The organism is Klebsiella sp. HMSC09D12, from assembly GCF_001808475.1.
Classification (GTDB): Bacteria; Pseudomonadota; Gammaproteobacteria; order Enterobacterales; family Enterobacteriaceae; genus Klebsiella; species Klebsiella oxytoca.
In genome coordinates this window covers 56140-149250 of record NZ_KV793504.1, presented here as the reverse complement: position 1 = coordinate 149250, position 93111 = coordinate 56140, and the positions used below count along the sequence as shown (strand labels likewise).

Genomic DNA, 93111 nt, shown 5'->3' with positions numbered 1-93111 from the left:
CCGCGCCGACGTCGCCCTTCACCATCGCGGTGACCAGGCCGGAGCCGACGTTTTCATAGCCAATCAGCTCAACGTTAGCGGCTTTGCACATCGCATCCGCCGCTTCAATACAGGCCACCAGACCTTTGGTTTCGATAAGCCCTAGCGCTTCTTTCATCAGGTTTTTCTCCGGTTAATCTATGATTTTGTAATGCGAGACGATTTTGTTGATGTCGTTATGCGGGCGGGCGATAACCAGAGAAGTCACCACTTCGCCGATGCGCTGCGCGGATTCGACGCCGGAATCCACCGCCGCTTTCACCGCGCCGACGTCGCCCTTCACCATCGCGGTGACGAGGCCGGAGCCGACGTTTTCATAGCCAATCAGTTCAACGTTGGCGGCTTTACACATGGCATCCGCCGCTTCGATACAGGCCACCAGACCTTTGGTTTCGATCAGACCTAATGCATCACCCATTTGCGTTCTCCTGGCCATCAGGCCTTGTGTTTAATGACGATTTTGTTGATGTCGTTATGCGGACGAGCGATAACCAGCGAGGTCACCACTTCACCGATGCGCTGCGCGGATTCCACGCCGGAATCCACAGCCGCTTTCACTGCGCCGACGTCGCCCTTCACCATGACGGTCACCAGCCCCGAGCCGATGTTTTCATAGCTAATCAGCTCGACGTTGGCGGCTTTACACATCGCATCCGCGGCTTCAATGCAGGCCACCAGACCTTTGGTTTCGATAAGCCCTAATGCATCACCCATGGTTTCTCCTCCAGAACAGGTTTTGTGATTCGGAAAACCGACCGCGTAACGGCGTCAGGACGCGGATGCGGCGTTCGGGGTTCACTATAGGGAATGGCGAATGAAGTGAAATTTAAATCTGCTGACGTGGTATTTTTAGTCTTTTACTCTGTGATTTAGATTGGTTAAGGCGCTTATTTATGCATTTGTGCTGCGATGGCAGGGCGGATTGAGTGACGATTGTGGCGCTTTTTTCACCATTTAGCCTGAGGCGGATTGATGTTAATAAGTTGCTAATTTATTGCAGATCGGGGGTAATTTATTCCCATGCTAAGTGTGGGGAGGATCGTGTTTTCTTCGGCAGGCTAAATGCAAAACGTGCGGTTTTACTAACGGGAAAGCGAGGAAGGAAAAGCGGGTGTGAGCTTAGTCAAGCTTGCTGCCGGACTTCAGCGTGCAGACGTAGAGCGGGGAGTTGATAGAGCTGAGAAGAATGGCTTTCTCATTGAGCTTCTGTGCGTTGAGGAACAGGCCATCGTGGCTGTCGGACATCTCGCGCATAAAGTAGTCGAAGATCACGTCCGGCGACTCATCGATGGACGAGGCGCTGGATTCCCACTTGCTGATGCGATAGTGGCGCTCGGTGGTGGAGATGCGCTTGCTGGTGTAGCTGAATTTGACGTAGCGCTGGAGGTAAAGCCAGCCGGCGGCGGAATCGGTGTAGCCTTCAACGACCATCGACCCTTTGCCGTTGGCGGCAAAGTTGAAATGGATATTGCCGTTAACGTTCTCCTTCTCCATGTTCTCAAAGCGCATAATCGCTTTTGTCGAACAGCTCATTACCCCGCCGTTTTCGACCGGCAGCAGCTTCCAGGCGCAGAACCCGGCGGCGGCAATAAACACCAGGCTGGAGAGGGCGAAAAAGGGGCGCGGGGCGATTCTCATTGCGGCTTCCATGAATAATAAAAATAGTTATCGCAGTAGCTGAACGGGTTATCTTCATGCATCGCGCAGTGGGCGAGGAACACCCGGCCCAGACCGTTGGTTTCCAGCCGGTCGCCATAGAAGAAGACGAAGCGTTCGCCGGGCTTACACTCCAGCTTCAGGCGTTGGCGTACAACATCAAAATTCTTGCCGTAGGCGCTTTCGGCAACGGATCGCAGCATCTCATCGCTGGCCAGCAGTTCGCACTGGCTGTGGCGTATTTGCGTCAGGGTAATGGGGTGCGCTGTGCTGCCGCCGAGAAAACTGCAGACCACCAGCAGCAGGGCGATGGTGAGCAGGCAGCCGCCGGCCAGATACCAGCAGGTGCCGCGCGCGTGGCGACTGGAAACGGTCTTCTGTTCTGCCGGGGCGGTGGCCAGATCTGGCTCAGCTTCTGCCGCAGGCGCCGGTTCCGGCTCCGGGCTGGCGTCGAGCATCTCGATAGCGAGGTCCGGATTGAGCTGCAGCAGTCCGCGCGATACGGTGACGATAATGTTGTCGATATCGTAGTGGCGAAAGGTTTTGCGCAGCATGCTCAGATATTGATTGAGATTGCTGTTGGATGAGGTTAACCCATTGTCATCCCAGACTTTTTTAAGCACTTCGTCGCGGCTGACCACCTCGGTGTGGCGCAGGAAGAACCACAGCAGCGCGTTGGCGGTGATGGACAGCTGGCTGTCCGCCTCATCGCTTCCCGGTAACGTTAGCGTGCCGTCCATTGCATCATAAATAAGACGGCCATGGATGTTATAGCGCATCGTGGCCTCAACATGCTTCACGCAGGAAGCGTCATCTTCGTCAAATCGCTGACCAGCGACTGCCGGTGCCCGGGGCTCATGGTGCGCCCCTCGGTTAATTCCGATAGCCAGATGCCGTCCGCCGCATAGCGCACCAGCGTGCCGGTATGGCTATTGTCCAGTTCATCCCCTTTCGCCAGATGGTCCAGCATCCAGTCGCGCCAGCATTTTCGCAGCACCGGTTCATCCGGCATGGCCAGCGACAGCACCATCAGCTGGCGGCTCTCCTGGGTGTCCGTGAGTTCCGGCGCCGACAGATAGCGCAGATAGGCGCGGGTAAATCGGCCATAAGAGACGTTATCCGCGGCCATAAGCTCTGAAATCGCTTCTTCCATAATCGCCAGCAGACGGGCAAAGAGAGCGAAAATCAGCGCCTGCTTGTTGGGGAAATGGTGCAGTAAGCCGCCTTTGCTGACGCCCGCTTCGCGCGCGACGGCGTTCAGCGACAGCGAGGCGATACCGTCCCGACCGGCGATAGTGGCTGCGGATTCCAGCAGTTGCTTATGCAGGCGGACAGGATCTTTTTTACGATGTTGGGCTTCCATATTCATGGCCCGAATCATACCGACCAGACGGTATGATTATTCTTGATCGCTATCAATATGCGAAGGGGCGTAGCGGGGCGTGATGCCGTTATTGCGTGGAGGCTCACAGTTCACCTTATGAATTGTGGTGATATTCGCCGCGCCGCGAATATCACCCACCGAGATTCACATAGGCTTCACGTGGATAGCGAGGCCATTTTCTCCAGGCGCCAGCTCCGGACGCAGGTTCAGAGAGGGGATCAAATAGTCGCCGTGATTCTGACGGCGGAAAGGAATGGGCGGCGTTTCAGAGAGGGTATCCAGCCGCCGGGCCAGCTCCTCGCGCAGGATGGCGAAGCGCTGTTCATCGAGTTTGTCGGTGCGGTAGAACACCACCGGCGGCAGCACCTCAAATCCGGGATAGAACAGCATCCCGTGCTGAATGGGGAACAGAATGTCGTCGATAGACCCGTTAATTCCACGCGGAGCATAGTGCTCCGCCCATCCGCCGGCGGTAACGACCAGCATCGCCCGTTTACCCGCGAACGTGCCTTCGCCGTAGCGATCGCCCCAGTGCGTATCGCTGTGCTCGCCGACGCCGTAGGCAAACCCGTAAGCGTAAACCCGATCAATCCAGCCTTTCATGATGGCGGGCAGTGAAAACCACCACAGCGGGAACTGGAAAATCACCGTATCGGCCCACAGCAGCTTCTCCTGTTCGCCCACGATATCCGCGCTCTGCGTGCCGTGAGCGAAGGCATATTGCGAATCTCGCGTCGCCCGCCAGCTTGCACCCACCGGCGGGGCGCTGCTGTCGTCGGCATCAAATCCCGCCTTCCAGCGCATGGCGTAGAGATCGGACACCTGCACGTCGTGACCGGCGTTTTGTAGATGTTGCACGGTAAAATCTTTCAGCGCGCCGTTAAGCGAACGCGGTTCAGGATGGGCGTAAACCAGTAATATTTTCATTGAAATCATCTCAGCATAAGGGAGAGCTGCAGAGTAGAGTTGGCGGCGCTATAGTAGAAATGAATTACTTTAATGACAGGTATAGTCATGGTTAATCTCCAGCGTCTGGATCTCAATCTGCTACGCACGCTTCACGTCCTGCTTAGCGAAAATAACGTCACCCGGGCGGCGCAGCGCCTCAACCTGTCGCAGCCGTCGGTTAGCGTCCAACTGGCGAGACTGCGGGAAATTTTCGCCGACCCGCTGCTGCTGCCGGGGCCACGCGGAATGCAGCCCACCGCCCGCGCCGATGAACTGCGCGGGCCGCTGCGCGATGCGCTGCTGGCGCTGGAGCTGGCGGTGGCGCCGGTTCAGCCTTTTGACCCGGCCACGGCGGCGCAGACCTGGCGGGTGGCGGCGACCGACTATATGGCGTCGGCGATTTTGCTGCCGGCGCTCAACGCGCTGCGCATCGCCTCTCCGGCCAGCCGTCTGGCGCTGTTTGAGCTGCAGCCTTCGCGGCTGGTTCAGCAGGCGGATCGCGACGAAGTGGATCTGTTTTTTCACACGCGCGATGGTGCACCGCCCGCGCTGCATCAGCGTTTGTTGTTCCACGAACGCTACGTGCTTGCCGGGCGGGCCGGGCACCCGGCGCTGCAGTCGGCGTTAACTCTGGCGCAGTTCTGCCAGCTGGAACAGGTGATTGTCTCGCCGGACGGCGGAGGATTCAGCGCCGCGACCGATAGCGCGCTGGCGAATCTCGGTCTGGCGCGGCGAGTTGTCCTTTCCGTGCCACATTTCCTGTTTATGCTGGAGACGCTGCGCAATAGCGAGCTGGTGGCGGTGCTGCCGGAGCGGCTGGTGAGCGGAGCTGCGGGTCTGACGGTGGTCGAACCGCCGCTGGCGGTCGCCGGATTTGATATGTTGATGCTGTGGCACGAGCGCTGGCATCGCGACCCGGCGCATCGGTGGCTGCGTCAGCAAATCGTAACGTCATTAGAGGAGAAGCCATGTTAAGCGGATTAAACCATCTGACTCTGGCGGTCAGCCAGCTGGCGCCGAGCGTGGCGTTTTATCAGCAGCTGCCCGGAATGACGCTGCGCGCGCGCTGGGATAACGGCGCGTATTTTTCCTGCGGCGACCTCTGGCTGTGCCTGTCGCTGGACCCTCAGCGGCGCGTTACCCCGCCGGAGGAGAGCGACTACACCCACTATGCTTTCAGCATTGCGGAGGCGGATTTCGCGCTTTTTGCCGGGCGGCTGAATGCGGCTGGCGTTCCGGTTTGGAAAACCAATAAAAGCGAAGGCGCGTCGCACTATTTTCTCGATCCGGACGGCCACAAGCTGGAGCTGCACGTCGGCAACCTCGCCCAGCGCCTGGCGGCGTGCCGGGCGAAGCCCTATAAAGGTATGGTGTTTTTTGGCGAGGACGAACAGGCGGCCGGGAACCCGTAGCCCGCCTAAGCGCAGCGCGAGCCGGGGAAAAGCGGAGGCTGCATTGCGCGTTGTTTCCCCGGAGGCGGCGCTGACGCGCCTTGTCCGGGCTACCGGCTCGCAGACGGCCGGGAACCCGTAGCCCGGCTAAGCGCAGCGCGAGCCGGGGAGATAAATCGCGCTAGCCTTCCAGCTTCAGTTCCACATTGCGCTTGAGCACCAGGCGCATCAGCAGGTAATAGACCACGCCAACCGCCAGCCAGCTCAGCCCAAGCACCTTGGCCTGCACGTCCATCTCATAAATCACAAAGCCGATAATGCACAGGCCAATCACCGGGAACAGCAGGTGCATCACCAGATTGCGTGACTTATTGCGGATCAGATAGTGGTTGATGACCGCAATATGCAACACCAGGAAGCCCATCAGCGCGCCGAAGTTCACCAGACGGCTGAGGTTATCGATATCGCCGTAGAACCAGAGGCCGGAAGCCAGCGAAATCAGCGCCACAAACAGGGTGCTAACGTAAGGCGTTTTCAGCCGCGGGTGCACTTTTGCCAGCAGCTGCGGCAGCTGCTTGTCGCGCGCCATCGCAAACAGAATGCGCGACACGGCGGCCTGCGCCACCAGGGCGTTGGCAATCCCCCAGGAGATCACCGTCGACCACATGGTGACATACTTCAGCCAGCCGCCGCCCGCCAGATTCGCGGTATCGTAGAAGGCGGTATCGAGGCTGCTAAACGTCATGCCCTGCGCCAGATCGGCGGCAATCCACGTTTGCAGGATAAACAGCGAACCGACCAGCATCAGCGCGCCCAGCGACGCCTTACCCACGGTATCCACGCCGCCTTTCGTTTCCTCGGACAGCGTGGAGATCCCGTCGAAGCCGAGGAACGAGAGCACGGCGATGGAGACCGCGCCCATCACCAGCGGCAGGCTGAACTTATCGGCGTTATAGAGCGGGTCGAGGGTCAGATGGCCCGCCCCGGCGCCGGAGTAGAGCGCAATCAGCCCGAGAACGACGAACACCGACAGCACCACGATCTCCGCGATCAGAATCGTGTTATTGGCGCGCGCGGTAAAGGTAATGCCGCGCAGGTTAATCAGGCTGTTAATCGCAATAAAGCCGACAATCCACAGCCAGCCCGGCACGCCAGGCAGCATAGGCGCCAGCGCCGCCGCGCTGACGATATAGAGCAGCGAGGGCACCAGAATATAGTCCAGCAGGATCAGCCAGCCAGCAAAAAAGCCGACAATCGGATGAATACCGCGCTGGGCATACGCGTATACCGATCCGGAGACCGGGAACGCGCGCGACATCGACCAGTAGCTCATGGCGGTAAAGAACATCGCCACCATACCGATGAGATAAGCCAGCGCCACCATGCCCTGCGCGCCGTCCCAGACGTAGCCAAAGACGCCAAACGGCGCGATGGGCACCATAAATATCATGCCGTAGACCAGCAGATCGCGGAACGTCAGCGCCCGATGCAGCTCCTGCTTATAGCCAAATTGTTCAACGCTCATGCATGCTCCCCTTCGACGCTCAGGGAGAGCTGTTCAGCCACTGATTTCGGTAAGGCATAGCGACAGGTTTTCAGCGGATCGACCACCTGACAGATTTGCAGGTCGCCGGCGATGCTCAGAATACTGATCGCTTCAGCCAGCGTCAGGGAGGTATTGTCGGCGATAAAATGCGCCATATTACGGGTGGCCAGGGCGGCGGCATCATCAAGCGTCTGTGCCGAAGCGAGGGTAAACAGGGTCTCGCTGTTTTCGAGCATCGGCAGCGGCAGGCGACGGTTTTTAACCACCGTCAGTTCGACCAGCACTTCGCCGGGGATTTCCAGACCGCAAACCGAAACTTCGCCATCGCCCATCGCGGCGTGTAAATCCCCCAGCCCGAACAGCGCGCCGGGAACGTTGACCGGCAGCCATAGGGTGCTGTCGGCGGTAATCATTTTGCAGTCCATATTGCCGCCGTGGCTATCCGGTGTGCCGCAGGAGATGGCTTCCCCGGCAGGCGCGACGCCGATCACGCCGACCATCGGGTTGAGCGGGACGCGCACGTTGCCGGGCAGCACGGCATGGTCGTTTTCAATCGGGACAATGGTGACCTTCGGGGCATCAAGCTCATCGCCAATCACTCCGAGCTGCGGTGCGGTGACCATCACCGCCTGATTGCTCGTCAGGGTAATGCGCTTGATGGTGACCTTGAGCGCATCACCCGGCTCGGCGCCCTCGACGTAGACCGGCCCGGTCGCCGGGTTGATACGCTGCCAGTCCAGTTCGTTGAACACGGCATCGGCGGAGGTGATTTGGTCGGAGAAGCAGTCGCACGTTTCAAACAGCACTTCGCTTCCGCTGCTGACGGTAGCGACAGGAGCGTTATCGCGCGACATGGCGTAGACCACCTGGTCTTTGGTTATTTTCATGACATTCATCCCGGTTATATTGTTGCGTTTTTATATTTAGAGTTTCCCGCAGGGGGAAGGAGTGAATTTATCGGGATTATTACAGGAAGGCAATCTGGTCAGGTTTTTCAAAAATAAATGATATATATTTGCTGATGAATCATGCGGTTAAATATTTTATTCTAATATTTTTATATGCTGGTTATTAAGTTGTTTGGCTGTTCAATGTTTTATTACTGGTTGTCATTTTTTCATTATTTACTGATATTAATCGTTTATATAGCAGATTACTCTGCGAAAATTTACGTGCTGGTCATTTAGCGCAATATGCCGGGGGAGCATTGATGATAATACCAAGGGATTTGGGCTCTCAAAGAGGGAAAACCGGAGGCGGTGCTGGCGCACCCGAGCGGGCTACAGGCCCGTAGGCGGCGGTGAACCTGTAGCCCGGTCATACGCAGCGCCACCGGGACCAGCCTATAACCTCACTCCGGCGCCCACTCCATCGCCACCTTCACCGCCATGCCCAGCTGCACCATCACCTCTTTATGTTTATCTATCGGCGGCAGAGCGCAGTTGATCCTTAAGCAGTTGCGGTATTTCCCGGATGCGGAAAACAGCGATCCCGGCGCGACCTGGATTTTCAGCCGGCACAGCTGCTTCGCGACGCAGACCATGTCCACCTGCTCCGGCAGCTCGACCCACAGCATAAAGCCGCCTTTCGGGCGGGTAACGCAGATCCCGCAGGGGAAAAACTCCCGCAGCCAGCAGGTGTAGATCTCCATATTGCGCTGGTAGATCTGCCGCATTCTTCGCACGTGGCGGTGATAGTGGCCTTCGCGAATAAAGTTACAGGCCGCCAGTTGGGTGGAGGGGACGTTGGTACCGCTGGCGGCATATTTCATCTGCAGCAGGCGATCGTAATAACGGCCGGGGGCAATCCAGCCGATGCGCAGGCCGGGAGCGATGGTTTTGGTAAACGAACTGCAGAGCATCACCCGGCCGTCGATATCCCAGGAATGGATCGTGCGAGGGCGCGGGTATTCGGTTGCCAGCTCGCCGTAGATATCATCCTCAAAGATAACGATATCGTGGCGCTGGGCGAGGCACAGCGCCGCCCGCTTGCGGGCATCCGGCATGATAAATCCCAGCGGATTATTGCAGTTGGGGACCAGGATCACCCCTTTGATCGGCCACTGCTCCAGCGCCAGCTCTAACGCCTCGATGCTGATCCCGGTTTCCGGATCGGTGGGGATCTCGATGGTTTTTAGCCCTAATCCGCGCAGCATCTGCATGGTGCCGTAGTAGCAAGGGGATTCGACGGCGACGATATCGCCGGGCTGACACACCGACAGCAGCGCCAGCGACAGCGCGCTGTGGCAGCCGCTGGTAAGTACCAGATCGTTGGCGGTGACCACCGATCCGCCGTCGAGCATCAGGCGGGCGATCTGTTCGCGCAGCTCGCGACGCCCGGCCAGCTCGTCGTAGTTCAGAACTTCGCTAAGGTTGTGCTGAATTGCCCGGCTCAGCTCGCGCCAGATAGGCTTCAGGCTTGGCTGGGTGACGTCCGGCGAGCCGCCGCCGAAGGGGATAATCGATTTATCGTGGCGGGCGTCGAGCATGGTCAGCACCTGATCCCACTGAGTGATCTCTACCGGGCGCTGGACCGGCCGCGACATCGGCGGCACCGGCGGCTGTGCTTTACGCGGGGCTACAAAATAGCCGGAACGCGGCTGCGGTACGATCAGCTGCTGCTGTTCCAGCGTCTGGTAGGCTTGCTGAACGGTGCTGATGCTGACGCCGTGCTCCTGGCTCAGGCTGCGCACCGACGGCAGCTTTTCGCCGGGGCGATACAGCCCCTGTTCGATGCGTTCTGCCAGCAGGCTGGCCAGATGTTGATAGCGGGTCATGCTGTATCCTTGATCGTCGCCATACAGATCAATAAACCAGTACAGATTGGCGGTAAAAGTGAGGTCTGCTGTACGTTTTAGCGAATCTGTATGTTAAAGAAAAGTATTTTGTGAATCTGTATTGTTTGGCCGCGGATCCGTGAAGATAAAGCCTCTGGCAAGGTGAGGAGGTAGAGGATGGAATTTCACGAAAATCGGGCAAGACAGCCGTTTATCGGCTTCGTATTTCTGGCGCGGGCGTTCAAAAAGTGGTGGCTTCGTGAGCAAACGCGCAGAACATTGCAGCGTATGAGCGACGAACAGCTAAAAGATGTCGGGCTGCGTCGGGATCAGATCAATTAAAAAGTGCGATTTTTTACCCGGCATTTTCCCGGAGGCGGCGCTTGACGCGCCTGTCCGGGCTACCATACCGCGCAGAGCTGTAGCCCCGGTAAGCGTGAGCGCGACCGGGGATGATACATTCACATAATTTATCAATTCATGCTTATCCACTCTTCGTTTCTTGATACTTATCGTGATAAGTATTATTTTCTTCACAGCTAAGTGAGGAAAGTAAAATGACCGAAGACGACCTGTTTGCCCGCCGCCCGATGGGCATGCGCATGGCGATGGTGGTGCGCCAGTGGCGCGCGATTATTGATTCTGCCATCACCGACACCGGCCTGACCCAGTCAAGCTGGACGGTGCTGATGCAGCTGCACCAACTGGGGGATAACGTCTCGGTCAGCGAGCTGGCGGAGGTGCAGGGCATTGAACTGCCGCCGCTGATGCGCACCCTCACGCAGCTGGAAAAGCAGGGCTATCTGCTGCGTTCAACATCGCCTTATGACAAACGCATACGCCTGCTGACGCTGACGACGGAAGGCCGCGCTATTCTGGAGAAGCTGAACCGCGTGATTGAGGCCTATCAACAGCGCGTCACCGAAACCCTCCCTGAAGCGCAGCTCGCCGCCTTTAGCGCCACGTTAAATCAAATCGCCTGCAATCTGCGGACTATCCGCGAAGAAGATAACAAGATCTAAAACACTATGATGACCCCTGAACAGAAATTTGCCCGCTGGGTAAGGGTGAGTATTGCCGCCTTCCTGGTCATATTCGCCTGGTTTATCGTTGCCGATATCTGGATCCCGCTCACGCCGGATTCCACCGTGATGCGCGTGGTCACGCCGGTCTCGTCGCGCGTCTCCGGCTATGTCTCCCATGTCTATGTGCATAACAACAGCCAGGTGAAGAAGGGCGATCTGCTCTATGAACTGGATCCAACGCCGTTTATCAATAAAGTGGAAGCGGCGCAGATCGCGCTTGAACAGGCGAAACTCAGTAACCAGCAGCTGGACGCGCAGATCGCTTCTGCCCGCGCCAACCTTCGTACCGCCCAGTACACCGCGCGCAACGATAAGGTCACGTTCGATCGCTATCAGCGTCTGAGCACCATGCAGAACGTTTCCCAGTCGGATCTGGATAAAGTGCGCACCACCTGGCAGACCAGCGAACAGTCGGTCAGCGCGCTCAACGCTAGTATCCACAATCTGCTGATCCAGCGCGGCGAGCGCGACGATGGGCGCAACGTCACGCTGCAGAAGTACCGCAACGCGCTGGAAGAGGCGCAGCTTAACCTCGGCTGGACGAAGGTCCGCGCGGAGACTGACGGGATGGTGAGCAACCTGCAGCTTAACCCTGGTCTGTACGCCACCGCCGCCACGCCGCTGCTGGCGCTGGTGAGCAATCAGACCGATATCGTCGCCGATTTCCGCGAGAAGAGCCTGCGCCACACCGGCGTGAATACCGATGCCGCGGTGGTGTTCGATGCGCTGCCGGGCAAAGTCTTCCCGGCGCACGTCACCAGCAGCGATGCCGGTATTCTGGCTGGACAAGAAGAAGTTAACGGCCAGCTATCGCAGCCGGAGCAATCCACCCGCTGGGTGCGCGACGCGCAGCGCATGCGCATTCACGTCGCTCTGGACGAGCCGCTGGATAAGCCGCTGCCCACCGGCGCCCGCGCCACGGTACAGCTCTATAACAGCGATGGCCCGTTCGCCCGTACCTTCGCCGGCGCGCAGATCCATCTGGTGAGCTTCCTGCACTATGTCTATTAATACCCTGGCGCGGGTCTTCACCCCGCACGGCAACATCGTCTACACGGCGAACGATTTTCGCCAGACCTTGCGTATCGCCGTGGCCGGTACTATCGCGCTGAGCATATCAACTTTCTATGACGTGCAGTACGGCGTCTTCTTCGTGGTTTATCCGCTGATGCTGCTGTCGCTGGTGCCGGTGTTTAACCGCCACGTGGCGCGGCAGTTTGTGTTCAGTGCGGCGGTGAACTGCGTCGAAATGGTGTTAATCGTCGGCTATTTATCGCAGTGGCCGGTCATCATGACGCTGGTGGTGTTTGGCCTGTACGTGATGCGCTTTCGCTTTATGAGCCAGGGGCCGCTGTTTCTGCTGGGGTCGATGGGCGTGGTGTGTCAAAGCACGATGCTCAACTTTATGAGCTATCCCACCAGCAACTGGCACACGCTGATGTTCTCCAATATGGAGGCCTGCGTGATGGCGGTGGCGCTCAGCGCGCTGCTGAACTACTTCATCCCGGACGTTGAACCGCGCAAGCCGCCGCCGCGCATTGAAAAAGATGCCGCGCGTATCCGCCACGAATCGCTGCTTTCCGGCAGCGTGGCGACGATGATCTTTGTGATTTTTCAGGTCTGCGATCTGAGCGACTCGCTGTCGGCGCTGATGGCGGGCATCTTAATTCTGTTCCCGATGCACTATCGCGGCGCGGTGATCAGCTCGATCTGGCGCGTGGTGGGGGTGGTGCTGGCCTGCCTTTATATCCTGGTGGTGCAGCTGATTATCTACGACTTCAGCAACCATATGGTGCTGATGATGCCGTTGATTGGGCTGGGGCTGGCGTTTAGCGCCCGGCTGCACGTGATGGAGAAGGTGGGGGCAGGCGTTGGCTTCGCCAGCATCACCACTATTGGCATCATGTTCGGCCAGAACCTGCATCCGGACCAGGACCTGGTGTTCAGCGATCTGTACCGCATTACCTCCGTGACCGTGGCGCTGATCGTTACGCTGACCATGGTCTTTCTTATGCATCGGCTGCTGAACTGCTTTGCGCCAACCCGGTTCGTGGTGACCGAATAAGCTCAGGCCGCCAGCGCCCGCTGCGCATCGCGAAAAGCGTTATGCAACAGCCGCCACATATGATGCGCCGCCGGGGAAAAGCGGCGATCGGAGTTGCGTAGCAGATGGCACTGGGCGCTGCTGGCAATAGGATGGTCGATAGGAACCGCCCGCAGAATACCGTGGGCGATCGCCTCCCGGGCGGCGTATGCGGTCATAAAAGAGACGCCTAATCCCGCCTGGCTCAGGCTCATGGCGGTCGAAAAGAGGTTGCAGCGATAGGCCGGGTGAAACTGCCGTCCTGCAGTTTTAAACATGGCGTTCATATGGCGCTGCAGGCCAAAGCTGTCGGTGAGCGCGATCAGGCGATAGTGTGTGAGCTCATCGATAGTGACGGCGGGCAGGGCAGCGATGGGATGCTCAGGAGAGACCACCGCGCAGATGGGGCCCCACTGAAAGCTGTGGCGTTTAAGCTCAGGGTTGCCGATGGGGCCGAAGGCGACCGCCATATCCGCTTCGCCGCTGGCGATATCGTTGAGCATCTCCTGCATGCTGCCGACAATAATATCCACGAACACGTTAGGCCAGGACTGAGAAAAGGTGCTCATCACTGATTCAATAAAGGTGGTGACCAGCCCGCCGCCAATCCTCACCGAGATAGTCCCGCCGCGCATATGGCGTAAATCCTTCAGGTGACTTTCCAGCTTTTCCCGGCGCTGACGGCTTTCGTAGTAGTCCTCCGCCAGCAGACGCCCTGCTTCGGTGAGCACCACGTTTCGTCCCTGCCGCTCCAGCAGAGGTAGCTCCAGCGCCCGTTCCAGCTGCGCTATCTGGCGGCTGATGACTGACGGATTAATCCCCAGCATATCGGCGGCCCGGCGAATGCCTCCCTGAATCCCGACTTCATACAGATAGCTCATAGGCCTCTCATGCAACATCGTTTCTCACTCCTTTGTTGACCTCAGGTCAACAATAACACCCTTTCACAGGTATTTATCATCCCGACGAGTTATAGATAATCGTAATTCGGACAAAAACTGGCAGGGAGGAAAAATCTCATCGCTTATTCCCGGCTTGCTATTAAGTTTGCAAGGCTCAGGAAGTCGAAGAATAAGAAATCGTGATGGTACTGACTGAGGGAATATGGAAAAGCTTATCAGCCGAAATAATAAATTTGAATAACAATAAATTGACATAATTTCAAATTGCAAACAATCGCACTAACATTTCATTATGTGAGGACAGGGTATGAGTGAAAATAAAACGTTGGAATGTTCCTCCGACGAAACGACAAATGAGTGGAAAGTCGGGCCCGGGGCCTGGATTTCACTGGTCATCGTATTATTAGTTTTCTCCGGGCTGCTGTTTAAAGTGGAGGGGATGGCCTGGCTGGGGGCATTTGACTTTACCACTCTCGGCGGTGCGTTCGGCACCATGAAAACGCCGGAAACCAACACCTTTATCGGCAGCGGCGGCATCAGCGCCAAGGCCGGTTTTCTGTTTGCGCTATCGCTGGTGCCCACGGTGATGCTGGCGCTGGGGCTGCTGGAGATATTTACCCATTACGGCGCGATTCGCGCCGCGCACAAACTGCTGACGCCGCTGCTGCGCCCGCTGCTCGGGATCCCGGGTTATACCGGACTGGCGCTGATTACCGATTTACAGAGTACCGATGCTGGTGCTGCGCTAACCAAAGAGCTGTATGACAGCAAGAAAATAAACCGTAAGGATCTGGTCATTATGGGGGCCTGGCAATATTCCGGCGCCGGTCTGATAAATAACTATTTCTCGATTGGTTCAGCGCTTTTCGCTTCGTTAACCATTCCTATCATTATTCCGCTGCTATTAATGTTTGTGCTGAAATTCGTCGGCGCGGCAATCACCCGTCTGGTACTGAATACTGCTTATAAAGGCGATTTTGAAAATGAATAATTCGGCAAAAGTCTCCAGTAACCCGTTCGATATTTTCGTTATCGGCGCGCGTAAAGGATTTAATATCGCCATCAACAATCTGATGCCGAATGTATTAATGGCTTACGTGATCGCCGAGATGCTGAATTTGCTCGGCGTGATGCAGATAATCGGCCACGTCTGCGCGCCGCTGATGGGCCTGTTCGGCCTGCCGGGCGAAGCGATTACCGTGCTGCTGACCTCCTGGCTTTCCGCCTCGGCGGGAACCGGCGTGGCGGTGAGCCTGTTGAGCAAAGGCACCCTCAACGTGGCGGATATCACGATTCTGATCCCGGCGATTTTCCTTATGGGGTCGCAGCTTCAGTACATGGGGCGCCTGCTCGGCGTGGCGGATGTCCCGAAAAAATATTGGCCGCTGCTGATGGCGGTGAGCATTATCAATGCCGTCATCGCCATGCTGGTCATGCGCGTGATTGCATAATAGAAGGCAAGGAGTCAAACGTGTCGCGAACTTTAGAGCATTTCAATTATCTGCACCAAATTCCTGAACTGGGCTTTGAGGAGTACAAAACGTCGGCATACATCGGCGATGCATTAGAAGCCGCGGGGTTTCAGGTGCAGCGCAACGTCGGCGGTACCACCGGCATTGTTGCGCTGCTGGATAGCGGTAAGCCGGGGCCGGTCGTGGCGCTGCGGGCGGATATGGATGCGCTGGGCCATATGATTGATGGCCGCCTGGAGGCTCGCCATACCTGTGGCCATGACGGGCACTCTTCGGTGGTGTTGACCGCCGCGGAAGAGATCCTCGCCGAGGGGCTGGTAAAACGCGGGAAGCTGAAAATACTCTTTCAGCCTGCCGAAGAGCTGGGTACAGGGGCGATCGCGCTGACGGAAGCGGGCGTGCTGGACGACGTGGAGATGCTGTTCGGCTTCCACCTCAGGCCGCTGGAGGAGTGTCCGAAGGGCAAGGCGGCGCCGGCGATGTACTACTCCGCCTCGGCGACGGTGATGGCCGACTTTCACGGCAAAGCCGCACATGCCGCCCGGCCTCATCTGGGCGTTAACGCGCTGGATGCCGCGTCGCACGCGGTGCAAGCGGTAAACGGCATTCATCTGGCGCCTTCGCTGACCTGGAGCGCAAAAGCGACTCGCTTCCTGTGCGATGCGGGGGTAACCAATTCGGTGCCGGCGAAAGCGCACGTGTGCTGGGATTTGCGCAGCGCGGAAAATGACGGTATGGCGATGCTGAAAGAGCGGGTGGTACGGGCGATAGAGAGTAGCGCGGCCGCTTACGGCGCCACCGTCGATATCCAGATCGTCAAGGAGATGCCTGCCGCGATTATCGATGAACAGGCCACGGCTATCGTCAGCCAGGCGATTCGGGAAACGTTTGGCGAAGCCGGCTTAACGGCAGCGAAGAGTACGCCGGGCAGCGAGGACTTTTTCCACTACCTGCGCCTGCGTCCACAGGTGAAGGGCGGGTTCTGGGGGCTGGGCTGCGACCTGCTGCCGGGGCTGCATCATCCGGAGATGCACTTCGATCGCGCCGCGCTGGCGGATGGCGTGCGGGTGTTTAAATCCTGCATTCGCCAGCTGCTGGGATGAGAGGATAAATCCCGACCTTGCGCTCGTTTCACGCCGGGCGGTACCCGGCATACAAACGGTGATTGCGCTCGCTGTACGCCGCCGGGCGATGATTCACGCCCTGGTTACGCCTGCTGCGGAAACTGAGCCAGCAGCTGATAATCATCCCCGGCCACGCGAAACAGAGCTTCCGTCTGGCCGGGGAGAATCCACCTCTGCTCTTCGCCCGGCTCACAGCTCAGATAGATGCAAAGCCCGCAGCCGCCGCGCAGCTGGCGCGGAATATCCTTCACCCGGAAGGTCATGCCCGCCGCCTGCAGGGCTTTACGCATTCGCACCACCCCCACCGTTGAGTGAAATAAAAACAGATATTCCGTCACCGGCGGCTCCTCTGACGTAAACCGATCAGCGCCGCGCCGATCGCCCCGGCAAACTGTGCGTCGGGATGCGTCTGTACCTCCATACCCACGTGCCCCTCCAGCCTCCGCGCGAAGGCCGCGCAGTGGCTGACGCCGCCGGTAAACAGTAGCGGGCCCTGCGCCGACAGACGGCCGATAAAATTGGCGCTGCGTCGGGCCATGGCGTTGATCACCCCGGCGAGGATCGCCTCCGGCGGCACCCCGGCCGAACGCAGGCTAATGACCTCCGATTCGGCAAATACCGTACACATGCTGGTAATCGCATGGGGCTCAATACCATCGGTGATGCTGTCGAGCTGCTCGACGCTGGCCCCCAGCGTACGCGAAATCACCTCCAGGAAGCGCCCGGTGCCCGCCGCGCATTTATCATTCATCAGGAAATCAGTCAGATTACCCGCCTCGTCCAGCTGGATAACCTTACTGTCCTGGCCGCCGATATCGATGACCGTGCGAGTCTGCGGGGCCAGCAGGCGTGCGCCGAGTCCGTGGCACGAGATCTCGGTGACCTGCTTATCGGCGAAATCCACCAGTTGGCGTCCGTAGCCGGTTAAGGTTAAAAAGGGGGGCTCGCTTAGCCCAGCGCGGAGCGTTTCCCACGCCTCAACGATGGCGTCGGCGGGGCGAAACGGCGTCGGGCAGAGAAAGCGGCGCTGAATCACGCCGTCGTCGAGCAGGATGCCTTTGGTGGCGGTCGATCCGGAATCAATCCCTACGGTAACTGTCACGCGCGCTCCTAAAGCATCTCAATGAAGGCCGCCACGCGGGTGCTGAGCTGACCGATATCCGCCGTCGAATAGTCGGTCTCAATGGCGATGTAGGGGATGTTGTGCTGCTGGCGCACGTGGCGTTTTATCGCCAGCGATTCCACCGCATAGGTATGGCAGGCCTGCAAAATAACATCCACCACGCCGTCTGCCTGATACTCGTCCACCATCTGGCTGAGCAGATCCAGGCGCTGGTCGTTCGGCGAGATGCAGGAGCAGCCGATAGCGAGATACTTATCGGTCAGGGCGTCGTAAACGTCGCCAGTCTCCTCCACGCAGCGCTCGGTGGCTTTCGCGCCGGTGCAGTTTTCAAAACCGACCACCCAGCCGCCGTTGTCTTCAATGGCCTTCACCACTTTTTCCGCCGCCCCGCCGATCGGGCAGCCGGTGATCAGAATACGCGGCCGCGCCTCCAGCCCTTTCCCCTCTTGCCACTGCAGACGCACCCGATCGGCCATGCCGTTGAGTTCATCGATTAGCGCCGCTTTATCGAAGCGAAAGGTCGCACCGTAGACCACTTTTAAAATATCGCTACCGCTGAGCGCGGGCGGATTGAGCTGGCCGACGCGATAAAAGTTCGCCAGCGCCCGCCTTTCGCGGTTCTTGAGGATAATCGCGTCGCGCAGGGAGGCTTCGGTGATCGGCGTACCAAAGCGATCTTCCACCGCCTTTTGCAGGCGCAGGATTTCCGCTTTCCACAGCGCTCGCGAGGCATCATCGCTGGCGCTGTTCGGCAGCTGCATCACATGTACGGCTTTGAATTCAGCCATGTATTCATACATTTTCTTTTTGCCATCGCAGGTGGTTTCGCCCACCACGAGGTCGGAAAAGTAGAAGTAGGGGCATTTGTCGGTCTTGCCAAAACCGTAGCTGCTTTTTATCAGCGGACAGAGGTTGCGCGGCAGATCCTTTTCGGCCTCTTCAATCGTCTCGTCGGAGGTGGAACACAGCGACACCACCACCGCGCCCGCGGCCAACGGGATCTCCTGCGGCATAAAGGTGCAGTAGGTGCCAACCAGAGGAATATTTTGCTCTTTAAGCTCCATGACCGTGAGGAAACCCTGCTGGCGGGCTGAAGAGAAGTGGTCAAAAATGGCGGGTAGATCGGTGATAAGCGACATGGTTTTCCTTCCCCGTACACGGGAGATGATGAAAGAGGTCGCATTATAGCCACATTTTGTATGGGTATTTATTGATCTTCCGCTAATAGACTTTTTTCAGATCCATCTCTTCCTGAATTCGATCGCTCCATGCAAGGTGGGTGGCGATGGCCGCATCAATCCCGGCGTTATAAAACATTGGACCCAGCTCTTTCGCGATAAAGTCGACAAAAAATTCCGCGTCAAATTGCTCCAGTTCCAGTTCAAAATTCTCCTGGCAGTATTTATACAGCTTTTCGCGTAGCAGATCGCGTTGCGGCGGGCTGAGATCTATATCGCTCATAGCGTTCCTTAATCAATATTGTTACGGTTAAACAGGGCTGCTGATTATATCCGATCGCGGGGAGTCAGTTGTGATATGGCGTGATGTTTTTGGCCATAACGAAGGAGGTTGATTAAATCGCTCAGGAGCTAATTGTGACTGAGATCACAGTATTCTCGTTAAAATGAAGACAATAAGAGCGATTCTCATAACTTCATGAATTTAAATGAGATAACATGTTTTTCATGGTGTGAATAACATTTAGTTGCGCTCGCCTTTTTTCAGCATGCGGTATCTGGATGAATAATCTATAGACCTGTTTTCAGGTTATCTGGCTTACGGATTTTTTCTATAAGTATATTCTGACGGCGATTCATTTATCAGGGGTGAAGGATGAAACGCGTAAAACTGGATATGAATGTTTTTGACGCTGCTCTGATGCGCCTGGATTGGGTATTTGATACCTTCGAGCAGGTCTGTTTATCTTTTTCCGGCGGTAAAGATTCAACGGTATTATTTCATCTGGCGGCAGCCGTTGCGCGTAAAAAAGGGAAAAAATTTGCGGTGCTGTTCGTGGACTGGGAGGCGCAGTATTTATTAACCATCCAGCACGTGCAAAATATGAAAGAGCGCTATCAGGATGTGGTGAGCCGCTTCTATTGGGTGGCGCTGCCGATGACGACGGTGAGCGGCGTATCGCAGCATGAGCCGGAATGGGTCGCCTGGCGGGCCGGGGTTGAATGGGTGAGGCAGCCGCCCGAGGATGCCATCACCGATGCCGGTTTTTTTCCTTTTTATCAGCCGGAAATGACCTTTGAAGCGTTTATTCCGGCCTTTTCCCACTGGCTGGCCGCGGGTAGAAGTCTTGCTTCGCTTATCGGCATCCGCACCGACGAGTCGCTGCATCGCTACATGGCGCTTACCTCGCAGACCAAACTGCGCTTTGAGGAAGATAAGCCGTGGACGACCGCCTCGCCGGAGGGATTTAGCTATACCTGCTATCCCCTTTATGACTGGCGGACCCGCGACATCTGGATCTTTAATCATAAGTCACGACTCCCCTACAACCCGCTTTATGACCTGATGTATCGCGCCGGGGTGCCGCTAAAAAATATGCGCGTCTGCGAACCCTTCGGCCCCGAGCAGCGGCGCGGGCTGTGGCTGTATCACATTCTTGAGCCGGAGACCTGGGAGCGGATGTGCCGACGCGTATGCGGCGCGCACAGCGGTGCGATTTATGCCAACGCCAGCGGCGACTACTTTGCGCTGAAGACCAAAATCCGCAAACCGGCGCATTTTAGCTGGCGCGAGTATGCGCTCTTTCTGCTCGACAGCATGCCGGAAAAAACCGCCGAGCATTACCGTAATAAAATCGCTATTTATCTGCACTGGTACCAGACCCGCGGGTTTCCCGACGATATCCCCGATGAGCAGGAAAAAGATCTCGGCTATCGCGATATCCCTTCATGGCGCCGCATCTGTAAGACGCTGCTGAAAAACGATTTCTGGTGCCGGATGCTGTCGTTCAGCCCGACGCAGCCTAAGCACTATGAGCGCTACTGTCGACTGATGAGTAACAAACGTAAAGAGTGGAGGACGCTCTGATGTCACCGGATGTGGCTAAGACAGTGATTGAATATCTCGAGTCGTTTGACGATGTTGACCTGAAAATCAAAGCGATTAACGAGCTGAAGAGCCTGATCCACCAGCACAGCCCGTTCTGCCGCGAGCCGGTGGACTGCGTGCTGTGGGTTGAAGCCAAAACGGTTGAGGCGAATGACTACAATCCTAACGTGATGGCGACGGTGGAAAAAAAGCTTCTGGAACGATCTATCGAACTGGATGGTTTTACCCAACCGGTAGTGGTGGCTCGCCAGCAGCGACGGCACCTGGTGGTGGATGGTTTTCATCGCCACCTGATTGGGAAGAGCCGCCCGGAGCTGAGCCGGCGTCTGCATGGTTATCTCCCGGTGACGCTTATCAATGCTGAGCGCGAGGGGCAGAAAGAGCGTATCGCCGCCACTATTCGCCATAATCGCGCCAGGGGTAAACACCAGATCGCGGCGATGTCCGATATCGTCCGCGATTTACATCGTCAGGGCTGGGACGATCGGCGCATCGGCGAAGAGCTCGGTATGGATGCTGATGAGGTGCTGCGTCTGAAACAGATCAGCGGCCTGACGGAGCTGTTCGCCGACGAGAGCTTTAGCGAAGCCTGGACCGTGGAGTAGCGCCTTTCGCTACTCCTGCTGTGCCAGCATGGCTTCGGGACGCTGGCGTATCCGGCTTAACAGCCCCGCCAGACAGCACGCGGCCGCGATCCCTGCCGTTACCCCCAGCAGATGGAACGGCAGCCTGCCGCCGTTAAACCACAGCCAGCGCGCCGCTTCGATAGAAAGTGCGCTGACGCTGAGGATCACGATATTCAGCGACGCGGAAACGGTGCCCTTTGGCAGATCGTTGGAAAACAGGGTAAAGCGGAACAGCGTCGGGAAGATCAGGCCAATGCCGAAAGCGTAAAAGCAGGTGCCGATCACCGACCACAGCCAGACGTGCGGCCACAGCAGGTTGCCGAGGATCAGGATCGCCAGCCCGGTCATCTGGATGGGCACCGCGCGCCAGATAAAGCGTGGGCGGGTGGGGTCTTTGACCCAGCGCGCTACCGACAGGTTGGCAATAATCACTGCGCTGAAGACCGGTACCTGGGTCCAGGCAAACTCGGCGGTGGTCAGTCCGCCGTCGTCAATCAGGATAACCGGCGAGACCGCAACCCAGCTCATCAGCGGAATATAGCTGAGCGAGAGCGTGGCGGCGCCGAACAGGAAAATGCGGTTGCGGAAGACATCGCGAAAATCGCGCAGTACGCCGCTGGCGCTGAAGGGAACGTCGCCGCGGCGGACGGTTTCCGGCATGTTCAGCAGCAGACCCAGCCAGGCAATAAACCCCATCGCCGCAATGATCCCGAACAGCACCTTCCAGTGCACGAAATGCATCAACGCGGCGCCGGAAAGCGGACCAATGATCGGCGCGATCAGCACGATCGAGGTAATAATCGCCATCAGCTTAATGGCTTTTGTCTGGCCAAATGCCTCCTGCACGGTGACGTAGCCGACCGTGGCGATAAAGCAGATGCTGGTGCCCTGAACAAAACGCGCCGCGAGGAACTGCTCCATTGAGGTGGTGAACAGGGTCGCTACGCAGGCCAGGGTAAAGATCAGCGCGCCGGTGAGCAGCACCGGACGGCGGCCGATACGATCGGAGAGCGGCCCGAGCAGCCACTGTAGCGCCATGCCACCGGCCATATACAGACTGACCGAGGCGGGAGCCAGCGCCACGTCGGCGTCAAAATCGCGCACAACGTGGATAATCCCCGGTTGAATAAGGTCGGTGGTCAGATAGGCGGCAAAGTCATACAGGATCAGCGCCGCCGGAAAGAACAGCGTGGCGGAATGGCGGGCGAAAAAACGGGTCATCCATTGCAACATCGGTGGGCTCCTTGTTGAGTCTCTACGCAACGACGATCGGAAAGGGGCGAATCTATCCTGAGCTTGCGTGTTAAAACAGCGGTACGCGCTTAGCCGGTGCCCGCTGTTTCAGCACTTCACACTGCAATAAATTTAGGGTCAACTTAAAAATCCCTGTTTTTTTAGTGGTTAATATGTATTTATGGAAGAAATACTTTTAAAACAGAAAGTTGAATTAAATATGTAAATGCAGCAGCGACGGAATTTGTGAAAACAGCCACAGCAGCAGACCGATGGTGCCGCCAACCAGCGTGCCGTTAATACGGATAAACTGCAGATCCTTCCCGATATTCAGTTCGATTTGCCGCGACATATCGCGGGAATCCCAGCTTTTGACCGTATCGCTGATATGGCGCGTCAGGAAGGTGGCAAACTCCGGTGCCACCCGGTGCGCCGCCTGCTCGAGATGTTCGTTCAGCGATTCGCGCAGCGCTTCATCGTGGAGCAGCGTTTCGCCAAACCACTGCCCGGCTTCGGCAATGCGCTGTTTAATGCGTGAATCCTCACTATTGACGTCGTTTTTGACCCAACCGCGCAGGTCGGCCCACACTTCGCCCAGATAGCGGTTAAACGTCTCATCATTTTTCAGATACGCTTTGATACTGTCCGCTTTTTCCGCCATCTGCGGATCGGACTTCAGGTTATCGATCAGCTTGAGCGCCGCGCGATCGAAGGCCTGGCGGATCTGATGAGCGCGATCCTGACTGACTTCGTCGAGCAGCGTGTTAACCGCATCGGTAACCATTTCAGCGCTGTGCTCGCCCAGCCATTCGGTAGGCAGTAGCCTGGCTTTAAGCGGATGCTCGATCTCCAGCCAGTGCACGATACCGCGGGCAATAAACGCCCGCGAGCTGTCGCGCTGGAGCAGGGCGATCAGCTGGCTAATCAGCGAATCCAGCAGTTTCTGATGGCGGTTATCGCGCGTCAATCCTTCCAGCATCATGGCGCTGGTTTGGGTTAAATCGACCTTATCAATCGCTTTATGCACCGCACGACGCAGCAGGCGCTGAATGCGCGCGTCGTCGGTAAGCTCGAGAAAGCCGCTCATCACCTGCAGCAGATGCTGACCGACCCGACGCGCGTTTTCCGGCTGGCTGAACCAGTTGCCGAGCATCAGCGCCGGTTCGTAGCGGCGGATCAGCGCGACCAGCGAGGGCGTATCGAGAAATTTTTCCTGCACGAAATAGCCGAGATTGTCGGCAATTCGGTCTTTATTACGCGGGATAATTGCCGTATGTCGCGACACGAACGGCAGCGGAATGCGGCGAAACAGCGCAACCACCGCGAACCAGTCCGCCAGCGCGCCCACCATCGCCGCTTCGGAAATAGCCTTTAGCGCACCGACCCATGGCGTCGGCGGCAGCACGAGGGTAGTGATAAAAATGGCGACTGCAATCAGCAGCAGCGAGAGCGCCAGCAGCTTGGCGCGTTTCAGTTCCGCGAGTTTTTCCATAGGTCTAAGCATATAGCCTGACGGCGAACTCGTGCAAAAACTGATTGAGCGGGAGGGGTGGGACTTTATTTGCCTGAGACTTATTTCCCGTGGCGCTTAGCTAGCTAAGAGTGGGCATCGTGAGCACCATTGATGATATGAAATGACGGTATAGCAATTTAACCGTCTGGATTTCACCAGAAATTAGTGATTCAATAGGAAATTAAATACGTTTTATATTTCAATGTGTATCAAAATCATTCCTGAAATTTCCTGGTGCTATATTTGATGAAAACGGATAAACATTCTGTTGATTTTAATAAAATTCTGTCTTTCGATTTAGAGCTTACGCGTGATGAAAAGTTAAGGCATATGGGGGCCGTGCTGGCGGAACGCACGTTGAGTTTGAAGATAAATCAGGATGAAGCGATTCATCAATTGGATGAAATGGCAGGCGATGCAGATTTAATCCTCGGTCATAACATACTGGATCATGATTTACCCTGGATTGCCAAACAACGCGTACGTGCTCAAATATTATTAGATAAACCAATCATTGATACCCTTTATTTATCACCGCTAGCTTTTCCCGCAAATCCATACCATCGGCTGATTAAAGACTATAAACTGGTAAGAGATAGCATTAACGATCCAGTGAATGACGCTAAATTATCGCTTCAGGTATTCACCGAGCAAATATGTGCGCTGCAAGAAAAGCCGCTGGCTCAGTTGCAGCTATATCAGTATCTTTTTGAGCACGGCGTTGCCAGCCATTTCAGTACACGTGGGATGGCCAGCATTTTTTCCGCACTGACGGGTCAGGCGTCCATATCCGCCGTAGTTTTACCTACGCTAGTTAAATCGGTTGCTCAGAATAAAGCATGCCCTAACCAGCTTAATCGGGTTATTGGCGATGCTCTTAAACAGCCTTTGCGCTTACTACCATTGGCTTTTGCCTGTGCCTGGCTCCCCGTATCGGGAGGGAATTCTGTTTTACCGCCCTGGATATGGCGCCGTTTTCCCGTCACCGCTGATATCATCCGCGAACTGCGTGAGCAAAAATGCCAGTCTGAAACTTGCCGCTACTGCTGTGAAAACCATGATGCTCGTCGGCATTTACAGAAAATTTTCGAGCTGAACGATTTTCGTAAACTTCCTGATGGCTCGCCGTTACAGCGCAATATCGTTGAGTACGGATTAGCTAGTCGTTCACTGCTTGGGATATTACCGACTAGCGGAGGGAAGTCTTTATGTTATCAACTTCCTGCGATTGTCAGGAATCTGCGAAATGGTTCTTTAACCATTGTTATTTCGCCTTTACAAGCGCTGATGAAAGATCAAGTGGATAATTTACGTCATAAGGCAGGTATTAAAGGCGTTGAGGCCATTTCAGGGATGCTAACTTTACCTGAGCGCGGCGCTATTCTTGAGCAGGTCCGTAAGGGGGATATTGCGATTCTTTACCTCTCTCCTGAGCAATTACGTAACCGCGCGGTAAAACAAGCTATCAAGCAACGTCAGATTAGTGGATGGGTTTTTGATGAGGCTCACTGTTTATCAAAGTGGGGCCATGATTTTCGTCCTGACTATCTGTATTGTGGCAAGGTTATTGAATCTTTGGCGCAGGAGCAGTCTGTGCAGATTCCTCCGGTATTTTGCTATACCGCAACGGCGAAGTTGGATGTGATTAATGATATTTGTCGGTATTTTGACAAAAAATTATCGCACCCATTAGCTCGTTTTTCAGGGGGAGTAGAAAGAATTAATCTTCACTATGAAATCATTGCAAGTAATGGCTTGAGCAAAATTAGTCAGATTTTGAATTTGCTCGATAAATTTTTTTCTAATGATGATGAAGGTGCATGCATTATCTATTGCGCGACCCGCCGTTCGGTAGATGAAATCAGCGATGTGTTGACCCAACAGCAACCTTTACCGGTTGCTCGTTTTTATGCCCGGCTTGAAAATAGTGAAAAGAAAGAAATCCTTGAAGGGTTTATTGCTAACCGTTATCGAGTTATTTGTGCTACTAATGCCTTTGGCATGGGAATAGACAAAGAAAATGTACGTTTAGTAATACATGCGGAGATCCCCGGTTCTCTGGAAAATTATCTCCAGGAGGCAGGGCGTGCTGGGCGGGATACGCTGGACGCGCATTGTGTGCTATTATTTGATGAGCAGGACATTGAAAAACAGTTTCGCCTTCAGGCTATTAGTGAAGTAAGCTTTAAAGATATTTATGCAATATTTAAGGGAATCAAAAAGAAAGTTAATGAAAATAATGAAGTCGTTGCCACAAGTATTGAGCTAATTAATCATCCTATGGTTAAAACCAGTTTCTCTATCGATGATAACAATGCGGATACTAAAGTTAAAACGGGGATAGCGTGGCTGGAACGTGTTGGTTATGTGGAGCGACTTGATAATATAACTCAGGTTTTTCAGGGAAAAGTGGCCTTTTCTTCTCTGGAAGAAGCGCAAAGTAAGATGGCAGCGCTGCACTTGAATCCTGCGGCGATGGTTCTCTGGAATGCTGTTTTACAGGCGCTATTAAATGCTAATGACGATGACGGACTTAGTGCCGACAGCATTGCTGATGAGGTTGCCCAATTTCTTCCGCATAAAGAAAATAATACGTCAGGAATTGAAGCAAAAGATGTTATGCGCGTATTGACACAGATGGCTGATGTTGGCCTGGTCACCAGGGGAATGCTGCTGACCGTACGTATGCGCCCCAAAGGGAAAGATAATGCGAGGATCACAACTGAGTTAATTCACAATATTGAAATCGCCATGTTAGGGCTGCTGCGCGAAGCTCATCCTGATATTGAACTGGGGATGCCATGGCCTCTCCAGATTGCGGTTATGAATCAAGAGATTATTCAGCAAGGCTATGATAGAAGTAATACCACGTTACTACAAAATATATTATTTAGCTGGTCTCAGGATGCTCGAGCAAACGGTCATAAAGGGCTTATTGATTTTCGTTATGGTACAAGGAACAGCTACCAGATTATTATGTATCGTGACTGGGCATATATCGAAAGAGCCATTTTACAACGTCATCGTGTGACAAGCTCCGTACTGAATTTTATTTATCAATTGGCATTGGATAGTGATGAAAGCAGTATCAAAAAAGTGATGCTTTCTTTCTCACTGGAACAGGTTATCGATTATTTAAGAAAAGATGTTGATATTATTCCAATGATCCAACAGAGACAGGGGGGGGATGAGCAGCAGTGGCTGATGGCTGGTGCAGAACGTGCTCTACTTTATCTTCATGAACAACATGCCATTGTGCTGCAAAATGGGCTGGCTGTTTTCCGGACAGCGATGAGCTTGAAATTGCAGGCTGAAAAATCGCAACGGTATGTCAAAGCTGATTATGAACCACTGGCTCTCCATTATCAGCAAAAGACGCTTCAGATCCATGTGATGAATGAATACGCCAGGCTTGGTCTTGAAAAACCTAACTATGCCCAACGGCTCGTACAGGATTACTTTGCTATGGATGCCGAGTCATTTGTTCCACTTTATTTTAAAGGGCGGCGAAAAATTCTCGATCTGGCAACCAGCGAAAGCTCATGGAAACGCATTGTTGAAAATTTGCATAATCCCGATCAGGAGCAAATTGTGCAGGCGAGCCTTGAACAAAATACGTTAGTTCTTGCCGGACCAGGCTCAGGGAAAAGTAAAGTTATTATCCATCGATGCGCCTATCTTTTACGCGTGAAGCAGGTCGACCCGCGTAAAATCCTGTTGCTCTGCTATAACCGTAACGCAGCGATTTCCTTAAGACGCAGATTGAAGTCGTTGCTTGGTAAAGATGGCGCCAGCATAATGGTACAAACCTTCCACGGATTAGCATTGAGCCTTACGGGATACCAGATTGAGCGGAAAGATAATGACGAAATCGATTTTGATAACCTGCTCTGGAAAGCAATAGCTTTACTCAAAGGCGATGAAACGCAGCTCGGGTTAGAAGTTGAAGAACAACGTGAATACCTCCTCGGCGGGCTTGAGTATTTACTAGTGGATGAATATCAGGATATTGATGAGCCACAGTATCAGCTGATTGCCGCGCTGGCAGGTAAAAATGAAAGTGAAGATGATGCTCGTCTTAATCTCATGGCGGTGGGTGATGACGATCAATCTATTTATGGTTTCCGTGATGCCAGCGTGCGATTTATTCGTTTGTTTGAAAGCGATTACTCCGCCCGTACTCATTTTTTAACGTGGAATTACCGCTCTACGGCCAATATTATTGCATGTTCAAATTATCTTATCAGTCATAATCAGGGGAGAATGAAATGCGAGCATCCGATCGTAATCGATCGCGCTCGCCAGATGCTTCCGCCAGGCGGAGAGTGGAGCGCACTTGAACCTTCGGAAGGCAAAGTTGTTATCCAGCATTGTACCGGCGCGGCTCAGCAGGCGGCAGAAGTCGTGCGCCAAATTCAGTATATTCAACGGCTGCAGCCGGAATGCCCTCTTGAGAAAATTGCGGTTATTGCACGCAATGGGCTCGACAAAAAGGAGCTTATTTGGGTCCGTTCAGCCCTTGCGGATGCAGGTATTCCTTGCCGCTTTGCGCTGGAGAAAGATTATGGTTTCCCCATTCGCCACTGTCGGGAGATCGCCAATTATCTGCTATGGCTACGAGAAAGAGCGCTCGAGTCGCTGACGCCAGCAGAGCTGTGTCAGCAACTACCGGGGCGAGACCAGGCGAACCGTTGGCACGATATTATTTATGAATTAATTGAGCAATGGGAGCTAAGCCAGGGAGGCGAGCCATTACCTGCCGCTTATTTTGAACATTTCATACTGGAATATTTACATGCCCAGCACAGCCAGGTTCGCTTTGGCCTGGGGGTTTTGCTGAGCACCGTACATGGCGTAAAAGGTGAAGAGTTTGAGCATGTCATTATATTAGATGGAGGTTGGCGTAGTTCGCACTCTCTGCAACCTGAAAATAACGAAGAAGAACGAAGGCTCTTTTATGTTGGCATGACGCGAGCGATATCCCGACTTGTTATTATGCATGATGATCGTGCGCCAAATCCCTATATCGAACAGTTAGATCCAGCGGTCATCAGCCATACTGCTGCACAAGCCGTTGCGCCTGGGATCTTACGTCGTTTCTCGATCATCGGATTGCGCCAGCTCTATATCAGTTTTGCAGGTGGACATCCGGCTGGTCATCCCATTCATTCGTTACTTACCGATACGCAGGTTGGGGATAGCGTCCAACTGGTCTCTGTCGGGAATACCATCAAGGTGAATGCTAATCAATCGGCAATTGCGCAGCTTTCAAGTGCCGGAAAGAGCCAGTGGCAATTTTCTCTTTCCGGGATCCGCAAAATTGAAGTGCTTGCCATGCTACAGCGCAGCAAAACACTAACAGCAGAGGATTATCAAGTTGCGGTGAAAGTGGACAATTGGTATGTACCGATATTATTGGTTGAAACCCGTGAAGAAGCCGCTTATGACAATATTACTTGAAGCAGAATACTTACACGGCCTCGTGCAAAAATTGCCAGACAATCCAGCCGCCAAAAGCCATCAGTATGGCGCCGGCCGTGCGCTCGACTCGCCAGACGACGGCGGAAAGGCGGCGCTGCACCGACGGTAGCGCAATCAGCGTAACCAGCAACAGATCCCATATCAACACCACGCTGGTCATCCATGCCCCGCTGACGGCCTGCTGCACCAGCGTGACGTTCGGTCCCAACAGGGAGGTCATCAGCGCGAGGTAGAACAGGGCGTTTTTCGGATTGAGCAGCGAAGAACCCAGCCCGAGAAAAAGCTGTTTCACCAGCGACGGGCGCGAAACCGGGGCGCCATCCAGCGCCAGCGTGGTAGGACGGCTTCTTATCAGCAGACTGCCAATCCACAGTAAATACGCCGCGCCCAGCAGCTCAATCACCGTAAACAGCAGCGGCGCGTGGCGCAGGATCCCCCAGCCGATTACCGCCAGAATAATATACAGACCGTTTCCGGCGGCAATGCCGATACACAGGCCGACGCTGCCGCGCAGGCGATAGCGGATGGCGTAGCCCACCAGCAGAAAAAAATCCGGCCCGGGGCTTAGCAGGGCGACAAAATGAGAAAGCGCCAGCGCGGGGAAGGCGGAAGGAAAGAGCGTAGCGAGTATGTCCATAGCAACCTCAGTAGTAACCTGAGGTCACCCTACGCCAGCGTAAACGCTAATTATTGTCTGTTATTGATCGGGACTGCGCATACTGGCGCGGCGTGGCGGCGGTATAGCTGACAAAGGTTTTATGAAAGTGACTCTGATCGGCAAACCCGGCCTGGTAGCCCACATCGGCAATATTATCCCCTGCGCGCAGGCGCGTTTTAGCGAATTCAATACGCGCGATATTGATAAAACTGGCGGGCGTCAGGCCGGTCTCCTGCTTGAAGGTGCGGATCAGCGTCTCTTTACGTAGAGCAAACTCGTCGGCGAGGCTATCCAGCGTCGGCGGAGCCTGCAGATCGGTTGCCAGGCGGGTGAAAAGACGGGCGCTGGTCTCGCTTAGCGCCTGAGGCGCATGCGGGCGCAGCGGTAGAGTATGAACCAGACGAGCGACGCTTGCAGGGAGCTGCATGGTCTGCTGCTGCCTCATCTGCTCCACGATCTGCAGATACTGCGCAAAGAGTCCGGCATCGCGAATGACGGGCGATGATGTGATCAACCTTGCCTGATGCACACCGTCTGTCAGCTGTTGCCAGCACCAGCTTAGCTCGAGATAGAGCATATGGTAGCTGCGCGGCTGGCCGTCGCGCGGATTACAGCTGTGGGGTGCCTGCGCGGGGATAATAATCAGGTCGCCAGGGCGCAGCAGATACTCCTGCCCGCTGCAGATACAGCGCGTTTCCCCCTCGATAATCGCCCCAATGGAGAGCTGCGGATGACGATGCCGTTTATAGGCCTGGCGGCTAAGCCATGTGCTGCGCAGCTCCAGCCAGGGAAGCTGTTCGTCACGCCAGAAAGTTTGCTGAATGTCGCGCGTATGGCTCACGGCTGGCTCCTGAGCTGAAGGGAATAGCTGTTTATAACATGCCATCAGCCGGTGGGAAAACTGCGAGTCGCGTTGGACAAAAATGTTTTGCTTGCAGCCGAAGAAAAATAGCTTTCGTCGCGGCTCGTAAAGACCAACAGCAGGGCGTGTGGTGAGAAACAGGGCGCAGTAGAGTGGCGGCAGGATTTCTTACGCAGGCGGATAGCCATGGAAAAGGGTACTACGTCCACGCCGCACGATGCGGTATTCAAACAGTTTCTACGTCATGCTGACACCGCGCGGGACTTCCTTGATATCCATCTGCCGCCAGCGCTACGAAAAATGTGCGACCTGGATACGTTAACGCTTGCGTCCGGTAGCTTTATTGAAGAGAACCTGCGGGCATACTACTCCGATGTTCTGTGGGCGCTGAAAACTGCCGCGGGAGAAGGCTATATCTATGTGGTCATCGAACATCAAAGCTCCCCGGATGCGTTTATGGCCTTCAGACTCATGCGTTATGCTATTGCCGCGATGCAGCGCCATCTGGATAACGGGCATAAAACGCTGCCGCTGGTGATCCCGATACTGTTTTATCATGGCGTCGCCACGCCATACCCCTGGTCGTTATCCTGGCTCGACATGTTCGCCGACCCAGCCCTGGCAAAACAGCTTTATACCGGACCATTTCCGCTGGTGGATATTACCGTCGTACCTGATGACGAAATTGTGCAGCATCGAAGAGTCGCCCTGCTGGAGCTGATGCAAAAACATATTCGTCAGCGCGATCTGCTGGGTATTGTGGAGCATCTGACGGCCATTTTGCTTAATGGATACGCTAATGACAGGCAGCTGAAAACGCTGTTTAATTATCTGATTCACTCGGGCAAAGCGCTTCGGTTAGGTAAGTTCATCCGCGAAGTGGCCCAGCGGGTACCGCAGCACAAGGAGAAGCTAATGACTATCGCCGAAAGGTTACGTGAAGTAGGGCGCAGGCAGGGGAAGCGGGAAGGCCTTGAGAAAGGTCGTCTGGAGGGGGTTGAAGAGGGGCAGCGCGCCGAAGCGCTGCGTATCGCCCAAACGATGCTCGCCGAAGGTATGGCGTTGGAGACGGTGCTAAGAATTACCGGTTTGCCGGAGGCGGCGCTTGCGGTCAGGCATCATTAGGCCCCTGATGCGCCGGGGGGCAGCTGGAGCCGTTTAGCCCTCCAGGCGTTCACCATTTCATTCCTGGAAAATTCCGTATCTACCTGATCCGGAGCGCATCCTCAGCTATCTCGACTACCCTTAATAACCTGTGCGGTATTTATGACTGCGTTAACAGCGATAACAAGGAGACATGCGATATGGCTTATCAGACGGTGAATCCTGCCAATAATCAGCTTATCAAAGCGTATCCGGCACACAGCGATGCTGACGTGGAAGCGGCGCTGCAAAAGGCGGATGCGCTTTATCATTCGCAGTGGGCCAAGGGAAATATTGACCAACGGCTACCGATCCTGCACAAGCTGGCGGACCTGATCGACAGCCGGGTTGAAGAGCTGGCCAAAATCGCCAGCCAGGAGATGGGTAAGCTTATCGAGCAAAGCCGCGGTGAGGTCAAACTGTGCGCGCAAATTGCCCGCTACTACGCCGATAACGCAAAACAGTTTCTGGCGCCGGTAAAATATCCGTCAGAACTGGGTGAAGCCTGGGTCGAACACCATCCCATCGGCGTACTGATGGCGGTAGAGCCGTGGAACTTCCCTTATTATCAGCTGATGCGCGTGCTGGCGCCGAACCTGGCGGCAGGGAACCCGGTGATCGCCAAACATGCCAGCATCGTCCCGCACTGTGCGGAAACCTTCGCTCAGCTGGTTCGTGAGGCCGGCGCGCCAGAGGGCGCATGGACTAACCTGTTCATTTCTCAGGATCAGGTAGCGAAGATTATCGCCGACGATCGCGTACAGGGTGCGGCCCTGACCGGCTCGGAAAAAGCCGGTGGCGTGGTAGCGGCGCAGGCGGCTAAACACATTAAGAAAGCGACGCTTGAACTGGGCGGCAACGATGTATTTGTCGTTCTCGACGATGCCGATCTGGAGAAAGCGGTGAAGACCGGCGTGCAGGCGCGGCTCAATAATGCCGGGCAGGTGTGCACCGCGGCGAAACGTTTTATCCTGCATGAAAAAATTGCCGACGCTTTCCTCAGCCAGTTTACGCAAGCCTTCCGCGAGGTGAAAATTGGCGATCCGCTGGACGAAAGTACCACGCTGGGCCCGCTCTCCTCAAAAGACGCGCTGGAAACGTTAACCAAACAGGTGGACGAGGCGGTGAAAAATGGCGCGAAACTGCATCTGGGCGGCAAACCTGCGCAGCGAGAAGGCAGCTTTTTCGAGCCCACCATACTGACCGGCATTACCCGCGATAATCCGGCTTATTTTGAAGAGTTCTTCGGTCCGGTCGCGCAAATCTACGTGGTGAAAGATGACGATGAGGCGGTGAAGCTGGCCAACGATTCGCATTACGGCCTCGGCGGAGCCGTGTTCAGCCAGGATATCGACAGGGCGAAACGCATGGCTTCGCGGATTGAAACCGGGATGGTCTATATCAACTGGTTAACCGATACCGCGCCGGAGCTGCCGTTTGGCGGCGTTAAGCGCTCCGGGTTCGGCCGCGAGCTTTCCGATCTTGGGATTAAAGAGTTTGTGAATCAGAAGCTGGTGGTGGTTCGCCGCTAAGCAACCGAGCGCGCAGATGCTCTGACTCCCCCACCGGACTAATGGCCCTCCCGGAAGACATCGATTGGCGAGGGTTTCTTCCTCAGAAAGAGGGAGGGGAAGGGTAATTTTGCGCCTCCTTCGCTCATCCTGACCCTCTCCCCCAAGGGGAGAGGGAACCGTCCATGCGGCTATTTGCGCAAGCTGGCAAACGCCGCGCGAATTTCTTTTTCCGGTAGATTGATGCCGATAAAGACGAGGGTACTGTGCGGCCGCTCATCGCCCCATGGTCGGTCCCAGTCGGCGCTGTAGAGGCGCTGAACGCCCTGAAACAGCAGGCGATTCGGTTCGCCGTCGATCCACAGCATCCCTTTATAGCGCATCAGCTGTTCGGCAAAAGTGAGCAGCAGATTTTCCATCACCCTGGAGACTTCGCTGATATCTACCGGATAATCCAGTTCCACTACGATTGACGATACGTCGTTCTGCTTGTCGGCCATAAAGTGGAAGCGCGGTTTGCTGCTAACCACGTTCTCCTCCAGCATAAAACCGCTGGTGTTAAACAGCAGATTCAGGTCGATATCGCCGTGGATGACGCGGTAAATGGGCGCGCGGACGTTGATGCGCGTCAGCCGCTCGCGGAGCTTGTCGCTGTCGCCCGCCACGTCGGTTTTGGTGAGCAGGATACGATCGGCGTACCCCACCTGCGACTGGGCAATGGTGAACTGGTTCATCTGCTGGTCAGCATGTGCCGCATCAACCAGCGCAATCACCCCATCCAGCAGGTAACGTTCGCACAGTACATCATGAGAGAAGAAGGTCTGAATAATCGGGCCGGGATCGGCCATGCCGGTACACTCAATCACCAGTCGGTCAAAATCAATTTCTCCGCGATCGCGGCTGTCGAGAAGATCGAGCAGAGCGTCTTCCAGTTCGTTGGAGCGGGTACAGCAGATACAGCCGTTGGTCAGGGTTTTAATCTGCGTCGCGCGGTCGCCGATAAGCTGGTCATCGACGGCGACTTCGCCAAATTCGTTTTCGATAACGGCAATTTTAAAGCCGTGCCGTTCGTTCAGGATATGGCGCAGTAGAGTGGTTTTACCGGCGCCAAGAAAACCGGTTAATAGGGTAACTGCAATCGGTGCCATATTTGCCTCCATTAGCAGCAGCGCACGCCGCCTTTGCCGTCGCCGCCGTAGCGGGCCTGCTGGCGTTCGCGAAAGAATTCATCATAGGTCATGTACGGCTGGTCCGGATGATTGGTCTGCATATGCTCGACGTAATTATCGTAATCCGGAATGCCAATCAGCATTTTCGCTGCCTGACCGAGATATTTTTTTGCCTGACCTAAGTTACCAAACATTATGCTTTCCAGAGAACGAATAAAGCCGGATGGCGGCTAGCGCCTTATCCGGCCTACAAACATTCGCTTGTGTAGGCCGGGTAAGCGTAGCGCCATCCGGCATTAGGGGTTAGTGATGTGAAGAGGTCTTCACGCCGCCTTCCGGTACCGGTACGTACGGTGTCTCTTTGTCGGTACGCACTTTATTGTTGCGTACGTTGAGCCAGGTTTTGATGCCGTAGAAAATGATGCTGTAGACCACGACAAGGAACAGAATGCTCAGACCGGCGTTGGTGTAGTTATTCACCACGATATGGTTCATGTTGGCAATCTGCTGTGCGGTCAGTTCGCCGCCGGAAGCGATCTTCTCTTTGTACTGCTGAGCCATGAAGAAGAAGCCTTCCATCTGCGGGTTGGTGCTGAACAGTTTCAGGCCCAACGCCCAGGTGGTGCACAGCAGCAGCCATGCAGCCGGGATCACGGTGACCCAGATATATTTGGTGCGCTGCATTTTGACCAGCACCACGGTACCGAGCACCAGCGCCACGGCGGCCAGCATCTGGTTAGAGATGCCGAACAGCGGCCACAGGCTCTTCACGCCGCCCAGCGGGTCGACCACGCCCTGATACAGCAGGTAGCCCCACAGACCAACGCAGCCCGCAGTACCGATAATGCCTGCTACCAGCGAGTCGGTTTTCTTGAGGAACGGTACAAAGTTGCCCAGCAGGTCCTGCAGCATAAAGCGGCCTGCGCGGGTACCGGCATCCAGTGCGGTGAGGATAAACAGCGCTTCAAACAGAATACCGAAGTGGTACCAGAAGCCCATATCCGCCATCGGGATGATTTTGTGGAACACGTGAGCGATACCCACGGCCAGCGTCGGCGCGCCGCCTGCGCGGTTCAGGACCGACGGTTCGCCGATATCTTTCGCGGTTTGCAGGATTTGTTCAGGAGAGATCACGAAGCCCCAGGAGCTGACGGTCGCTGCCGCGTGAGCGGTGACATCCCTCAGTTGGGCGGCAATCAGCGCGGCGTTTTCACCGCCCATTTCGTGCAGGTTCGGCATGGTGATGCCCAGACCCGCCGGCGGGGTGTTCATCGCGAAGTAGAGACCCGGTTCGATAATTGATGCCGCCACCAGCGCCATCACCGCCACGAAGGACTCCATCAGCATCGCGCCGTAGCCGATAAAACGGGCGTCGGTTTCGTTAGCCAGCAGCTTCGGCGTGGTGCCGGAAGCGATCAGGGCGTGGAAGCCGGAGACCGCGCCGCAGGCAATAGTGATAAACAGGAACGGGAACAGCGCGCCTTTCCACAGCGGACCGGTACCGTCAATGTACTGGGTCACCGCCGGCATTTTCAGGTCAGGGTTAAGGATCACGATACCCAGCGCCAGGCCAACGATTACGCCGATTTTCAGGAAGGTCGCCAGGTAGTCGCGCGGCGCCAGAATCAACCATACCGGCAGCAGAGCCGAGATAAACGCGTAGCCAATCAGGGTAAAGGTAATAGTGGTGTCTTTAAAGGTCAGCGCCGGGCCCCAGTAAGGGTCGTGGGCAATCACGCCGCCGAAGTAAATAGACGCCACCAGCAGAACGATGCCGATAACCGACACTTCGCCTACCCGACCCGGGCGCAGGAAGCGCATGTAGATCCCCATAAACAGGGCAATTGGCACGGTCGAGCAGACGGTGAACACGCCCCATGGGCTTTCCGCCAGCGCTTTAACCACGATTAACGCCAGCACTGCGAGGATGATGATCATTATCAGGAAGCAGCCGAACAGCGCGATGGAGCCCGGTACTGGCCCCATCTCCTGCTTGATCATCTCACCCAGCGAGGCGCCGTTACGACGCGAGGAGATAAACAGCACCATAAAGTCCTGTACCGCTCCTGCCAGCACGACGCCCGCCAGCAGCCACAGGGTACCCGGCAGGTAGCCCATCTGCGCGGCGAGCACCGGGCCCACCAGCGGACCGGCGCCGGCAATCGCGGCAAAGTGGTGGCCAAACAGCACGTAGCGGTTGGTCGGAACGTAGTTCAGGCCATCGTTATTAATTACCGCCGGCGTCGAACGCGTAGGATCGAGCTTCATCACCTTTTGCGCAATGTACAGGCTGTAATAACGGTAGGCGACGAGGTAGACGGAAACCGACGCCACCACGATCCACAGCGCACTGACGTGCTCACCGCGGCGCAGAGCGACGACCGAGAGGCAAAATGCCCCGATGATTCCAAGAATCACCCAGGGTATGTGCTTGAATAACTTTTTAGTATCCATAGTAAAACCTGGCGTTAATGAGATGAATAATGGGCCGAAGCCGTTTAGTTTTGAGTCAGGGTTGGTGGAGGTATTGATTAGCTATGCTGGAGACGATCTTGCCAGAACTTCGCGCGCGTAAAGTTGGGTAAATCTGTGAGTGGTTATATTTGGGGTTAAGCGGTCACTTGCCGGGGTAAGCGGTTGGGAGGGAAGTTAACAGGGAATAATTATGTGATTGAGATCACAGGGAGTTGTGGTGTGGCACGAGTCATACCAGCGGCAGATTATATCAATTCAAATTCATTATTCTCATTTCATAATGACTTCACATTTTACCTTTATTGCTGAAATATATTCAGCAGTCCAATAAAAATAGCCCCTCATTGATGAATTCGTCGTTAAGTTATTATTACGATGATTGCCTTATGAATATGAGTTGATATTTATGCATGTTTGAATGTATTTAATCGCCATTAAAGAGTGTTTGTCATCGACATGGATAGCCCTGGCTTAAAAAATAATGAATAAACGGAGTTTAATTCATAAGGCTTTTATTATCTCTGCGCTGCCAGTGTGGGGGTACGCCGCGCCTGCGGATATCGTACGTGAGCAGCAGTTCATCAACCAGCAGCAGCGCCAGCAAGCCCTGGAAAGTCAGCTCGCGCCGCCGTCACCGGATATTCATTTATCCGCGGAAGGAGTAAATATCGATGATGGGCTATTTCCCGTTGAACAACCTTGCTTTGCTATTTCTCGGGTTATTTTGCAGGGCGCCGAAGCCTTACCGCATTGGCTTCCGCTCCAGCGCCAGACAAATAAAGTGAATGGGCGTTGTCTGGGAGGAAAGGGAATAAATCTACTGATGGCCCAATTGCAGAATATATTAATCGACCGCGGTTATATCACCAGCCGGATCCTTGCTCCGCAGCAGGACTTAAAAAGCGGTGTTTTACGCCTGGTGGTGATGCCGGGTTATATCCGTGAAGCCAGGCTTACGGCGCAGAGCGATGATTATCTGTGGCTGGCGAGCGCATTTCCGGCGACTGACGGGAAACTGTTGGATTTGCGCGATATTGAACAGGGGCTGGAAAATCTGCAGCGCCTGCCGACGGTTCAGGCCAGCATGGAAATTGTTCCGGGCGAGACGCCGGGGCAAAGCGATATTGTCATTAACCGCCAACAGGAGCGCTTCTGGCGCATCGACGCCTCGCTCGATGATTCCGGCTCTAATGCCACCGGCCGTTACCAGGGGAACCTGACGCTGTCACTGGATAACCCACTATCCTTAAGCGATCTTTTTTACCTTTCCGGTTCACATAACCTCGATGGCAACGGCGGTAAATCCTCAAAGAACCTGACCGGCCACTATTCGGTCCCGCTGGGCTACTGGCAGTTCGTATTAACCGCCAGCCAGTACGATTACGTGCAAACCGTGGCGGGGGCTAACGGCGATTACCAGTACAGCGGTAAAAGCAAGAACGTTGATTTCCAGCTTAGCCGCGTACTGCACCGTAGCGGTAGTCAGAAGACCACTCTTAGCGCCGATGTGTTAGCCCGCGAGCAGCGTAACTTCATTAACGACACCGAGATTGCCGTCCAGCGGCGGCAAACGGCGGCCTGGAAGCTTGGTCTGCAGCATCGCCATTACCTTGGCAACGCCACTCTCGATAGCGGAGTGAGCTACCAGCGCGGTACCCGCTGGTTCGGCGCTCAACCTGCGCCAGAAGAGCAGTGGGGGGAAGCAACCGCCCTCAGCAAGATCCTGCAATTTAATGCTCAGCTCAATTTGCCTTTTGCCTTGGGCGGGCAACGTTTTCGCTTTACCAGTCGCTATCAGCGGCAGATGAGCAGCACGCCGCTGACTTCGCCGGATATGTTTTCCATCGGCAGCCGCTGGACGGTTCGCGGCTTTGACGGCGAGCGCACCCTGACCGCCAGCCACGGCTGGTACGTCCGTAACGATATCGCCTGGTCGACCCCGTTGCCGGGGCAGGAGTTTTATCTGGGAGCAGATTACGGCGAAGTCGGCGGCGCTGGCAGTGAAACGCTGGTGGGCAAACACCTCGCCGGAGGCGTGGCAGGGTTGCGCGGCCAGTACCTACGCGCCAGCTACGACCTGTTCGCCGGTATCCCTTTAGACAAACCCGATGATTTTAAAACCGAGCCAGCAACTTTTGGTTTCAGCGTCAGCTGGAGCTACTGACTTTTACTCACGCGCCGTCCGGTGGCGCGTGCTGCGCACAGGGATGATTTTCCGCGCCGCGGTGAACAACGGATGACGAGTAACGGCAATGAATAAACGCTTTTATCGAATCGTATTTAATAAGGCTCGCGGGATGCTGATAGTGGTGGCGGAAACGACCCGCTCTCATCGGGCGGGCGTGTCGCCGCAATCTGGCGCCGACGCGCGAACCGGGTCGACGCTGACGTCCATCCTGGCGCCGCTGGCCTTTGGGTTTCTGCTCGCGTTTTCCTGTCTCACCCCGGCTAAGGCAGCGATTGTCGCCGATAACCATGCGCCCGGCGGCCAGCAACCGCAGATCGCCAATAGCGCCAATGGCACTCCGCAGGTCAATATTCAGACACCGAGTGGCGCAGGCGTTTCGCGCAACGTTTACAGCCAGTTTGACGTCGATGGGCGCGGCGTGGTGCTGAATAACAGCCACGCCAGCACTTCAACCCAACTGGCCGGGATGGTCGCCGGTAACCCGAATCTGGCGAAAGGGGAAGCCAGAGTGATCCTCAACGAGGTGAATACCCGTGATCCGAGCCGGCTGAATGGCTATATCGAGGTTGCCGGGCAGAAAGCGCAGGTGGTGATAGCTAACCCTGGCGGAATTAGCTGCGACGGCTGCGGGTTTATCAATGCCAACCGCGCGACGCTGACGACAGGTCAGGTGCAGTACAGCAACGGGCAGATTAGCGGTTACGATGTCAATCGCGGCGAAATTATCGTACAGGGAGGCGGGCTTGATGCGAGCTCGGTAGACAGCACCGACCTGCTCGCCCGCGCGGTGAAAATCAACGCCGGGGTTTGGGCGCAGGAGCTAAAGGTTACTGCAGGGCGTAATCAGATCGATGCGGCGCACAGTCTGACGACGGCGAAATCATCCGACGGCAGTGCGGCGCCAGCGGTGGCGATAGACGTCAGCGCGCTAGGTGGGATGTACGCCCATAAAATTCGTCTTGTCGGTACCGAGCGAGGCGTAGGCGTTCACAATGCCGGCAATATCGGCGCGGCGGCGGGGGACGTAGCAATCAGCGCTGATGGCGCGCTCAGCAACAGCAGCGTGATTCAGTCCGCACAGAATCTGCAACTGTCCGTTAAGGGCGATCTTCACAATCAGGGCCAGTTGTACGCCGGAAAAGATAGCCTGGTGACGGCCAGCGCGACGCTAACCAATGACGGCATTATCGCCGCGCAAGGTGATACGCGGATTGCCGCCAGCACTTTGCGTAGCGCGCAAAATAGCACGCTCGCAGCCGGATTAAATAGCGATGGTTCTTCCGCCAGCAGCGGCGCGCTGACGCTGAATAGCCAGACTTCGCTGGCGTTGAATGGCCGCAATATGGCGGCTGGGACGCTGACGGCGCAGGGCAGGGCAGTGGATCTTGATAACAGTCGAACCTCGGGGGCGCGGATTGTGGTCAGCGCCGCGTCCGGCGATATCACAACCCGAGATGCGGTGGTGGCGGCCAGCGAAAAACTCCAGTTGGCCGCCAGCGGCAAACTCAAAAACCACAGTGGCCTGTTGACGGCCAGCCAGCTTGAGCTGAAAGCAATGGCGCTGGATAACCAGCAGGGCGTAATCCAGCAGACGGGCGAGGACGATCTACGCCTTGATTTTTGCGCGGGATTGGATAACCACGGCGGTGAGATCGCCAGCAACAGCCATGCATTGACGCTCAGCACCAGCCAGTTGCTCAATCAAAACGGAACGCTGTTGCATACCGGCAGCGGCGGCATGTCGATTACCAGCGATGGCGTGCTGGACAACGGCGAAGGCACTATTGCCGCTAACGGCAATATCGTTTTGTACTCCGATAACATTAATAATCGCAGCGGTAAGATCAGCACGACGCAAGGCAATACTCAGCTCACTACGCGTCATGAGCTGGAAAATTCACAAGGGAATATCGTTGCTGGCGGTAGCCTTTCTCTACAAGTAGCAAGCCTTCGGAACCAGCATGGGCAATTGATTGCGGCGCAGGGCGACCTGGCCATGAGCTCTGAAGGAGGGCTGGATAACCGCGAAGGCGTTCTTGCCGCAAATGGCAATATCAAGCTTGACGCCGACAATCTGATCAACCATGGCGGAAAAATCAGCGCGGCGCAGGGCGACGTTCAGCTCACTGCGCGCCATGGGGTGGATAACTCGCAGGGGAATATCATCGCCAGCGGCGACATCCGGCTACGGGCTCAAAATCTTAACAATCGTCACGGGCAGGTTGGCTCGGCGCAGCGGGGCAGCGTCAACCTGACGACGAGCGGTTTGCTGGATAATCAGCAGGGCACAATTACCGCCGTTGATGCCCTGCGTATTCAGAGCGCCGCTGTTGATAACCGTCAGGGAGAACTGCAGTCCGGCGGTAACCTGAACATCACCATCCACAATCGGGGGCTGGATAACCGGCAGGGGCAGATCGTCTCCGCCGCCGCTCTGGATATAGCAGGCGTCAACCTGGTGCTGGCTAATACGGGCGGGACGCTACTTGCCGCGAGCAAACTTATTCTCGATGCCGGTTCCCTCAGCGGCGATGGCGAGGTGCTCTCTCAGGGCGATATGTCACTAACGTTGCGTCAGGCGTTTCATCACGCCGGGAGGATCATCGCCAACGGCAACCTGCAGTGGAATCTCTCCGGTTTGGGACTGATTAATCAGGGTGTTATCAGCGTTGGCCAGGTGCTCAATCTCTATGTGGCGAAGCTGGATAACCGTCAGGAAGGTGAAATCAGCTCTGGCGAGAACCATTTTACGGTCAACGGCGAGTTGGTCAATCGGGGACTGATTGACGGTGGTTTAACCCATATTGTCGCCACGACGTTAACCAATATCGGTAGCGGGCGCCTGTACGGCGACGCCGTCGCGCTGCAGGTGGCAACGCTGACTAACGCCGCGGAGAACGGCGTGGCGGCGACGATTGCTGCACGAGCATTGCTGGCAATGGGCGTCGGCACGCTCAATAACCAGGATCACGCGCTGATCTACAGCGACGGTACGCTTACCATTGGCGGCCAACTTGCCGAAGACGGTTCGCTCAGCGGCCGGGCGGGAGTCTTTAATAACCACAGCGCAACGCTTGAGTCCGCCGGTGATATGGCGATCGATATCCAACAAATCAATAACTACAACGACCATCTGGTGACGAAAGATGTGATGGTCGAGCAGTCATGGCGCCATGAAGCGGCGCTGAAAGGATCGGTACAGCGCTTCGACTGGTCGCTGGTCGATACCAGCTATAAAAACAAATACGGCGTTCACGACGCCATCATGCCGGACGGTAGCCGTGGCGATGAGTTCTATGAATATCAGTACCAGCGTACCGTTGTGGAAACGCAGGTGGTGGAAAGCGATCCCGGCAAAATCCTCTCCGGCGGCCGGCTCATCATCAACAGCGATAAGCTGAATAACTACGACAGCCAGATTATCGCCGGGGGAGCGCTCGGTGGCGTGATTAGCGAACTAAACAACGTCGCCACGACCGGTAAACGGGTGACCACCGACGTCGGTACCCAGACTCGTTGGTATGAGAAAAAGACCAGCCGCCCGTTTGGCGGCACCAAAACCAGCCAGGGGAAAAAAAGTAGCGAATATGAACCGACGCCCACGGTTCAGACTATCGATCTGCAAACCATAAAGCGGCAGGGCAATACCCAAATTGATGGCCATAGCAGTGTGATTACCCCGCGCGATCGCGCCGATGAGCCAGGTGAACTACCTGCCGGACGACTGGTGGAAGTGACGCCGGTTAACGCTGACGGAACGGTTATTCGCCTCGTCACGCCGGATACCCGTCTTCCTGTCAGCAGTCTGTATCAGATCGATCCACAGGCTAAAGCAGGCTATCTGGTGGAAACCGAACCGCGTTTTACCAACGGTAAAGCGTGGCTCGCCAGCGACTACATGCAAAATCAGCTGGGCGTTGATCAGGCGATGAAGCGGCTTGGCGACGGCTATTACGAACAGCGGCTGGTGCGTGAGCAGATCGTTAAACTGAGCGGCGAGCGCTACCTCCAGGGCTACAGTAACGATGAAGAGCAGTACCGGGCGCTGATGGACGCGGGCGTCGCCTTCGCCAAACAGTACAACCTGACGGTCGGGGTGGCGCTGACGCCAGCGCAGATGGCGCTGCTGACCAGCGATATGGTCTGGCTGGTCGCCAGAGAGGTCACGCTAGCGGATGGCTCTGTGCGGCATGTGCTGGTGCCGCAGGTTTATGCGCGGGTTAAAGCGGGCGATCTTGATGGCAGCGGCGCGTTGCTCGGCGGTGAAAACGTGGCGCTCAGTGTGAGCCGTGATGTGACCAACAGCGGGCACATCCACAGCCGCGGCGTGACGCAACTAACCGCGGAAAACATTCATAACAGCGGCTATATCGGCGGCAACCAGCTCACGCTAAACGCGCGTACTGATATCAACAATATTGGCGGAACGCTGCAGGGCGGCGATAGCCTGATCGCGCAAGCCGGGCGTGATCTCAACAGCGCCAGCACCCTCGGCGGCGGCCCAGGTAACATCAGCCTCGATCGGCCTGCGGGGATTTATGTCCAGAATGAAAACGGCCAGCTGGGGCTGCAGGCGTTACATAACATTAATCTGACGGCAAGCATGGTGAGTAACAGCGCGGCGGGCAGCCAGACGAAGATTATCGCCGGCAACGATCTCAACCTGCGGACGCTCGCCACTACCCACAGCGAAAGCGGAAATTGGGGGAAAGGCAACGATCGTTCTTTGACCCAGCGTGGCGATATCGGCACGCAAATTAATGGCGGCGCGGTTGCGCTGTCCGCCGTCCACGATATTCATGCCCGCGCCGCCAGCGTGACGGCAACCAGCAGCCTGACGGTTGCCGCCGGCAATGACATTAACCTCAGCAGTGGCGAGTCCTCATGGCATCTGACGGAAAACAACCATCAAAGCAGCAGCGGCCTGCTGGCTCACCGCTCGCTCACCACTCACGATGAAGTGTGGGCGCAGAACGCCATCGGCAGCAATTTTAGCGGTGACAGTATTGTGATGCAGGCCGGGCGCGACCTGCTGGTGTCCGGCAGCAGTGTTGCCGGCACCCAGGACGTCAACCTTGTGGCGGGGCGTAACCTGACCATCGCCACCGCCGAGGAGAGTCGCCAGGAAAACCATCTACGTAAAGAGAAACATAGCGGCTTTTCCGGCACTGGCGGTGTTGGCTTCAGCGTCGGCAGTTCGTCGCTGAAAGCCACCGACGTGACGACAACGCTGAGTAGCGCCGCCAGTACCGTCGGAAGCTCACAGGGCAACCTTAGCCTGAGCGCCGGTAATGTGTTGACGGTTCAGGGATCTGACATGGTGGCCGGCAACAATATGGCGTTGACCGGTAAAACCGTGAATATTCTGGCAGCGGAAAACCAGAGCACCCAGACCCATACCGTGGAACAGAAAACCAGCGGCCTGACGCTGGCGTTATCCGGGATGGTGGGCAGCGCCATTAATACCGCGGTTTCCAGCGCTAAACAGGCCAGCACCGAGAGCAATGGCCGTCTCGCCGCGCTGAGCGGGCTGCAGTCGGCATTATCGGGCGTACAGGCGTATCAGGCATCGCAGATGCAGACTGCGGATTCCAGTCCGGAGAGCATGATAGGGGTCAACCTTTCCTGGGGTAGCCAGTCATCGAAATCCACTCAGCGACAAACGCAGAACACCAGCCGCGGCAGTAGCCTGATGGCCGGCACCAATCTCAGCATTATCGCCACTGAGGCGGATATCAACGTTGAGGGCAGCCAGCTGCAAGCCGGCGGCAGCGCGTTACTCAATGCCGCGCGCGATGTGAATTTATTCTCTGCGGAGAACGTCAGCACCCTGAGCGGTAAAAACGAGAGCCATGGGAGTTCGTTTGGCGTCGGTATTAACTTCGGTCAGGGCGCGAACGGGTTGACGGTCAGCGCCAGCGCCAATGCCGCGAAGGGCCACGAGAAGGGCAACAGCCTGATGCATAACGAAACGACCCTCAGCGCCGGGGAACGGGTGACTATCGTCAGCGGTCGCGATACGACGCTGACCGGGGCGCAGGTGAGCGGCCATCAGGTGACAATGGACGTCGGGCGTAACCTGACGCTGAGTAGCGAACAGGACAGCGATAACTACGATTCGAAGCAGCGTAGCGGCAGCGTGGGGGCGAGCGGCAGCATGGGCGGCGGTTCGGGCTCTCTCAACCTGAGCCAGAGCAAAATGCACAGCACCTGGGCATCGGTGGAGGCGCAAACGGGGATTTTTGCCGGCGAGGGCGGTTTTGATGTGAAGGTGGGCGGGCATACGCAACTGAATGGCAGCGTGCTGGCGAGCACGGCGGCGGAGCTGAACCGCTTGGATACCGGGACGCTGGGTTTCCGGGATATTAAAAACTCTGCCGAGTACAGCGTGGAGCAGCAGAGCGTGGGGACGAGCACGAGCGGTAGCGTGGCGGGGCAGTTCCTGGGGAATGCGGCCAGCGGTCTGCTGATGGGGGCGAACGGCAGCGGCAGCGACAGTTCGCTGACGCGGGCGGCGGTGAGCGAGGGCAGTATCGTTATCCGCGACGGCACGAGTCAGCAGCAAGACGTGACGAGGTTAAGCCGGGATGCAGCGCATGCGAACCAAACGTTGAGTCCGATATTTGATAAGGAGAAAGAGCAGAACCGGCTGGCGGTGGCGCAGAAGATAGGTGAAACAGGTCGCCAGGTGAGTGATGTGCTCGTGACGCAGGGCAAGCTGAACGCGCAGGCGGCGCAGAGCGACCCGGCTGCGCGGGCAGCGGCACGGGAGATGCTGGTAGCGGGAGGGAATGCCCATCCGAGCGAGGAACAAATCAGCGCGCAGGTGAGCCGGACGGCGACGGCGGACTACGATACGGGCGGAAAGTACCAGAAGGTGGCGCAGGCGGTAACAGCGGCGATGCAGGGTCTGGCGGGCGGCAACCTGGCGCAGGCGGCGAGCGGCGCAGTGAGTCCGTATGTGGCGGAAATCATTCACAGCCAGACGACGGACAGCGCGACGGGCAAGGTGAATGTGGAAGCCAATGCGATGGCGCACGCGGTGTGGGGAGCGATAGCGGCGGCATCGGGAAATAACAGCGCGCTGGCGGGGGCGGCAGGCGCGGTGAGCGGCGAACTGCTGGGGCGCTGGATAGCGGCAGAATATTATCCGGATGTTAAGACAGAAGAGCTGTCGGATGAGCAGAAGTCGACGATAAGCGCGCTGAGTACGCTGGCGGCGGGACTGATAGGGGGGCTTAGCGGAGGCAGCAGCGGGGATGCGGTCGCGGGGGCGCAGGCCGGGAAGAACGCGGTTGAGAATAACTCGCTGAGCGGTGATAAAGCCCGAGAAGCGGCGAAACAGGCTGCTGAATCCCTGAAAAATCAGGTCAGGGAAAAGCTGGGTGAAGGCACCACTTCTGCCATCGCGAACGCCATTATCAATGGCCTTGCTGATACCGGCGATGCGGCATTAGGTTCTGTTGACTATGCTGCTGATGCGGCCATGGTGCTGGCTTCCTGTGCTGTGGGTGACAGTTACTGCAGTAAAGCGATGAGCGACCTGGCCGGGAAGAATCAGGCGCTGGCGGATACTGTTACCACGCTGATGCAGGGTGAAACCTGGTCTGCGGTTGCGGATACGGTTAAACAGGCGGCTGGCGGGAATCAAGCTGCACTGGAAGCAACGGGCGGGCTGCTGGCAGGCATTATGTTGCCAGGGAAGAAAGTACCAAGTCCAGCGACTCGAATTGAAACAATATTAAAATCTGAAAAAAACTGGGAAAATGCTCGAAATAAGGCGCTAAATATTGTGGGTAATTTGGGTGCTGACTCTAAGCCTGTAATTGGGCGACTAGAAGTGAGTGCTGGGAATGGAAAAATAATTGGACGGCAATCTAATGATGGTAAGGTTGGTTGGCGTGTTGATTATGATCCTGAAAAGGGAATGCACATCAACGTATGGGATTACTCTCAAGGGAAAGGGCCGGGCAAAGCAGTCAAGCAGGTTATACCATTTGAAGGTAATGAAAAAGCGTTTGAAACCATATTGAAACAGTTGAATAGGTAGAAAAATGAATTTATTTGATGAGTGTAAAGGGGCCCTTGGTGCTGATTTCGAAGTGCTTGAAGGACAGAGAGAGAAGGATGCGCTTAATATTTTGTATAAGTTCCCATTTATTAATGGGAACTTATTGTGGGATGATTTTAACTATTCAGATTATGAAGATATAAATCATCTCATATCCGATTGTTATAATAAAAAACATGATGTGTTTGTTTTTGTGGATAACATTAACATTCCTGTTTTTAGAACTAACCTAGTATTGGTTGCTGAAAATATTTATGACGTTACAGCTTTATCTCCTAAACTGTTCATTTTTAACAATGAATTGATATTACAACCTCTATTTCCAACAGACATAATTCGTCTGGGTATAAAAAATTAGAGATATATTAAATCCCGGCGTTAAAGCCGAGATTTTTTACCCGTCAGCCCTTGACCGGTTCTGTCACCAGTCGTCCCTGTTCCACGCTGACCGTGACCGGCGTGTCGGTACTGAATCCCGCCTCAGCCAGTTTCCCTTCAGGCGTAGGTTCAGGCGCAATTACAAATGGTATTGGTGCTGGGTTTGGTTATGGTATAGGCAAAGGCATTTCTTGGGGTACAAATGCAGGGGCAAACTAGGTGGAAAGCAGGTTGGGATCCGAAGTTTAATCCTATTATGCTAAAGTATACTGAGATTAAAGGTGACTTTGGTATCTCAAAAGAAGTTACACCGAGTAACATTCCAGGCAGTTTTGGCGACATAGGAGCATCTTTCTCTTCAGAATATGGCGGGAAAAACTCGAACCAATCATTGAGAAGAAATTGAAATGAAATCCTTCAATGAGAAAATATTAAACCTGCTGATTCTATTTATCGCCTGTATTCTTGGGGGTATTGTTAGTTTCCTGTGTATAACTTTGTCTATAGACGTTTTAGTTTGAATGCTAACAGGAACTTTTGATTTGAAAAAAGCCGATATACTCAAAACCATTAAAATTGGTTGTGTGATTGGAATCTTCACTGGTGCGGTTTTTATTATTGCCAGACTATTCAAACTAAAAGGATTTTAGAGCAAAGATAGGATAAAAATTCATCCACAGAGTTGGGATTAGTGTGGAGAATAACCTGATGGGTAGGAACGAATGGAGCCAGGGTGAGAAAGCCAGAGAGCATGGTGCAGTTAACCCCTCTGGTGAAGCCTGGCAGCGAGGAATTGCTGAGAATAAAGCTTATGCAGGTACGTTGGCTTCAGCGGGGGCTAATCTACCTGCCGGGTGGAATGCAGGTTACTGGCGCGATGGGCGGAACAGAAAATGCTGGTATTCAGTATCTTATTAATGGAGAAGTTAATCCAACGGATGTGCTCATTGCGACGTATGTTGGAGCTTTTACCAGAAATACAGGATTAAAGGGAAGAAGGGTGGAAAGAACAGAAGGTGGCGCAGGCGGTGCAGCGCTGACACAGTTTACACAGCAGGAACGCTAACGCGAATCTGTGTTGCCTCTCCCCGTTATCCGGGGAGAGGCTGGCGAGGCCATTACGCCACGACCTCCATCTCCATCATCACCGGATGGAAGCGGCGCTTAAAGTAGATCAGCCCGTGGCCCTGCTGGCTCAGGGTTATATTCCTGATTTCTACCAGATAGACCAGGTGGCTGCCGATGGTCTGTACCTGGCTAATCTCGCCTTCGAGACTCGCCAGCGAGCCTTTCAGCACCGGCTGGCCCAGCGCGCCTTTTTGCCAGCAGCTGAGGCCGAAACGGTCGTCCATCGTCATCCCGGTCATACCGGCGAAGTGGCGCGCCATCTCCTCTTGCTCGTGGTTCAGCACGTTGATGCATAGCTTGCCGTTGCCCTGAAACACCGGATTCATCGCGCTGTTAGCGTTGATGCAAACCATCACCGACGGCGGCGTATCGGTCACCGAACAGACCGCGGTGGCGGTGATACCGCAGCGGCCCGCCTCGCCTTCGGTGGTGATGACGTTAACGGCGGCCGACAGGCTGGCCATGGCATCGCGAAAACGCAGACGTTGTTCATCTAATTGCATTGTGACCTCCCGCTGCCGCTTACTTCAGCAGCTTATCCAGCATGTTGATATCGGTATTGTTGTGCAGATGCGGCACCGTCCAGCCGTTCTGGTCGTACTCGGACAGGCAGCGATCCACCATCGCCATCATTTTGTCCATGTTGCCGGAGCTCTGCGCCTGACGCAGGCACTGCAGGCGAATTTCATCCTGGCTACCTGAGTAGTTGATTTCGTACAGTTCGTGACGACCACCAAACTCGCTGCCGATGGCGTCCCACATCAGTTTGAGGATCTTGATACGCTCGACGTGATCCATGCCGTTCGATCCGCGCACGTATTTCGCCAGATATTCGTTGATCTGCGGATTGTTGAGATCGCGGGCGCTGGACGGCAGATAGATCAGGCCGCTGGTGACGTTGCGTTCAATAATGTTTTTGATTTTGGCGTAGGCCATCGGCGCCATCACGCGATAGGTTTGCAGCGCGGCGTGATCCGGCAGATACGCGCCGTTAACCCACGGCGTGGCTTCGGCGCACATCGAGTCGCTCAGCGCCCAGAACATATTGCGCCAGGCTACCACTTCGCCGAGATCCGCCTGTACGCCGCGGAACTCCAGGGTGCCGGTGCACTCCAGCGAGCGCTTGAGCAGGGCGGTGATAAAGTCGAGCTTCACGGCCAGACGCACGCAGGCCTGCAGCGGATACATGCGGGCGAAACCGCCTTCCATCGTCCAGCGGCGGCAGCGATCGAAGTCGCGGTAGATCAGCACGTTTTCCCATGGGACCAGCACATTATCCATCACCAGGATCGCATCATTTTCGTCGAAGCGGCTGGAGAGCGGATAGTCGTACGGCGATCCGGTTGCTCCGGCGACCAGTTCATAGGAGGCGCGGGAGATAAGCTTAACGCCTTCGGCATCCATCGGCGCGACAAACATCAGCGCGAAGTCCGGGTTTTCGCCCATCACCTGCGCCGAGCCGAAGCCAATCATATTGTAGTGGGTCAGCGCCGAGTTGGTGGCCACCACTTTCGCGCCGCTGACGATGATCCCGGCATCGGTCTCTTTCTCCAGCTTGATATAGACGTCTTTCACTTCGTCGGCTGGCTTATGGCGGTCGATCGGCGGGTTGACGATGGCGTGGTTAAAGTAGAGGCCGGTTTCCTGGATGCGGGTGTACCAGTTACGGGCGTTCTGTTCAAACTGACCATAAAACGCCGGGTTTGCGCCGAGCGCGCAGCCGAATGCGGCTTTGTAGTCCGGGGTACGGCCCATCCAGCCGTAGCTCAGGCGCGACCATTCAGCGATGGCGTCGCGCTGCTGGCGCAGATCGTCGGCGCTTTTCGCGACGCGGAAGAACTTGTGGGTATAGCCGCCGCTGCCGGTATCGGTGCCCCAGCACAGGGTATCCTGCAGCTCGGGTTTATGCAGCGCATCGTACATCTGGGCGACGGAGGCGGCGGCGTTGCGGAATGCCGGGTGGATGGTCACGTCCTTAACGCGTTCGCCGTAGATATAGATTTCGCGGCCGTCCTGCAGGCTCTTCAGGTACTCTTCGCCAGTTAACGGGCGTTTAGCGTCTGCACGGAAATTTTCAGGTTTCATAGGTGACCTCTTCAGTATTAATCGGAATGCGATGTTAAATTTATGTTTTGTTTTTGTTGTTCAATTGAAGCGGTTAACGCGGCTTTCGTGAAGAGACTTTTAGGTCAATGGTCGGTACTTTTCAGGCGGGGTTGGGTTATGTGATCGGGGGTTGGTTTTTCTATTTTCCGGCCTGGCTCTCCGGTGAACCGACGACAAGCCAGGGCGGGTTTTGAATTGGTAGCCCGGACAGATGCGCAGCATCGCCTCCGGGAAATTCAGCGACTCTACGTTCTGCTCCCGGGGGCGGCGCTTGACGCGCCTTGCCCGGGCTACCGCCTCTCAGACGGCTGCGAACTCGCCGCGCCGTCGCCGGAAAGATCTTACGACACCGGTACTTTCTGCGCCCGATAGGCACTCGGCGAGCAGCCGACTAAGCGGTTAAAAAAGCGGGCAAAATAGGCCGGATCTTTAAAGCCCAGCTGCCAGGCTATTTCGCTTACCGCGTTGTCGGAAAATAGCAGCAGCCGTTTGGCCTCGCGCAGCTGCCTGTCGAAAATCAGCCGCTTGGGCGGCCGGTTGGCGAAGCGGCGGCAGATATCGGTTAGCCTTGATTCGGTCAGATGCAGCTCGCTGGCGTAATCCGGCACCGTCCAGTGCTGGTGGTAGTGGCTATCGATCAACTGGTTAAACCGCTGGAACAGCTTGAGCTCGCCGCGTATTCCGCTGGCCGCATGATCGTCAAGTTTCGCGTTGCGCAGCAGCAGGGTGAACACCGCCTGCGCCAGCAGCGTCAGGGTATGTTCCCGCCCCGGCAGCTGCGACGTCGATTCCCGTTCAATCAGCCGCCAGTAATGCGCCAGCGCCGCCAACTCCTCGGGCTTATCGGCCAGCGACAGGCAGATGCCCGGCAGACCGAAAGCCTCCCGCGTGCCGGGATAGAGCACCTCCAGCAGCGGCCAGACCAGATCCTCGCGCACCGTCAGCACATGACCGTCGCTATCGGACTCGGTGATAAAAGCGTGCGGCACCGAGGGTGGCGTCAGGACAAACAGCGGCGCCTGCACCGAATAGCGATGATCGTCGAGCTGCAGCTCAATCTGCCCGGTATCGAGAAAGTGCATCTGAAAATACTGGTCGTGACGGTGCGCCTGCATATCGCGGCCAAAAAACTCCGCCATCCGGGCAAAGGATTGGTAATGTACCTCCTCCGTTCCCAGACTCTCATCGTACTCTTTATTAATATCGATATTGGCAACAGGACTCTGGCACATAGCGGCTCCTTACGGCGTCGCGCGCGGACGCGATCCTTTCATCGGAATCGCCCAGATAATGACTGCGCCAATGATCAGCAGGGCGGCGACGAACCACAAGCCGCTGCTGAAGCTGCCGGTAATATCCTTCAGCCAGCCGATCATAAAGGGGCTGAGCGCCGATCCGATATTGCCGGTCGCGTTGATCACCGCGATACCGATCGCTCTGGCGCGCAGGCTGATCGACTGATCCGGCGTGGTCCAGAAAATGGCCATCGCGCTAAACGATCCGGTCGAAGCCATCACGATCCCGAGCAGCTGGATCAGGTTATGATCGGTCGCCGACGCCAGCAGCCAGCCTGCGGCGGCGAACAGGAACGGCAGGGCGGTGTGGTGCTTACGCTCCTGGTGCTTATCGGAGTGCCGGCTCCAGTAGATCATTCCCAGAATGGTACAAATCTGCGGGATCGCCGCCAGCAGGCCGATGGTGATATTGCTGCTGCTTTCGTTAAAGCTTTTGAGGATCTGCGGCGTCCAGATGCTGATCGCGCTGAGCGTATTGGTCAGGCAGAAGTAGGCCAGGGTGTACATCAGCACGATCGGCGTGAATACTTCCCGCCACAGGCTGCGCTGCTGCATGGCGTGATGGCTGATCGCCCCTTCCGGCTGGACCAGCGTCAGGTGGTCGTTGTCCATCATCTCCTGCAGGCATTTTTTATCTTCTGCGGTCAGCCATTTGGCCTTCGACGGCGAATCATCCAGCCAGAACCAGACCATAATACCGAGCAGCACCGACGGGAAGCCTTCCAGCAGGAACAGCCACTGCCAGCCGTGCAGGTTCAACAGGCCGTCCATCGACAAGATATAGCCTGAAACAATCGACCCCAGCGCGGTGGTCACCGGCATCGCGATCATAAACAGCGCGTTGGCGCGGGCGCGGAAAAAGGCCGGGAACCAGTAGGTCAGATAGAGCAGAATGCCGGGCAGAAAACCGGCCTCGGTGATCCCCACCAGCATGCGCAGGATATAGAGGCTATTCGGCCCGGTCGCGAACATGGTGGCGGTGGAGGCGATGCCCCACAGCACCATGATGGTGGCGATCCAGCGGCGGGCGCCGACGATGCTGAGCATCACGTTGCTCGGAATGCCGAAAATGACGTAGGTCGCGTAAAACAGGGTGGTGGCAAGGCCGAACATGGTGGCGTTAAGGCCCAGATCCTGCCCCATGGTCAGCCCGGCAAAGCCGATATTGATGCGATCTAAAAACGAAAAGATAAACAGCACGAACAAAAACACGATCAGGCGACGAAAGAGCTTGTTGATAACCGACTGCTGCTGCGCCGTCAGCTGCTTGTGCTGATTAGCCGGATCGAACTTTTCCGGGATGGCAGATGATGTATCGCTCATTATCATTTTCCTCTAATGGGAATTTTGTAGGGTACTGCGGGTTGCCGGGTGGCGCTGCGCCACCTGGCGTTAATAGACGCCTGACGAACCCTCGGCGGTTTTTTCTGCGCCAAACCGTGCCGCCAGCGCTTCCGCCCCGCGGGCCAGCAGGGTGGTATCGACCCCGACGGCGACAAACAGCGCGCCGAGCTGCAGGTAACGCTTCGCCAGCTGTTCGTTGGCCATCAGGATCCCCGGCGCTTTGCCCGCTGTGCGAATTTGCCCGATGGCGTGCTCAATGGCGGCCTGTACTTCCGGGTGCTGCGGGTTGCCGCTGAAGCCCATGTCGGCGCTCAGATCCGCCGGGCCGATAAACACGCCGTCCACGCCCTCGACATCGAGGATCTGTGGCAGATTGTTGAGCGCTTCGCGAGTTTCGATTTGCACCAGCACGCACATCGCGTCGTTAGCCTGATGGAGATAATCCGGGACGCGGTTCCAGCGCGAGGCCCGGGCGAGGGCGCTGCCGACGCCGCGAATACCCGCGGGCGGATAGCGGGTGGCTTTCACCGCCAGCCGCGCTTCGTCGGCGTTCTGCACCATGGGTACCAGCAGGGTTTGCGCGCCGATATCCAGCAGCTGTTTAATCTGCACCGGGTCGTTCCACGAGGGGCGCACCACCGGCTGGCTGGGATAAGGGGCGATCGCCTGCAGCTGGGTCAGTATCGTCTGCACGCTGTTTGGCGCGTGCTCGCCGTCGATCAGCAGCCAGTCGAACCCGGCCCCGGCCAGCAGCTCAGCGCTGTAGCTGCTGGTCAGTCCCAGCCACAGGCCAATCTGCGGTCGACCCGCTTTTATGGCGTCTTTAAAGGCGTTATTCATCATATTCCTCCTAGACGAACCGGCAGCTAATCGCGCCCATGGTGCCGTAATCAACGTGGAAGGTGTCGCCTTTGCGCGCCGGTACCGGACGCGTAAAGGAGCCGCCGAGAATAATCTGCCCGGCTTCCAGCTGGACGTCGTAAGGCGCCAGCTTGTTCGCCAGCCAGGCCACGCCGTTGGCCGGGTGATTCAGCACCCCTGCGGCGACGCCGGTCTCTTCAATCACGCCGTTGCGATAGAGCAGGGCGGAGATCCAGCGCAGATCCAGCTCGTCGGGTTTAATCGGACGGCCGCCGAGGATCACCCCGGCGTTGGCGGCGTTATCGGAGATGGTGTCGAAGACTTTGCGCGGGCGCTGGGTTTCCGGGTCGATGTTGTGGCAGCGGGCGTCAATCAGCTCCAGCGCCGGGATCACGTAGTCGGTGGCGTTGTAGACGTCGAACAGGGTGCAGTTGGGGCCGCGCAGCGGTTTGGCCAGCACGAAAGCCAGCTCGACTTCGATACGCGGGACGATAAAGCGGTCGGTAGGAATATCGCCGCCGTCGTGGAAAAACATATCGTCCAGCAGCGCGCCGTAGTCCGGTTCGCTGATTTGCGAACTGGCCTGCATCGCTTTCGAGGTCAGGCCGATTTTATGCCCTTTCAGCACGCGGCCTTCGGCGATCTTCATATTTACCCATTCGCGCTGTACCGCGTAGGCGTCTTCGATGGTGATCGTCGGGTGATCCAGCGAAATAGCGCGGATCTGTTCACGCTGTTTTTCCGCCTGGTTCAGCCGCTGGGCGATCAGGGTATGGGTATGTTTATCGAGCATAGTTGCTTCCTGTTACGTCATTCGGTGCTGCTGCGCCGGGTGGCGACGCGGAGGCGTCTTAGCCGGCCTGGGGTTTGTGGCAGTATTTGTTTACACCCTCTCCCACCGGGAGAGGGGCGGGTCGCACCTATTTAAACAACGCGTGTACGTTGTTCTGCTTGTAGTTCAGCGTCGGGTGCAGTTCATCGAGCTCAAACGACAGCGCCAGATAGCGGCTCTCCATCAGCGCGGCAAAATGGGCTTTGATCAGCCTGAACAGCATATCGCCCACGTCCTGACGGCTCTCCAGGCTGCGTCCGGTACCAATCTTTAGCGTCATATGCACGAAGGCGTAGTCATGCTGGCCATCGGCCATCTGCCAGGTATCCAGCCAGATGGCGCGACTGCGAATGCCGCCGATAGGAAAGATGCCGGTTGCCGCCAGCGCGGCGTTCACTTTGCTGAACAGACCCGGTAAATCAGCCTGCTCACGGATGTTGTTGGTACATTCAGCGATAAAATGCGGCATTCTGCGTACTCCTTACGCCGTTTCCGGCAGCGGGAAGACGGCGTTGACCTGACCGGTGCCGGAGCTGGCAAAGAGTTCGGTAATAAACTCTACTTTGCCGTCGTATTTGTCCCAGCCCAGCAGGCCCAGCAGCATCACCGTGTCGTGCATATTGCCTTCACCGAAGCAGTAGTCGGCGTACTCCGGCAGCATGGTGCAGAACTCTTTGAATTTGCCTTCGCGCCAGAGCTTCACGACCCGTTCGTCCATCTGGTGATCGAACTCGCGGGTATAGCTGTTCATTCCCTCTTCGGCGCGCTGGTCGTCGATAAAACGGTGCGACAGCGAGCCGCTGGCAAAGACCGCCACGGTGCCGTTATATTTCTCAATCGCTTTAAGAATGGCTTCGCCCAGCTTGCGGCTATCGGCAAAATCATGGACGGTACAGAACGCCGAGATAGAGACCACTTTGAAATGCTTATCGCTGTTCATGTAGCGCATCGGCACCAGGGTGCCGTACTCCAGCTTCAGGCTTGGAATGTTGTGCGCTTTGGCACGGACCCCGAGTTTGACCGCTTCGTCGGCAATCAGGTGGCCGAGCTCCGGATTACCGTCATAGTCATAGGTCATGTCGCGAATAAAATGCGGCAGCTCGTTGCTGGTGTAGACGCCCTGGAAATGGTCGGCACAGTTGATGTGGTAGGCGCTGTTGACCAGCCAGTGGGTATCAAAGACGATGATGGTATCCACACCCAGCTCGCGACACCGCTTGCCGATTTCTTTATGCCCATCGATGGCTCCCTGGCGGCAGCCGTGGTTTTTACCCGGCAGTTCAGAGAGATACATCGACGGTACGTGAGTAATTTTTGCTGCTAACGCTAACTTTCCCATATCAGACTCCCCATTTTGGGATCGGATGGTCGCCCATCGAGATGCAGACGTTTTTCATTTCAGCGAACACTTCAAAGCTGTATTCGCCGCCTTCGCGGCCGGTACCGGAGGCCTTCACGCCGCCGAACGGCTGACGCAGGTCGCGGACGTTCTGGGTGTTGACGAACACCATTCCGGCTTCGATGCCGCGCGCCAGGCGCAGCACTTTGCTGACGTCCTGGGTCCAGATATAAGAGGCGAGGCCGTACTCCACATCGTTGGCCAGGCGCAGACCTTCCGCCTCGTCTTTAAACGGCAGCAGACAGGCTACCGGGCCAAAAATCTCTTCCTGCGCCACGCGCATGCGGTTATCGACGTCCGCCAGCACCGTTGGCCGCAGGAAGTTGCCGTTTCTCAGATGGGCAGGCAGATCGGCGGGCTTATCCGCGCCGCCGGCCAGCAGGGTCGCTCCTTCTTCAATGCCGAGGCGGATATAGCCGGAGACTTTCTCCCAGTGCTGCTGGCTAATCAGCGCGCCCACCTGAGTGTTCGGGTCGGTAGGGTCGCCGACGCGCAGGCGATTCGCGCGTTCGGCAAAGCGTTTAACGAACTCGGGGTAGATGCTCTGCTGAATGAAGATGCGCGAGCCGGCGGTGCAGCGTTCGCCGTTGATCGAGAAAATGGTGAACAGCGCGGCGTCGAGAGCGCGCTCAATATCGGCGTCTTCGAAAATCAACACCGGCGATTTGCCGCCCAGCTCCATGGAGTACTTTTTCAGCCCGGCATTTTTCATGATGTTGCGCCCGGTGGCGGTACCGCCGGTAAACGATACCGCGCGTACGTCATGGTGGCGTACCAGCGCATCGCCCGCCGTCGCGCCATAGCCCTGAACCACGTTCAGCACCCCCGCTGGAATGCCCGCTTCCAGCGCCAGTTCGCCAAGACGGTCAGCGGTTAGCGGCGACAGTTCGGACATTTTCAGCACCGCGGTATTCCCCAAGGCCAGGCACGGCGCCACCTTCCAGGTCGCGGTCATAAACGGCACGTTCCACGGCGACACCAGCGCGCAGACGCCGACCGGCTGCACGAGGGTGTAGTTGAGCATCTTGTCATCAACCGGATAGGTCTTACCGTTCATTTGCTGGCACACCTCGGCAAAGAACTCGAAGTTGTGCGAAGCGCGCGGGATCAGCACGTTTTTGGTCTGGTGGATCGGCAGGCCGGTGTCGGCGGTCTCCATGGCGGCGATCTCCGGGACGTTCTGGTCGATCAGATCGCCCAGCCGGCGCATCAGACGCGCGCGCTCTTTCATCGGCAGATTGGCCCATTTCGGAAACGCCTCTTTTGCCGCCGCCACCGCCTGATTCACCTCGTCAGCCCCGCCGGAGGCGACCTCCGCCAGCACTTCGCCGGTGGCCGGGTTAGTGGTATGGAAATACTCCGCGGCGGCGACGTTTTTGCCGTTGATCCAGTGGTTAATTTTTTTCATGACAGCTTCTCCTCATATGCCTGCTGGCTAATGATGTGGTTGACCAGACGGCCGACGCCTTCCACTTCGACGATCACTTCATCGCCCGGCACCACGTCCGACAGCCCCTTCGGCGTGCCGGTGGCGATCATGTCGCCCGGCTGCAGGGTCATAAATTCGCTGAGGTAAGCGATCAGGAACGGAATGCTGAAGATCAGATCGGCGGTAGTGCCCTGCTGGCGCAGCTCGCCGTTGACCCAGGTGCACAGCGCCAGGTTGTGCGGATCGGGGATCGCCTCTTTGCTGACGATCCACGGGCCTATCGGCGTCAGGGTGTCGCGGCTTTTGACCCGCAGGTTGGGGCGATAGTAGTTTTCCAGGTAGTCGCGGATGGCGTAGTCGTTGCAGACGGTGTACCCGGCTACGTACTCCATGGCGTCGGCTTCGGCGACCTTACGCGCGGTTTTGCCGATCACCACCACCAGTTCAGCCTCGTAGTGCATGTACTCGACGTTATCCGGGCGCACCGACTCTTGCCTATGGCCGATAAAGGTGTTGGGCGCTTTGATAAACACCAGCGGTTCGGTTGGCGGCGTAAACGCCAGCTCGCTGGCGTGATCGGCGTAGTTCAGGCCCAGCGCGAACAGGGTGCCGTCGGCGGGCGGCAGCCAACGAAACTCGCCTTCCTTAAGCAGACTGCCGTTGGCGAGCTGGACCTGACCACGTTCATTCACCTGGACATCGTGCCGCTGTCCCTGCCACTCAATACGTGCTTGCCTCATGCCAGCTCTCCTTCATCAATCACCGGGTTTTCCAGCGCCGGGAAGCCCTCGGCGAGAATACGTACGCGATCGCCGGGGCGCAGCGTAACGCGGGAGTGGGGCGTACCGATCAGAATCGCATCGCCGGGATTGAGGGTGGCGAATTCGCTCAGGGCGCTCAGCAGCTCGGCGGCGGAGCGCTGGAGATCGGCGGTAGTCCAGCTGTCCGCCTCGCGACCGTTGATTTCGGTGATGATGGTCAGGTTATCGACATCGCTGAGCGGCGCGAGTGCGCCAAGCGGACAGAAGCCGTCGCGGCATTTGGCTTTGATGGCCGGACGATAGAAGCTCTCTTCCGGCAGGCTGACGTCGTTCGCCAGCGCGTACCCGGCGATATAAGCCGCGGCGTCTTCTGCAGCGACTTTGCGCGCGGTTTTACCGACGATCAGCGCCACGGTGGCGCCACTCTGCACGGTTTCGCCTTGCGGGTAGGGAATGCTCTCGCCATCGCCGATAACGGTGTTGCGCGGTTTGATAAACCAGACCGCGGTCTTCGGCGGCGTTTTATAGGGGGCCTGTTGAAACGCTTCGCGCCAGGCGTCGAGCTGGCTGCGGTGGTTAAGCGCCACGGCGAAGATGGTACCTTTCATTTACCACTCCTCTGCTACGGATTTGGGAAGTCAGTTAATTCATTAATATGTTAATGATCATCTTTTATGCTTTGCGGGAATGTTTGGCAAACAGAAGTGAATGTTTTGTGATCGGATTAACAATAAATTTACAGATTTGTATTTTAATTATTATTAATCAATTAGATAACAAAAGCAGTTGTACCATCTGGTACTTTTCAGAGGCAGAAACCGGTTGCCTTCGGAGGGAATTAGCGCTAATTATTAACTTATTAACAGATTGGGGATTTACTTCAGAGGTATGTGATGCATGATTCGTTAACTATCGCGCTGCTGCAGGCGCGGGAAGCGGCGATGGCCCACTTTCGGCCCATCGTTAAACGCCACAATCTGACCGAGCAGCAGTGGCGTATCGTGCGTATCCTCGCCGAACATCCGTCGATGGATTTTCACGATCTGGCCTTTCGCGCCTGTATTTTACGTCCGAGCCTGACCGGCATCCTGACCCGTATGGAACGCGACGGCCTGGTGCTGCGTTTAAAACCGGTAAATGACCAGCGCAAGCTCTACGTTTCGCTGACGCCGGCGGGTTCGACGCTTTATGAAAGCGCCCAGGCCCAGGTGGAAGAGGCCTATCGTCAGATCGAAGCCCAATTTACCGTCGAAAAAATGCGTCAGCTTACCGCGCTGCTGGAGGAGTTTATCGCCCTGGGGAATGGAGCGCAGGGAGAGGAATAATACATTGTCCGCGCGAAAAACATCCCGGAGGCGGTGCTGGCGCACCTGTCCGGGCTACGGGTTCACAGCACGGTAGCCCGGACAGGCGCAGCGCGCCGCCTCCGGGAGAAAGCGTCCTTCAGAACAAGGTATCGAGCTCTTCCAGCACGTTATACTGCTCGTCCACCAGCAGCAGGGTTTTCCATTTATCAAACGTCAGGCACGGATGCGAGGTACCGAACACCAGAATATCGCCGACCTGCACGTCGCTGCCGGGCGCGAGGCGCAGCATACAGTGCTGGTCCATAATCCCCACGCTCTCGATCCCCTCCGCGGATAGCTGCGCGCCGTTGCGATAGCGGGCCACAGGCTGCGGCAGGCCGGCGTCAAAGGCGCAGTCGCGCTTGCCGAAGTTCACCACCGCGCGATCGGCTTCTGGCACCGACTGGACCATCGCCATCAGCTCCAGCGCTGAGGTTAAATCACCGCCCAGATCGCAGGCGATCGGATCGCGGGCCACCAGTGCTTTCTGCGCGATATCGTAGATCCCGCGGTCGTGGGTGATATAGCACCCGGGGCGGATAACGATTCGGCAGCGCGCCGGTTTCTTCGCCGCCAGCCAGATATTGCACACCACGTCGTACCAGACGGTACCGGCTCCGGTCAGCACAAACTCCCCCTCAACCAGATGTTCCATCCGGCAGGCCAAACCGGCGGCCTGGCGCAGCAGAGCCTCCACCTGCGGCTGCGGATCGTCGCCGTGTAACACCCCTTCATACAGTTCGAGACCGCGCAGCCTGAGGCCCGGAAGTTCCGCCGCAGCCTGCGCCAGCGCCAGCGCATCCTCAACGCTGCGGCAGCCGCAGCGCCCACCGGCCACGCCCAGTTCAATCAGCACGTCCAGCGTTTGCCGCCGTTCGTCGAAGAAAGTCGACAGCGCGCGGGCGTTGGCAAGGCTATCGATGCAGCAGATAAACTCCGCCGTACGGTAATGCGCTTTCAGGCGCGATACCGCCTGCATATTCGCCCTGCCGACCAGCTGATTGACCATCAGGACGCGCTCAACGCCGCTGGCCATCGCCGCGCTGGCCTGCCAGGCGCTGCCCACGCCGATTCCCCATGCGCCCGCCCGCTGCTGCGCCTGAAAAATCCACGGCGTCATCGTTGTTTTACCGTGCGGGGCCAGCGAGACGCCGCGCGCGTCGGCGTAACGCTGCATCCAGGCGATGTTATTTTCCAGCGCCGTTTTTTTCAGCAGCGCGGCCGGAAGGCAAACCTCCTCCGCCAGCAGATTGGCCGGTGCGGACATTATGGCGGCTTTGTGCGGAATAAGCGTATCGGAATGGTATTTCATAACACTATCCTTTTAGGGTTTAAGATCGGATTAAAGCTAAGTATCAAATTTAATTAATTGAAATATATAGAATATATAATTTGTTTATGTCGTTTGTGAATAAAAGTATCACAATTTGATCTGGTTTTTGCGTAGTTTTCCACTGTTTTTCCGCCTTGTAAATGGTTTACTTGTCGGCAGAGTTGAAAGGGAGTAATTGCGATGAAAGTTAACTGGCTTTTCAAAAACGTCACGGTCATTGACGGCAGCGGCGGACCACAGTTTCGCGGCGACGTGGCGGTGAAGGGCGATCGAATTGTGGATATGGCCCCGGCGCTGAACCTGGCGGCGGAGCAGGTGATTGACGGGCAGGGGCGCGTGCTGGCTCCCGGATTTATCGATGTGCATACCCATGATGATATCAACGTCATCCGTATGCCGGAGTATTTACCGAAGCTGAGCCAGGGGGTGACGACGGTGATTGTCGGCAACTGCGGGATCAGCGCGGCGACGGCGACCATGCGCGACGGCGTACCGGACCCGATGAATCTTCTGGGTGAGGCGGAGCACTTTGTTTATCCCACTGTTGACGCTTATGCCCACGCGGTGGCGGCGGCGAAGCCGTCATTAAACGTCGGCACGCTGATTGGCCATACCGCGCTGCGTAATAACCATATGGACGATCTGTTCCGCCCGGCGACGGAGATCGAGATTGCCGGAATGCGGGTGCAGCTGCGCGACGCGCTGCGTCAGGGCGCGCTGGGGCTGAGTAGCGGGCTGGCCTACGCCAGCGCGTTTCAGTCCACCACTGAAGAAGTGATGGCGCTGGCCGAGGAGCTGGCGGCAGAAGGGGGAATTTATACCACCCACCTGCGTTCGGAGTTCGAACCGATTCTGGAGGCGCTCGACGAGGCGTTCCGCATTGGCCGCCACGGTAACGTACCGGTGGTGGTATCGCACCATAAGTGCGCCGGCGCGAAAAACTGGGGTCGCACGAAGGAGACGCTGGCTTTCTTCGATGAGATGCGCCAGCGCCAGGAGATCGCCTGTGACTGCTACCCCTATTCTGCCAGCTCGTCGACGCTGGATATGAAGCAGGTCACCGATGAGTTCGATATCGTCATTACCTGGTCGGAGGCGCAGCCCGAGCAGGCCGGAAAAACCCTGCAGCAGATTGCTGACGGCTGGCAGGTTAGCCTGCACGAGGCGGCGGCGCGGCTGATGCCTGCAGGCGCCATCTACTACAACATGGACGAGCAGGACGTGCGGCGGGTACTGCGTTATCCGGTGACCATGATCGGCTCAGACGGTCTGCCGAACGACCCGATGCCGCACCCGCGGCTATGGGGCGCGTTTCCGCGGGTCCTGGGCCACTACTGCCGAGATGAACGGCTGTTTCCGCTGACCACCGCTATCCACAAAATGACCGGTCTGTCGGCGGCGCGTTTCCAGCTGGCAGAGCGTGGGCTGGTGAAAGTGGGCTATTTTGCCGATCTGGTGCTGTTTGATCCGCAGACGGTGCGCGATGTCGCCAGCTTCTCCGACCCGAAACAACCGGCGGACGGTATCGAGGCGGTGATGGTTAACGGCGTGATGAGCTACGGCAGCGATAAAAAGATTACCGGGCGCGCAGGGCGTTTCCTGCGCCGCCGAATGAACTAAGGAGAGAAAAATGAGCATTAAACGTTATGGCGTTGAGGGCGGTACCGGGACCGGTGGGCAGCATCTGCCGTTCGCGCGCGCGGTGGAGGCGGGGGGCTGGCTGTACGTTTCCGGCCAGACGCCGATGAAGGAGGGTGAAGTGGTGGAAGGGGGCATCGTTGACCAGGCGCGTCTGGCGATTCAGAACTGTGTGGATATCATGACCGAAGCGGGCTACACCCTGGCCGACGTGGTGCACGTCAAGGTGATCCTCACCGATGCGCGCTATTTTCAGTCTTTCAATAAAGTATTCCGCGAGTTCTTTGGCGACAATCCGCCTGCCCGTATCTGCTGCGTAGCGGACCTGGTAGTGGATTGTAAAGTTGAAGTGGATGTGACCTGTTATAACGCGGCTCGCGTATAAAAATTTATTAACCAGAAATATAAACAGGATTTTTGAGCGCTGAATTCATTCAGCGCTTCGTAGCCTTTTACCTTTTACCTACTCAACTGGCAGGATGTGAATTATGAATAGTCATATCTTTTTAGTCGGCTTTATTATTTACGCGCTGGCCATGATTTGGCTTGGCTGGTACGTGTCGCGTAATCAAAAAAGCGGAGAAGATTTTTTACTCGGTGGCCGTTCCTTACCGCTGTTTCTGACCCTGGGCTCTACCGTGGCGACCATGGTGGGCACCGGTTCAAGCATGGGCGCTGTTGGCTTCGGCTACAGCAACGGCTGGGCCGGGATGCTGTACGGCGTGGGCGGGGCCATCGGTATTTTGCTGGTGGCCTGGCTGTTCGCCCCGGTGCGCAAGCTGCGCTTTATGACCATGAGCGAAGAGCTCTCTTATTATACCGGCGGTAGTCATTTAATTAAAAATATCGTCGGCATAATGATATTTGTGGCCTCTATTGGCTGGCTGGGGGCGCATATTCTTGGCGGCAGCATGTATTTATCCTGGGCGACGGGAATAAATCTGACGCTAGCGAAAATTATTATCGCTCTGGCCTTTGCGATTTACGTCATCATCGGCGGTTATTCTGCGGTGGTGTGGACGGATACCATTCAGGCATTAATTCTGTTTTTCGGTTTTATCCTGATGGCGATTCTGGCGGTGGTTCACGTCGGGGGATGGGATGCCATCGTCCAGGCGATGGATCCCAAGGCGATGAGCCTGTTTGCGGTCGATAAACTGGGGGTCATTCCGGCGCTATCGCTGGCGATGGTCATCGGCGTCGGCGTGCTGGCGACCCCTTCCTATCGCCAGCGTATTTACTCGGGGAAAGATGTCTCTTCGGTGCGCCGCTCGTTTGTCTATACCGGCGTGCTGTATCTGTTTTTCTCGGTGCTGCCGGCGATTATCGGCATGGCGGCATGGACCATGAACCCCAATCTCGAGAACAGTAATTACGCCTTCCTGTTCGCCACCAGCTTCTTACCGGCCATCCTCGGGCTGGTGGTGCTGATTGCCGGGCTTTCGGCCACCATGTCCTCGGCCAGTTCTGACGCGATAGCCGCCGTGGCCATCATGATGCGTGATGTTTATACCCTCATCACCGGGAAAATGCCCCCGGCGGATAAAGCGATAACGCTCTCCCGCTGGATGCTGGCGTTCGTTATCGGCCTGGCGATGATCTTCGCCCTGACCTCGAACGATATCATCAGCTATATCACCAAAATGATCTCCATGCTGATGTCCGGTCTGTTCGTCTGTTCGATTCTCGGCCGCTTCTGGCTGCGCTTCAACTGGCAGGGCGCGTTTACCGCGCTGCTGAGCGGCATGCTGGTTTCTCTTGTGGTTCTGATGAAAGCCGACTGGCTGGCTTACTGGGGGAACCCGTGCATTCCGTCGGTCGTCGGCAGCTTTGTTTTCGCGATTTTTGTCACCCTCTTGACGCCAGCCAGCAAAGTTAGCCGTGAGCAGGCGCTGGAAATGATCACGCAGGAGCGTGAAGGGCAGGCGATGCCGGCGAAGACGACGGTGCAGGTCTCAGGAGAAGCACAATGAAGGACTATATTGCCGTCGACTGGGGCTCTACCCAGCTGCGCGGCTGGCTGATTCGTAATGGCCAGTGCGTCGAAACAAAGCAGCTGCCGCTGGGTATCACCCGCCTGAACGGACGAGCGCCTGCCGACGTATTCGCGGAGCATTTGGCCCCCTGGCGCGGCGCGGAGGCGCTGCCGGTGCTGATGGCCGGGATGATCGGCAGCGATGCGGGCTGGCAAGCGGTGCCGTATCTGGACTGTCCGGCAGCGATCGACGCGCCAGGGCAGCAGCTATGCGCCGTTGCTGAAGGCGTGTGGATTATTCCCGGCCTCAAGATTGAACAGGACGGGGATTTCAACGTGATGCGCGGCGAAGAGACGCAGCTGCTGGGGGCCTGGCAGCTGGCGCCGGCGGAGTGTTACGTGCTGCCGGGCACCCACTGCAAATGGGTACAGGTGGCGAACGGCGCGGTGCGTCATTTTGCCACGGCGATGACCGGTGAACTGCATCATCTGCTGATGACGCAATCGCTGATCGGCAAAGGGCTGCCGGTCCAGCAGCCGGACGAGACGGCGTTTGAACGGGGGCTGGAAAAAGGACTGGCGCAGCCGTCGCTGATTAGCGAACTGTTTGTCGCCAGGGCCGCCCGGGTGCTGGGAGGCCTGGCCGCGACCTCGGTCAGCGACTATCTCTCCGGGCTGCTGATTGGCGCGGAAGTGGCGACCCTGGGGCAGCGTTACCGTACCTCTGGCGTCACGCTGGTTGGCGACCCGGCGCTGAATGCCCGCTACAGTCGGGCGATGAAGGCGCGCGGAATGACGGTTAACAGCTGCAGCGGCGATGAGGCGCTGCTGAGCGGCATGGCGAGGATAATGCATGGACAAGATTAAACTGGTGGCGATTTTACGCGGTATTCGCCCCGCTGAGGCAGCGGAGCATATTGAGACGCTGATAGAGGCAGGATTTCGCTATATCGAAATTCCGCTCAATTCGCCGGACTGGCAGCAGAGTATTCCGCAGATGGTCGCGCGCTTTGGCGAGCAGGCGGTGATTGGCGCGGGAACGGTACTTAAGGTGGAACAGGTCGATTTTCTGGCCGATGCCGGAGCGAAGCTTATCGTGACGCCGAATACTGAGCCGACGACGATCCGCCGGGCGGTGGCGCGCGGAATGCGGGTTTGCGCCGGGTGCGCCACCGCGACCGAGGCGTTTAACGCGCTGGATGCCGGGGCGCAGTGGTTGAAAATTTTCCCGTCTTCCACTTTTGGCCCGGACTACATTCGGGCGCTGAAAGCGGTGCTGCCGTCGGAGGTGCCGGTGCTGGCGGTCGGCGGCGTGACGCCGGAGAATCTGGCAAGCTGGGTTGAGGCCGGGTGCGCCGGCGCTGGCCTGGGAAGCGATCTGTATCGCGCCGGGCAGGCCGTGGAACGTACCCGTCAGCAGGCGGAGAGGTTTATCGCCGCCGCCCGCTGCGGTTAATCGCCCAGCGGCTGGCGATCGACGCCGCCGCGGTGGCTGTCGAGCGCCAGCTTAATCCGGCGCAGTCTGCCTTTTGCCTGAGTTTTATTGGCCATCGCCAGTTCGGTGGCCAGCACGTCAACCATCGCCAGCATCGCATAGCGTGAAGTGCTGGGCTTGAAAATGTAGTCGTTTTCGCGCACCAGCAGCGGCAGCACCAGATCCGCCTGCTCCGCCAGCGGCGTTCCGCCGGGGGTGATGGCAATGACCTTTGCGCCGTACTGCCTGGCAATCGCCGCGCTCTCGATGATTTCCTGGGTATAGCCGCCCAACGACAGCACGATAACCACATCCTTTGGCGTCACCGCCGAGCTCATCATGCGCACCAGCAGACCGTCGTTCTGGCTGACAACCGGGAGGCCGAGGCGAAACAGGCGATACTGGATCTCCTGAGCGCAGATGGTAGAGCCGCCGCCCATCCCGAGCGCCAGGATCTGCCGCGCGTCGCTCAGCCAGCTCACCGCACGCTTCAGCGCTTCAATGTCCAGCGCCCGGCGGTTGGTTTCCAGCACGCCGATGATCGACTCGTAGATCCCCTGTACGCCCTCAAGGTCCGGGACATCGAGGATAAATCGCTGTCCGACCGCCAGAGATTGCGCGAGCCTCATCTTCAGCTCGCGGACGTCTTTACAGCCGAGCGCCCGGGCAAAGCGGGTAACGGAGGCCTGGCTGGTGTGGGTCAGACGCGCCATCTCCGCGATGGGCAGCTCCGCCGCCGCCGCGACATCATCGAGAATGAACTGCGCGATGCGCTTTTCGGTCGCCGTGAGTTCCACAAAGCGATCGGTTATGCAGGAAATGATATCGATTGACCAGGACATACGGGTATCAACAGGTAAGTTATCAATGATACTTTGTACCATATTCCGCCGCTGAAATCAGCGCCGGAGGCTACAGCGTTAGGCGCATGGCGCAGCGCGTCTCCGGCGGCAGACCGTGTTCCGTTTCCAGCTCCCTTTTTGCCGCCAGTCCCTCCGGTAGTCTTCGCTCACTTAACATTGAAAACCCCAGTCGCGTGTAAAACGGTGCGTTCCAGGGCACATCGCGGAAGGTGGTGAGCGTGACCGCCGGATAAGCCGCCTGGCGGGCTGTCTCAATGACCTGCTCCAGCATCATGCGGCCAATGCCTCGCCCCTGCCATGCCTGATGAACGGCGATCTCGACGATAAACAGCGCATCATCCAGCGGTTCGCTCAGCAGGAAGCCTATCGGTTGGTCATCGGCCACGGCCAGCAGGCTGTGGTCAGTTTCAAGGAACAGCCGGTGGCGCTCGGGGCTTATCACTTCGCTTTCCGCCAGCCAGGCCAGCGCCGGAATCTGGCGAAAAGCCTGGGCCGCCGAGCGCTCAATGGCGGGCAGAAGAGGGATGTCTCTCTCCTCAGTCAGGCGTAACGTCGCGGCGGCGGTTATAGTGTTAGTTTTCATCACCTCAGCATAGCAGCCTCCGGGAGAAATGTATGGAGCTTACCGCCGTTTCCGCCACTCAGTTTAGCGTCGCGCAGCTGACGACGATCCTTTGCGACTGTTTCGAAGATTACCTGGTTCCCGTCACGCTGTCGGTAGAGGTTTTTGTCCAGCGTTTTAGCGCCGAAGGGCTGAGCCTGCTGGATTCCTGCGTCTGGCTGGATGGTGATGTCCCTGCGGCGATGGCCGTTGTCGCCCGGCGCGGCGATGAAGCCAGGCTGGCGGCATTTGCGATGCGACCCGCGTATCGCGGAAAGGGCGTCGGACGCCGGCTGATGGGGTCGCTGCTGGATGCATTGCGCGAGCAGGGCGTACGGCGGATGTGGCTGGAGGTTATTCGCGATAACCACGCGGCGGTAGCGCTGTATCACTCGCTGGGCTTCGAGGTGCGGCACGGGCTGTGCGGCTATCTGAGCGCGCAGACCGCGAGCGAGGAGTCATCCGTATTGCAGGAGTATGACGTGCTGGCGCTGACGCGCAGGGCCGGCGCCGAGCTTAATGGCCAGCTGCCGTGGCTGATGGACCCGCTCACCTTCAGCACCCTGCCGTGCCGGGCGCTGAGCCTCCATCAGCAGGCTTTCGCCGTGCTGGCGACCTTATCCAGCAGGCCGCAGCTGCAGTTTTTATGGGTCGAGCCCGCCGCACGCGGGCGCGGGCTAGGGCGGGAAATGCTGATGGCGCTTGCCCGACAGTTTCCAGGGCTCGGGACCTCGGTGACCATCCCGGAACGCTTTACGCCCCTGTTCCAGACCGCCGGCTATACGCCTGGGGTATTAAAACAGTATGAAATGAGCGCAACGCTGAGCGCCCTGCCATCAGCAGGGCGTTAAGATTCAGCCGTTACGCGGGTCGCTAATCGGCTGACGGACCAGGAAGATATAGGCCAGCGCGCCGAGGGCGGTGACGCAGCCGCAGATCACCAGCGCCAGCTGGAATGAGTGGGTGGTATCGACAATAAACCCGGTCACTACCGGCGCGAAGGAGGCGCAGATAAAGCTGGCGAAGTTCTGGATGCTGCCGACGGACGCGGTCATTCTTGATGCCACCGCGACGTGAATCAATCCCCAGCAGGAAGTACCGGCAAAGTGGATGCAGAACAGCGCCATGCCGATTAACAGCACCGCAGCGATAGAGGTGGTGGCATGCGGCACGATCAGCGTAAACGCGGCGGAGCAGAACATCCCGGCAATAATACAAATTTTACGGCTTTTGATCGGCGCCATGCCGCCTTTAACCAGCCAGTCGGTAACGTAACCGTTGATGAGCATACCGGCGGCGCCGAACAGAAAAGGAATGGCGGCCATAAACCCGGTACTTTTCAGATCGAGGTTATACGCCGTTTGCAGGTAGCCCGGCAGCCAGGCCAGATACAGCCAGGCGGTATAGTTGATGCCGCTGAAGCCCAGCATCATTCCCCACATGGTTTTGTTTTTAAACAGGCTGCGCCATTCGGCAAAGCTCAGCGGGTCGCGGCGAACGTTGACGCTTCCGGCATTAAGGTAGGCCTGCTCATCGGCGGTGAGGGGGACATCCTCCCGGTTGCGATAGAGCATATACCAGCCGATAGCGACGAAGATCCCCAGCACGCCGATGGTAATGAACATCCAGCGCCAGCCCATCATCAGCATCATCGCGGCAAGGATCGGCGGGCTGATCGCGACGCCAATCGTCGAGGCGGCGTTAAAGAAGCCCATCGGGCGGCCGCGCTCTTTAATATTAAACCAGTCGTTGATCACCTTGACGCCGCACGGGTTCATCGGCGCTTCGCCGATCCCCATGCCGATACGCACCAGCACGAACTGGGTAAAGCTATGCACCATCCCGGAGACCGCCTGGAACAGCGACCAGAAAAACATGCCCAGCCCCAGCATGATGCGCGGGCCTTTACGGTCCAGCAGCGGCCCGCAGGGGAGCTGGGCGATGCCGTAGGCCAACGAGAAAACGGACAGCAATGCGCCGATTTCGGTGGCGCTGAGCCCCAGCTCTTCGCGAATCGTTAAGTTCGCGACGGACAATGAACTTCTGTCGAGGTAGTTAATCACCGCCGCCAGAAATAACAGGATCATTGCCGTTGTCTGAATTTTTTTAATGCGCGCGCTGCGCGTTAACGTATTATTTAACGGAACGCTGGCAGTCTCCGCCTTTCCTTTATCAAAGGTTGTCTGCGGGTCGATAGTTATATTTCGTGATTCCACGCCTGACTCCTGGTTATTCTATTTGAACGACAAGTGACATCGAATGGTTTAAACCCACCCACCTATTTCACAGTAAAGTAAGTCGACTTGTTTTCAGCATAAATAACCTTTTTTCTGGCACTGGATTATGTTTTGAGAACTGTGCTGCTGATAATCATTTTCTGTTTTTAATCGGTACTTAATGAGCCAGGGATTCGCTCTGCCTGAGCGAGTTAATCATCGATTGCTTCGCCGAGTTCAGGTGGTTACGCAGCGCCAGATTGGCGTCCAGATCGCTGCGGCAGATAAGCGCGCTCAGGATGGTCATATGTTCATCAATGGCGATGATATTACGCTGTTTAAGGTCACTCTCATCCCACTGATAGTGAAAGTGGAAAATCACGGAAATAATCTCAAGCGATTGATTGAAAAATATATTCTCAGCCGCGGACAGGAGCAGCGAGTGAAAGTCGCGATCGAGCTGGGAAAACATACGAAAGCTGTCGCCGATGCTGTCACGCAGTGCGCGATGGCGCTCAAGCAGAGTTTTCGCCTGCAGCCAGCGGGCGTCGTTGTCCGGGAGATTGAGAAAATGCTGAAGCGCGTGGGTTTCCAGCATTTCCCGCAGCTCGAACAGCTGCTCAGCCCAGGATTGCTCAAATTTCTTCATGTTCCACTGGCCGCGCTTTTCGCTTTCAATCAGGTTGTAGCGGCTGAATTTCAACAGAAATTCCCTCACTACGACCGGACTGACGCCGGCAGCACGCGCCAGCTGCAGCTCGGAAAACATCTCTCCGGCGCGCAGCTGGCGCTGGTTAATCATGGTGAAAAACGCCTGCTCAAAGAGACGGTTCTGCTCGGCCAGCGAGGCGCTGGAGCCATCGAAGCCGTCCTGCATCTCCGGCTGGCGAAGGATCTGATAATCCCGAGCGTTCTGACGCAATACGCCCCGCTCGCACAGGTGGCTGAGGATATGGCGCACGGTGGTGCGGCTGATGTTGTACATCTCCGCCAGCGCACTTTGTGAGGGCAGCGGCGACGGAAGAAAGCCGCGCGCCATATCGTTAATGACCTGGTTAATGACGTTGTGACGAAGGTTTTGCGAGCGGCTCATTATACATCTCCATTTTTTTAGCTATTAAAGCCGGATTTAAAACAGTTTTGTGCGTGAGATTTCACAATTTTTGCAATGAATTTATTCTCACCTCTGTTTTTCATCGATATCTAAGCCAACAAATACGGAGGCAATTATTATGACGTCGATGAATACATTAGTTTGTCAGGAACCTAAAATATTGCGCTGGGAAAAACGCCAGATTCCCATTCCCGGTGATGATGAAGTGCTCATTAAAATAAAAACGGTGGGGATTTGTGGTACGGATATTCACGCCTGGGGAGGGAATCAACCTTTTTTTAGTTATCCACGCGTGCTCGGACATGAAATATGCGGCGAGATTATCGGTCTCGGTAAAAATATTCTTAACTTGAAAAGCGGACAGCAGGTAGTCGTCATACCTTACGTTGCCTGCCGTCAGTGTCCGGCCTGTTTGAGCGGCAGGACTAATTGCTGCGAGAAAATTTCGGTGATCGGCGTGCATCGGGACGGCGGGTTTAGCGAGTACCTCTGCGTGCCGGTAAAAAATCTGCTGGTGGTGGATGACGTCGAGCCGGAAGCCGCAGCGCTGATTGAGCCTTTCGCCATCAGCGCCCACGCGGTGCGTCGCGCCGCTATCCAGCCGGGAGAGCAGGTGCTGGTGGTCGGTGCGGGACCCATTGGTCTCGGGGCGGCGGCTATCGCTAAAGCCGACGGGGCGCAGGTGGTGGTGGCGGATACCAGCCCGGCGCGGCGCGACCATGTGGCGCAGCACCTTGGTCTGGCCACGCTCGACCCTTCTGACCCGCAATTCACCGAGCAGCTGTGTGACATGTTTGGTGGTTCGCTGGCGCAGAAGGTGATCGATGCCACGGGGAATCAGCAGGCGATGAACAACACGGTGAATTTAATCCGTCACGGCGGCAGCATCATTTTTGTTGGCCTGTTTAAAGGTGAACTGCAGTTCCCGGACCCGGAGTTTCATAAGAAAGAGACAACCATGATGGGCAGCCGTAATGCGACGGAAGAGGATTTCGCCAAAGTCGGACGTCTAATGGCTGAGGGAAAAGTGACCGCCAGAATGATGCTGACCCACCGTTACGATTTCAGGTCGCTGGCCGAGATTTACGAAAGCGAAGTGATTAACAATCGCCAGCTTATTAAAGGCGTCATTCATTTTTAGCAGGAAAGGCTATGAAATCGTTAAACAGACAAGATTTTCCCGGGCCGCACTACCCGACGCGCGTGATTCAGTTCGGCGAGGGCAACTTCCTGCGGGCGTTTATCGACTGGCAGCTGGATCGGCTGAATGAGCAAACCGATCTGGCGGCAGGGGTGACCATTATTCGCCCGATCAACACCGAGTTTCCGCCGTCGCTCAATACCCAGGATGGACTTTACACCACGGTGATCCGCGGGCTGGACGAACGTGGCGAGGCGGTGAGCGAAGCGCGGATTATTCGCTCCGTTAATAACGAGATCAACCCCTGGCAGGATTTTGCTGGCTATCTGGCGCTGGCTCGTAATCCGGCGATTGAGTTCGTATTTTCAAATACCACTGAAGCGGGTATTAGCTATCATGCCGGGGACCGGCCTGACGATAAGCCGCCGGTCAGCTTTCCGGCGAAGCTGACCCAGCTGCTGCTCGAACGTTTCCGCCATTTCAACGGCGCAGCGGATAAGGGGTGGACGATTATCCCCTGTGAGCTGATCGACTACAACGGCGAAGCCCTGAAGGCGCTGGTGCTACGCTACGCCGATGAGTGGCAACTGCCCGCGGCTTTTCGCGTCTGGGTTGAGACCGCCAATACATTTTGTTCAACGCTGGTTGACCGTATCGTCACCGGCTATCCGCGCGAGGAAGCGGCAAAGCTGGAGGCGGAACTGGGCTACCATGATGCTTTCCTGGATACCGCCGAATACTATTGGTTATTCGTCATCCAGGGATCGCAGGTGCTGGCGGAGACGCTGCGGCTAGATCGCTACCCGCTCAATATCCGTATCGTAGAGGATATCCGGCCCTACAAAGAGCGCAAGGTTGCCATTCTTAACGGCGCGCATACCGCGCTGGTGCCGGTGGCGTGGCTGTGCGGTGTCGATACTGTTGGCGAAGCGATGCATGATCAGGCCATACGCCATTATGTGCAGCAAACTATCGACGAGGAGATTATCCCGGCGCTGGATTTACCCGCCGATGAGCTACGGCAGTTTGCCGATGCCGTGACCGGGCGCTTTCTTAATCCCTGGATTCGCCATCAGCTGCTCTCCATCGCCCTGAACGGCATGACTAAGTTTCGTACCCGGATCCTGCCGCAGCTGCTGACGAATATTCGCCGGCACGGCGCGATCCCGCCGCGGCTAACGTTTGCCCTGGCGGCGCTCATCGCCTTCTATCGCGGCCAGCGCGAGGGACAGACCTATCCGCTGCAGGATGATGACGTCTGGCTAACCCGTTTTGCCGAAGGATGGGCGCAGGTGGCGCGCGGCCGCCCGCTGCATGAACTGGTCACGGAAGTCCTGCAGGATGCAGCGCACTGGGGTGAAGATCTGACGACCGTTCCGGGGCTTGCCGATCAGGTTACGCGGTATCTGGAAATGATTTTGAGCGCGGGGATGCGGGAGGCCCTGAGGCGGCTGTAGTCGGTTTGTTGTGCGGCGTCCGCGGATTTGGGCGCCGTTTTTTTTGTGCTCTGAACCGCAAAAAATAAATTAAGCGCCAATGGTTGGCGGATTTCCCGCATCATAAGCCCCTGTAAGGTGAAGAGGGGGATGCGATGCGTAAAACGGAACTATTGGCTTTTCTGCAAAATCAGACCGATTTTTTTGATCCGGATAACCTGAGCGAGGTCTTCACCGCCGGCTACCTGGCCCGGCGTTTTGCCATGCAAAGAAATACCGCCAGCCACTATCTGAATCAGCTGGTGGCCCAGGATGTGCTGGTAAAGATTAATACCCGTCCGGTCTATTTTCTCCATAAAGCCGCCTTCTGCCAGCAGTTTTTCCCCCTTTCCCGCAGCGAGTACGCCAGCATGGTGGAGCTGCTCGCGGAGAGCGATCGACAGCCGGAGCAGGCGGATCATTTTTCATTGCTTACCGGCCATGACGGTAGCCTGCGCAAGCCGATCGAACAGATGAAAACCGCGCTGTTTTATCCCAACGGTGGCCTGCCGCTACTGATCGTCGGCGACAGCGGAACTGGCAAAAGCTATATGGCGGAGCTGATGCATGAGTTTGCCATCGCCCAGGGACTGCTGCCGCCCGATGCGCCCTTTGTCAGCTTCAACTGCGCCCAGTATGCCAGCAACCCGGAGCTGCTGGCCGCCAACCTGTTTGGCTACGTGAAAGGCGCGTTTACCGGCGCGCAGGGCGATAAAGCCGGGGCGTTTGAAGCGGCAAACGGCGGCGTGCTGTTTCTCGATGAAGTCCACCGCCTGGATGCGCAGGGACAGGAGAAGCTCTTCACCTGGCTGGATCGCAAAGAGATCTATCGGCTGGGAGAAACGGCGCAGGGGATGCCGATATCCCTGCGGCTGGTGTTTGCCACTACCGAAGATATTCACAGCACGTTTCTGACCACCTTTATTCGTCGTATCCCGATCCTCGTTAGCCTGCCTGATTTACAGACCCGCAGCCGCCACGAGAAAGAAGCGCTCACGCTGCAGTTTTTCTGGCAGGAGGCGCGCACGCTCGCCGCCCGGCTGCAGCTGACGCCCCGGCTTTTGCAGGTGCTGACGCACTACGTATATCGCGGTAACGTCGGTGAGCTAAAAAACGTGATTAAGTACGCCGTTGCGTCAGCCTGGGCCAGGGCTCCGGGCAGCGAGAAGCTGAACGTCACGCTGCACGATCTGCCGGAAAATATCATGGCCGCGACGCCGGCGCTTAGTGAACCGATGGGCCATGAAGAGCCGCTGCTTATCGAACCGCAGACCAGCCTGGTCTGGCTGCTGCGCGCGCGCGACCCGGTTCAGGGGCTGATTTATGATACTCAGTGCCGCGTTCTCGCGCTGTATGAGGCGGTGCTGAGCAAAAAAAGGCTCTGGGAAGAAGCGCAAAAAAGCATGGGCGAGGAGATTGAAACCCTCTTCGATCGGCTGATATTTGATAATCACGATACCCAGAGTTCGCATATGCTGCTGCTGATAACGCATCAGGTGCGGGAGGAATTTTATCGCCTTGAAAAGCGCTTCAATATCCAGTTTAACGGCAACTGTATTTATGCTCTAAGCCACTACCTGATTCATCGTTCCCGCCAGGCGCAGTCGACGATGAGCAACGAGAAAAGCCGCCAGCTGGAGGATTTCCTGGCGCAAAAATATCCGTTGCTGTATCGCTTTTGTGAAGAGATCCTCGCCGCGCTGGCGCTGAAGCTGGACATTGAACCCCGACGTATTGACCTGTTGTTACTGGTGCTGTGGTTACAGAAAAATGGCGCCATTAGCCAGCAGCAGGTGACCCGGGCAATTATCCTCGCCCACGGTTACGCCACCGCCAGCAGTATCGCTAACGTGGCGAACCGGTTGCTGAAAAGCCAGCTGTTTGAGTCATTCGATATGCCGCTTGATGTCACGCCGGAGGCTATTGCTAACCAGGTGATGGCCTATATTGAGAGTCACGCGCTGGCCTCCGGACTGGTCATCCTGGTCGATATGGGTTCGCTGAACGCCATTCATAGCCATTTTAACCGTCGGCTGACGACGCCGATGGCGATAATTAATAACGTCTCGACCGGGATGGCGATGTACGTCGGCGAGCGAATTTTGCTGGGCGACATGCTGGAAGATATCGTCCGGGAGATCCGCGGTGACCTCGCGATCGAGCATCAGCTCTATTACCCGCAAGCGGACAAACCGCGGGCGATTCTTACGACCTGCGCCACCGGCCTGGGAGCGGCGGCGAATCTGTCGGCGCTGTTAAAAGCCAGCATCCCTGAAGCGCTGGGGATCGATATTGTGGCATGCGATGTGGAGACGCTCGCCGATCCCGCGCGGCGGCAGCCGATGCTGAGCCGCTATGAGGTGCTGGCGATCGTCGGAACCCTGGACCCGCAGCTTGCCGATCTGCCGTGGATTTCGCTGGATTCGTTAATCTCCGGCGAAGGGAGCCGCCCGCTGATGCGCATCTTCGGCGAGCTGGCCACCGCTGAGCAGGTCAGCGAAATCAATAACCTGATCCTGAAGAATTTCTCGCTGCGCCGGGTGATCGAGTCGGTGACGATCCTCGATACCGGTAAAGTGATCAATCAGGTTGAGCAGTTTTTACTGCGCTATGAGCATCTGGCCGGCTGCGATGTGCCTAACGATCGCAAGGTAGCGCTGTATGTGCATATCAGCTGTCTGATAGAGCGCCTGATCCGCAACGCCTCGCCATCCCATTATTCCGGAAGGCAGTGTCCGCAGAGCGAGCTGGCGACGCTCCGCGAGGCTTTTAGTGTCATAGAGAGTGGATATAGTGTCAAAATCCCCGCCGTAGAGCTGTACTACATTCACGATATTCTGACGCGGGAAACTGAATTTATTCAGGAAGATCAAGAGTTTTAATCCCCTTCATTAGTTGATCCTTGCGCTAGCCGGCGCGCCACTGTTTCTGGCACGCCGGTTGCAATCAAGAAAGCAGTGGAATGCGCTTTCGAGGTAAGGATGAAACGACACTATATTTTTGCCAGCCATGGCACCTTTGCTAACGGTTTGCTGAACTCCGTGGAGCTGATCCTCGGTAAACAGCCGGATATTCATACCCTGTGCGCCTACGTCGAGGAGGAGGCCGACCTCACGCAGCAGGTGGAGACGCTGCTGGCGCGTTTTCCCGCCCAGGATGAGCTGATTGTGATTACGGATATTTTCGCCGGTAGCGTCAATAATGAATTTGTGCGCTTTCTATCGCGCCCGCACTTTCATTTATTGTCCGGCTTAAATCTGCCGTTGATTATTGATTTGCTCATTTCAGCTGGCGAAGAGAATACCGAAAAATTAATTTCTGAAGCATTAATAAGCGCCAAAGAGAGCATTCAGTACTGCAATCAGACGATTGCCAGTGCAATGACTATTGATAAAGACTTCTGAAATGAGGGAACACTATGATTACGCTATTAAGGGTTGACCATCGATTACTTCACGGCCAGGTTGCCTTTTCCTGGACGCAGTATGTCGGCGCTGATTGCATTTTAATTGCCAACGATAATGTCCCAGATGATGAGCTACGGAAAACGACGATTAAGCTCGCTAAACCCCCTTCAGTCAAACTGGTGATTAAAAATATTAACGACTCTATTGAATCGATAAAAAGCGGCGTGACCGACAAATATAATCTGTTTATCGTCGTGGAATCGGTAAATGATGCCTGGCGGATTGCCAGCGCCGTCGAGGAAATTAAAAGTATTAATCTCGGCGGAATTAAAGCCAAAGAGGGCAGTAAAAATATCTCTAAGGCGATTAATTTACTCCCGGAGGAAATAGAGCAACTGCAGCAACTGGTTGGGAAAGGCGTCGAAGTTGAGATTCGCCAGGTCCCTAACGACCGCAAACAGCTTTTTGCGGAATGCGTTTAATTCCGCGGAGGACAGATTATGGTAGAGGCTCTCTTACTGGGGCTGGTGGCGTTTATCGCGCAATCGGAATATGCATTAGGAACGTCGCTGATTTCGCGGCCTATCGTGACCGGGCTGCTGACCGGGCTGGTGCTGGGGGATGTACAAACCGGCGTCATCATGGGCGCGACGCTTGAGCTGGCCTTTATTGGCTCTTTCTCGGTCGGCGCATCGATTCCGCCTGATGTAGTAACCGGCGGTATTCTCGGCGTGGCGTTCGCCATTACCTCCGGCGCGGGAACGGAAACGGCGCTGCTGCTTGGACTGCCCATCGCCACCCTGACGCTGATCCTGAAAAACGTCTATCTGGGGATGTTTATTCCGATGCTCAGCCAGAAGGCTGACGGCTATGCGGAGCGGGCGGATACCCGCGGCATTGAACGTATGCATTTGATTGCTGGCTTCGGGCTGTCGCTGATGCTCGCCACGGTGGTCACCGTGTCATTCCTGGTCGGCAGCAATGCGGTGAAATCCCTGCTTGACACGATCCCGGAATTTATCAAACACGGGCTCAGCGTCGCCACCGGCATCATTCCGGCCCTCGGCTTCGCAATGCTCGCCAGGCTACTGATTAATAAGAAAGTTGCGCCGTACTTTTTCCTCGGTTTCGTGCTGATGGCCTACCTGAAAATTCCGGTAACCGGCATCGCCATTCTCGGCGCTATTGTGGCGGTGGTCATGGTTAACGTCACCGCGTTGAGCTCACCTCGTACGACCACAGAACAAGGAGTCAGCGATGACGACGAAGATGATTTCTGAAGAAACTCTGCAGCCGCAGGCGCAGGAAGAGGCCCGTATTACGCCGCGCGATCTACGCCGGGTCTTCTGGCGCTCCTTCCAGATGGAGTTCTCCTGGAACTATGAGCGGCAGATGAATCTTGCCTTTGTTTACGCGTTGATTCCGGTGCTGAAAAAGCTCTATCCGCGCAAAGAGGAGCTGGCCGGGGCGTTAAAGCGACATCTGGTGTTTTTCAATACCACGCCGCATATCGTCACCCTGCTGCTGGGGATCACCGCGGCGATGGAGGAGAAGAATAGCCAGCAGAAGAACATGGACGCCAACGCGATTGATAACGTCAAAGCGTCGCTGATGGGGCCGCTGGCCGGGCTGGGGGACTCCTTCTTCTGGGGCACGCTGCGCCTGATCGCCACCGGCATCGGCACCAGCCTGGCCCTGAAAGGTAATATTCTCGGTCCCATCCTGTTTCTGCTGGTGTTTAACGTGCCGCACATCCTGGTGCGCTGGTTCTTTACCCGCTGGGGCTATGTGCTGGGCACCGGGGTACTGCAGCGCATCCAGAAGAGCGGAATGATGGAGAGCCTGACCTACGGCGCGTCGATTATTGGCCTGATGGTGGTCGGGGCGATGACCGCTTCAATGATTGATATCACCATCCCCATCGCATTCGGCGCCGGAGAGGCGAAAACCCAGGTGCAGGACATTATCAACGACATTCTGCCCTGCATGCTGCCGCTGGTAAGTTTCGGCATCGTTTACTGGCTGCTGGGGCGCAAGGTTAAACCGCTCTCTATTATCGGGGGGATGGCGCTGGTGGGCATTCTGGGTTCGTGGATTGGCTTGTTTTAACAGGAGTCGAAAATGGTAGCAACGATGATGACCTATATCAGCGAGGAGTCGGCCTGTCTGACGCAGATCCTGCGCGACTACCGGCAAAAGCTGGCGGCGATTGAGACTTTTGCCCGCCAGCACCCGGTGCGCCGCATTCTGCTGTTGGCGACCGGGTCGTCGCTGAACGCCGCCCTGTGCGCGCGCTATTTCTTTGAGCAGCGCTTCGGCGTCCTGGTTGAGATTAAAGAGCCGTACAACTTTACGCACTACGAGGCGGTCGATCCGCATACCGATCTGGTGGTGGCGATTTCGCAGAGCGGTAAAAGCGCCTCAACGCTGGAGGCGATGCGTAAGGTACAGGCATTGAGCCTGCCGGTTTTTGCTCTGACCTCCGATCCGCAAAGCCCGATAGCCCGGGCCTGCGACGGGATACTGGATATCAACACCGGGATTGAGAGCGTGGGGTTTGTCACCAGAGGGTTTAGCGCGACGGTGCTGAATTTGCTGCTGATGGCGCTGACCATCGCCCGTAGCCAGGGAAAAGCCAGCGAGGCCGAGGAGCAGCGCTATCTTGCCGAACTGCAGCGGCTGGCGGCGGCGATCCCGGATGTCATTGACCGCACCTCGCGGTTTATCGACAGGCATGGCGAAGCGCTGCGGGGCGGCGAGCGCTTTGTCGCCACCGGCTATGGTGCTCTGGTTGGGGTTGCGAAAGAGTTTGAAACTAAATTTACCGAAACGGTGCGCGTGCCTTCCAGCGGCTTTGAGCTGGAAGCTTATATGCATGGTCCCTATCTGGAGGCGAATTGCCGCCATGTGATGCTGTTTATTGAAGATGCGCCGGATGGGCGGACCCGGGCGCTGCGGGACTATATGGCGCCGTCCATTGCCCGCGCCTTTACGCTGACGCTGAGCGACGAAGAGGATGCGCAGACGCTGGCGCTAAACTGCCCGTGTGAACATCACCTGGCGCCGCTGCTGCTGATTGTTCCCGTCCAGATGCTGGCCTGGCATACCGCCGGACTGAAAGGCATCGATCTGGCTAAACGTATTTTTGACGATTTTGATCGCGTCTTAAAAAGTAAAATCTGATTATTCAGGAGAAAACTATGTTGGGTTTTAATCAGGACGAGTACCTGACCAGTGCTCGCGAAATCATCGCTGCGCGCAAACAGGCGGAAGCCGTCGCCGACGATATTTATCACAGCGGCTGCAGCGCCTTATTTTTCGCCTCGGTAGGCGGTTCTTTAGCTCCGATGATGGCAATTAATGAGTTTGCTAAAGAATTAACCGGCGTGCCGGTTTATCTTGAGCAGGCGGCGGAATTAATCCATCGCGGGCATAAAAAATTAAATAAAGATGCGGTGGTGGTGACGTTATCCAAATCCGGCGATACCAAAGAGTCGGTGGCCATTGCCGAATGGTGCAAAGCACAGGGGATTCGCGTCGTGGCCATTACCCGTAATGCCGATTCGCCATTAGCTGAGGCGGCGAGCTGGCATATTCCGATGTGCCACAAGAACGGCGTGGAATATGAATATATGCTGCTCTACTGGTTATTCTTCCGCGTCATTTATCGTCACGGCGATTTCGCCCATTACGATCGTTTTGCCAGCCAGCTGGAGTTGCTGCCGGAAAATCTTCTGCAGGCCAAACGCCAGTTCGATCCGCAGGCGGATAAAATTGCCGCTCAGTATCACGGCTGCGACTATATGATGTGGATCGGCGGGGCGGAAATGTGGGGCGAGGTCTATCTGTTCTCGATGTGTATTCTCGAAGAGATGCAGTGGAAGCGGACCAAGTCGGTGAGTTCGGCTGAGTTTTTCCACGGCACCCTGGAGTTACTGGAAAAAGAGGTCCCCCTGTTCCTGGTGAAAGGCGAGGGTAAATGTCGGGCGCTGGATGAGCGCGTTGAGCGCTTTGCTGAGAAGATCACCGACCACCTGGTGGTTATCGACCCGCGTGACTATCCGCTGAACGGTATTGATGATGCTTTCCGCTGGATCATGGCGCCGTGTGTCGTTTCTACTCTGCTGGTGGACCGGCTGGCGGCCCACTTTGAACATCATACCGGACACGACCTTAATATCCGTCGTTATTATCGTCAGTTTGATTACTAAGCTATGCTGATGGCGGCCAGCCCGGCTGGCCGCCGCGCTATTCTCCGAGGCGCTTCCCAGAAAATTATCGTCAAACCCAACGGGTCAAAAACTGATGGTAGAGTCCGGCTTTCCTTCTCTTTCTGGCAAGCGGACGGCCATGAAAAAACGGATGACCTCAACGCCGCATGATGCGGTTTTTAAGCGATTTCTTCGCCACCCGGAAACGGCGAATGATTTTCTCACGCTGCACCTGCCGGAAGCGATCCGTCAGCGATGTGATTTTTCTACCCTGCGGCTGGAACCGGCGAGCTTTGTCGATGAAGATCTGCGCGCCTGGTACTCGGACGTACTATGGTCGGTACAAACCCCCTGCGGCCTGGGATATGTGTATGTGGTGATAGAGCATCAGAGCTCGCCGGATAACCATATGGCTTTTCGCCTGATGCGCTATGCGATTGCCGCCATGCAGCGTCACCTCGACGCCGGGCACAAAACGCTACCGCTGGTGGTGCCGATGCTTTTTTATCACGGTGCGACCAGCCCCTATCCCTTTTCCCTGAACTGGCTGGACGAATTTGCCGACCCGCAGATGGCGAGGACGCTGTATGCCTGTCCGTTTCCGCTGGTTGATGTGACGGTGATACCGGACGATGAAATTGTTCAGCACCGGCGGGTCGCGCTGCTGGAACTGATGCAAAAGCATATTCGCCAGCGCGATCTCAGCGGGATTACGGAGTCGTTGGCGACCCTTGTCATGCTGGGATACACTAACCGCAGGCAGTTGAGAGTGCTGTTTCATTATATGCTGCAGTACGGCAACACCGCCGATCCGAGCGTGTTTCTCCGCCGGTTGGCCCGCCGTCTGCCACAATATGAGGAGAGGTTGATGTCTATCGCTCAAAAACTCAAGCAGGAAGGGATACAGGAAGGCCGGCAGGAAGGGCGCCTGGAAGGTCTGCAGGAAGGTAGCCGGCGGGAAGCGTTGCGCATTGCCGGCAGTATGCTGCAAAACGGTTTAGATACCGAGACGGTTCAGCGGATTACGGGGCTCTCAGCGGATGAGTTAAAGCCGCTGCATAGCTAATATCCGCACCCAGTCACCGCGACCCGGCGCAAAAGCCGCCGGGTGGAAGGGGTTACCCTTCGCTTTTCACCACTTTGATTTCAACCATACCGATGCCCAACTGACGCGGGGAGTGGCCGAGAATATTGCCCTCGTTCGTGGACTGCGGGTCCGGCGGCGCAATCGTCAACGTACTGCTGCGCGACGGATTATCGAAATGCAGGGTAGTGGTGGTGACATCATTAGCCAGGACGATCGTTTGTTCGCTGCTGCCTACCCGTACCGGAATCGGCTTATTGGCATTCGGCCCGTAGGCTTTGGCGGTAATCACCAGATCGAATTTCTCCGGCAGCGGCTCCTTATATTCAATTTTCACTTCGCTGCCGAGCTGAGCGTTAGACCATCGCCCCCATGTTTCCGGTCGAGAGATACCGCTAAATTGCTTCACCTCTTCCGGCGCGCCGGCAACGTTGAACAGGAAGCTGTCGGCTTTATAGCGAATGTCGTTATCGACTATCTTCAGCGTATCGACGTTGCCCTTATAACGCTCCATATCGATAAGGGTATCTTTGAACGCGGTTTTACCCTGCCACTGGGCTTTGTCGACGCGCTGGACTTTCTGTTCGCCTCCCAGCTGGCCCTGCGATACGCACCAGTCGGTGGAGAGCGCCACTTCCGGCGACCACAGCTGACCCATCTTGTAGCAGCGGTCGACCCAGACGAAATTATCACGCGGCGCGAAATCGGCCAGCTGGAAGCGCAACGGTGCGGAGTATTCGCTTTCTGGCAGCGGCTCAACGCGTTTGTCGGAGATGCGCAGCAGCAGCGGCAGGCGGAAATGGCTGCCGGAGAAGGAGATCATATTTTTCTGCGCATCAACGGTGAAGTTCTTCATCTCTTTGGGGAAATTCCACAGGCGGATGATATCCGGCTTCCACGCCAGCACTTTCTCTTTCATATTGAGGAACACGGTGGAGAGCGATTCTCCGGAAAGGCTGCTGCGGCCAAGGCCAATAAAGTTATCGCCGCCGAGAATATCGAGCACCGTCGCGCCGTTATCCATGGTATTACGTTTGACGGCCAGCGTATCCTGCTGGGGTTGATCGCCGCGCAGGACGAAAAACAGATTGCTGCGATCCTGCTTATTCAGATAATCCCAGGCGCTGTTTTTCATCGCCAGGTGATCGGATGACACTACGATGACCGTATTTTTGAACCACGGAGAAGCTTTAATCTTCTCGATTAACGCCGCAATGTGCTCCTGACTGCAGGCGACGGCGCTAAAGGAGAGGTTCTTTTTGCCGTCCATGTCGTAGCTTTTGCGCTGGCAGGTTCGGGAGATGAAACCATCCGGATGATGGGTATCGACCGTCAAAGCAAACAGCGAGAAGCGTTTACCGGACTGCGAAAGCGCTTCGAATTTTTTCCAGGTTTCATCAAGCACCGTATCATCGTAGAAGCCCCAGTCGTTACGATAGGCCGGATCGGCAACCGTGGTTTTTAGCTCTTCCGCGCCGTACAGATGATCGAAGCCGTGAGACTTCAGGAAGACATCTTTTCCGGCGAAGCGCAGATTCGCGCCCTGTACGAAGTAGTTCTCATAACCCGAGTTTTTCAGGATATCCCCAAGGCAGATATTCTGCGGGAAAAAGCTGGAAACTGAGGCCGAGGCGTTGCCTTCAAACGGCGCAAACAGCGGGATCCCGCACTGAGAGGCGACCATTCCGGCAATCGTGTAGTCGGTGCCGGGCAACTGGGCGGTATTGCTGAAATCCAGCCCCTCGCTTTTGAGTTTACCGAGCTCCGGCGTCAGGTCCGGGAAGGCGTCGTTATCAAAATAAGTGCGCTCCAGACTTTCGCCGTAGATGTACACCAGGTTCAGTTGCGGATTGGCAATGCTTTTTGATGGCTCTTTGTAGTAAGCCACGAAGTCAGGATCGCCATCGCGGGACTGGGATTTAACCAACTCGCTAATCTGGCGAAAAGCGGGGCTGGCATCCACTGAAGCCAGCGCCAGAACCAGCGCCACGAGGCTGTAGCCAAAATGATGAGGGTGATGCCGGCGGCGGCGGAGCACCCAGCCGAGTGCGCCAAATACCGCGACCAGCGCCACGACCAGCCCAACGCCAGGCAGGATATATTTGCCCACGCCAGCGCCCGTCAGGCTGTTGGTCAACGTATAAAGTACCGCGTCATTGATACCATCGCCGGTGAAGTAATTGCTGGCGTAGAGGGTAATATTCAGAATAACGAACAGGCCCAGCACCGTGAGCGTGGCGGCGAACCACCAGGTATTACGACCGGCTTTTAATGCATAAATCATCACCGAGGCAAGAAACAGGGCGATGGATAACAACTCTGACACAGCTCATCCTCATTCACGCCAGTTGTCTGCTGGCCAGATAGATCTTTTTCCACGCTACACTGTAATTGCAGCGCAATATTGCCGCAATTGTAACGTCATGAATTTGTGCTGTGGTTCAGAATTGGTTTAGAAATCGCCGTTTTTGATCTGCCTCACATCCTGTCAGACAGGAGATTCCGGGCAAAGATGTTAAAAAACAGACGTTGCCGCCGCGTTGGCCAGGGTAACCTGCCAAACGCGGCATTAAGAGGATAAATCAGGAGAGGAAGCTCACGCCCTGTTTTAAGACCAGGTCGCAGGCTTTGGTTTTGACTTTTTCCGCCAGCGGGCTGCTGCCAAGGTTGTTCAGATTCAGCTGCTGGCCATCTTTGCTGGTCAGCAAACCCTGAAGACCCTCAAGATAGCTGGTGTCTTCTTTTTGTTTTTCCGGTGTGCTGAGACCCAGTTTATCCAGCACCTGATTTTTGATGTTTTCAGTATTGGTGACTGAAGCCAGCTTCTGTTTCGCGCAATAAGACATAATCCCTGCGGCATTATTCATGCTGCTGGAGGTCAACGACTGGTTGCCGCCGTTGAGCAAACCGGTCAGCGAAGAGAGGGATATCCCGCCGCTTTGCTGGCTACCGTTCTGGCTGCTGAGCTGGTTTGCGGCGCTGGAGAGAGAATCCTGCCAGGAGGTGGCGTGGGCGCCGAAGGTGAATAAAGCGCCGGCCACTATCGCCGTGCGGAACAACGTTTTTGCAGATTTCATAGACGTACTCTTCGCCGTGGCTGAACATGCAAAGATTATAACGCTGGCGGTGTTCAGAAATATCTTAATACTCTTTTCCGGTTACGCGATCGCGGTAGCTTTCCCAGTTAAAATTGACCCACAGGCTATTGCCAAGCCGCATACGGTCCATTACGCGCTCGCCAAGTAGTTTGTTCATCTCGTCCATGGTGCTGTTCGTCAGCATACCGGTTGGGCGCTTTGACGAAGAGCGGCGATCGACAATCTGATTAATGATGACCTTCTCGTAGCGTGATTCCGTTTGCATACCGATTTCGTCTATTACCAGCAGGTCGACCTTGCTCAAATCGGTGAGTAGCTGCTCTTCGCTGGTTTCCCGGTTGCCGAAGGTATCTTTCATCGCTGACATAATATCGGCGACGGTGATAATCAATACCGATTTCCCCCGCAGCAGCAGCTCGTTGCAGATAGCGGCGGCAAGGTGGTTTTTTCCGGTACCCGGCTTTCCGGAGAAGATAAAGCTGGCGATATTGCCGTCGAACTCCTCAACGTACTGGCGCGCTCTGGACAGCGCAATCATCTGGCCCTCGCACTCAACCCGGTAGTTATCCAGCGAACAGTTCTGGTGCAGCGGGCGAATGCCGGAGCGGTTAAAGGTACGCTGCATTTTCATGGCGCGGTTTTCGCGTTCCAGCGCCTCAGAGCGCAGCTTGCCCTGTTCTTTTTGCCACGCCAGCAGCTCTTCACCTGTCTTGAACGCGGGTTCGACATGGGCTGGCATCATCTTTTGCAGGCGCTTCATTAAATCGCCGACATTTTTCATGCTCATCCTCGGAATCCTCGTGGAATATGGTTATCGGGTTCGCTAATCGCGTTGACATCCCGTCGCGGCTGGCCGCCGTTGCTGGCCCGGCCAATCTGCACGCTGCGCGCCAGCTTCTGCTGCCACTGGACATGATGAAAAACTTTACCTTCCGCCTGCCAGTAAGCGACAAATGCCGCCAGCTCTTCCGGCGTGACGGGCTGGCTGAGGGCGATGCCCCACAGCGCGGCCAGACGCTGGAAATCGGCATCCGGCTGCCAGTCGGCATACATCGGAAATTTACCCATCGGTACCGCAACGGGGGCCGCTGTCGGCTCGTCAAAAAACTGCGCATCCAGCGCAATATCGCTATTAGGGCGCGATAATTTGGCTTCCAGCTCCAGCAGCTGCGCCAGACGCTCCGGCGTCAGCGCATAGAATGCGGGCGCGTTGTTGGCAAATACGGCGACGGCGCCGGCGGTGGATTTTGCCAGCACCGCCGCGTGATCCTGCATGAAGTCATCCAGACCGCTAAAATCGGTAGTTAATATTCGTGAAGACATAAATCAATCTCAACTCTGAACAACTAAAAAGAGAGGGGTAGCTGCACACATAGTAGCATAGAGGTCGCTCAGGAAGGAGCGCCGCGGGCGAACCGGCGGCGCGGTTAGCTAGACGCGCGGACGCTTGCGATACAGCCAAAGTCCCGGAATAGAAAGCCCGATGGATAATGCGCCAACGATAGACGAAGCCTTAAGAAAATTGCTTAACAGCATAATCATCATCTCTTCCGAGTAACCAAAATGGCTGATTTTCACCGCAGAGATCATCGCGGTATAGGCGGAGATGCCCGGGAACATCGGGATTACCGCAGCAACGGTGAAAATCTTCGGGTGAGCCAGATACCAGCGCGACCACTGGATGCCGATGCTGCCAACCACCAGGGCGGCCATAAACGTCGCCCATTCAATATTAAAACCTGCCGTCATCATAACCATGCGCGAGCCGTGGCCGATAGCCCCCAACAGGGCGCACCAGCGCAGCGCTCGCTGCGGAACGTTGAATACCATCGCAAACCCAACGGCAGGGATGGCGGCCAGCACCATATCCAGCGCCAGTTCGTAGAGATAAATGATTATGCCCATCCGCGTAGCCCCCACATTGTCATCGCCATCACCACGCCAATACAGGTCGCGAGGGTTAACAGGCTGGCGATTGCCCAGCGCGCCAGGCCGGTGTTGATATGTCCCTTAAACATGTCGGCAACCGCATTGATCAGCGGAAAGCCGGGTACCAGCAGCAGCACGCTGGCGGCCATCGCGATCGTCGGCGTGCTGGCGAAAGCCGGCAGGCGCAGCATCAGCCCGGAGATGGTGGTTGCGACAAAGGCGGTGAGGCAGAAGTTGATTTGCGGATGCATGGAGCGATGAGTCAGGACCTGGCGAATATACATCGCTACCGTGCTGGCGCAGAAAGTGACCAGCGCGCCGTCCCAGCCGCCGTTGTTAAGCTTGCAAAAGCAGGCGCAGGAGAGGCCGACCATTAAAACCAGCAGCCAGCGTGGATAGCGCAGCGGCTTGATCTGGGCGAAGCGTTTTTCGACGTCTTTATAATCCAGCAGTTTATGTTCCGCCATAATCACAATATGCTGAACTTCCGTGACGACGTGCATGTTGATGCCGCGATCGCTGTTTTTCCGCGTCGACGTCAGACACTCGCCATCTTTGATGGTGGTGAGAACAATCGCATTAGAAGAGATGGCGCTTTCCACGCTATCCATCCCCAGCGCCAGGCCCAGGCGGGTTGAAAGCTCCTCTACCAGCGCGCTTTCCGCTCCGTGTTGTAATAAGAAAAGACCACATTGAATGCACAATCGCGTGATTGCGCGCTGAGTTGCCCGATCTGCTTGCATAGATACCTGCTGTCCGTGATGCCCGATGCCGTAGTGTCTGGCGATACTTTTACCTGAAGTTGCGTTTTATCTGAGCGGTCCGGATCAAACAATGTGTAAAAAACCGCCGCATCCAGAGGGGCGCTGAAATTTGAACTCCGCCACACTTCCGCAAGATTGGTGAAAAGTACAATTTTTGCACCAATTTCTCCCTTCTTTTTCCCGCCAGACTTATCAAAAATGCAAATTCAAACTTTTAATAAACAAAAAACAAACAAATAATTAACCATACTGAGGCGATGCTATGAAAACACAGGTGGCGATTATCGGGGCTGGCCCATCCGGACTCCTGCTGGGGCAGTTGTTACATCACGCCGGGATTCAAACCGTCATCCTTGAGCGACAGACTCCTGAGTACGTGCTGGGGAGGATCCGCGCGGGCATTCTGGAAAGCGGAACGGTAGAGCTGCTGCGCGAAGCCGGCGCCGCCCGGCGAATGGAGGCTGAAGGCCTGGTGCATCATGGCGTCGAATTTTTGTTTGAGGGCAAGCGGGTACCGGTTGCGCTGACGGAACTGACGGCGGGCAAAAGCGTGATGGTTTATGGCCAGACTGAAGTGACGCGGGATTTGATGGCCGCGCGGGCGGAATGCGGGGCGGCGACGATTTATGGCGTCAGCGAAGTCACTATTAATGAGGCAAAGAGCGATCGACCATCGGTCTCTTTTATCAGCAATGGCGAACACTGCCGCTTAGAGTGCGACTTTATCGCCGGCTGCGATGGCTTTCACGGCGTGTCCCGTCAAAGTATTCCTCCTGGGGTGCTGAAAGAGTACGAAAGCGTCTGGCCGTTTGGCTGGCTGGGGCTGCTGGCCGATACGCCGCCGGTGAACCCGGAGCTTATTTACGCGCACCACGAACGCGGGTTTGTTCTTTGTAGTCAGCGCTCACTAACTCGAAGCCGTTATTACCTCCAGGTCCCGCTCAGTGAAAAGGTTGAGGCATGGTCTGATGAGCGTTTCTGGAATGAACTCAAACGCCGCCTCCCTGAAGAGCTGTCCAGCAAGTTAGTGACTGGTCACTCACTCGAGAAGAGCATCGCGCCGCTGCGCAGCTATGTGGTGGAGCCGATGCAGTACGGCAGATTGTTTCTGGTGGGGGATGCGGCGCATATCGTACCGCCTACCGGGGCAAAAGGATTGAATCTCGCGGCGTCCGATGTGAACTATTTATGGCGCATCCTCCGTGAATATTATCACCATGGTCGCGTTGACCTGCTGGCGAGCTACTCTCGTTTTGCGCTGGATAGGGTATGGAAAGGCGAAAGATTCAGCTGGTTTATGACCCGTCTGCTGCATGATTTCCCGCAACAAAGCGAGTTCGATAGAAAAATGCAGGCGGCGGATCGGCGTTATTATCTTGGCTCACGCGCCGGATTAACCACGATCGCTGAAAACTATGTCGGTTTGCCGATGGAGCGCGTGGCATAAAGAGAAACCGTTCAGGAGTCCCGATGCAGGCAGTGAGTACCATTCCCGTTTTCAAACTGTATGGCGAAGAGCAGGGCTGGCCGACGCCCGATCTGCTGCACTGCGAGTCGATACTCCAGCGAAGCCATCTTTATGAATGGCATATCCGCCTGCATCAGCACGCAGAGCTGGTGCAGCTGCTATATCTGCACAAAGGGCAGGCGGAAATTGAAATCGAAGGTACGACGACCGTGATGAGGGAGTCCTGTATTCAGATCGTTCCGGCGCTGTGTATTCATGGTTTTCGTTTTTCCCCGGGTACGGAAGGCTACGTCTTGTCGCTGGCGCTGCCGCTGCTCGGAAGTCTCGAAAGTCAGTTTGCCAGTCAGTTGGATGTACTCGGCCAGCCGCGATGCGTGCCGGTCAAGGCGTCGCGGAGCCATATTCGGGCCCTATTCACCGCTTTGCGCGAAGAGTATCGCGAAGAGTATGACGCGCGTGAAATGATGCTGCATTCCCTGCTGGGAGCGCTGCTGGTGTGGTTGAACCGGCAGCATCGCCCGCAGCCGATAACGGCAGACAAAGCTGAGCGCAAGCGTAGCGTCATGCGTCATTTTTCTCGACTAATAGAAAGTCATTATCGCGAACATATGCCCTTAGCCGCTTATGCAAAGCTGGCGGGCGTTTCTGCAACGCATCTGAATTATTTATGCCATGAATTCTACGGCTGCAGCGCGCTGGGAGTATTACATCAAAGATTGATGCTTGAGGCGCGTCGCAATCTGCAATACACCAGTATGACGATTGCACAACTTTCTGATTATTTAGGATTTACTGATGCAGCCTATTTTTCTCGTTTCTTTCGTCGTTATAACGGCGAATCTCCTAAAGCATTTAGGAACAAAATAAAATGAAAAAAGATTTATTAAATATATCTTAAGTTAGCGTATCTAACGAAGCTTTTAATCATTTCTAATTTATTGCTGACAACTACCTGTGTTAATGTTAATCATTGGCGGGGATAACTGCAATATGTTACTCCATATAATGTAAATTGGCTTTAGAGCGCGGTACCGCGTGTTCGCCAGGGACGATAAAGATTCATTTTGGCAAAATAATATGATGGCTATTAAGTTATTCATCCAATTGTTTTTCTGCCGGTCGTGAATCTTCGACAGGAAGCGGAGGGTTTATGTTACCAGGACAGGGTAAGTTCGGCATTATTATCAGCAGAATACCGGTTATGCAGTCCGGCTTGAAGGCCATTGTTGGGGAGCATCTACCCGATTATGAATTGAGTTTTTGCCGTTCTCAGGATGAGCTCACCCTGCTGCAACTGCGGCGCGCAGTACTGGTTATTGCAGATTTATCCGGTGAAATAGAGAATCCAAGAAATATTTGTGAACACTACTACTCCTTAATGACGCAATACAGGGATATACACTGGGTCTTTATGGTAGGAAGCGCCTGTTTCCCATTAGCGGTTGAATTATTAATGCGGCCTGAAAGCACATTAATTTCAGACAGTGAGCCGGTAAAACGTCTCATCGAAGTGGTTCGCGCGGGTGGGCTTGCCGCCGAGCGAATCAGCCAGACATTGTTCTCTCCTGAAGTGGAACACATCGGTGACGAACAGCAAAAAATGGTCATTCTGACGCTTTCTGAGCGAAAAGTGTTGCGGCTTCTCGCTAAAGGATGGGGAATTAATCAAATTGCTGCTTTATTGAAGAAGAGCAATAAAACCATAAGTGCGCAGAAAAATAGTGCTATGCGCCGCTTGTCTTTGCGTAGCAATGCAGAGATGTATGCCTGGATTAATAGTGCACAGGGAATGAAGGAGCTGAATATTTATTCAGCCTATGGAGATCAAACTGAATGGAAAAAGACCTCACAGCACGATATGTCGCTATCGTAGAGAAATGTGCGATGACGGAAGTGGCCCTTCGCCACATTTTAATTAATGAAAGTGGTAAGAATTATCGCATTCAATTCTTTAAAGATACTCAGGCATTAAAGCGGGAGTTCCAGTCTAAAGATTTTTCGGCGATTATTTTTTCTCTTTCAGGTAACCGCCGATCCCGGCTTGAAAGCTTACTCTTTCTTCATGAGATTGCACGCTACTGCCCTGAAATGCAAAGAATTGTCTTAGCCAATGATGAAGCTGAAATGCGTCTGGTTAGCCATCTGACGCCTTCACGCCTGCACGGCATTTTGAATAAATCAGCCTGTCGGCTACAGCTGCAGGAACATCTGCTGCAGCTTCTCGAACGCAGCGGCCCGGCAAATGAAAGCTCGCTAAACCAAAAGCAGGGCATGTGTAGTCAAATTCTGAGCCCGACGGAACATACCATCCTGCGCTATATGTCTTATGGCTATTCGTTGCCTGAGATTGCGACACAGCTGGAGCGCAATATTAAAACGATTCGGGCGCATAAATTTAATGCCATGACCAAGCTGGGCGTCAGTTCTGATATGGGACTACTGAGCGCGGCTGATATATTAATGCGCTTATCGGCAAACAATGATGATGCCAGGGTAATGCGCCTTGCCCAGTAGTGCTAATCGTCTATTAAAGACAAACGTCAATCCATGTAGCATCCGTCAGCTGCGCCATTCGCTCGGGTGAAATGCGAACGGCGCTATGTATTGAACCTGCTGCTGGAAGCACTTCCGGATACTGTCTTAATGAAATATCGCAATACACTGCCAGCGGAACTTCCAGGCCAAAAGGGCAAACGCCGCCAATGGGGTGTCCGGTTAACGTAATGACCTCATCGCTACTCAGCATGCGCGCTTTAGCGCCGAATGCTTCCTTGAGTTTTTTATTATCCAGGCGTGCATCGCCTTTTGCGACAACAAGTACGACCCTTTCCTTTATTTTTAAAGAGAGGGTTTTTGCTATTTGTCCGGGTTCAACGTTATGCGCCGCCGCGGCTAACGCTACTGTTGCCGTACTCT

Annotated in this window: 85 protein-coding genes (1 of these 85 only partly in view); 39 read left to right on the top strand and 46 right to left on the bottom strand. The window is 56.0% G+C overall.

Annotated elements, in window-relative coordinates; all coding sequences use genetic code 11:
• From HMPREF3178_RS31940 to HMPREF3178_RS24540, 7 genes are all read right to left on the bottom strand, one after another.
• Window positions 1-157: BMC domain-containing protein (locus HMPREF3178_RS31940; protein WP_228705150.1), on the bottom strand; the 157-nt coding region annotated here is incomplete at its 3' end.
• Window positions 158-172: 15 nt separating this feature from the next.
• Window positions 173-457 carry a BMC domain-containing protein gene (locus HMPREF3178_RS24565; protein ID WP_004108664.1) on the bottom strand — a complete coding sequence of 95 codons (285 nt, stop codon included), beginning with the start codon at window positions 455-457 and terminating at the stop codon, window positions 173-175.
• 17 nt (window positions 458-474) lie between these two features.
• Window positions 475-753 (bottom strand): BMC domain-containing protein, encoded by a 279-nt coding sequence (locus tag HMPREF3178_RS24560; protein ID WP_004098239.1) that lies wholly within the window; start codon window positions 751-753, stop codon window positions 475-477.
• Window positions 754-1158: 405 nt separating this feature from the next.
• Window positions 1159-1677, bottom strand: coding sequence for a FidL-like protein (locus HMPREF3178_RS24555; RefSeq protein WP_004108661.1), 519 nt, complete (start codon window positions 1675-1677; stop codon window positions 1159-1161).
• Entirely contained in the window at window positions 1674-2474 is an 801-nt protein-coding gene (locus tag HMPREF3178_RS24550) for a winged helix-turn-helix domain-containing protein (RefSeq protein ID WP_004108658.1), read from the bottom strand. The genes HMPREF3178_RS24555 and HMPREF3178_RS24550 overlap by 4 nt, the downstream gene beginning before the upstream one ends.
• 17 nt (window positions 2475-2491) lie before the next feature.
• Entirely contained in the window at window positions 2492-3076 is a 585-nt protein-coding gene (locus HMPREF3178_RS24545) for a TetR/AcrR family transcriptional regulator (protein WP_004108647.1), read from the bottom strand.
• Window positions 3077-3223: 147 nt separating this feature from the next.
• Window positions 3224-4006, bottom strand: coding sequence for an NAD(P)H-dependent oxidoreductase (locus HMPREF3178_RS24540; protein WP_004108645.1), 783 nt, complete (start codon window positions 4004-4006; stop codon window positions 3224-3226).
• A gap of 87 nt (window positions 4007-4093) precedes the next feature.
• Here HMPREF3178_RS24540 and HMPREF3178_RS24535 point away from each other — a divergent pair, with 87 nt between their 5' ends.
• Entirely contained in the window at window positions 4094-5002 is a 909-nt protein-coding gene (locus tag HMPREF3178_RS24535; RefSeq protein WP_017145062.1) for a LysR family transcriptional regulator, read from the top strand.
• Window positions 4996-5439, top strand: a complete 444-nt coding sequence (locus HMPREF3178_RS24530) for a FosA family fosfomycin resistance glutathione transferase (protein WP_017145061.1) — start codon at window positions 4996-4998, stop codon at window positions 5437-5439. Before HMPREF3178_RS24535 ends, HMPREF3178_RS24530 begins: the two co-directional genes overlap by 7 nt.
• 160 nt (window positions 5440-5599) lie before the next feature.
• Here the strand turns inward: HMPREF3178_RS24530 and HMPREF3178_RS24525 are convergent, their stop codons facing one another.
• From HMPREF3178_RS24525 to HMPREF3178_RS24515, 3 genes are all read right to left on the bottom strand, one after another.
• Window positions 5600-6943: an APC family permease gene (locus tag HMPREF3178_RS24525; RefSeq protein ID WP_017145060.1), complete on the bottom strand. Its 1344-nt coding sequence runs from the start codon at window positions 6941-6943 to the stop codon at window positions 5600-5602.
• Window positions 6940-7851 carry an acetamidase/formamidase family protein gene (locus HMPREF3178_RS24520; RefSeq protein WP_017145059.1) on the bottom strand — a complete coding sequence of 304 codons (912 nt, stop codon included), beginning with the start codon at window positions 7849-7851 and terminating at the stop codon, window positions 6940-6942. The genes HMPREF3178_RS24525 and HMPREF3178_RS24520 overlap by 4 nt, the downstream gene beginning before the upstream one ends.
• Before the next feature lie 464 nt (window positions 7852-8315).
• The gene (locus HMPREF3178_RS24515; RefSeq protein ID WP_004108631.1) at window positions 8316-9740 is read right to left on the bottom strand and encodes an aminotransferase-like domain-containing protein; all 1425 of its coding nucleotides are present in this window, start codon (window positions 9738-9740) and stop codon (window positions 8316-8318) included.
• Between the two features lie 177 nt (window positions 9741-9917).
• On the opposite strand from HMPREF3178_RS24515, the gene HMPREF3178_RS24510 reads away from it, so the two are divergent.
• From HMPREF3178_RS24510 to HMPREF3178_RS24495, 4 genes are all read left to right on the top strand, one after another.
• Complete coding sequence (locus HMPREF3178_RS24510; RefSeq protein ID WP_004108628.1) at window positions 9918-10082, top strand: DUF1127 domain-containing protein; 165 nt, start codon at window positions 9918-9920, stop codon at window positions 10080-10082.
• A gap of 215 nt (window positions 10083-10297) precedes the next feature.
• Window positions 10298-10762, top strand: a complete 465-nt coding sequence (locus tag HMPREF3178_RS24505) for a MarR family winged helix-turn-helix transcriptional regulator (protein ID WP_004108626.1) — start codon at window positions 10298-10300, stop codon at window positions 10760-10762.
• A 6-nt stretch (window positions 10763-10768) separates the two neighbouring features.
• Window positions 10769-11836 carry an HlyD family secretion protein gene (locus tag HMPREF3178_RS24500; protein WP_004108624.1) on the top strand — a complete coding sequence of 356 codons (1068 nt, stop codon included), beginning with the start codon at window positions 10769-10771 and terminating at the stop codon, window positions 11834-11836.
• On the top strand, window positions 11826-12890 hold the full coding sequence (locus HMPREF3178_RS24495) for a DUF2955 domain-containing protein (RefSeq protein WP_004098265.1): 1065 nt from the start codon (window positions 11826-11828) through the stop codon (window positions 12888-12890). The genes HMPREF3178_RS24500 and HMPREF3178_RS24495 overlap by 11 nt, the downstream gene beginning before the upstream one ends.
• Before the next feature lie 2 nt (window positions 12891-12892).
• On the opposite strand, the gene HMPREF3178_RS24490 is transcribed toward HMPREF3178_RS24495, so the two are convergent.
• Complete coding sequence (locus HMPREF3178_RS24490) at window positions 12893-13807, bottom strand: LysR family transcriptional regulator (protein ID WP_004108616.1); 915 nt, start codon at window positions 13805-13807, stop codon at window positions 12893-12895.
• 310 nt (window positions 13808-14117) lie between these two features.
• Between HMPREF3178_RS24490 and HMPREF3178_RS24485 the strand changes: the two genes are divergently transcribed.
• From HMPREF3178_RS24485 to HMPREF3178_RS24475, 3 genes are read left to right on the top strand one after another with little or no spacing between them, the layout of a single operon-like run.
• Window positions 14118-14801, top strand: a complete 684-nt coding sequence (locus HMPREF3178_RS24485) for a nucleoside recognition domain-containing protein (protein ID WP_004108614.1) — start codon at window positions 14118-14120, stop codon at window positions 14799-14801.
• Complete coding sequence (locus HMPREF3178_RS24480) at window positions 14794-15261, top strand: YjiG family protein (RefSeq protein ID WP_004108612.1); 468 nt, start codon at window positions 14794-14796, stop codon at window positions 15259-15261. Before HMPREF3178_RS24485 ends, HMPREF3178_RS24480 begins: the two co-directional genes overlap by 8 nt.
• 20 nt (window positions 15262-15281) lie before the next feature.
• Window positions 15282-16385, top strand: coding sequence for a M20 peptidase aminoacylase family protein (locus HMPREF3178_RS24475; RefSeq protein WP_004108610.1), 1104 nt, complete (start codon window positions 15282-15284; stop codon window positions 16383-16385).
• A 104-nt stretch (window positions 16386-16489) separates the two neighbouring features.
• On the opposite strand, the gene HMPREF3178_RS24470 is transcribed toward HMPREF3178_RS24475, so the two are convergent.
• From HMPREF3178_RS24470 to HMPREF3178_RS24455, 4 genes are all read right to left on the bottom strand, one after another.
• Window positions 16490-16744 carry a putative Se/S carrier protein gene (locus HMPREF3178_RS24470; RefSeq protein WP_004108608.1) on the bottom strand — a complete coding sequence of 85 codons (255 nt, stop codon included), beginning with the start codon at window positions 16742-16744 and terminating at the stop codon, window positions 16490-16492.
• Entirely contained in the window at window positions 16741-17508 is a 768-nt protein-coding gene (gene yjiL, locus HMPREF3178_RS24465) for a putative 2-hydroxyacyl-CoA dehydratase activator YjiL (protein WP_004110300.1), read from the bottom strand. The genes HMPREF3178_RS24470 and yjiL overlap by 4 nt, the downstream gene beginning before the upstream one ends.
• A gap of 8 nt (window positions 17509-17516) precedes the next feature.
• The gene (locus HMPREF3178_RS24460) at window positions 17517-18668 is read right to left on the bottom strand and encodes a double-cubane-cluster-containing anaerobic reductase (protein ID WP_017145057.1); all 1152 of its coding nucleotides are present in this window, start codon (window positions 18666-18668) and stop codon (window positions 17517-17519) included.
• Window positions 18669-18750: 82 nt separating this feature from the next.
• Window positions 18751-18990 carry a DUF2164 domain-containing protein gene (locus HMPREF3178_RS24455; RefSeq protein WP_004108602.1) on the bottom strand — a complete coding sequence of 80 codons (240 nt, stop codon included), beginning with the start codon at window positions 18988-18990 and terminating at the stop codon, window positions 18751-18753.
• A 372-nt stretch (window positions 18991-19362) separates the two neighbouring features.
• Here HMPREF3178_RS24455 and HMPREF3178_RS24450 point away from each other — a divergent pair, with 372 nt between their 5' ends.
• Together HMPREF3178_RS24450 and HMPREF3178_RS24445 are read left to right on the top strand one after the other, a co-directional pair.
• Window positions 19363-20574, top strand: coding sequence for a phosphoadenosine phosphosulfate reductase (locus tag HMPREF3178_RS24450; RefSeq protein ID WP_017145056.1), 1212 nt, complete (start codon window positions 19363-19365; stop codon window positions 20572-20574).
• Window positions 20574-21200: an IbrB-like domain-containing protein gene (locus tag HMPREF3178_RS24445; protein WP_004108598.1), complete on the top strand. Its 627-nt coding sequence runs from the start codon at window positions 20574-20576 to the stop codon at window positions 21198-21200. Before HMPREF3178_RS24450 ends, HMPREF3178_RS24445 begins: the two co-directional genes overlap by 1 nt.
• Before the next feature lie 9 nt (window positions 21201-21209).
• Here HMPREF3178_RS24445 and mdtM read toward each other — a convergent pair whose 3' ends face one another.
• Window positions 21210-22454 (bottom strand): multidrug efflux MFS transporter MdtM, encoded by a 1245-nt coding sequence (gene mdtM, locus HMPREF3178_RS24440; protein WP_004108596.1) that lies wholly within the window; start codon window positions 22452-22454, stop codon window positions 21210-21212.
• A gap of 214 nt (window positions 22455-22668) precedes the next feature.
• On the bottom strand, window positions 22669-23958 hold the full coding sequence (locus HMPREF3178_RS24435; protein ID WP_017145055.1) for a DUF445 domain-containing protein: 1290 nt from the start codon (window positions 23956-23958) through the stop codon (window positions 22669-22671).
• A 255-nt stretch (window positions 23959-24213) separates the two neighbouring features.
• On the opposite strand from HMPREF3178_RS24435, the gene HMPREF3178_RS24430 reads away from it, so the two are divergent.
• Window positions 24214-29427 carry a RecQ family ATP-dependent DNA helicase gene (locus tag HMPREF3178_RS24430; RefSeq protein ID WP_017145054.1) on the top strand — a complete coding sequence of 1738 codons (5214 nt, stop codon included), beginning with the start codon at window positions 24214-24216 and terminating at the stop codon, window positions 29425-29427.
• A 10-nt stretch (window positions 29428-29437) separates the two neighbouring features.
• On the opposite strand, the gene HMPREF3178_RS24425 is transcribed toward HMPREF3178_RS24430, so the two are convergent.
• Window positions 29438-30085 (bottom strand): LysE family translocator, encoded by a 648-nt coding sequence (locus HMPREF3178_RS24425; protein ID WP_024273684.1) that lies wholly within the window; start codon window positions 30083-30085, stop codon window positions 29438-29440.
• A 46-nt stretch (window positions 30086-30131) separates the two neighbouring features.
• Window positions 30132-30947, bottom strand: coding sequence for an AraC family transcriptional regulator (locus HMPREF3178_RS24420; protein WP_004108585.1), 816 nt, complete (start codon window positions 30945-30947; stop codon window positions 30132-30134).
• Window positions 30948-31154: 207 nt separating this feature from the next.
• Here HMPREF3178_RS24420 and HMPREF3178_RS24415 point away from each other — a divergent pair, with 207 nt between their 5' ends.
• Window positions 31155-32093 (top strand): Rpn family recombination-promoting nuclease/putative transposase, encoded by a 939-nt coding sequence (locus tag HMPREF3178_RS24415; RefSeq protein ID WP_004108583.1) that lies wholly within the window; start codon window positions 31155-31157, stop codon window positions 32091-32093.
• A gap of 179 nt (window positions 32094-32272) precedes the next feature.
• Entirely contained in the window at window positions 32273-33643 is a 1371-nt protein-coding gene (locus tag HMPREF3178_RS24410; protein ID WP_004108581.1) for an NAD-dependent succinate-semialdehyde dehydrogenase, read from the top strand.
• Between the two features lie 170 nt (window positions 33644-33813).
• On the opposite strand, the gene yjiA is transcribed toward HMPREF3178_RS24410, so the two are convergent.
• From yjiA to btsT, 3 genes are all read right to left on the bottom strand, one after another.
• Complete coding sequence (yjiA, locus tag HMPREF3178_RS24405; protein ID WP_004108579.1) at window positions 33814-34770, bottom strand: GTPase; 957 nt, start codon at window positions 34768-34770, stop codon at window positions 33814-33816.
• Between the two features lie 11 nt (window positions 34771-34781).
• Window positions 34782-34985, bottom strand: a complete 204-nt coding sequence (locus tag HMPREF3178_RS24400) for a YbdD/YjiX family protein (protein ID WP_004108577.1) — start codon at window positions 34983-34985, stop codon at window positions 34782-34784.
• Between the two features lie 109 nt (window positions 34986-35094).
• Complete coding sequence (gene btsT / locus HMPREF3178_RS24395; RefSeq protein WP_004108575.1) at window positions 35095-37245, bottom strand: pyruvate/proton symporter BtsT; 2151 nt, start codon at window positions 37243-37245, stop codon at window positions 35095-35097.
• A gap of 502 nt (window positions 37246-37747) precedes the next feature.
• On the opposite strand from btsT, the gene HMPREF3178_RS24390 reads away from it, so the two are divergent.
• The 3 genes from HMPREF3178_RS24390 (at window position 37748) to HMPREF3178_RS24380 (ending at window position 47883) form a co-directional block, all read left to right on the top strand.
• The gene (locus HMPREF3178_RS24390) at window positions 37748-39430 is read left to right on the top strand and encodes a ShlB/FhaC/HecB family hemolysin secretion/activation protein (RefSeq protein ID WP_017145053.1); all 1683 of its coding nucleotides are present in this window, start codon (window positions 37748-37750) and stop codon (window positions 39428-39430) included.
• Window positions 39431-39563: 133 nt separating this feature from the next.
• Entirely contained in the window at window positions 39564-47504 is a 7941-nt protein-coding gene (locus HMPREF3178_RS24385) for a two-partner secretion domain-containing protein (RefSeq protein ID WP_032757189.1), read from the top strand.
• 4 nt (window positions 47505-47508) lie between these two features.
• Window positions 47509-47883, top strand: coding sequence for a CDI toxin immunity protein (locus tag HMPREF3178_RS24380; RefSeq protein WP_017145051.1), 375 nt, complete (start codon window positions 47509-47511; stop codon window positions 47881-47883).
• Between the two features lie 43 nt (window positions 47884-47926).
• Here HMPREF3178_RS24380 and HMPREF3178_RS32130 read toward each other — a convergent pair whose 3' ends face one another.
• Complete coding sequence (locus HMPREF3178_RS32130; RefSeq protein ID WP_071530322.1) at window positions 47927-48013, bottom strand: SymE family type I addiction module toxin; 87 nt, start codon at window positions 48011-48013, stop codon at window positions 47927-47929.
• 641 nt (window positions 48014-48654) lie between these two features.
• Here HMPREF3178_RS32130 and HMPREF3178_RS31935 point away from each other — a divergent pair.
• The gene (locus HMPREF3178_RS31935) at window positions 48655-48969 is read left to right on the top strand and encodes a hypothetical protein (protein WP_032728857.1); all 315 of its coding nucleotides are present in this window, start codon (window positions 48655-48657) and stop codon (window positions 48967-48969) included.
• Window positions 48970-49021: 52 nt separating this feature from the next.
• Here HMPREF3178_RS31935 and HMPREF3178_RS24370 read toward each other — a convergent pair whose 3' ends face one another.
• The 11 genes from HMPREF3178_RS24370 to HMPREF3178_RS24320 form a co-directional block, all read right to left on the bottom strand.
• On the bottom strand, window positions 49022-49534 hold the full coding sequence (locus tag HMPREF3178_RS24370) for a 4-hydroxyphenylacetate 3-monooxygenase reductase subunit (RefSeq protein WP_004108563.1): 513 nt from the start codon (window positions 49532-49534) through the stop codon (window positions 49022-49024).
• Between the two features lie 19 nt (window positions 49535-49553).
• Window positions 49554-51116, bottom strand: a complete 1563-nt coding sequence (gene hpaB, locus HMPREF3178_RS24365) for a 4-hydroxyphenylacetate 3-monooxygenase, oxygenase component (RefSeq protein ID WP_070585534.1) — start codon at window positions 51114-51116, stop codon at window positions 49554-49556.
• Between the two features lie 362 nt (window positions 51117-51478).
• Window positions 51479-52369, bottom strand: coding sequence for a 4-hydroxyphenylacetate catabolism regulatory protein HpaA (gene hpaA / locus HMPREF3178_RS24360; protein ID WP_004108556.1), 891 nt, complete (start codon window positions 52367-52369; stop codon window positions 51479-51481).
• A 9-nt stretch (window positions 52370-52378) separates the two neighbouring features.
• Window positions 52379-53755: a 4-hydroxyphenylacetate permease gene (gene hpaX, locus HMPREF3178_RS24355; RefSeq protein ID WP_070585532.1), complete on the bottom strand. Its 1377-nt coding sequence runs from the start codon at window positions 53753-53755 to the stop codon at window positions 52379-52381.
• Window positions 53756-53824: 69 nt separating this feature from the next.
• A complete protein-coding gene (gene hpaI, locus HMPREF3178_RS24350) occupies window positions 53825-54616 on the bottom strand; it encodes a 4-hydroxy-2-oxoheptanedioate aldolase (protein ID WP_004108553.1) in 792 nt (263 codons plus the stop codon).
• 10 nt (window positions 54617-54626) lie between these two features.
• Window positions 54627-55430, bottom strand: a complete 804-nt coding sequence (gene hpaH, locus HMPREF3178_RS24345; protein ID WP_004108551.1) for a 2-oxo-hept-4-ene-1,7-dioate hydratase — start codon at window positions 55428-55430, stop codon at window positions 54627-54629.
• Window positions 55431-55557: 127 nt separating this feature from the next.
• Complete coding sequence (locus HMPREF3178_RS24340; protein ID WP_004108550.1) at window positions 55558-55938, bottom strand: 5-carboxymethyl-2-hydroxymuconate Delta-isomerase; 381 nt, start codon at window positions 55936-55938, stop codon at window positions 55558-55560.
• A gap of 12 nt (window positions 55939-55950) precedes the next feature.
• Complete coding sequence (gene hpaD, locus HMPREF3178_RS24335) at window positions 55951-56808, bottom strand: 3,4-dihydroxyphenylacetate 2,3-dioxygenase (RefSeq protein WP_004108548.1); 858 nt, start codon at window positions 56806-56808, stop codon at window positions 55951-55953.
• 1 nt (window position 56809) lies between these two features.
• The gene (gene hpaE / locus HMPREF3178_RS24330) at window positions 56810-58276 is read right to left on the bottom strand and encodes a 5-carboxymethyl-2-hydroxymuconate semialdehyde dehydrogenase (protein ID WP_004108546.1); all 1467 of its coding nucleotides are present in this window, start codon (window positions 58274-58276) and stop codon (window positions 56810-56812) included.
• Window positions 58273-59037 (bottom strand): fumarylacetoacetate hydrolase family protein, encoded by a 765-nt coding sequence (locus HMPREF3178_RS24325; RefSeq protein ID WP_004108544.1) that lies wholly within the window; start codon window positions 59035-59037, stop codon window positions 58273-58275. The genes hpaE and HMPREF3178_RS24325 overlap by 4 nt, the downstream gene beginning before the upstream one ends.
• The gene (locus HMPREF3178_RS24320) at window positions 59034-59666 is read right to left on the bottom strand and encodes a fumarylacetoacetate hydrolase family protein (RefSeq protein ID WP_004108542.1); all 633 of its coding nucleotides are present in this window, start codon (window positions 59664-59666) and stop codon (window positions 59034-59036) included. Before HMPREF3178_RS24320 ends, HMPREF3178_RS24325 begins: the two co-directional genes overlap by 4 nt.
• Before the next feature lie 285 nt (window positions 59667-59951).
• On the opposite strand from HMPREF3178_RS24320, the gene hpaR reads away from it, so the two are divergent.
• Window positions 59952-60383, top strand: a complete 432-nt coding sequence (gene hpaR / locus HMPREF3178_RS24315) for a homoprotocatechuate degradation operon regulator HpaR (RefSeq protein WP_004108539.1) — start codon at window positions 59952-59954, stop codon at window positions 60381-60383.
• 118 nt (window positions 60384-60501) lie between these two features.
• Here hpaR and HMPREF3178_RS24310 read toward each other — a convergent pair whose 3' ends face one another.
• A complete protein-coding gene (locus HMPREF3178_RS24310) occupies window positions 60502-61716 on the bottom strand; it encodes an amino acid deaminase (RefSeq protein ID WP_004108538.1) in 1215 nt (404 codons plus the stop codon).
• 201 nt (window positions 61717-61917) lie between these two features.
• Here HMPREF3178_RS24310 and HMPREF3178_RS24305 point away from each other — a divergent pair, with 201 nt between their 5' ends.
• The 5 genes from HMPREF3178_RS24305 to HMPREF3178_RS24285 all read left to right on the top strand — a co-directional run bounded on the left by HMPREF3178_RS24305 (window position 61918) and on the right by HMPREF3178_RS24285 (window position 66806).
• A complete protein-coding gene (locus tag HMPREF3178_RS24305) occupies window positions 61918-63357 on the top strand; it encodes an N-acyl-D-amino-acid deacylase family protein (protein WP_004108536.1) in 1440 nt (479 codons plus the stop codon).
• Window positions 63358-63367: 10 nt separating this feature from the next.
• Entirely contained in the window at window positions 63368-63760 is a 393-nt protein-coding gene (locus HMPREF3178_RS24300) for a RidA family protein (RefSeq protein WP_004108533.1), read from the top strand.
• Window positions 63761-63863: 103 nt separating this feature from the next.
• Complete coding sequence (locus tag HMPREF3178_RS24295; RefSeq protein WP_004108532.1) at window positions 63864-65348, top strand: sodium:solute symporter family protein; 1485 nt, start codon at window positions 63864-63866, stop codon at window positions 65346-65348.
• On the top strand, window positions 65345-66217 hold the full coding sequence (locus HMPREF3178_RS24290; RefSeq protein ID WP_004108530.1) for a 2-dehydro-3-deoxygalactonokinase: 873 nt from the start codon (window positions 65345-65347) through the stop codon (window positions 66215-66217). The genes HMPREF3178_RS24295 and HMPREF3178_RS24290 overlap by 4 nt, the downstream gene beginning before the upstream one ends.
• Window positions 66204-66806 carry a 2-dehydro-3-deoxy-6-phosphogalactonate aldolase gene (locus HMPREF3178_RS24285; protein ID WP_004108528.1) on the top strand — a complete coding sequence of 201 codons (603 nt, stop codon included), beginning with the start codon at window positions 66204-66206 and terminating at the stop codon, window positions 66804-66806. Before HMPREF3178_RS24290 ends, HMPREF3178_RS24285 begins: the two co-directional genes overlap by 14 nt.
• Here the strand turns inward: HMPREF3178_RS24285 and HMPREF3178_RS24280 are convergent.
• A complete protein-coding gene (locus tag HMPREF3178_RS24280) occupies window positions 66803-67666 on the bottom strand; it encodes a MurR/RpiR family transcriptional regulator (protein ID WP_024273690.1) in 864 nt (287 codons plus the stop codon). The genes HMPREF3178_RS24285 and HMPREF3178_RS24280 overlap by 4 nt on opposite strands.
• Before the next feature lie 70 nt (window positions 67667-67736).
• The gene (locus HMPREF3178_RS24275; protein ID WP_004108524.1) at window positions 67737-68270 is read right to left on the bottom strand and encodes a GNAT family N-acetyltransferase; all 534 of its coding nucleotides are present in this window, start codon (window positions 68268-68270) and stop codon (window positions 67737-67739) included.
• A gap of 32 nt (window positions 68271-68302) precedes the next feature.
• Between HMPREF3178_RS24275 and HMPREF3178_RS24270 the strand changes: the two genes are divergently transcribed.
• Window positions 68303-69139 carry a GNAT family N-acetyltransferase gene (locus HMPREF3178_RS24270; protein ID WP_004108522.1) on the top strand — a complete coding sequence of 279 codons (837 nt, stop codon included), beginning with the start codon at window positions 68303-68305 and terminating at the stop codon, window positions 69137-69139.
• Window positions 69140-69142: 3 nt separating this feature from the next.
• On the opposite strand, the gene HMPREF3178_RS24265 is transcribed toward HMPREF3178_RS24270, so the two are convergent.
• Together HMPREF3178_RS24265 and HMPREF3178_RS24260 are read right to left on the bottom strand one after the other, a co-directional pair.
• Window positions 69143-70504, bottom strand: a complete 1362-nt coding sequence (locus HMPREF3178_RS24265; protein WP_004108520.1) for an MFS transporter — start codon at window positions 70502-70504, stop codon at window positions 69143-69145.
• A gap of 178 nt (window positions 70505-70682) precedes the next feature.
• Window positions 70683-71597, bottom strand: a complete 915-nt coding sequence (locus HMPREF3178_RS24260; protein WP_004108518.1) for a GntR family transcriptional regulator — start codon at window positions 71595-71597, stop codon at window positions 70683-70685.
• A 139-nt stretch (window positions 71598-71736) separates the two neighbouring features.
• On the opposite strand from HMPREF3178_RS24260, the gene HMPREF3178_RS24255 reads away from it, so the two are divergent.
• From HMPREF3178_RS24255 to HMPREF3178_RS24210, 10 genes are all read left to right on the top strand, one after another.
• On the top strand, window positions 71737-72759 hold the full coding sequence (locus HMPREF3178_RS24255; protein ID WP_004110354.1) for a zinc-binding alcohol dehydrogenase family protein: 1023 nt from the start codon (window positions 71737-71739) through the stop codon (window positions 72757-72759).
• An 11-nt stretch (window positions 72760-72770) separates the two neighbouring features.
• A complete protein-coding gene (locus HMPREF3178_RS24250) occupies window positions 72771-74216 on the top strand; it encodes a tagaturonate reductase (protein WP_017145048.1) in 1446 nt (481 codons plus the stop codon).
• Between the two features lie 134 nt (window positions 74217-74350).
• Window positions 74351-77116: a sigma 54-interacting transcriptional regulator gene (locus HMPREF3178_RS24245; protein WP_017145047.1), complete on the top strand. Its 2766-nt coding sequence runs from the start codon at window positions 74351-74353 to the stop codon at window positions 77114-77116.
• Between the two features lie 99 nt (window positions 77117-77215).
• Window positions 77216-77638, top strand: a complete 423-nt coding sequence (locus HMPREF3178_RS24240; protein WP_004108510.1) for a PTS sugar transporter subunit IIA — start codon at window positions 77216-77218, stop codon at window positions 77636-77638.
• A gap of 14 nt (window positions 77639-77652) precedes the next feature.
• Window positions 77653-78123, top strand: coding sequence for a PTS sugar transporter subunit IIB (locus HMPREF3178_RS24235; RefSeq protein ID WP_004108507.1), 471 nt, complete (start codon window positions 77653-77655; stop codon window positions 78121-78123).
• Window positions 78124-78141: 18 nt separating this feature from the next.
• Complete coding sequence (locus HMPREF3178_RS24230; protein WP_004108505.1) at window positions 78142-78921, top strand: PTS mannose/fructose/sorbose/N-acetylgalactosamine transporter subunit IIC; 780 nt, start codon at window positions 78142-78144, stop codon at window positions 78919-78921.
• Window positions 78899-79750, top strand: a complete 852-nt coding sequence (locus HMPREF3178_RS24225) for a PTS system mannose/fructose/sorbose family transporter subunit IID (protein WP_004108503.1) — start codon at window positions 78899-78901, stop codon at window positions 79748-79750. Before HMPREF3178_RS24230 ends, HMPREF3178_RS24225 begins: the two co-directional genes overlap by 23 nt.
• A gap of 12 nt (window positions 79751-79762) precedes the next feature.
• The gene (locus HMPREF3178_RS24220) at window positions 79763-80824 is read left to right on the top strand and encodes an SIS domain-containing protein (protein ID WP_004108501.1); all 1062 of its coding nucleotides are present in this window, start codon (window positions 79763-79765) and stop codon (window positions 80822-80824) included.
• A 17-nt stretch (window positions 80825-80841) separates the two neighbouring features.
• Entirely contained in the window at window positions 80842-81852 is a 1011-nt protein-coding gene (locus HMPREF3178_RS24215) for an SIS domain-containing protein (RefSeq protein ID WP_004110359.1), read from the top strand.
• Between the two features lie 139 nt (window positions 81853-81991).
• Window positions 81992-82918 (top strand): Rpn family recombination-promoting nuclease/putative transposase, encoded by a 927-nt coding sequence (locus tag HMPREF3178_RS24210; RefSeq protein ID WP_017145046.1) that lies wholly within the window; start codon window positions 81992-81994, stop codon window positions 82916-82918.
• 52 nt (window positions 82919-82970) lie between these two features.
• Here HMPREF3178_RS24210 and opgB read toward each other — a convergent pair whose 3' ends face one another.
• The 6 genes from opgB to HMPREF3178_RS24180 form a co-directional block, all read right to left on the bottom strand.
• Window positions 82971-85262 carry a phosphatidylglycerol--membrane-oligosaccharide glycerophosphotransferase gene (gene opgB, locus HMPREF3178_RS24205; RefSeq protein WP_017145045.1) on the bottom strand — a complete coding sequence of 764 codons (2292 nt, stop codon included), beginning with the start codon at window positions 85260-85262 and terminating at the stop codon, window positions 82971-82973.
• Window positions 85263-85518: 256 nt separating this feature from the next.
• Window positions 85519-86013 carry a YjjA family protein gene (locus tag HMPREF3178_RS24200; protein ID WP_017145044.1) on the bottom strand — a complete coding sequence of 165 codons (495 nt, stop codon included), beginning with the start codon at window positions 86011-86013 and terminating at the stop codon, window positions 85519-85521.
• Window positions 86014-86077: 64 nt separating this feature from the next.
• Complete coding sequence (dnaC, locus tag HMPREF3178_RS24195) at window positions 86078-86815, bottom strand: DNA replication protein DnaC (protein ID WP_024273697.1); 738 nt, start codon at window positions 86813-86815, stop codon at window positions 86078-86080.
• Window positions 86816-86817: 2 nt separating this feature from the next.
• A complete protein-coding gene (dnaT, locus tag HMPREF3178_RS24190; protein ID WP_004108490.1) occupies window positions 86818-87357 on the bottom strand; it encodes a primosomal protein DnaT in 540 nt (179 codons plus the stop codon).
• 108 nt (window positions 87358-87465) lie between these two features.
• Window positions 87466-87939: a threonine/serine exporter gene (locus HMPREF3178_RS24185; protein WP_004108488.1), complete on the bottom strand. Its 474-nt coding sequence runs from the start codon at window positions 87937-87939 to the stop codon at window positions 87466-87468.
• Window positions 87930-88706 carry a threonine/serine exporter family protein gene (locus HMPREF3178_RS24180; protein WP_004108487.1) on the bottom strand — a complete coding sequence of 259 codons (777 nt, stop codon included), beginning with the start codon at window positions 88704-88706 and terminating at the stop codon, window positions 87930-87932. Before HMPREF3178_RS24180 ends, HMPREF3178_RS24185 begins: the two co-directional genes overlap by 10 nt.
• Before the next feature lie 283 nt (window positions 88707-88989).
• On the opposite strand from HMPREF3178_RS24180, the gene pobA reads away from it, so the two are divergent.
• The 4 genes from pobA to bglJ all read left to right on the top strand — a co-directional run bounded on the left by pobA (window position 88990) and on the right by bglJ (window position 92709).
• Window positions 88990-90174, top strand: coding sequence for a 4-hydroxybenzoate 3-monooxygenase (gene pobA / locus HMPREF3178_RS24175; protein WP_016809293.1), 1185 nt, complete (start codon window positions 88990-88992; stop codon window positions 90172-90174).
• A 23-nt stretch (window positions 90175-90197) separates the two neighbouring features.
• Window positions 90198-91067 carry a helix-turn-helix domain-containing protein gene (locus HMPREF3178_RS24170; protein ID WP_004108485.1) on the top strand — a complete coding sequence of 290 codons (870 nt, stop codon included), beginning with the start codon at window positions 90198-90200 and terminating at the stop codon, window positions 91065-91067.
• 278 nt (window positions 91068-91345) lie between these two features.
• Entirely contained in the window at window positions 91346-92068 is a 723-nt protein-coding gene (locus tag HMPREF3178_RS24165) for a helix-turn-helix transcriptional regulator (protein WP_004108484.1), read from the top strand.
• Window positions 92029-92709 carry a DNA-binding transcriptional activator BglJ gene (bglJ, locus tag HMPREF3178_RS24160; protein WP_004108483.1) on the top strand — a complete coding sequence of 227 codons (681 nt, stop codon included), beginning with the start codon at window positions 92029-92031 and terminating at the stop codon, window positions 92707-92709. The genes HMPREF3178_RS24165 and bglJ overlap by 40 nt, the downstream gene beginning before the upstream one ends.
• 13 nt (window positions 92710-92722) lie before the next feature.
• Here bglJ and HMPREF3178_RS24155 read toward each other — a convergent pair whose 3' ends face one another.
• Window positions 92723-93111, bottom strand: partial view of a YbaK/EbsC family protein gene (locus HMPREF3178_RS24155; RefSeq protein ID WP_004108482.1) — the 3' portion only. It continues 70 nt past the right edge of the window; only the last 389 of its 459 coding nucleotides appear in the window; its start codon lies off the right edge, out of view; the stop codon is at window positions 92723-92725.

Excerpts from the sequence above, each read along its gene's own strand:
- HMPREF3178_RS24565 (WP_004108664.1), bottom strand. The coding sequence starts at position 457 with ATGGGTGATGCATTAGGTCTGATCGAAACCAAAGGTCTGGTGGCCTGT.
- HMPREF3178_RS24560 (WP_004098239.1), bottom strand. The coding sequence starts at position 753 with ATGGGTGATGCATTAGGGCTTATCGAAACCAAAGGTCTGGTGGCCTGC.
- HMPREF3178_RS24555 (WP_004108661.1), bottom strand. The coding sequence starts at position 1,677 with ATGAGAATCGCCCCGCGCCCCTTTTTCGCCCTCTCCAGCCTGGTGTTT.
- HMPREF3178_RS24550 (WP_004108658.1), bottom strand. The coding sequence starts at position 2,474 with ATGCGCTATAACATCCATGGCCGTCTTATTTATGATGCAATGGACGGC.
- HMPREF3178_RS24545 (WP_004108647.1), bottom strand. The coding sequence starts at position 3,076 with ATGATTCGGGCCATGAATATGGAAGCCCAACATCGTAAAAAAGATCCT.
- HMPREF3178_RS24540 (WP_004108645.1), bottom strand. The coding sequence starts at position 4,006 with ATGAAAATATTACTGGTTTACGCCCATCCTGAACCGCGTTCGCTTAAC.
- HMPREF3178_RS24535 (WP_017145062.1), top strand. The coding sequence starts at position 4,094 with ATGGTTAATCTCCAGCGTCTGGATCTCAATCTGCTACGCACGCTTCAC.
- HMPREF3178_RS24530 (WP_017145061.1), top strand. The coding sequence starts at position 4,996 with ATGTTAAGCGGATTAAACCATCTGACTCTGGCGGTCAGCCAGCTGGCG.
- HMPREF3178_RS24525 (WP_017145060.1), bottom strand. The coding sequence starts at position 6,943 with ATGAGCGTTGAACAATTTGGCTATAAGCAGGAGCTGCATCGGGCGCTG.
- HMPREF3178_RS24520 (WP_017145059.1), bottom strand. The coding sequence starts at position 7,851 with ATGAAAATAACCAAAGACCAGGTGGTCTACGCCATGTCGCGCGATAAC.
- HMPREF3178_RS24515 (WP_004108631.1), bottom strand. The coding sequence starts at position 9,740 with ATGACCCGCTATCAACATCTGGCCAGCCTGCTGGCAGAACGCATCGAA.
- HMPREF3178_RS24510 (WP_004108628.1), top strand. The coding sequence starts at position 9,918 with ATGGAATTTCACGAAAATCGGGCAAGACAGCCGTTTATCGGCTTCGTA.
- HMPREF3178_RS24505 (WP_004108626.1), top strand. The coding sequence starts at position 10,298 with ATGACCGAAGACGACCTGTTTGCCCGCCGCCCGATGGGCATGCGCATG.
- HMPREF3178_RS24500 (WP_004108624.1), top strand. The coding sequence starts at position 10,769 with ATGATGACCCCTGAACAGAAATTTGCCCGCTGGGTAAGGGTGAGTATT.
- HMPREF3178_RS24495 (WP_004098265.1), top strand. The coding sequence starts at position 11,826 with ATGTCTATTAATACCCTGGCGCGGGTCTTCACCCCGCACGGCAACATC.
- HMPREF3178_RS24490 (WP_004108616.1), bottom strand. The coding sequence starts at position 13,807 with ATGTTGCATGAGAGGCCTATGAGCTATCTGTATGAAGTCGGGATTCAG.
- HMPREF3178_RS24485 (WP_004108614.1), top strand. The coding sequence starts at position 14,118 with ATGAGTGAAAATAAAACGTTGGAATGTTCCTCCGACGAAACGACAAAT.
- HMPREF3178_RS24480 (WP_004108612.1), top strand. The coding sequence starts at position 14,794 with ATGAATAATTCGGCAAAAGTCTCCAGTAACCCGTTCGATATTTTCGTT.
- HMPREF3178_RS24460 (WP_017145057.1), bottom strand. The coding sequence starts at position 18,668 with ATGTCGCTTATCACCGATCTACCCGCCATTTTTGACCACTTCTCTTCA.
- HMPREF3178_RS24455 (WP_004108602.1), bottom strand. The coding sequence starts at position 18,990 with ATGAGCGATATAGATCTCAGCCCGCCGCAACGCGATCTGCTACGCGAA.
- HMPREF3178_RS24450 (WP_017145056.1), top strand. The coding sequence starts at position 19,363 with ATGAAACGCGTAAAACTGGATATGAATGTTTTTGACGCTGCTCTGATG.
- HMPREF3178_RS24445 (WP_004108598.1), top strand. The coding sequence starts at position 20,574 with ATGTCACCGGATGTGGCTAAGACAGTGATTGAATATCTCGAGTCGTTT.
- mdtM (WP_004108596.1), bottom strand. The coding sequence starts at position 22,454 with ATGTTGCAATGGATGACCCGTTTTTTCGCCCGCCATTCCGCCACGCTG.
- HMPREF3178_RS24435 (WP_017145055.1), bottom strand. The coding sequence starts at position 23,958 with ATGCTTAGACCTATGGAAAAACTCGCGGAACTGAAACGCGCCAAGCTG.
- HMPREF3178_RS24430 (WP_017145054.1), top strand. The coding sequence starts at position 24,214 with ATGAAAACGGATAAACATTCTGTTGATTTTAATAAAATTCTGTCTTTC.
- HMPREF3178_RS24425 (WP_024273684.1), bottom strand. The coding sequence starts at position 30,085 with ATGGACATACTCGCTACGCTCTTTCCTTCCGCCTTCCCCGCGCTGGCG.
- HMPREF3178_RS24415 (WP_004108583.1), top strand. The coding sequence starts at position 31,155 with ATGGAAAAGGGTACTACGTCCACGCCGCACGATGCGGTATTCAAACAG.
- HMPREF3178_RS24410 (WP_004108581.1), top strand. The coding sequence starts at position 32,273 with ATGGCTTATCAGACGGTGAATCCTGCCAATAATCAGCTTATCAAAGCG.
- yjiA (WP_004108579.1), bottom strand. The coding sequence starts at position 34,770 with ATGGCACCGATTGCAGTTACCCTATTAACCGGTTTTCTTGGCGCCGGT.
- HMPREF3178_RS24400 (WP_004108577.1), bottom strand. The coding sequence starts at position 34,985 with ATGTTTGGTAACTTAGGTCAGGCAAAAAAATATCTCGGTCAGGCAGCG.
- btsT (WP_004108575.1), bottom strand. The coding sequence starts at position 37,245 with ATGGATACTAAAAAGTTATTCAAGCACATACCCTGGGTGATTCTTGGA.
- HMPREF3178_RS24390 (WP_017145053.1), top strand. The coding sequence starts at position 37,748 with ATGAATAAACGGAGTTTAATTCATAAGGCTTTTATTATCTCTGCGCTG.
- HMPREF3178_RS24385 (WP_032757189.1), top strand. The coding sequence starts at position 39,564 with ATGCTGATAGTGGTGGCGGAAACGACCCGCTCTCATCGGGCGGGCGTG.
- HMPREF3178_RS24380 (WP_017145051.1), top strand. The coding sequence starts at position 47,509 with ATGAATTTATTTGATGAGTGTAAAGGGGCCCTTGGTGCTGATTTCGAA.
- HMPREF3178_RS31935 (WP_032728857.1), top strand. The coding sequence starts at position 48,655 with ATGGTGCAGTTAACCCCTCTGGTGAAGCCTGGCAGCGAGGAATTGCTG.
- HMPREF3178_RS24370 (WP_004108563.1), bottom strand. The coding sequence starts at position 49,534 with ATGCAATTAGATGAACAACGTCTGCGTTTTCGCGATGCCATGGCCAGC.
- hpaB (WP_070585534.1), bottom strand. The coding sequence starts at position 51,116 with ATGAAACCTGAAAATTTCCGTGCAGACGCTAAACGCCCGTTAACTGGC.
- hpaA (WP_004108556.1), bottom strand. The coding sequence starts at position 52,369 with ATGTGCCAGAGTCCTGTTGCCAATATCGATATTAATAAAGAGTACGAT.
- hpaX (WP_070585532.1), bottom strand. The coding sequence starts at position 53,755 with ATGAGCGATACATCATCTGCCATCCCGGAAAAGTTCGATCCGGCTAAT.
- hpaI (WP_004108553.1), bottom strand. The coding sequence starts at position 54,616 with ATGAATAACGCCTTTAAAGACGCCATAAAAGCGGGTCGACCGCAGATT.
- hpaH (WP_004108551.1), bottom strand. The coding sequence starts at position 55,430 with ATGCTCGATAAACATACCCATACCCTGATCGCCCAGCGGCTGAACCAG.
- HMPREF3178_RS24340 (WP_004108550.1), bottom strand. The coding sequence starts at position 55,938 with ATGCCGCATTTTATCGCTGAATGTACCAACAACATCCGTGAGCAGGCT.
- hpaD (WP_004108548.1), bottom strand. The coding sequence starts at position 56,808 with ATGGGAAAGTTAGCGTTAGCAGCAAAAATTACTCACGTACCGTCGATG.
- hpaE (WP_004108546.1), bottom strand. The coding sequence starts at position 58,276 with ATGAAAAAAATTAACCACTGGATCAACGGCAAAAACGTCGCCGCCGCG.
- HMPREF3178_RS24325 (WP_004108544.1), bottom strand. The coding sequence starts at position 59,037 with ATGAGGCAAGCACGTATTGAGTGGCAGGGACAGCGGCACGATGTCCAG.
- HMPREF3178_RS24320 (WP_004108542.1), bottom strand. The coding sequence starts at position 59,666 with ATGAAAGGTACCATCTTCGCCGTGGCGCTTAACCACCGCAGCCAGCTC.
- hpaR (WP_004108539.1), top strand. The coding sequence starts at position 59,952 with ATGCATGATTCGTTAACTATCGCGCTGCTGCAGGCGCGGGAAGCGGCG.
- HMPREF3178_RS24310 (WP_004108538.1), bottom strand. The coding sequence starts at position 61,716 with ATGAAATACCATTCCGATACGCTTATTCCGCACAAAGCCGCCATAATG.
- HMPREF3178_RS24305 (WP_004108536.1), top strand. The coding sequence starts at position 61,918 with ATGAAAGTTAACTGGCTTTTCAAAAACGTCACGGTCATTGACGGCAGC.
- HMPREF3178_RS24300 (WP_004108533.1), top strand. The coding sequence starts at position 63,368 with ATGAGCATTAAACGTTATGGCGTTGAGGGCGGTACCGGGACCGGTGGG.
- HMPREF3178_RS24295 (WP_004108532.1), top strand. The coding sequence starts at position 63,864 with ATGAATAGTCATATCTTTTTAGTCGGCTTTATTATTTACGCGCTGGCC.
- HMPREF3178_RS24290 (WP_004108530.1), top strand. The coding sequence starts at position 65,345 with ATGAAGGACTATATTGCCGTCGACTGGGGCTCTACCCAGCTGCGCGGC.
- HMPREF3178_RS24285 (WP_004108528.1), top strand. The coding sequence starts at position 66,204 with ATGGACAAGATTAAACTGGTGGCGATTTTACGCGGTATTCGCCCCGCT.
- HMPREF3178_RS24280 (WP_024273690.1), bottom strand. The coding sequence starts at position 67,666 with ATGTCCTGGTCAATCGATATCATTTCCTGCATAACCGATCGCTTTGTG.
- HMPREF3178_RS24275 (WP_004108524.1), bottom strand. The coding sequence starts at position 68,270 with ATGAAAACTAACACTATAACCGCCGCCGCGACGTTACGCCTGACTGAG.
- HMPREF3178_RS24270 (WP_004108522.1), top strand. The coding sequence starts at position 68,303 with ATGGAGCTTACCGCCGTTTCCGCCACTCAGTTTAGCGTCGCGCAGCTG.
- HMPREF3178_RS24260 (WP_004108518.1), bottom strand. The coding sequence starts at position 71,597 with ATGAGCCGCTCGCAAAACCTTCGTCACAACGTCATTAACCAGGTCATT.
- HMPREF3178_RS24255 (WP_004110354.1), top strand. The coding sequence starts at position 71,737 with ATGACGTCGATGAATACATTAGTTTGTCAGGAACCTAAAATATTGCGC.
- HMPREF3178_RS24250 (WP_017145048.1), top strand. The coding sequence starts at position 72,771 with ATGAAATCGTTAAACAGACAAGATTTTCCCGGGCCGCACTACCCGACG.
- HMPREF3178_RS24245 (WP_017145047.1), top strand. The coding sequence starts at position 74,351 with ATGCGTAAAACGGAACTATTGGCTTTTCTGCAAAATCAGACCGATTTT.
- HMPREF3178_RS24240 (WP_004108510.1), top strand. The coding sequence starts at position 77,216 with ATGAAACGACACTATATTTTTGCCAGCCATGGCACCTTTGCTAACGGT.
- HMPREF3178_RS24235 (WP_004108507.1), top strand. The coding sequence starts at position 77,653 with ATGATTACGCTATTAAGGGTTGACCATCGATTACTTCACGGCCAGGTT.
- HMPREF3178_RS24230 (WP_004108505.1), top strand. The coding sequence starts at position 78,142 with ATGGTAGAGGCTCTCTTACTGGGGCTGGTGGCGTTTATCGCGCAATCG.
- HMPREF3178_RS24225 (WP_004108503.1), top strand. The coding sequence starts at position 78,899 with ATGACGACGAAGATGATTTCTGAAGAAACTCTGCAGCCGCAGGCGCAG.
- HMPREF3178_RS24220 (WP_004108501.1), top strand. The coding sequence starts at position 79,763 with ATGGTAGCAACGATGATGACCTATATCAGCGAGGAGTCGGCCTGTCTG.
- HMPREF3178_RS24215 (WP_004110359.1), top strand. The coding sequence starts at position 80,842 with ATGTTGGGTTTTAATCAGGACGAGTACCTGACCAGTGCTCGCGAAATC.
- HMPREF3178_RS24210 (WP_017145046.1), top strand. The coding sequence starts at position 81,992 with ATGAAAAAACGGATGACCTCAACGCCGCATGATGCGGTTTTTAAGCGA.
- HMPREF3178_RS24200 (WP_017145044.1), bottom strand. The coding sequence starts at position 86,013 with ATGAAATCTGCAAAAACGTTGTTCCGCACGGCGATAGTGGCCGGCGCT.
- dnaC (WP_024273697.1), bottom strand. The coding sequence starts at position 86,815 with ATGAAAAATGTCGGCGATTTAATGAAGCGCCTGCAAAAGATGATGCCA.
- dnaT (WP_004108490.1), bottom strand. The coding sequence starts at position 87,357 with ATGTCTTCACGAATATTAACTACCGATTTTAGCGGTCTGGATGACTTC.
- HMPREF3178_RS24185 (WP_004108488.1), bottom strand. The coding sequence starts at position 87,939 with ATGGGCATAATCATTTATCTCTACGAACTGGCGCTGGATATGGTGCTG.
- HMPREF3178_RS24180 (WP_004108487.1), bottom strand. The coding sequence starts at position 88,706 with ATGCAAGCAGATCGGGCAACTCAGCGCGCAATCACGCGATTGTGCATT.
- pobA (WP_016809293.1), top strand. The coding sequence starts at position 88,990 with ATGAAAACACAGGTGGCGATTATCGGGGCTGGCCCATCCGGACTCCTG.
- HMPREF3178_RS24170 (WP_004108485.1), top strand. The coding sequence starts at position 90,198 with ATGCAGGCAGTGAGTACCATTCCCGTTTTCAAACTGTATGGCGAAGAG.
- HMPREF3178_RS24165 (WP_004108484.1), top strand. The coding sequence starts at position 91,346 with ATGTTACCAGGACAGGGTAAGTTCGGCATTATTATCAGCAGAATACCG.
- bglJ (WP_004108483.1), top strand. The coding sequence starts at position 92,029 with ATGGAAAAAGACCTCACAGCACGATATGTCGCTATCGTAGAGAAATGT.